Annotated in this window: 94 protein-coding genes and 2 pseudogenes (2 of these 96 only partly in view); 42 read left to right on the top strand and 54 right to left on the bottom strand. The window is 63.2% G+C overall.

The genetic code is table 11. From position 1 onward, the window contains the following. The 9 genes from DDE20_RS14210 to DDE20_RS14170 all read right to left on the bottom strand — a co-directional run. Positions 1-443 carry the 5' portion of an alginate lyase family protein gene (locus DDE20_RS14210; protein ID WP_116559170.1) on the bottom strand. It extends 1,363 nt beyond the left edge of the window, so 443 of the gene's 1,806 nt are visible here — the first part of the coding sequence; the start codon lies at positions 441-443; its stop codon lies beyond the left edge, outside the window. Further along, complete coding sequence (locus tag DDE20_RS14205; protein WP_116559169.1) at positions 440-2,560, bottom strand: bi-domain-containing oxidoreductase; 2,121 nt, start codon at positions 2,558-2,560, stop codon at positions 440-442. Before DDE20_RS14205 ends, DDE20_RS14210 begins: the two co-directional genes overlap by 4 nt. Before the next feature lie 16 nt (positions 2,561-2,576). Next, entirely contained in the window at positions 2,577-3,656 is a 1,080-nt protein-coding gene (locus DDE20_RS14200; RefSeq protein WP_116559168.1) for an O-antigen ligase family protein, read from the bottom strand. Further along, positions 3,653-4,609: a glycosyltransferase family protein gene (locus tag DDE20_RS14195; RefSeq protein WP_116559167.1), complete on the bottom strand. Its 957-nt coding sequence runs from the start codon at positions 4,607-4,609 to the stop codon at positions 3,653-3,655. The genes DDE20_RS14200 and DDE20_RS14195 overlap by 4 nt, the downstream gene beginning before the upstream one ends. Positions 4,610-4,613: 4 nt before the next feature. Further along, a complete protein-coding gene (locus DDE20_RS14190; RefSeq protein ID WP_133240356.1) occupies positions 4,614-5,354 on the bottom strand; it encodes a lipid II flippase family protein in 741 nt (246 codons plus the stop codon). After that, the gene (wecC, locus tag DDE20_RS14185; RefSeq protein ID WP_116559194.1) at positions 5,351-6,616 is read right to left on the bottom strand and encodes a UDP-N-acetyl-D-mannosamine dehydrogenase; all 1,266 of its coding nucleotides are present in this window, start codon (positions 6,614-6,616) and stop codon (positions 5,351-5,353) included. The genes DDE20_RS14190 and wecC overlap by 4 nt, the downstream gene beginning before the upstream one ends. 5 nt (positions 6,617-6,621) lie before the next feature. After that, positions 6,622-7,755 (bottom strand): non-hydrolyzing UDP-N-acetylglucosamine 2-epimerase, encoded by a 1,134-nt coding sequence (wecB, locus tag DDE20_RS14180; protein ID WP_116559165.1) that lies wholly within the window; start codon positions 7,753-7,755, stop codon positions 6,622-6,624. 108 nt (positions 7,756-7,863) lie between these two features. Next, entirely contained in the window at positions 7,864-8,217 is a 354-nt protein-coding gene (locus DDE20_RS14175) for a MarR family EPS-associated transcriptional regulator (RefSeq protein WP_116559164.1), read from the bottom strand. Between the two features lie 291 nt (positions 8,218-8,508). Continuing rightward, the gene (locus DDE20_RS14170) at positions 8,509-9,681 is read right to left on the bottom strand and encodes an IS5 family transposase (RefSeq protein ID WP_116559193.1); all 1,173 of its coding nucleotides are present in this window, start codon (positions 9,679-9,681) and stop codon (positions 8,509-8,511) included. A gap of 206 nt (positions 9,682-9,887) precedes the next feature. On the opposite strand from DDE20_RS14170, the gene DDE20_RS14165 reads away from it, so the two are divergent. Continuing rightward, positions 9,888-12,065 (top strand): polysaccharide biosynthesis tyrosine autokinase, encoded by a 2,178-nt coding sequence (locus DDE20_RS14165; RefSeq protein WP_116559163.1) that lies wholly within the window; start codon positions 9,888-9,890, stop codon positions 12,063-12,065. Between the two features lie 435 nt (positions 12,066-12,500). Here DDE20_RS14165 and DDE20_RS14160 read toward each other — a convergent pair whose 3' ends face one another. The 3 genes and pseudogenes from DDE20_RS14160 to DDE20_RS19400 all read right to left on the bottom strand — a co-directional run. After that, entirely contained in the window at positions 12,501-12,737 is a 237-nt protein-coding gene (locus DDE20_RS14160; RefSeq protein ID WP_116559162.1) for a hypothetical protein, read from the bottom strand. Between the two features lie 737 nt (positions 12,738-13,474). Then, positions 13,475-14,287: pseudogene (locus tag DDE20_RS14155) on the bottom strand (IS91 family transposase); the annotation flags it as partial. Between the two features lie 76 nt (positions 14,288-14,363). Beyond that, positions 14,364-14,576: pseudogene (locus DDE20_RS19400) on the bottom strand (site-specific integrase); the annotation flags it as partial. Positions 14,577-15,611: 1,035 nt separating this feature from the next. Here DDE20_RS19400 and DDE20_RS14145 point away from each other — a divergent pair. The 3 genes from DDE20_RS14145 to DDE20_RS14135 all read left to right on the top strand — a co-directional run bounded on the left by DDE20_RS14145 (position 15,612) and on the right by DDE20_RS14135 (position 19,009). Further along, positions 15,612-15,983, top strand: a complete 372-nt coding sequence (locus DDE20_RS14145; RefSeq protein ID WP_116559161.1) for a hypothetical protein — start codon at positions 15,612-15,614, stop codon at positions 15,981-15,983. Continuing rightward, on the top strand, positions 15,980-18,484 hold the full coding sequence (locus DDE20_RS14140) for a DUF927 domain-containing protein (RefSeq protein ID WP_116559160.1): 2,505 nt from the start codon (positions 15,980-15,982) through the stop codon (positions 18,482-18,484). The genes DDE20_RS14145 and DDE20_RS14140 overlap by 4 nt, the downstream gene beginning before the upstream one ends. Before the next feature lie 141 nt (positions 18,485-18,625). Next, on the top strand, positions 18,626-19,009 hold the full coding sequence (locus DDE20_RS14135; protein WP_116559159.1) for a histidine kinase: 384 nt from the start codon (positions 18,626-18,628) through the stop codon (positions 19,007-19,009). Positions 19,010-19,237: 228 nt separating this feature from the next. Here the strand turns inward: DDE20_RS14135 and DDE20_RS14130 are convergent, their stop codons facing one another. Further along, on the bottom strand, positions 19,238-19,489 hold the full coding sequence (locus DDE20_RS14130) for a hypothetical protein (protein WP_116559158.1): 252 nt from the start codon (positions 19,487-19,489) through the stop codon (positions 19,238-19,240). A gap of 304 nt (positions 19,490-19,793) precedes the next feature. Here DDE20_RS14130 and DDE20_RS14125 point away from each other — a divergent pair, with 304 nt between their 5' ends. Next, entirely contained in the window at positions 19,794-21,119 is a 1,326-nt protein-coding gene (locus DDE20_RS14125; RefSeq protein ID WP_116559157.1) for an AAA family ATPase, read from the top strand. Between the two features lie 96 nt (positions 21,120-21,215). Here DDE20_RS14125 and DDE20_RS14120 read toward each other — a convergent pair whose 3' ends face one another. From DDE20_RS14120 to DDE20_RS14110, 3 genes are all read right to left on the bottom strand, one after another. Then, on the bottom strand, positions 21,216-22,337 hold the full coding sequence (locus DDE20_RS14120; protein WP_116559156.1) for a plasmid recombination protein: 1,122 nt from the start codon (positions 22,335-22,337) through the stop codon (positions 21,216-21,218). 318 nt (positions 22,338-22,655) lie between these two features. Further along, positions 22,656-23,990: a tyrosine-type recombinase/integrase gene (locus DDE20_RS14115; RefSeq protein ID WP_116559155.1), complete on the bottom strand. Its 1,335-nt coding sequence runs from the start codon at positions 23,988-23,990 to the stop codon at positions 22,656-22,658. A gap of 458 nt (positions 23,991-24,448) precedes the next feature. Continuing rightward, positions 24,449-24,823 (bottom strand): hypothetical protein, encoded by a 375-nt coding sequence (locus tag DDE20_RS14110; RefSeq protein WP_116559154.1) that lies wholly within the window; start codon positions 24,821-24,823, stop codon positions 24,449-24,451. Positions 24,824-25,125: 302 nt separating this feature from the next. Between DDE20_RS14110 and DDE20_RS14105 the strand changes: the two genes are divergently transcribed. Continuing rightward, positions 25,126-25,467 (top strand): hypothetical protein, encoded by a 342-nt coding sequence (locus tag DDE20_RS14105; RefSeq protein ID WP_116559153.1) that lies wholly within the window; start codon positions 25,126-25,128, stop codon positions 25,465-25,467. Between the two features lie 598 nt (positions 25,468-26,065). On the opposite strand, the gene DDE20_RS14100 is transcribed toward DDE20_RS14105, so the two are convergent. Further along, positions 26,066-26,863: a globin domain-containing protein gene (locus tag DDE20_RS14100; protein ID WP_240608078.1), complete on the bottom strand. Its 798-nt coding sequence runs from the start codon at positions 26,861-26,863 to the stop codon at positions 26,066-26,068. A gap of 629 nt (positions 26,864-27,492) precedes the next feature. On the opposite strand from DDE20_RS14100, the gene DDE20_RS14095 reads away from it, so the two are divergent. From DDE20_RS14095 to DDE20_RS14045, 11 genes are all read left to right on the top strand, one after another. Next, positions 27,493-27,909, top strand: coding sequence for a universal stress protein (locus DDE20_RS14095; RefSeq protein WP_116559151.1), 417 nt, complete (start codon positions 27,493-27,495; stop codon positions 27,907-27,909). Positions 27,910-28,056: 147 nt separating this feature from the next. Continuing rightward, positions 28,057-29,703: a BCCT family transporter gene (locus DDE20_RS14090; RefSeq protein ID WP_116559150.1), complete on the top strand. Its 1,647-nt coding sequence runs from the start codon at positions 28,057-28,059 to the stop codon at positions 29,701-29,703. A gap of 960 nt (positions 29,704-30,663) precedes the next feature. Continuing rightward, on the top strand, positions 30,664-31,536 hold the full coding sequence (locus tag DDE20_RS14085; RefSeq protein WP_116559149.1) for a glucosamine kinase nucleotide-binding domain-containing protein: 873 nt from the start codon (positions 30,664-30,666) through the stop codon (positions 31,534-31,536). Next, a complete protein-coding gene (gene nagA, locus DDE20_RS14080) occupies positions 31,533-32,702 on the top strand; it encodes an N-acetylglucosamine-6-phosphate deacetylase (RefSeq protein WP_116559148.1) in 1,170 nt (389 codons plus the stop codon). The genes DDE20_RS14085 and nagA overlap by 4 nt, the downstream gene beginning before the upstream one ends. Before the next feature lie 70 nt (positions 32,703-32,772). Next, positions 32,773-33,945, top strand: a complete 1,173-nt coding sequence (glf, locus tag DDE20_RS14075; protein ID WP_116559147.1) for a UDP-galactopyranose mutase — start codon at positions 32,773-32,775, stop codon at positions 33,943-33,945. 54 nt (positions 33,946-33,999) lie between these two features. Further along, positions 34,000-34,887, top strand: coding sequence for a LysR family transcriptional regulator (locus tag DDE20_RS14070; protein WP_116559146.1), 888 nt, complete (start codon positions 34,000-34,002; stop codon positions 34,885-34,887). Positions 34,888-34,974: 87 nt separating this feature from the next. After that, positions 34,975-35,457: a formate dehydrogenase subunit gamma gene (locus DDE20_RS14065; protein WP_116559145.1), complete on the top strand. Its 483-nt coding sequence runs from the start codon at positions 34,975-34,977 to the stop codon at positions 35,455-35,457. Positions 35,458-35,459: 2 nt separating this feature from the next. Then, positions 35,460-36,977, top strand: a complete 1,518-nt coding sequence (locus tag DDE20_RS14060) for an NADH-ubiquinone oxidoreductase-F iron-sulfur binding region domain-containing protein (protein ID WP_116559144.1) — start codon at positions 35,460-35,462, stop codon at positions 36,975-36,977. Continuing rightward, complete coding sequence (fdhF, locus tag DDE20_RS14055; protein ID WP_116559143.1) at positions 36,974-39,874, top strand: formate dehydrogenase subunit alpha; 2,901 nt, start codon at positions 36,974-36,976, stop codon at positions 39,872-39,874. Before DDE20_RS14060 ends, fdhF begins: the two co-directional genes overlap by 4 nt. 45 nt (positions 39,875-39,919) lie before the next feature. Next, on the top strand, positions 39,920-40,759 hold the full coding sequence (fdhD, locus tag DDE20_RS14050) for a formate dehydrogenase accessory sulfurtransferase FdhD (protein ID WP_116559142.1): 840 nt from the start codon (positions 39,920-39,922) through the stop codon (positions 40,757-40,759). Next, positions 40,749-40,973, top strand: a complete 225-nt coding sequence (locus tag DDE20_RS14045; RefSeq protein WP_116559141.1) for a formate dehydrogenase subunit delta — start codon at positions 40,749-40,751, stop codon at positions 40,971-40,973. Before fdhD ends, DDE20_RS14045 begins: the two co-directional genes overlap by 11 nt. A gap of 150 nt (positions 40,974-41,123) precedes the next feature. On the opposite strand, the gene modC is transcribed toward DDE20_RS14045, so the two are convergent. Genes modC through modA form a run of 3 tightly spaced genes read right to left on the bottom strand, consistent with a single transcriptional unit; the run spans position 41,124 to position 43,800 of the window. Continuing rightward, on the bottom strand, positions 41,124-42,212 hold the full coding sequence (modC, locus tag DDE20_RS14040; protein ID WP_116559140.1) for a molybdenum ABC transporter ATP-binding protein: 1,089 nt from the start codon (positions 42,210-42,212) through the stop codon (positions 41,124-41,126). A 2-nt stretch (positions 42,213-42,214) separates the two neighbouring features. Next, entirely contained in the window at positions 42,215-42,919 is a 705-nt protein-coding gene (gene modB, locus DDE20_RS14035; RefSeq protein WP_116559139.1) for a molybdate ABC transporter permease subunit, read from the bottom strand. After that, positions 42,916-43,800: a molybdate ABC transporter substrate-binding protein gene (modA, locus tag DDE20_RS14030; RefSeq protein ID WP_116559138.1), complete on the bottom strand. Its 885-nt coding sequence runs from the start codon at positions 43,798-43,800 to the stop codon at positions 42,916-42,918. The genes modB and modA overlap by 4 nt, the downstream gene beginning before the upstream one ends. Before the next feature lie 252 nt (positions 43,801-44,052). Here modA and DDE20_RS14025 point away from each other — a divergent pair, with 252 nt between their 5' ends. Then, a complete protein-coding gene (locus tag DDE20_RS14025) occupies positions 44,053-44,913 on the top strand; it encodes an N-formylglutamate amidohydrolase (RefSeq protein WP_116559137.1) in 861 nt (286 codons plus the stop codon). Positions 44,914-45,885: 972 nt separating this feature from the next. Further along, positions 45,886-49,215, top strand: coding sequence for a carbamoyl-phosphate synthase large subunit (gene carB / locus DDE20_RS14020; RefSeq protein ID WP_116559136.1), 3,330 nt, complete (start codon positions 45,886-45,888; stop codon positions 49,213-49,215). Positions 49,216-49,287: 72 nt separating this feature from the next. On the opposite strand, the gene DDE20_RS14015 is transcribed toward carB, so the two are convergent. From DDE20_RS14015 to DDE20_RS13970, 10 genes are all read right to left on the bottom strand, one after another. Further along, a complete protein-coding gene (locus DDE20_RS14015) occupies positions 49,288-49,716 on the bottom strand; it encodes a DUF1801 domain-containing protein (protein WP_116559135.1) in 429 nt (142 codons plus the stop codon). A 117-nt stretch (positions 49,717-49,833) separates the two neighbouring features. After that, on the bottom strand, positions 49,834-50,385 hold the full coding sequence (locus DDE20_RS14010; RefSeq protein WP_116559134.1) for a flagellar basal body-associated FliL family protein: 552 nt from the start codon (positions 50,383-50,385) through the stop codon (positions 49,834-49,836). 12 nt (positions 50,386-50,397) lie between these two features. Continuing rightward, a complete protein-coding gene (gene flgH, locus DDE20_RS14005; RefSeq protein WP_116559133.1) occupies positions 50,398-51,120 on the bottom strand; it encodes a flagellar basal body L-ring protein FlgH in 723 nt (240 codons plus the stop codon). 17 nt (positions 51,121-51,137) lie between these two features. Next, positions 51,138-51,560: a flagellar basal body P-ring formation chaperone FlgA gene (gene flgA, locus DDE20_RS14000; RefSeq protein WP_116559132.1), complete on the bottom strand. Its 423-nt coding sequence runs from the start codon at positions 51,558-51,560 to the stop codon at positions 51,138-51,140. Continuing rightward, positions 51,560-52,345, bottom strand: coding sequence for a flagellar basal-body rod protein FlgG (flgG, locus tag DDE20_RS13995; protein ID WP_116559131.1), 786 nt, complete (start codon positions 52,343-52,345; stop codon positions 51,560-51,562). The genes flgA and flgG overlap by 1 nt, the downstream gene beginning before the upstream one ends. A gap of 9 nt (positions 52,346-52,354) precedes the next feature. Continuing rightward, a complete protein-coding gene (locus tag DDE20_RS13990) occupies positions 52,355-53,071 on the bottom strand; it encodes a flagellar hook-basal body complex protein (protein WP_116559130.1) in 717 nt (238 codons plus the stop codon). 2 nt (positions 53,072-53,073) lie between these two features. After that, complete coding sequence (locus DDE20_RS13985; RefSeq protein WP_116559129.1) at positions 53,074-53,340, bottom strand: flagellar biosynthetic protein FliQ; 267 nt, start codon at positions 53,338-53,340, stop codon at positions 53,074-53,076. 46 nt (positions 53,341-53,386) lie between these two features. Next, positions 53,387-53,680: a flagellar hook-basal body complex protein FliE gene (gene fliE, locus DDE20_RS13980; RefSeq protein WP_116559128.1), complete on the bottom strand. Its 294-nt coding sequence runs from the start codon at positions 53,678-53,680 to the stop codon at positions 53,387-53,389. Between the two features lie 12 nt (positions 53,681-53,692). Next, positions 53,693-54,094, bottom strand: coding sequence for a flagellar basal body rod protein FlgC (gene flgC / locus DDE20_RS13975; RefSeq protein ID WP_116559127.1), 402 nt, complete (start codon positions 54,092-54,094; stop codon positions 53,693-53,695). 12 nt (positions 54,095-54,106) lie between these two features. Then, entirely contained in the window at positions 54,107-54,457 is a 351-nt protein-coding gene (locus tag DDE20_RS13970; RefSeq protein ID WP_116559126.1) for a FlgB family protein, read from the bottom strand. A 108-nt stretch (positions 54,458-54,565) separates the two neighbouring features. Here DDE20_RS13970 and DDE20_RS13965 point away from each other — a divergent pair, with 108 nt between their 5' ends. Then, complete coding sequence (locus DDE20_RS13965; RefSeq protein ID WP_116559125.1) at positions 54,566-55,867, top strand: FliI/YscN family ATPase; 1,302 nt, start codon at positions 54,566-54,568, stop codon at positions 55,865-55,867. Between the two features lie 144 nt (positions 55,868-56,011). Here DDE20_RS13965 and DDE20_RS13960 read toward each other — a convergent pair whose 3' ends face one another. From DDE20_RS13960 to purE, 4 genes are all read right to left on the bottom strand, one after another. Continuing rightward, entirely contained in the window at positions 56,012-57,250 is a 1,239-nt protein-coding gene (locus tag DDE20_RS13960; protein WP_116559124.1) for a saccharopine dehydrogenase family protein, read from the bottom strand. 50 nt (positions 57,251-57,300) lie between these two features. Then, complete coding sequence (locus DDE20_RS13955; RefSeq protein WP_116559192.1) at positions 57,301-58,395, bottom strand: carboxynorspermidine decarboxylase; 1,095 nt, start codon at positions 58,393-58,395, stop codon at positions 57,301-57,303. A 245-nt stretch (positions 58,396-58,640) separates the two neighbouring features. Continuing rightward, complete coding sequence (locus DDE20_RS13950; protein ID WP_116559123.1) at positions 58,641-59,711, bottom strand: 5-(carboxyamino)imidazole ribonucleotide synthase; 1,071 nt, start codon at positions 59,709-59,711, stop codon at positions 58,641-58,643. Further along, the gene (gene purE, locus DDE20_RS13945) at positions 59,704-60,180 is read right to left on the bottom strand and encodes a 5-(carboxyamino)imidazole ribonucleotide mutase (RefSeq protein ID WP_420812370.1); all 477 of its coding nucleotides are present in this window, start codon (positions 60,178-60,180) and stop codon (positions 59,704-59,706) included. The genes DDE20_RS13950 and purE overlap by 8 nt, the downstream gene beginning before the upstream one ends. A gap of 144 nt (positions 60,181-60,324) precedes the next feature. Here purE and DDE20_RS13940 point away from each other — a divergent pair, with 144 nt between their 5' ends. Further along, on the top strand, positions 60,325-61,428 hold the full coding sequence (locus tag DDE20_RS13940; protein ID WP_116559121.1) for a THUMP domain-containing class I SAM-dependent RNA methyltransferase: 1,104 nt from the start codon (positions 60,325-60,327) through the stop codon (positions 61,426-61,428). A gap of 6 nt (positions 61,429-61,434) precedes the next feature. Here the strand turns inward: DDE20_RS13940 and DDE20_RS13935 are convergent, their stop codons facing one another. Both DDE20_RS13935 and DDE20_RS13930 read right to left on the bottom strand, forming a co-directional pair. Further along, positions 61,435-62,286, bottom strand: coding sequence for a VHL beta domain-containing protein (locus DDE20_RS13935; protein WP_116559120.1), 852 nt, complete (start codon positions 62,284-62,286; stop codon positions 61,435-61,437). Positions 62,287-62,861: 575 nt separating this feature from the next. Then, on the bottom strand, positions 62,862-63,080 hold the full coding sequence (locus DDE20_RS13930) for a YdcH family protein (RefSeq protein ID WP_116559119.1): 219 nt from the start codon (positions 63,078-63,080) through the stop codon (positions 62,862-62,864). A gap of 215 nt (positions 63,081-63,295) precedes the next feature. Here DDE20_RS13930 and DDE20_RS13925 point away from each other — a divergent pair, with 215 nt between their 5' ends. From DDE20_RS13925 to DDE20_RS13915, 3 genes are all read left to right on the top strand, one after another. Beyond that, positions 63,296-63,709: an Hsp20 family protein gene (locus DDE20_RS13925; RefSeq protein WP_116559191.1), complete on the top strand. Its 414-nt coding sequence runs from the start codon at positions 63,296-63,298 to the stop codon at positions 63,707-63,709. A 27-nt stretch (positions 63,710-63,736) separates the two neighbouring features. Beyond that, positions 63,737-63,958: a DUF1150 family protein gene (locus DDE20_RS13920; protein WP_116559118.1), complete on the top strand. Its 222-nt coding sequence runs from the start codon at positions 63,737-63,739 to the stop codon at positions 63,956-63,958. A 166-nt stretch (positions 63,959-64,124) separates the two neighbouring features. Further along, a complete protein-coding gene (locus DDE20_RS13915; protein ID WP_116559117.1) occupies positions 64,125-64,673 on the top strand; it encodes an SRPBCC family protein in 549 nt (182 codons plus the stop codon). A 12-nt stretch (positions 64,674-64,685) separates the two neighbouring features. Here DDE20_RS13915 and DDE20_RS13910 read toward each other — a convergent pair whose 3' ends face one another. Then, complete coding sequence (locus tag DDE20_RS13910) at positions 64,686-65,381, bottom strand: NnrU family protein (RefSeq protein ID WP_116559116.1); 696 nt, start codon at positions 65,379-65,381, stop codon at positions 64,686-64,688. 143 nt (positions 65,382-65,524) lie between these two features. On the opposite strand from DDE20_RS13910, the gene DDE20_RS13905 reads away from it, so the two are divergent. The 4 genes from DDE20_RS13905 to DDE20_RS13890 all read left to right on the top strand — a co-directional run bounded on the left by DDE20_RS13905 (position 65,525) and on the right by DDE20_RS13890 (position 69,500). Beyond that, entirely contained in the window at positions 65,525-66,133 is a 609-nt protein-coding gene (locus DDE20_RS13905; RefSeq protein WP_116559115.1) for a DNA-3-methyladenine glycosylase I, read from the top strand. Between the two features lie 30 nt (positions 66,134-66,163). Beyond that, the gene (locus tag DDE20_RS13900; protein ID WP_240608076.1) at positions 66,164-67,117 is read left to right on the top strand and encodes a CPBP family intramembrane glutamic endopeptidase; all 954 of its coding nucleotides are present in this window, start codon (positions 66,164-66,166) and stop codon (positions 67,115-67,117) included. Between the two features lie 110 nt (positions 67,118-67,227). Next, positions 67,228-68,187 carry an acetyl-CoA carboxylase, carboxyltransferase subunit beta gene (gene accD, locus DDE20_RS13895; RefSeq protein ID WP_116559114.1) on the top strand — a complete coding sequence of 320 codons (960 nt, stop codon included), beginning with the start codon at positions 67,228-67,230 and terminating at the stop codon, positions 68,185-68,187. Positions 68,188-68,261: 74 nt separating this feature from the next. Next, the gene (locus DDE20_RS13890) at positions 68,262-69,500 is read left to right on the top strand and encodes a bifunctional folylpolyglutamate synthase/dihydrofolate synthase (protein WP_116559189.1); all 1,239 of its coding nucleotides are present in this window, start codon (positions 68,262-68,264) and stop codon (positions 69,498-69,500) included. Between the two features lie 628 nt (positions 69,501-70,128). On the opposite strand, the gene rpmB is transcribed toward DDE20_RS13890, so the two are convergent. After that, positions 70,129-70,425 (bottom strand): 50S ribosomal protein L28, encoded by a 297-nt coding sequence (gene rpmB / locus DDE20_RS13885; RefSeq protein WP_116559113.1) that lies wholly within the window; start codon positions 70,423-70,425, stop codon positions 70,129-70,131. A 121-nt stretch (positions 70,426-70,546) separates the two neighbouring features. Next, positions 70,547-71,539: a methylmalonyl Co-A mutase-associated GTPase MeaB gene (meaB, locus tag DDE20_RS13880; RefSeq protein ID WP_116559112.1), complete on the bottom strand. Its 993-nt coding sequence runs from the start codon at positions 71,537-71,539 to the stop codon at positions 70,547-70,549. 154 nt (positions 71,540-71,693) lie between these two features. Between meaB and hrpB the strand changes: the two genes are divergently transcribed. Then, entirely contained in the window at positions 71,694-74,147 is a 2,454-nt protein-coding gene (gene hrpB / locus DDE20_RS13875; protein ID WP_116559111.1) for an ATP-dependent helicase HrpB, read from the top strand. Between the two features lie 354 nt (positions 74,148-74,501). Here hrpB and DDE20_RS13870 read toward each other — a convergent pair whose 3' ends face one another. After that, positions 74,502-75,731 carry an FAD-dependent monooxygenase gene (locus tag DDE20_RS13870; RefSeq protein ID WP_116559110.1) on the bottom strand — a complete coding sequence of 410 codons (1,230 nt, stop codon included), beginning with the start codon at positions 75,729-75,731 and terminating at the stop codon, positions 74,502-74,504. A 128-nt stretch (positions 75,732-75,859) separates the two neighbouring features. Here DDE20_RS13870 and DDE20_RS13865 point away from each other — a divergent pair, with 128 nt between their 5' ends. The 3 genes from DDE20_RS13865 (at position 75,860) to DDE20_RS13855 (ending at position 78,583) form a co-directional block, all read left to right on the top strand. Beyond that, positions 75,860-77,191 (top strand): amidase, encoded by a 1,332-nt coding sequence (locus DDE20_RS13865; RefSeq protein ID WP_116559109.1) that lies wholly within the window; start codon positions 75,860-75,862, stop codon positions 77,189-77,191. A gap of 37 nt (positions 77,192-77,228) precedes the next feature. Next, on the top strand, positions 77,229-77,615 hold the full coding sequence (locus tag DDE20_RS13860) for a hypothetical protein (RefSeq protein WP_116559108.1): 387 nt from the start codon (positions 77,229-77,231) through the stop codon (positions 77,613-77,615). Between the two features lie 194 nt (positions 77,616-77,809). Next, positions 77,810-78,583 (top strand): pentapeptide repeat-containing protein, encoded by a 774-nt coding sequence (locus tag DDE20_RS13855; protein WP_116559107.1) that lies wholly within the window; start codon positions 77,810-77,812, stop codon positions 78,581-78,583. A 1,061-nt stretch (positions 78,584-79,644) separates the two neighbouring features. On the opposite strand, the gene dapA is transcribed toward DDE20_RS13855, so the two are convergent. Beyond that, on the bottom strand, positions 79,645-80,520 hold the full coding sequence (gene dapA / locus DDE20_RS13850) for a 4-hydroxy-tetrahydrodipicolinate synthase (protein ID WP_116559106.1): 876 nt from the start codon (positions 80,518-80,520) through the stop codon (positions 79,645-79,647). A gap of 143 nt (positions 80,521-80,663) precedes the next feature. Here dapA and DDE20_RS13845 point away from each other — a divergent pair, with 143 nt between their 5' ends. The 3 genes from DDE20_RS13845 to DDE20_RS13835 all read left to right on the top strand — a co-directional run bounded on the left by DDE20_RS13845 (position 80,664) and on the right by DDE20_RS13835 (position 83,525). Continuing rightward, positions 80,664-82,646, top strand: a complete 1,983-nt coding sequence (locus tag DDE20_RS13845; RefSeq protein ID WP_116559105.1) for a lytic transglycosylase domain-containing protein — start codon at positions 80,664-80,666, stop codon at positions 82,644-82,646. Between the two features lie 133 nt (positions 82,647-82,779). After that, positions 82,780-83,103 (top strand): ArsR/SmtB family transcription factor, encoded by a 324-nt coding sequence (locus DDE20_RS13840; protein WP_116559104.1) that lies wholly within the window; start codon positions 82,780-82,782, stop codon positions 83,101-83,103. Next, complete coding sequence (locus DDE20_RS13835; protein ID WP_116559103.1) at positions 83,100-83,525, top strand: SRPBCC family protein; 426 nt, start codon at positions 83,100-83,102, stop codon at positions 83,523-83,525. Before DDE20_RS13840 ends, DDE20_RS13835 begins: the two co-directional genes overlap by 4 nt. Before the next feature lie 159 nt (positions 83,526-83,684). On the opposite strand, the gene DDE20_RS13830 is transcribed toward DDE20_RS13835, so the two are convergent. Continuing rightward, a complete protein-coding gene (locus DDE20_RS13830; protein WP_133240355.1) occupies positions 83,685-84,467 on the bottom strand; it encodes a hypothetical protein in 783 nt (260 codons plus the stop codon). A 396-nt stretch (positions 84,468-84,863) separates the two neighbouring features. Here DDE20_RS13830 and DDE20_RS13825 point away from each other — a divergent pair, with 396 nt between their 5' ends. From DDE20_RS13825 to DDE20_RS13815, 3 genes are all read left to right on the top strand, one after another. Then, on the top strand, positions 84,864-86,522 hold the full coding sequence (locus DDE20_RS13825) for a thiamine pyrophosphate-binding protein (protein ID WP_116559101.1): 1,659 nt from the start codon (positions 84,864-84,866) through the stop codon (positions 86,520-86,522). A gap of 207 nt (positions 86,523-86,729) precedes the next feature. After that, complete coding sequence (locus tag DDE20_RS13820) at positions 86,730-88,244, top strand: Y-family DNA polymerase (RefSeq protein ID WP_116559100.1); 1,515 nt, start codon at positions 86,730-86,732, stop codon at positions 88,242-88,244. Between the two features lie 101 nt (positions 88,245-88,345). Further along, the gene (locus DDE20_RS13815) at positions 88,346-91,753 is read left to right on the top strand and encodes an error-prone DNA polymerase (protein ID WP_116559099.1); all 3,408 of its coding nucleotides are present in this window, start codon (positions 88,346-88,348) and stop codon (positions 91,751-91,753) included. Between the two features lie 383 nt (positions 91,754-92,136). Here DDE20_RS13815 and DDE20_RS13810 read toward each other — a convergent pair whose 3' ends face one another. The 4 genes from DDE20_RS13810 to DDE20_RS13795 form a co-directional block, all read right to left on the bottom strand. Then, the gene (locus DDE20_RS13810; RefSeq protein WP_116559098.1) at positions 92,137-93,177 is read right to left on the bottom strand and encodes a PLP-dependent cysteine synthase family protein; all 1,041 of its coding nucleotides are present in this window, start codon (positions 93,175-93,177) and stop codon (positions 92,137-92,139) included. 423 nt (positions 93,178-93,600) lie between these two features. After that, on the bottom strand, positions 93,601-95,646 hold the full coding sequence (locus DDE20_RS19140) for an LCCL domain-containing protein (protein WP_205961674.1): 2,046 nt from the start codon (positions 95,644-95,646) through the stop codon (positions 93,601-93,603). Between the two features lie 193 nt (positions 95,647-95,839). Then, a complete protein-coding gene (locus DDE20_RS13800) occupies positions 95,840-96,808 on the bottom strand; it encodes a DMT family transporter (protein WP_116559097.1) in 969 nt (322 codons plus the stop codon). Further along, a complete protein-coding gene (locus DDE20_RS13795; protein WP_338066517.1) occupies positions 96,808-97,674 on the bottom strand; it encodes a LysR family transcriptional regulator in 867 nt (288 codons plus the stop codon). The genes DDE20_RS13800 and DDE20_RS13795 overlap by 1 nt, the downstream gene beginning before the upstream one ends. A 291-nt stretch (positions 97,675-97,965) precedes the next feature. On the opposite strand from DDE20_RS13795, the gene pncA reads away from it, so the two are divergent. Further along, entirely contained in the window at positions 97,966-98,571 is a 606-nt protein-coding gene (pncA, locus tag DDE20_RS13785) for a bifunctional nicotinamidase/pyrazinamidase (RefSeq protein WP_116559095.1), read from the top strand. A gap of 277 nt (positions 98,572-98,848) precedes the next feature. Here pncA and DDE20_RS13780 read toward each other — a convergent pair whose 3' ends face one another. From DDE20_RS13780 to DDE20_RS13770, 3 genes are all read right to left on the bottom strand, one after another. Then, positions 98,849-102,157, bottom strand: a complete 3,309-nt coding sequence (locus DDE20_RS13780; protein ID WP_116559186.1) for an FtsK/SpoIIIE family DNA translocase — start codon at positions 102,155-102,157, stop codon at positions 98,849-98,851. Positions 102,158-102,164: 7 nt separating this feature from the next. Then, positions 102,165-103,343 (bottom strand): aminotransferase class I/II-fold pyridoxal phosphate-dependent enzyme, encoded by a 1,179-nt coding sequence (locus DDE20_RS13775; protein ID WP_116559094.1) that lies wholly within the window; start codon positions 103,341-103,343, stop codon positions 102,165-102,167. A 434-nt stretch (positions 103,344-103,777) separates the two neighbouring features. Next, the gene (locus DDE20_RS13770) at positions 103,778-104,749 is read right to left on the bottom strand and encodes an NAD(P)H-dependent glycerol-3-phosphate dehydrogenase (RefSeq protein ID WP_116559093.1); all 972 of its coding nucleotides are present in this window, start codon (positions 104,747-104,749) and stop codon (positions 103,778-103,780) included. Positions 104,750-104,840: 91 nt separating this feature from the next. Between DDE20_RS13770 and pncB the strand changes: the two genes are divergently transcribed. Continuing rightward, a complete protein-coding gene (gene pncB / locus DDE20_RS13765) occupies positions 104,841-106,133 on the top strand; it encodes a nicotinate phosphoribosyltransferase (RefSeq protein ID WP_116559092.1) in 1,293 nt (430 codons plus the stop codon). Between the two features lie 272 nt (positions 106,134-106,405). On the opposite strand, the gene DDE20_RS13760 is transcribed toward pncB, so the two are convergent. Both DDE20_RS13760 and DDE20_RS13755 read right to left on the bottom strand, forming a co-directional pair. Then, on the bottom strand, positions 106,406-107,155 hold the full coding sequence (locus DDE20_RS13760; RefSeq protein WP_116559091.1) for an SDR family NAD(P)-dependent oxidoreductase: 750 nt from the start codon (positions 107,153-107,155) through the stop codon (positions 106,406-106,408). Between the two features lie 10 nt (positions 107,156-107,165). Continuing rightward, on the bottom strand, positions 107,166-108,134 hold the full coding sequence (locus tag DDE20_RS13755) for an agmatinase (protein WP_116559090.1): 969 nt from the start codon (positions 108,132-108,134) through the stop codon (positions 107,166-107,168). A gap of 163 nt (positions 108,135-108,297) precedes the next feature. On the opposite strand from DDE20_RS13755, the gene glpK reads away from it, so the two are divergent. Then, positions 108,298-109,785, top strand: coding sequence for a glycerol kinase GlpK (gene glpK / locus DDE20_RS13750; protein WP_116559089.1), 1,488 nt, complete (start codon positions 108,298-108,300; stop codon positions 109,783-109,785). A gap of 19 nt (positions 109,786-109,804) precedes the next feature. On the opposite strand, the gene DDE20_RS13745 is transcribed toward glpK, so the two are convergent. Continuing rightward, positions 109,805-110,233, bottom strand: coding sequence for a hypothetical protein (locus DDE20_RS13745; protein WP_116559088.1), 429 nt, complete (start codon positions 110,231-110,233; stop codon positions 109,805-109,807). A gap of 7 nt (positions 110,234-110,240) precedes the next feature. Further along, entirely contained in the window at positions 110,241-111,209 is a 969-nt protein-coding gene (gene nudC / locus DDE20_RS13740; RefSeq protein WP_116559087.1) for an NAD(+) diphosphatase, read from the bottom strand. Between the two features lie 248 nt (positions 111,210-111,457). Between nudC and DDE20_RS13735 the strand changes: the two genes are divergently transcribed. Next, positions 111,458-113,410: a bifunctional 2',3'-cyclic-nucleotide 2'-phosphodiesterase/3'-nucleotidase gene (locus DDE20_RS13735; RefSeq protein WP_165814528.1), complete on the top strand. Its 1,953-nt coding sequence runs from the start codon at positions 111,458-111,460 to the stop codon at positions 113,408-113,410. Positions 113,411-113,883: 473 nt separating this feature from the next. On the opposite strand, the gene DDE20_RS13725 is transcribed toward DDE20_RS13735, so the two are convergent. After that, positions 113,884-115,343, bottom strand: partial view of a GcvT family protein gene (locus DDE20_RS13725; protein WP_116559185.1) — the 3' portion only. The gene runs 1,042 nt beyond the window's last position; the window shows 1,460 of its 2,502 coding nt (coding positions 1,043-2,502); its start codon lies beyond the right edge, outside the window — the gene reads right to left on this strand; the stop codon is at positions 113,884-113,886.

Raw genomic sequence — 115,343 nt, 5'->3', positions numbered from 1 at the left:
GCCAACCATAAATTGAGACGTTCCAGAGCCTCTGAATCTCCGAGCGCGGCCTTGGTCGCCCAGGCAACGACCCAGTCGAAGCGCGAAAGCTCCCACAAGCCCTTGATGTCTCCGGCACCGAAATCAGGGATTTTCCACCAATCGAGTGAGGCATCTAGCTGCGGGTCTTTAGCGAAGGGGTTGGCGAACCAATCGGGCGGCCCAGTCGGACGCGGCTGACGATACCAACCGAACCACCACATTTCTTCGTCCCACGCAGTGTTTGCCGGAGTCGTTTCTTTCCGGCGCTCGACAGTATGAAAGAACGGAGCCTTCGCCACGGGTGCCGCCAACCGTTGGACTGGATGGAGACCACTCTTTATACCGAGACGATAAATGGCGACCCGCGCGATGCTGGCTGGTCCCAGAGCTCCGTAGGTGCGCAATTTCGTCAGGCGTTTCATTGTTGCGAGCGCAGAATCTCGGCCACATCGATCGTGACCCTTCCGACCTCAAAAAGCTCCTCGGCTGGGATCGGAGCAGTTCCGCCTTTCTCCACTGCCTCTACAAATGCGGCTGCACAATTTGACTGTCCCTTGTCCTGGCGCCACAGGTTTTGTTTGTTGAAGCTGGGCCAATTGAAACCTCGCAGCTTTAGGAAGTTGTCCAACTGAAGAGTGCGTCCAGCCGCAAAAATCTCGACCCGTTCTTTGGCAAAGGACGCACCGCCATTGGCGAGGTAGTGAATGGTGCCGAACGATCCGTCTTCGAAACCTAGTGTGATCGAGGCTTTGTCCTCGGTCACCGCTTCGGCGTCGGTGTCGCCCATGCGGCGTGCTTGAACCGAGGTGATCGGCGCCCCGGCCAGGAACCGCATCAGGTCAATGTAGTGGCAAGCCTCGCCGATGATCCGCCCGCCACCGATCTCTGGATCCTGTGTCCAATGATCGCCAGGTATTGCTCCCGCATTCATCACCATAACAAAGGTTTTCGGAGCCTTTACCGCACCCAGGAGGTGCTTCATCGTTTGGACATGAGGCGCGAAGCGACGGTTGAAGCCAACCATCAAATGTTTTCCGCTTTCGGCATGGGCTTTCTTAACGTCGTCAAGTTCTTCATGTGTCAGGGCGAGAGGCTTTTCGACGAACACATGCTTGCCTGCGCGCAGGGCTTGCGCGGTCAGACGGGCGTGGCTGTCGTGGCGGGTGACGATAGCCACGGCGTTGATCTCTGGGTTGTTGATCAGACTGTCGGTATCCGAGGTCGCCTGTGCAAAGCCCGTGCGCCGTCCATGAATAACTGCATTTGTCCCGCCCGCCGAGGCAATACTGTGTAGCATCGCTCCCGAGACCTTGAAAGCCGGGATCAACATCCGAGATGCATAATTCCCCGCACCAACGAACCCGACCACAGGCTTGCCAGATGCTTCGACTGGAGGTTCCGCCAATGTCACGCTGCACGCGTGGCGTGGCTCGGTCTCGTGGCCATAAGTTAAAAGGATTCCCAGCGCAGCCTTGTCTGTCGATAAAAGTTGATAGGCGCGGGGCGCCTCCTCAAAAGGCACACGGTGGCTGATCAATGGCTCGACATTCAGCGCGCCCGATGCCAGCAAATCGAGCACAGCCACGAAGTTCCGTTGCTCCGTCCAGCGGACAAAGCCCAACGGGTAATCTTGGCCGCCTTCTTCGTATGCCTGGTCGTAGCGACCAGGGCCGTAGGAGCACGACACTTGGAAGCTTAGTTCTTTTTCGTAAAAATCCGCCCGGTTTAGCTCCAGCCCTGTCACCCCGACCAACACAATGCGTCCGCGTTTGCGACACATACGAGCGGCTTGTGTGATCGGATCGCTAGACTTTGTTGAGGCCGTAACGATCACGCCATCCACCCCCTGCCCTCGGCTGAAGGCCAAACCAACCGCTACCGGGTCCTCGCCGGCACTGGGATTGCATATCTCAGCTCCGAAGCCGCGCGCCAGTTCCAGCTTTGTCGCGTCGAAATCGATAGCCAGAACCCGACAACCCTGGGCGCGCAGCATTTGCACGGTCAATAGACCGATCAACCCCACCCCCGTTACCACGAAGGATTCACCTAATGTCGGGTGTGCAAGACGGAGTCCTTGCAATCCAATGCTGGCAACAACGGTGAAACTGGCGGCCTCGTTGCTGACATTGTCAGGGATGCGCGCGCACAGATTCTTCGGCACGCTGACGACATCAGCATGGGGCCCATTTGACACCACGCGATCACCCACGCGGAACCTCTCGCCTCCCGCGTCACGCACCACACCGACATTGCAATAGCCGAGCGGGATAGGCTGTCCCAACTTTGAGCGCACGGCATCCACCGTGGTTATCAGACCATCGGTCGCCACCTTGTCGAGCACCTGCTTCACTTTCTCAGGTTGGCTCCGAGCCTTGGCGATCAAACCGGATTTTCCAAAGTCCATAAGCATGCGCTCGGTCCCTGTCGAAATCAGGGACACAGTGGTGTCAATAAGCAGACTGCCGCACCGTGCCTGCGGTGCGGGCGCTTCGATGGTTTCGCATACGCCGGTGGAAAGGTTCTGCAGAATTTGTTTCATTTATTGTTGGTCCTTATTAACGTTTTTCCGGATCTAATCGTCCACTCAGCACGTACAACCAAAAAAATGCTGCAAGAGGTAGATTGTTCGCAACCAGCGTTGTCTCGAACAAATCTCGCACCATCAAACAAACCAAAGCAACCATAGACCAGTAAGAGCCAGCCTTCCTCAGTGACAAAAACCTCGAGCTGACAAAAGTGATCCAGAAAATCAATGATACGATCCCTGATCGAACAATGAGAAACACATATGATGAATGTAAGCTGAGCTTGTGCCCCTCTGATACCTCATAATATCCGCCCGCTCCGGTCCCAAAAACTAACTCTGCTACACTCAAATCTCCGAGTGTGTCCGACCACATATCGACTCTTCCGCTTTCCAGCCTCTTTCCCGAAAAATCTAAAAACAGCTGATCCCAATAAAAACTATCATTGTAGTAGCTAATTGAAATGTAAATCAATAAAACTGCGACAACTGCAAGAAATAGGGTTCCAATCGCCCTTCGAGAGCCTGACAGCTGAGGGTCTATGGAGGAAACAAAAAAGATAGCGAATAAAAATGATAATATGACGGCGCGGCTTCCCATCAAAATCAGCAGAAATATCAAGAAAGTAAAAACAATGATTCGCAACAAGCCCTTAAGGCCGGAAAGGAGTGGAAGCGCGACAATCAAAGTAACGGCTGCGGCATAATTTCCATTCGCGAAAAAACTTGCAAATAAAAGCCAAATGACGGAAATTAACGCAAAGAAGACAACAGATACTTCTGTGGGTATCCGAGGCACCCCGATTTTGGACATGGCGCCCGATGAAACAAAAAATGCTCCACAAATCAAATTAAACGCAAGAATACGGTAGCCCGTCGGGTCACGGATCGATATGAGAACAGAAAGGAGAAAGGCAATCAACAACAAAAAAGAAACGCCTAACCGAATCTTTGGCTCACCCGTCATGAAACTGAAAAAAACATGCGCCGCAAACGCCACGCAGAGAAGATAAGAAATTTGAGAAATAACGGCTATCGAGCTACCAACGCCGATAAGCGAAAGCATGAAGGTCGTCACCCAAAAGTTGCTATAAAGCGCACGGAAAGTCATTCCGAAACCATTTGGAGGATGGAATCTTTTAAGGCCTTCTCATTTAGATTTTCGACCCCAATAATAATTGAATTAGTTGGCCGGTCCGCAGCATCAGTGGCTATTAATTTCAACCCCCAATAATTAGCATCCCACACTGCGATGCCAAAACTTTCTACGGATGTAAGTCGCATATAGACATCGCTATGCCGCAAGACAGTGTTGAAAAAACTTTCCGAACTTCCATCATACACGCGAAGCCACGAATATACTGTTGATAGCTCCATGAGCCTAGTGCGCAGTTCGCCAGGGCCATAAATGAACACACAAAGGGCGCAGTCATCTCTATACAGCGCCCTCATCGCGTCGATCCCCATCTCTAGATTATATAGCGACTTGGGAAATCCGGACATGACGAACACCTTAGAGTACCGGTCCTTGATCCGCATGACTTCTGCCAGTGCATCCGCGTCGTCGACATGGTCGGCGGGTTCGCAATAACTCGACCCCGCCACGATCCGCCCAGGCTTCACCTGCATCGCGCGGTAGAATGCCGTTTGCGCTTCAGATAGGCTCCTGACTTCATCAAAGCGCGATACCGCCCATCGGATCGCTCTACCTCGCATCCTGCCGCCTGCCTCCAAGTTTCCGTGATGTAGCATTAGGATCCATCGAGTGCTTTCGATCTTGGGCAAGAGCAGTGTCAGAAACAAGGCCCGCGGTGTCGAAAAATTAAAGCTGACCTCGCGACCAGTCTGTGCCGATCTGTTTGTCCACAGCCAAATGATCAATGCAGCCTTGCTTCCCAGTTTGATCACTTTATTTTGGCAATCCTCTCTCACCGATTCCTTATTTCCGGGATAGAAGTCTAGCAGCCACTCGATTTGTGAGCTGTCGCGATGCAACAAGCGTCGTAAATAGGTCGTCACTCCCCCAATGGGCTCGGGAATACCGCCGACGATAATTTTATTCATCAAGTTATCCTATAACGAAAGCAAGCATTAGGATGACCTGCCCTAATACGGCGACCCCGAACAGGCGCCCAATCAACAGCGCATGAATAAGATCCTCTGCATCCTCGCGTTCGGCATCAATCCCACGCGAAATGCGCGGCTCTATAAAGAATGTTAGGAGAACTGTGCCAATCGAATTGACAACCCCGGACAACTGACTGATTGAGGCCCGATACTCAAAATTAAGAAGCGCAAAGTAAAACGAAATGAAAATACCCGTTCCATAAATTGCGAAAACAATCGCTGATTGGATTAGTATTCTCCTTCCCTCAGTGTTTGATAGTATGAGATTTATTCTTTCTATAATGGAAACACTCGAACGGTCCTGCCCTTTTGCTGTGGAAAAGAATGACGTTGCGAAGTTTCCAGATTTCTTGTATTTTAAAATTACGCTATCATAATAGCCAACAAAGTAACCATGGAGTATGTAGGCACTCAAGCTAAGAATCGCAGCTCCGGCCAGGGCTGATATCGCCATGACCATGTATTGCTTCGCGTCAATGCGCGTATCCACGATGAGGCCAAGCATCGGAAGCAGCGCAACAATAAAAAGTCGCGTTCCGACATAAACGGCTTGCTGGATGGAATAGCCGAGCATGTGACTTTTTGCTCTAATGCCACTAAGCCGCGCCATAATGCCTGTGAACTCAAGTAGATGAATCGCGGCGAAGCAAATCGGCACTAAGAATACAAGGCTGAAACTCACCCCCACACCCCACGCACATCCACGATCCGCCCTATGGGGGCAACGCTGCTCATGAAGTGTGTGTGATCCACCAGCATGACATGCACTTCCGCCGCACTCGCCGCCGTTAGGTCGACGAGATGTGCAGCCTCGAGCCCTTTTGGCAGCTCCTCAATATTTGGCTCGACCACGAGCTGTGGGCCTGTATGTTCAGCGGCGATTGCGCGGGCAATGTCCAAGGCCGGGCTTTCTCGCAGATCATCGATATTGGGCTTGAACGAAAGGCCGTAGACCGCCACGGTCACATCGGCAGCGGTTTTTCCGGGATTTGCCATAAGATGTGCGCCGATCGCTGCTCGGACCTTGTTCATCACCCAGTCGGGCTTACTATCATTGACTTCGCGTGCGGTTCGGATCAGCCTTGCTTCGTTTCGCGCCGACGATACAATAAACCATGGATCCACAGCGATGCAATGCCCTCCCACGCCTGGGCCCGGTTGCAGGATATTTACTCGCGGATGCCGATTGGCTAGCCGGATCAGTTCCCATACGTCCAGTTCAAGCCGGTCACAGATCAGTGACAATTCGTTCGCGAAAGCGATGTTTACGTCCCGAAAGCTGTTTTCGGTCAGCTTCGCCAACTCGGCCACGCGCGGACCACTGGCGACCACACAGTCGCCTGTGACAAAGCTTTTGTAGAGTGCGACAGCTCTCGCCGAGCAGGCCCGTGTCATGCCGCCGATCACGCGGTCGTTGGTTATCAGTTCCTGCATCACCTTACCGGGCAGGACGCGCTCTGGGCAATGTGCGATCCGGATGTCTGAAGCCTCGCCGGCACCCCGTGGAAAGGTTAGGTCGGGGCGCACCTCCGACAGCCAGTCTGCCATCGCCTCTGTGGCACCGACTGGCGAGGTTGACTCCAGAATCACCAAATTGCCGGGCCGCAAAACCCGGGCGATTGCTTTTGAAGCTGCCTCGATATAGCTGAGGTCAGGTTCGTGGTCCGCGCCCTGAAATGGGGTCGGAACAGCAATCAAAAAAGCTTCGGCTGGTTCGGGCATTGTGGTGGCACGCAAGAACCCCTCTTGGACGGCGGCATGCACTGCCACATCGAGATCAGGTTCGATGATATGAATCGCGCCCCGATTGATCGTATCGACTACATTCTGGCTCACATCAACGCCGACCACTTCGATCTTGCGCGAAGCAAACATCACAGCGGTTGGTAGGCCGATATAGCCTAGGCCAATGACGGAAATGCGTTTGTAGGAATGATCGGACATTATCATTACACCTTGTCGAGGCCGAAGAAGTCAAGAATGGCATTTCTAATACGCTGCGCTGCAAGCCCATCGCCGTAGGGGTTGTGGGCGCGCGCCATCGCCTGATAGCCGGCGGCGTCGTCCAACAGCACTGTCGCCTCGCGCAGGATCAGAGCGGAATCAGTGCCTACCAACTTGACAGTGCCTGCCTCGACGGCTTCGGGGCGCTCGGTGTTGTCGCGCAGCACCAGAACCGGCTTGCCTAGCGAAGGAGCCTCTTCCTGCACACCGCCCGAATCGGACAAGATGATATCGGCGCGACGCATTAAGTGTACGAATGGCAAATAATCTTGCGGAGCGATTAGCTTGACGCGCTCGAGCGTTCCGAGATTGGATTCTACTGGTCCTTTGACGTTAGGGTTCAGGTGCAGGGGGAATATGATCTGAACATCATCGCGCCGCGCTAGGGCGGCAATCGCATCGCAAATTCGCTGGAATCCTCCGCCAAAACTTTCTCGCCTATGGCCCGTAACCAGGACCATTCGCTTGCTCGGATCAATCCCAAACTCGGCGTCAAAGGCTGCAGTCTGAATTTCGTCGCCTTTCAGCCGGGCAACCACCTTGAGCAGAGCGTCGATCACCGTATTTCCGGTTACGACGATGCCTTCCGGTGAAACGGCCTCTTCACGCAGGTTCTGCGCAGCCTTCTCTGTTGGCGCGAAATGCAACCGTGCGATGGCGCCCGTGATCTTACGGTTCATCTCTTCAGGCCAAGGCGAATAGATATTGCCGGTGCGTAGCCCAGCTTCAACATGGGCGACAGGGATCTGCTGATAATAAGCCGCTAGAGAGGCGGCCAGAGTGGTCGTAGTGTCGCCGTGGACTAGGATCAGGTCGGGCGCGAACTCCTCAAGAATCGGTTTCAGCCCTCCGAGAACCGAGGCAGTAATTTCCGTCAAGCCTTGTCCCGACTTCATCACATTGAGGTCATATTGTGGCTCAATGTCAAACAGCCTAAGCACCTGATCCAGCATCTCGCGATGCTGGGCGGTCACGGCAACACGCACATCCAATCCGGGGACCGAGCGCAGCGCCTCATGGACCGGCGCCATCTTGATGGCTTCGGGTCGAGTGCCAAACACTAAAAGTAGTTTTCTCATTATGTCCTCAATAGTACTGTCGAAATTCTCAATTTTAAAACGCTAATTTGATCGCAGAATACCGCTTCTTGCGAATGCCGCGACCTACCCTAAAAGCTCGTTGTCGGCTCACTCCCTGGCGGCTTGCTCTCTGTCGATATCCGACTGGAGCGCCTTGATTTCCTCCTTGAGCGCTTCGTATTCTTCGCGTTTACGCGTCAGAAAAGACTGTGTTAGCGCGGTTTTCTGGGCAAGTCCCTCGGTTGTCAAAATATACGCATAGCGGCGCTTGTCTTCGGCAGCTGTGAATTTTCTGAACTCAACCAAACCCTTGTCGAATAATGCATTGAGAACATAATGAACTGCGCCGGCGCTGATTCCGATATCCCTTGCCAGTTCACGTTGGCTCATCTCTGGGTTTTTGTGTAGCAATCGGAGCGCTCTAAACCGCGCATCGTCACGAATCTTGCTGCGCTGACTCATTCAACACTCCTCAATTCCGGGGTTGACGACCATTAAGCGACCTCCGCAGTCGGGCGAGCTGTTGATGCCGCAATTAAGAGAGTCAGCACCGGCGAATCAACATACACGCTCAACTTTGAGCGGTATCATTCGTGAAACAGAAGCACAATCGCGAAAAATTTCCCACCGAATTAGAGCAGGGTGCTGAATTAATCGCTGATCCGGAACGCTGTCCCTTCAACGGTGCCGGTTCCGGTGATCTTCACACCAGTCGACGGGTCTGAGGCGCGCGCGTGGCGGCGCGCTCCCGCCTCAAGCTCCCAGCAATCTGGGCAGTCGGGCCAGGTTATTGGCGGCCATCGTCAGTATAAAGCGGGAGCGCACTCGTTCGACGCCGCGATACATAGTTTGGGCCATGCCGCCGACGGTTTTGGCCCAGCCGAAGGCCTCTTCGATCTTCTTTCGGTGCTTCTGTGATTGGGCATAGCCGTCATGCCGGGCGGTTCGGCCATCGATGGCCGAATATCGCAATTTCTGCGCTACATGCGGAGTGACACAGGCCTTACGCAGGTCAAAGACGAACCCGGCAGCGTCATAGCCCTTGTCGGCACATAGCGTCAGTCGCCGGGTCGATCCCGGGGAATGGCGATGCAGCATGTCCATAGCCGCGCGCCTTTCCGCATGACCGTCGGCCTGCGTCAGGTCACCTTGGACGATCAAGCCGTTGCGGTTCTCCATCAACGCATGGCCGATGAAACACAGCATGGCCCCGGTGCCGGGGGATTTCTTGTAAAGCCGCGCGTCCGGATCGCTGCGCGAGACATGACTGGCATTCGAGCGCTTCTCGCCCCGGAAATCGACCTCGGCATTGCGGTGGGGTTTGGTGTTACGGGGCATCTGGTCGGTCTCGGCTGGTTTCTCGGAAGGCTTGGTTTCGGGCGCGGTGTCCGGGGCGAGAGGGTCACCCGGCCCGTCGTCGTCAGGCAGGGCGGCATCGGCCTTGGGCTGGAAACTCTTCATCGACGCCCATGCCTTGACCAGCGTGCCATCCACCGAAAAATGCTCGTCCGATAACAGAGGCGCCACCTCACGATGCGCGAGGATCGCCGCCATCACCTTGCGCGACATCTCCGTGGTCAGCAGCCGGTCGCGGTTCTTCGAAAAAACCGTGGGAACCCAGACCGGATCATCGATGCCAAGCCCGACAAACCACCGGAACATCAGGTTGTAGTCCATCTGCTCCATCAACTGCCGCTCGGATCGGACCGAGAACAGGATTTGCAGCAGGCTGGCTCGGATCAGCCGTTCCGGCGGGATCGAGGGGCGGCCGAAATCGGTGTAGAGCGCCTCGAAGTCGGCATCGAGACTGGCGAGCGCGTCATTCTCCACCTGCCGGATCTTGCGCAAAGGGTGCCGCGCAGGGATGCGCTCCTCCAGATCAACATAGCTGAAAAGCGACCCGCTCGCCTCGTCCGTCCCGCGCATCATCAACCTCCCCTTGCCGTGCTGAGGGTGAATCATGTTCTCAAACCGCTGTCGAGGTGGGACTAATTTTCAGCGAGCTTTGATTGATTTCTCGGCCCCCATCACGCTCACATCACTGCCCAGCATTGACACCCTGCCAAGGAACCTTCATTCAAGAATCAACTCTTCGGCAGCACGCCCCCTTCAAGAGAAACGTAAACCAGACAATGAGCAGCACCACACAGGCTCCCGAAGACGACGAAATCGATCTACTTCAGCTTCTTCTGACGATCTGGAAGGGCAAGCTCACCGTTGCGGTCTTCGCGCTGCTGGCGCTCGTTGCCGGCGCGTTCTATCTCGCCAGCACGCCGCCCACATATCAGGCGGACGCGCTCTTGCAGCTCGAAGAGCGCTCGGGGCAACTGGCCCTGCCCGAGGCAATGCAGGGGTTGGTAGATAACTCCCCGCAAAGCGCCACCGAGATCGAGTTACTGCGCTCGCGGTTGGTGCTTGGTCGCGTGGTGGCGGAGCTCAATCTTGATTGGCGCGTTGAGCCGGTGAAGGCCCCGCTGATCGGAAACATCCTTGCGCGCTACGCGCTGCCAATCCCCGAATTCGGCCCGATGGCCGTCTATGCGCGCGCCGGAGAAGGGCTAACGCTGGGGCTTTTGTCTGTGCCGCCGAGCTGGATCAACCGCGAGATTCTGCTCGAGGTAACCGAGGGCGGCTACCGGCTGACCCTGCCTGGCGAGCAGGAGGTTTCAGGCACCGTGGGACAGATGTTGGCGATCGAGGCGGAGAATTTCGCGATCAATGTCGACACCCTAGTCGCACCCCCCGGACGGGAATACACCATCACCCAAATCGATGAATTGCGCGCAATCAGCTCCCTGCGCAGCAATCTTACAGTCTCCGAGCGTGGCCGCGGCTCCGGGGTGCTCGAAGTCCGGTTTGCCGGCGGTGATCGCGCACTCAACGCGCGAATTTTGAATGCCGTCACGCAATCCTATGTTCAGCAAAACATCGCGCGGAGCGCCGCCGAGGCGCAGAGCAGCCTCGAGTTCATCAACACGCAACTGCCGCAGGCAGAAGCCGCCCTCCGCCAGGCCGAGACCGCGCTCAATGACTACCGTCAGCGTCAAGTTGCAATCGACCTCACCTTCGAGACCCAAAATATTCTTTCGCAAATCAACGCTTTCGAGGCACAGATCGCCGAATTGCAGCGCCGCGAGGACGAGATAAGCCAGCGCTATACCCCGAGCCACCCCGTCTACCGCCAGCTACTAGAAGAGCGCGAACGGCTCGAGGCCCGCATGGCCGATCTGCGCGTGCAGGCCGGCAATCTGCCGGAGACCCAGCGGGAAGTCCTAAACCTGACGCGCAATGTCGAACTCGCGCAGCGTATCTACACCGAACTGTTGACGCGCCAACAAGAGGTCGAGGTTCTGCGCGCGAGCACCGTCGGGAACGTCCGCATCGTCGACACCGCGGCCAGTGCCCCGCTCCCCATCGCGCCGCGTAAATCCATGGTTATGGCGCTGTCGCTGATCCTTGGCGCCATGCTCGGGATCGCGGTGGTATTGGTGCGCTCATGGCTCCACAAAGGCATTCAGGACAGCACCGAGATCGAGAAACTCGGCCTGCCGGTCTTCGCCACGATCAACTATTCCGCCGCCGCTGATTCCCACGAAAGCCGCCGCAACCTGCCTGGCATCCTTGCGATAAAGGATCCCACCGATCTCTCGGTCGAAGCCTTCCGCTCGCTGCGCACCAGTCTGCATTTCGGCATGCTCGACGCCGACAGCCGCTCGCTCGCCCTCACCAGCCCCCATCCCGGCGCCGGAAAAACCTTCTCGGCGGTCAACCTCGCCGCCACCGCCGCGCAATCGGGCCAGAAAATCTGCCTGATCGACGCCGACATGCGCCGTGGCTATCTGCACCGCTATTTCGGCGTCGAGCGCAGCCACCTCGGGCTCGCCGACATCCTCGCCGGCGACGCCGATATCGAATCCTGCCTCGTGCAAGGCCCGCTGCCCGATCTTTATTTCATTCCGACCGGCAAATACCCGCCGAACCCATCCGAACTCCTGATGCGCGATTCGTTCAACCAGCTCATCAAGAGCCTCGACGAACATTTCGACCTCACCATCCTCGACTGCCCCCCGATCCTCGCCGTCACCGACCCCGTCATCATCAGCCGCGCCGCCGGCACCACTATTTTGGTCGCCCGCCACAACGTGACCCCCCTCGGCGAAATCGACGCCTCGATGAAAGCCTTCGACGCCGCCGGCGCCAAACTCAACGGCGCGATTCTGAACGGCTTCGATCCGAAAAAGGCGAAGGGTGGATATGGATATGGATATGGATATGGCTACCGCTACCAGTATAAGCAGCGCGAAGATTGATCGGCTAAGCGCGCCGCGCACTCATCTCGCCAAACTCTCCCGCGGCCCAGACATCCCGAAAAACTCTTCCCATTCGGCATCCAAAATATCCGCTGCCTGATCCTGATGAATCCGATCAAGCGCCAGATACTCGAAAGCTCGCGTCCGGTAAGCCTCGGCCGTTTTTTCCGATCGATGCCCGCAAGCCCGCATCGCAAGTTCCACACCTCTCGTGCCCATCGGGCCAAAGCTGTCATGCAGTTTCGTTCGAGCCGCGTGGTTTCCGGTTCCGAGCGACCTACCCCACACATAGCTAACGTATCGATCATGGAGTTCAGTATCATTGAAGTTGACGAATAATGCCCGATTCGAAGCGAAACACGCCGCCCGCAGACCTTCATGATTGAGCGCGCGAGAACTCCTAAGCCGCCTACCCGGCGGATAACTGGCAAAATTCTAGTTGCAGGCAAGGCACTCGGATGCCGAAACGCTCAAGGTTTCCAGCACGTCTTCGAGATTATCCATCACAACGTTAAACGCCACCTCTTCCGTCTCCACCCAGGCAGCGTGCTCAATAAAAATCTTGCGCCCGTCAGGCGAAACTTCTGCCTCGACCTTCACATCCCCATCACTGAAAGAAAACACGGCAACAACAAACTGTGCATCATACAGCTTAAAACTCTTCATCTTCATGACGATACTCCATCGATTGGTTCACTGTTGCAATGATGGATCTTACCGGCTGATTTTTCAATGTTCGGCGCAAAACATCCGCGATGTTTTATGTGGACAAGATCAATCTAAGGTGGAAACTCCTCGACCATCACATCCAAAAGCTGAAACCCTCAACTCTATTGGGCGTTGGATTTCGGAGTGCCCGATCACCCCAAAAGCCAGTCGTGAGACGAGCTGCTGGGCGATCGTGCAAGAGAGTGGCCATGCCGCCAACGAGGACGAGCAAAAAGCCCCAGAATGAGGAACTTGCCAATGCGCAAGATTTCTCAAGCCCTTCGCCAGAGGAACAGTGGTTAGTCGACGCGGAAGATCTCGGCGAACCTGAACGTCGGTGAATCTGGAGGGTTCTGTGAGGTTGCGAAAGACAACGGTGGGATCACCCATGCGCTGTCCGCGACCTCATTGAAGCCGGATTGAACGAACCCGCGGGCTGGTTTTGCGCTATGGGGATTGTGGTGCTGGCTCAGCTCTGGGGTGGTGTTCGCGAGGCCTAACCGATCGATGAATGGCAGTGAAATGCCGACTGTTTGGGGCATGGCTGGTCACAAGGGCGCGCGGAACCGGTGTGGTTCTCTGGCAAGTGGTGTTGTGCATCGGCCAGAACCGGGGCAGCCAAGGCTTTGGCCCGTAGCGTATAGGACCGGCCTGCATGGAGGCAGTCGGGTGGCAGGATATCCGTTGTCTGTCGTGGTCGATCATGGGCTGTTGCTCCGGAATGCCCATTCAGGCGGCGCTTGGCCATGATACCATACGGTGATCCTAACCATTGATCGACCGCAGCAAGGGCATGGCCGCGCGGCGGGGACCACCTTGATTGCGGGTTTGGCACGGCTCTCGGTTGCCTTTGCTTGTCTGGCCAGCAACGCTCTGCACGCCTTGATGCGGGCCACACGCTGTCCGTTGGCGAGGAAGCCAAAATGGCGGATGCGATGAAAGCCATCCGGCACAGTATGCAGGAGAAAGCGGCGGATGAACTCGCCAGCATCGAGGGTCATAGACCTTGGCCGGCTGCCATGGCGATAGTCTCGCCAGCGGAAGGTCACCTTGCCATTTGCCATGCTGACCAGACGTGAATTAGCGATGGCGACACGATGGGCATACCGGCTCAAATAGGCCAGCACTTGTTTCGGCCCGCCAAAGGGCGGCTTGGCATAGACCACCCAGTCTTGACGACTGGCTGACGTCAGACGCCGGCAGAAGGACTGCGGGACGGCGGCTTCAGCGGTATCTCCGAAGACCTGTAACTGTCCGGTCTCAAAGGCAGTGCGCAGCGCCTGAAGAAAAAGCCGGCGGAACAGCCGTGACAGCACTCGGACTGGCAGAAAGAAATTGGGGCGGCAGGCGACCCAGCGCGTGCCATCGGGTGACGGGCCACCGCCCGGAACGATGCAATGAAGGTGAGAATGATAGCTCAGGGTCTGACCCCAACTGTGCAGCACCGCAATGAAGCCGATCCTGGCACCGAGATGCTTGGGGTCGGCGGCAATTATGCGCAGCGTCTCGGCGGCGGCTCAGAACGGTCGGCAACTTGCGCGGCGTTCGCGCATAGACGATCCGCTCGGGGATCTCCGCCCGGTTCAGCGTGACGCCGTAGAAAAAGCGCAAGGCGCAGACTGTCTGGTTGAGCGCTGGCCAGGAAATACCCTGTGATACCAGGTAAACCTGAAAAGACCGGACATCCTCCAGACCCAGCTGATCCGGTGACCGGTTGAAATGACGCGCAAATTTGCTCACAGCATGGAGATATGATCGCTGTGTAGCCGGCGACAGGTTGCACAGTGTCATGTCGTCGATCATACGGCGGCGCAGCGGGCTTACCGCTGGTGTGGCTTTTGCCATTGGATCGTCTCCTGTTCAAAGGTTGGTCTCAGCAACCAAGCCTTCTCATCAGGAGGCCATTCCCGCCAATAGAGACGCCAATCCCGCGTTAGCGGGTTCGTTCAATCCTCGGTCGATTCACTTCAAACGCAAAACGCTTTAGAATAAGTCTTATCCAAAATATGGACGCCGAACCGGTTCCGAACTCTGGCGCCGGCTATGGGTCGCAGGTTTCAGATCGGACTTCGCCCTGTCGCAGAACGGGTCACACGCCAGCACCGTGCCGAGCTGGTCGCTCGAGGGGCACTGAAAAGCTTGCGCGTCAAAAGCCAACTCTCTAATTATCTACCAGATCTGACATGACTCCTCCGACCCAACAGCGGAGCGCGCGCAGACCGGCAGGAGAACTTGGAATTCACGTCACTTTGTTCGCGTTCAGACGGCGGGCCGAGCTCCGTCACCTGCCAATGGATTAGGAGAAACACGCCACAAGAGCCGAATCTTAGATGCTCAAAGATCATCCCAGACGTGTCGCCTTCCGCTTCGAAAACGCTGCAAACGCCCGCCTACTTTGAACCAGACTCCGAGCAAATTCCATCAATTCGACCGCGGGCCTGTTCCCTCGTTCCCACCCCAAATTTCCATATCGTCGACATAAATACCAAGAGCCATAGCCTCGTTGGAGTCACTACCATTGGGTTTTTGAGAGGGAACAGTGGGAACAAGGGAACGCTGAGACTTACGACCTCATCTCAAAATATCGTTTAATATCGAAATGTTACGGACTCCAGCACATTTGCTCTGGGAGTTTTCCACATGTTTGTTTCTTCGCACTATAGGCGTTTTCACAGATTGCGGCCATACTTGTGAAACCAACCAAGGATACGGTCGGAGAGAGTAGAGCAGGCGACAAAGTCATCACACAACGCGCCTGCCCCACAGATCTTCTTATGCACCGTCTCATATCTTTAACCACCCGGCAAGTGATTTGTCCGGAATTGAGAGGAGTGCCAAATGCACCCGTCAGAAATCAGCATGAGCCGTCGGAGGCGTCAGCGTCCGTTCCGCCCGAAGCCCAATTATAACGCCAGCACCAGCGATATCTTCCGCGAGGTGAATGAGGCAGCGCGCGGCCAGATTCGTGAGTTGGCGGAGCGCTGGCTCAGCAAGACCCGCCGCAGTGGCGACAATCTGTTGGCGTTGAACCCGACCCGGAACGACAAGAACATCGGCTCGTTCTCGATCAATACCCGCAGCGGCGTCTGGGCGGATTTCGCCACTGGCGATAGCGGCGCAGATATTGTGTCGTTTTACGCATATTTGCACGACACCACGCAGATTGAGGCAGCTCGCGAACTCGCTAAGCTTGTGGGGGTGCGCGTATGACCTATCAGATTCCCGCGCCGACTGTCCGTGTCTTGCGCAACTTGCCCGAAGACGCGGAATTGGTCCGCGCAATCCCTGCTCAGTTCCCGATGCCTGACTTGCGGCAGAACGGCGCGGCGCCGTCGGCGACTTATGAGTATCGCAACAGCGACGCGTCTCTCGCCGCCATCGTTGCGCGGTATGACTACGTGGATGGCAAGCGGATCTCGCCCTTCACCGTCTGGAAGTCGCCGAACGGGCGTATGGAGTGGTATAACAAGGGCCTGCTTGATGCGCGTCCGCTCTATCGCCTGCCGCATTTGCTGGCAGATAACGCGAAACCGGTGTTGATCAGCGAGGGCGAGAAATGCGCTGACGCGGCCACGTGCTTTGAGGACTACGTGAGCATCACGTGGATGGGTGGCAGCAACGCTTGGTCAAAAACCGATTTCACGCCGCTCGCGCGCCGTGAGATCATCATTCTTCCCGATCTTGATAGCGCCGGCGAGAACGCCGCAAATAAAATCGCCGAGATTCTGCGCGAGATTGGCGCCAGCTCTGTGCGGATGTTGGATATCGAAGCTCTTGCGAAGGCTTGCGAGATTGCGCCGGTTGCAGGTTTCGACATCGCTGATGCCATCGCGGAAGGCCTGGATGCGCCGCGCTTTTACGAGCTCCTCGCGCAGCCGGGCATGCTGAAGACGACCGACATGCTTCCGACCCTTGCCGATGCTACCCCTGCCGCTCTGCCCGGCGACCCCGTGCTGCGGGAGGTGCAGGAGCGTTACAATATCCAGCCAGAGGACATTCCCGGTGTTTTCTCGCTGAGCTCAAATGGGGTCATTAAGCATGATTTTGATCGGAACGGCTTCCCGGTTGAAATCTACGCCGGATCACCGCTTGTGATCTTGGGCCGGACGATTGAGAAGCAGAACGGGGAAACTTGGGGTTATCTTGTCGCCCTGCGCACCCCCGCAGCGCGTTGGGTGAGGCGCACCATCCCTGGAAAGTTGCTGGCTGGTGATGGGAAGGAACTGCGCGAACTGCTTGCCGATGCTGGGGCGATAATACCGCAGTGCCGCGCGGGGCGGCAGGCTTTGGCGGAATACATCGGCTATGCGCAGCATGGTCCTATTTGCGAGCTTGCGACACGGCCTGGATGGTATGGTGACAGTTTCGCGCTGCCGCATCAGATCATCAAGCCTTCGGAATCGAAGGCGCATGTCCTGCTCGATATGGGGGAGCGCAAGCATTACCTCGCGCAAGCCGGCAGCATGGAAGGCTGGCAGGAATTGGCCAAACTCGCCGAGAGTAATAGCCGCGCCGCTTTCTCAATCTGCGTAGCGCTCGCGGCTCCCATGCTCCAGCCAATGGACCTGTCGGGGGGCGGCTTTCATTTCTTTGGCCAGAGCTCCCGCGGAAAGACGACGCTTTTGACGGCAGGCGGCTCGGTCTGGGGCGGCGGCGGCAATGATGGCTTTGTGCGCAACTGGCGCATGACGGTTAATGGCGCAGAGGGCACGCTTGCAGATCATAATGATCTGCTCTTGCCGCTTGACGAGCTGACCATGATCCCGCCGGAACTCGCAGCCGAACTGTTTTACATGCTCGGCGATGGTCATGGAAAAATCCGCGCAGAACGTGATGGAACTGCGCGGGCGAGCACGCAATCTCGGGTGTTGGTTCTGTCGTCTGGAGAAAATACCGCGGCGCATCAGATCAGTCTCGCGCCCAACAAGGTTAGGATGACTGGGGGGCTTTCTGTGCGTATGATCGACATCCCGATCGAACACACCCCCGGCGAAAGTTTTGAGGATTTGTGCGGTTTCAAAACTGCAGGGCTTCTTGCAGAACAGATGTCCGAGCTCGCGAAAACCCACTACGGCCATGCTGGTCCGGCGTTTGTGCAAAAAATCGCTGATTACAAATCGGGGTTCGTCTCGGTGGCTAAGGAATTGATTGACATGCTGGTCGAGGAGTTGGTTGATCCGGAGGATGATCCTCAAGTCCGTCGCGTGGCAACCCGTTTCGGTATCGTCGCGGCTGCCGGGCATCTGGCCAGACAGACTGGCGTTCTGCCGTGGCGGGAAGACTCCGCATTTGACGCGGTGAAGGCTTGTTTTTCGGCGTGGAAAGCTAATCGCGGCGGTGGCGCTTCGCAAGAAGAACGCGAGGCTCTCGCGCATGTGAAGGCGTTCTTCGAGACGAACGGCCGCGCCCGCTTCGAGCGCCTCGTGTTGGGCGCGAACGGGAAGCTCACGCGTGCAAGTGACTTCGTGGTCCGCGACCGTTGCGGATACTTTGAGGAGACGGAGAACGACGAAACGGTATTTTATGTGCGGCCGGAGTCCTTTAAGCAGCATATCTGCGGCAGTCATAGCCCTGACTTGGTCGTCAAGATCGCCAAAAAGCACGGTGCGCTTTTGCTGGGTGAAAATGGCCGTTCGCAGAAAAAGATGCGCTTGCCCGACTATCCCAATGGCACCCGGGTTTACGCGTTGCGGCCAGATCTGCTGCCCTAACCAACGGGGCCCGATCCTTACTGCTGTGGGGATCGGGCCGCTCGGTCGCAAATCCGCGCGACTATCACAGATCACTGTTCCAGCATGACGTCGATACCTATCTCTGATAGAGATCGTTACGATTATGTAATGAGGGTCCGGATGGTCGACGAGAAACGCAAGGCTGAAATGCGTGAATACCAGAAGCAGCGGTCAGCCGTGCGCCGCCGGCACGGTCTCGTGACGCGGACCCTCTGGATTTGGGAGGCGGATAACGATGCCTTCCGGGACGCGATATCCCCCTACGTCGATCGCGCTCGTTTGATCGAGGCGATACTCGGCACAGCGCCCTTACCGTCTTTGGAAATCATCGAGATCATCAAGAAGCACAACTTTCCGTATGATCCGGCCGATATCATATACCTCGCTGATCTCCGGACACAGCTGGCGCTCGACCCGTCAGCGAGCTCATCCGCGTTGGAGAAAGCGCGCGATATCCTATCGCGGTATGACCTCCCGATCACGGTTGACGATCTCGTCCAATGATACGGTAAGGCTCGGGCTGGTGATCCGTACTCCAGATGGCAGCAGACGCGCGAAAAACTCGCAGCGCTTCCTCGTGGGTATTCTCCATTCGCTTGGATGAAGCGCGCCCTCGCCTGTGCCGAGACCGATCTAACCCCAGAAAATCGGGAGCAGAGTGGTGAACGATTACCGGCACTGCGCGCCGAAACAGAGGTCCGACACATGCATCAAGCCAGAAGCGCGTCGCTTCTAAGTTGATCCTTTGAGCGGCTTGCCGATGAACTTATGAATCCCATCGGGATCTTGCTGCGCCATATATTTCAGCAGGGTCGTCAGCGCGCGCTCTACGTCTGCCATATCGTCCGCAAGCAATTCAAGCACCATCCCCGGTGACATGGAATCGCGCAAACTGTCGCTCTGTTCAGCCAAGGTAGTCAGCGCGCATCGGGCGCAAAAGATCTCGAACCAGGCGTCCCAGGCAGTGATAGGTTTCTCAGGCATTGCATGCTCCTCGTTAAGTTAACTGCATTGTCCCCGCTGTCGGTGAAAATCCAAATTCCCTTTCGACACCTAAGCGCCGGTTGGTCCATGAACGGCATAGGTTTCTCAAAACGCGATCTCAGGGTTGCGAAAAAGATTATCACAGGATACATTTATCAAATACATATATCGAAAAGACGGAGGAAAAGTTCATGCGCGAGAATATCCAGATGTCTGCGGTGTTCGCAGCGAATGCGATTATCTTCGCAAATGACCTCGTCAAATCCGTCACCGAGACCTTTGCTTTTCTGGTCGGGGTGTTGATGTGAACGACGATAATCTCCGGTTCTTTCCCGACGAGATGCTCGGCGAAAACGCCACGCCAGAAGAGCCCGTTCCGTCGCGGGCTCCCGGGGCCCATCATCGCGTCGTCCTGCTGCCCGACGTCCCCCGGCTCGATGAGGAGGCCGAGCTTGACCGTGTCATGCCCCGGAACCTGGCCGACGAAGTCAGCCGGGTGAATGTGGCCCTTAAGGAAATCCTGCCCGACGCGGGGGCGCACTTTGTCACGCAGGGACGGCTGGTGCGGCTCGAAGCCAAGGCACCGGACATGCTCGACCTGCTGCCCGACACTGTCGCTTTCGATCTGGTATATAAACTCGCATCGGTCGCGCCTGCGGCCGAGTTTCGGGGGGCTTACCTTGGCTCACTGCACGCGGGTCTTCAGCGCTACGCAACTGAGTTAGTTGACGCGCTCACCGAGCGCGCGCGCAAGAAGATCCTTGCACGCGAGGCCGAACTGCATCGGCGCGGGCCGTTGCACCGGCTCAAGGACGATGATCGCAAACTCGTGGAAGATGCCAAAGGAGAACTGCCCATCCTTGGCCCGATGAGCGTGGACGAGGTGGACGAACTCTGGGCCGGTATCCATGCCGCGGCGCCATGGTTGCAAGCGGCATCGGTCGAAGCTTGGCGGGCGATGCGCCACGAGGTTGGCGCGGGACGCGGCGCTTGGATCCCGCCGATCCTCCTGAACGGTGAGCCCGGGACGGGCAAAACCAGCCTGGGACGCTCTCTCGCTGCATCTCTCGGGGTGCCACTGGTGGAAATTGACGCCGGCAACGGCACGGCGGCCTTTCAAGTTTCGGGGGTCGAGAAAGGCTGGAGCGGTGCCGAACCGGGCCTCCTCATCGAGGCTATTCTGCAGCAGCGGACCGCAAATCCCGTGGTCATCGTCAATGAACTCTGCCGCGCAGGGGCTGGTATGATGTCCCAAAATGGCACGAGGACGAGTCTGTCCGACGCGCTTCTCGCGCTCTTGGATCGCGGATCCAGTCGTCGCTGGCGGTGCCCTGCGTTGCGGGTGGATTTCGACGTGTCGCGCGTGATCTGGGTCCTGACCTCAAATCGCGTCGACACGATCGATCCGGCTCTCCTCTCGCGCATGCGCGTTGTCGATGTCCGCAAACCGAGTGCAGGGCATATCGCCGAGATCGTCCGGCGGCGGTTGAGTGACATCGACGAAGATCTGGCGGGCCATGCGGCGGAGGTGATCGCCAAGGTCTGGTCGAGGCGTGTTTTGACGCTGCGCCAGGTTGACGCGATGTGTGAGCGCGTTCTCCGGTCGCTAACCGGGCCGCGTCTTCACTAAAGCGCGGCACAAAGACTGGAGAAATGCTCTGGGTTCCCTGCAAGGAACCCGGAGGGCTCAAGGTCACCACAATGGTCGCAGACGCCCCGCTAAGATTTAGAATGGGGATGGCTGCTCAAGCAGCGTGGGTGCGTAACGCGGCTCCATGGATCCGGCGGTCCAGCGCCCATCCTCAGCCGCCTCTACCATCCCGACAAGCCGCCTGATTGCCGGCTCGAGTTTGGTCCAGACCTTGCCGGCGGCGTGGAATGGTGCAGGATCCCGGACCTTCCAGCCTATCTCTGGGTCGAACGTGATCGTCCGATCTTCGAGCTCCGCGACGAGCGCGTCCAGCATCGGCCCGAGCGCTGCAACCTGCGCGACCTCTTTGCGCATGCGGTGTTGGTGTCGTTCCACTCGGTCTGCGAGCACAGCCGCCTTCGCCTCGATGTCGTGCTGCTGCACCGCCAGGGTAGCGACGGCGTCTTCCATCCGCATCCGGTCCGCTTCAAGCTGACGATGGTGATCGAGCATCGCTTGTTCGGACATGTATTGGGCCCGGCTCAAACGCCGGCGCTTCGGCCCGTCGCGGCGCATGCCGAGCGGCGCGCCCACCTGCCTATGATAGTCGTCGATCCAGCCCCTCATCGCAGTCTTCAGCGCCCGGTTTCCCAATTTCACCGCCTCCCGGGCCGGTGTCCCTCCGGACTTCAAGCGCGTTTCCGTTTCTTTCTTCGCGAGCTTTCCCGGATGAAGGAGGGTCGCGTCGGCGCTCGGGTCGTCGGGTAGCAACCAGAAATGGATGTGGGGATAGGATTCGTCGATGTGAGCGAACGCGACCTTCAGTTGATCACCATACTGACCCTGGACCCACTTTACGGTTAAAACGGCCCATTCTTTGAAACGCGCCGTCTCATCGGCGGAGGCGTCGACCACGTCGGTGGGGACCGGATAGGAGGCTACAATCGTAAAAAGGGTATGCCGATCGGTCCGAATTGCGCGCTCGCTGACCACGCCGTTTTTGACAGCGCGCGTCCGGCGCTGCGCCACATGCGCATCATGAAGATGTTGGAACGTTGCCGGATCTCCGAAAGCGGAGATGGGCGGCTTCGCATTGTCGACGTGGGGGTGATACCCGCCCAAGCGCAGGCCCTCTGCGATGACCTGCGCGACGCATTGTCCGGCGCGATTGGGTTTTCTGGAGAAACTTTGGCAGTGAATAAAGATGATATCGGGCATTGTGACAAACTCCTGTGGCTTGCCTCAAGAGTATCGCGATGCCATGAAAATCCGAAACGCGCGGTCACCGAAACACTAGGGTCTACAACATAATAAGACCGACTATTGTGTTGCAGGCTAGGCACGCCGCATTGGGCGAACGGATCGTAGAGCCCTTCACGATCGCTCCGCCAACTCCCCGCCGTTTGGTGAGAGAAAAGAAACTCGTGCCGCCGATCGATGGAAAGCACTCCCGCTGACCACATCGTCGTCATACTGCCCCATTTAAGAAGGTCGCCTCGCCGCGGGCAACAAAGTATCCAGTGCGCCCCCTCGCCTTCAACCTGCTGATTTCTCGATGGTCTCGTAAACCTCAGCTAGCCGATCCAATGCGACTTTCTGTGGATCCACGTATTCCGCGATCTTCAAATCGGCGAGGTAGGAATCCAACGCTCGACTGGTGCCTTCGCGACCGTGATCGGTGCGATGCGCAAGGATTCTGTCGATTGTCCCGAGATCGACCCCGATTAAGCGCATGACGGTCGCAGACGTCCTGCGCAAATCGTGCCTGTGCCAGCCTGATGTGCCACTTTCGCTTTGGATCGCTTCAGTAATGCGGGACCAATTCGCCAAAACCGTATTCTTGGTGGATGGAAAAACCAGCGTGCCTGGGTTGCGTCGCTCATATCCCGGTAATGTTTTCAGAAGTGCAATAGCCGCATCCGGCAGCGGCAATATCTGTGACCTGACCGGTCCACGAATCGTCTTCACTTTAGGCTTGAACCATTCGCCGATGTCAAAATCGACATGTTCCCAACGCATCTCGGCGACTTCGCTCAACCGCGCAGCGGTTAGCAAAATAAACTTGAGCGCAGCCGGACGCAGATCAACATCAGGGTGCATTTTCATCTTTAGTTTTCGGCTGGCTGGGTAGGTGAGCAGGGGCAACACCGCGGCAATTTCGTCGCGATCAAGAACTCGGTCGCGTTCGCCACGGATCCCGTGGTCATCTGACGCGGGATCGACTGTATCGCGCAAATCCGCGACTTCCAGGGTGGGAACGCGTTTGCGTCCGGACGCTCGGAACCGCTCGCGCCCCGCTGCCCAATCGAGCACCGGCATGAGGTAAAGGCGGGCTTTCTGCGTCTGTCCGTTAGCACTTACTTGACCAGAAATCGGCTTATACCCCAGAAGCGCTTCCGCCAGATGGTCTGCGGTAATTTCGGTAACGCGGCGGTTGAGAAGCGGCGCAAAGACAGCTTGAATGCGGCTTTCAGCTTCGGCTTTCCCCGATCGCTTCCTTGGCTTCCAGATTCCCTGTGTACGCGTCGGATGGTTTTTGTATTCGTCGATCAGTGCAGCGAGAGTGGGAGCCACTTTGCGCTCGGCGGACGCCGCTTTTCGTGCATGGTTGAGGTTTCCGGTGGCCTTCTGGATTTCCACCCGTTTCTGTGCAGCAAGGCTGCGGGCCTCCTTCAAGGAAAGGTCCGGATAGGCCCCAAGTGTCACCCGCTGCTCGACACCATCTTGCGACCTCACGCGTAACGAAAACGTCTTTCGGCCGGTAGGCGTCATCCGCACCGTCAGTCCCGGCTCGCGTGTGTCGCGGAAGTCTACTCGCCTGTCTGGAATATGCGTCCGGATGAAGGCATCGGTCAGGTCACGCTTGGCCATACTTCAGTGATCTCCAAAATATTCAGCGCCACTATGTCGGGTTCTTATTCAGGGCGCAATGGAGCGCGGAATAGGGGCACTCCGGGGAACGTTTGGGGACGCGACGGGGACGCACAGGGGCCCGCGGGGACGCAACGGGGACGTAAAATGGCGACAATAGCTTTCCACAGAAACTAGGCGACGCAGCCCGGAAAATCGCAAAGTAAGCGATTGACAATAATGTAACATACTGAATTTATTAGCTTAACAATCAAAAGAACTCTTCGTGAAGCGAGAGTCCTCCGTAAGACTCTCTATACACTTAACATTGTTGACGGGGATTGAAAATCCTCGTGTCGGCATGAATCCAGCGCCACCAATGCCCCCCGTTTCTCTCCCCTTCAATGAGCGACAACCGGCGATATCTGGGGGCCAAAAGGTGCTCGAAATCGGCCGATTTCAGCCCCCTTACCGGCACCTCAATACTCCACCGTGGGGCTGTCTCCGGGTTCGGTGACAGGGGCGCGGGGGGGTGTTGCGGGCGTCTCGGGCGGGGTGGGTTGGTAGAGCAGCATCGCGGCGGTAAAGGCGGCGATGATGGCCAGAGTGACCAGCATCGGGGTCAGGCCGATCAGCCGTGGCAGCCAGCCGGCACCGCGCAGCAAGAGGGCGGCGACCGCGGAGACAATCGCGATGCCCAGCGCCACCAATTGACCGCGCGCCAGCGTATCGAGCCGCGCGAAACCGGTGTCGAGATTTCGCGGCCCGTCGATACTCATCGTCAACAGGATCGAGGCGGCAAAGGCGATGACCCATAGGAGCACCAACAGATAGACGAACCGCGGGCTGCGCATTCTGGCCCTCCTTGGTTAAGCATGATCCGGCGGGGATCGGGGTATCCGCGACGGATTGCGCCGGCGCCTCCGATCACCACGGGAGGGCGCCGCGCGGTGCAAGTCTACCAGTTTGGCGCCCTTCGGAAAACCCCAACCCGAGGCTCCGCCCCCCGCCGGTTATGTCGCGTGTTATGCCGTCTGGGAAGCCACCTGTGATGCCGCCGGTGATGCGGCTTGCAGAGGCGGCGCGCTCGGGCCAAGATGCCGGTTGTCACCGCGGCAACATTTGCTAACAGTCTGCCCTTACAAGGAAATTCACCATGCCCCTGCCCCGTATTTCGTTCAGCACCCTTGCCCTCTGCGCGGGGCTTTTCGCCAGTCCGGCTTTGGCGCAGGCGATCAACGGGCAGTATGATGCCTATTCCTGCCATTCGGGCTCGATCAGCGATTCCGTATTGCGCATCACATGGCCGACGCTGTCGTTCCATGAAAGCACCTGCACGATCTCCGAGAGCATCGCGGGGGCCGAGAACACCTATCTGATGCATTGCTCGGGTGAGGGGGAATATTGGGCCAGCCAGATCCGGATCACCCCGCAGGTTGGCGGTGATCTGGTGATCAATATCAGAGGATCAGACACGGCGTTTCGCCGCTGCCATTGACCGCGCATGGGTGGGAAGTAGCGCGCCCAGCGCCTGCCCGCAGAGCAAAGCGTGAAGGGTCGCGCCTGACCCTGGGAGGGCGCCCTACCCTTTCCACAGCGCTGTGTGCTTGAAAGCAGGGATGCGGTTCGAGCCGCCGGTGACATCGCCAAGGCGCCCTCCCGTGGGGAGGGTCGGGCGCGGCCCGGGGTGCCCCCGAGCCAAGCGGGTGAGCGGTGGCGCAACTGCTTCAATCCCTTGCTTGAACACTGCCGTTCCGAGCGCGCGTAGAACGCAAAGCGATAAGGGACGCGCCCGATCCTGGGAGGGCGCCCTGTCATTTCCACAACGCGGTGTGCTTGAAAGCAGGGATGTGGTTCGAGCCACACCCGCCATCGCCAAGGCGCCCTCCCGGGGGGAGGGTCGGGCGCGGCCCGGGGTGCCCCCGTGCCTGACAGGGACGCAGGCGAGACGGGGGACGGTCCAGACGGGGACATGGGCGAAACGGGGAGCGCGGGCCGGACGGTGGGAACGGAACGGGCCAGATCGGAGAACCGGATCGCGCCCGCGCCTCAAAGCGGCGACGTGACCACTGGGGCGCCCGCAGACGCCCCATCCCTCACAACATCAACGCCTTATTCACCAAATCCGCCTTGCCCTGATACCGCGACACATCCACGCCCCGCGCGCGCAAAGCCGCGCTGATCTCCGCCTCGCTCAGCGCCTCAATCGCCGCTTCCGACATCCTCCGCAGGTTGATCTTGCGCAGGAACGGCGGGTTGGTCTCGCCAAACACACTGCGGTGCTCAAAGGCGAATTCCGCGGCGTATTTGCCCATGAAATGGGTCAGGAAGGTGTTCAGACTGATCCGCAGCCGCGGATCCTCCGCCAGCAGCGGCGCGCTCGCGTCCAGCGCCGCCAGCATCAGCTGCGACCAGCGCTCGGCGCCCCTATCGGTCATCAATTGCATCGCATTATGCGTGTGATGAAAGCTCAGGCGGAACTCGGCGCCGTGGTAATAGGGCCCGCCACCCATCACATCGATCCACATCGAGGCCTGGGTGTTGATATGATGGGTCACATCGCCAACGCGCGCGAACACCGAGGTAAACCAGTCCTCATCCGCGAACACCCGCTGATAGAAATCCTGCACGATCCGCACCAGCGGCTCTTGTCCAAGCAGCGAGTAAAGCTGCCAGAATTGCATCGGCTGCGCGCGGTCTCCGGGCGCGGTCAGCGAGAGGATCTCGGGCATCCGGTGGGCATCCTCGGGCAGCAGCCCCTGGGCAATCGCCGCGGTGATATAATCGCGCTGGACCTTCTCGGTCATATAGCCGTGCTGGGTGGGGTATTTGGGCAGGTCAATCATCGCCTTCGGGCTCTCGCTATGCGTCTCGGCGCGGGGGTTACCTCGCATCTGCGCCTGATACGGCAGGAAGCATCCAGATGTGATGCCAAGGCCTGCAAGTAGACCCCGCGTGTCATGCTTTCAAGCGGTGCCAAATGCGCGTTTGCGCACAGGTGATCCCCGATTGCGAGCGGGTCCCAAAGCCGCGCCTCACCGCATAAAGAGCCCCCGCAGCAAACCGGTGCCCGCCACCGCAGCCCCCCCGCCTGCCCCCCTGCCAACCGCGACAAGCGCACAACAGGGTGAATGATGCCCTACCCGCTCACCAATCCCGGCCCCTCTACTGCCCATGACGAGGAGCCGCGGGGGCGTGATGCTGGCCACCGCGACCGGCCCGGCGTCTCTAACACCGGCCTCATCGGAATGGGCACACTGAGCGATTGCGACGGCGCGCGGGCGCGTGTTCTGCAGCCGCCCGTCCAATCCTGGCTCCCAGCAGTTAATTCGCATATTCCCGAATTTACAACCTCCGCCAACGCAGCACGCGAGAAAATGAAATCATTTGCGCCCTTTACGGATGCGAATCCATAGCGTTAGGATCACCTGACGACTCGCCACGCGACGCCCTCACCCATCTGGCATCCGGATCGGGGGCGCGCCCAAGGGAAACGGGTGCCGCAACCGAAAGGACGGCCACAGTGTTTACCAAGATATTGGTGCCGGTGGATCTGGCCCATGCCGACCGCCAAACACGCGCCCTCGATTGCGCCGCCGACATCGCGGGCCTCTATAATGCCCAGATCATTCTGGTCGGCGTCACCACCGAAGCGCCCAGCGCCATCGCCCGCAACCATGAGGAATACGCCGCCAAACTCGCACAATTCGCGCAGGATCTGGCCAGTCGCAAAAGCCGCGAGGTGACCTCGCAGGTGATGATCGCCCATGATCCCACCGCCGATCTCGATGTCTCGCTGCTCAAGGCGATACGGGTCAGCGGCGCCGATCTGGTGGTGATGTCCAGCCATGATCCCGGCATGACCAGCTACATCTGGCCGTCCAACGGCGGCAAGGTCGCGGGTCACGCGCATGTCACCGTTATGGTGGTGCGCGACTAGTTGCACCTCTATAGAGCGCCCAGACTCAGCGCGCCCAATCCTACAGCGCCCAATCCTACAGCGCCGAGACCATACAGCGCCTAAAATCGAAACCGGCAGCACCTCAATCCGGCAGCAGGCCGCATAACAGCCAAGGGAGACCGCGCAATGTCCGACTCATCCAGCAACGGATTGCGAGAGCCAACCGGCGACTCGGATCTCATCGACACCGATTACGAGATCGGTCAGGACAATATCGAGACCCAGATCGGGCCCTTCGGGATGGATATCCATAATCCGGTGTTCCTGATTTCCGGTCTCAGCATCATCGCCTTTGTGTTCTACGCCTTGGCGCTGCCCGAACAGGCCGAGGGTTTCTTCGGCTGGCTCCGCCCCGCATTGACCAGCACCTTTGACTGGTTCTTCATGAGCGCAGCAAATGTCTTTGTGCTGTTCTGCTTGTTCCTCATCGTCACTCCTTGGGGCAAAGTGCGGATCGGCGGCCTCGATGCGCGGCCGGATTACTCTTATCTCGGTTGGTTCGCGATGCTCTTTGCCGCCGGTATGGGCATTGGCCTGATGTTCTTTGGCGTGCTCGAGCCGGTCTATTACTTTGGCACCCCTTGGGGTGACGAACCGCTAGGCGTGGTGCGCCCCTTCACCGAAGACGGCGTGCTGATCCCCGAAAACGTCGCTGCCGCCAAACGCATGGCGCTGGCCGCGACGATCTATCACTGGGGACTGCACCCTTGGGCGATCTATGCCATCGTGGCGCTGGCACTGGCACTGTTTTCCTTCAACAAGGGCCTGCCGCTGACCATCCGCTCGGCCTTCTATCCGGTGTTTGGTGAGCGTGTCTGGGGCTGGACCGGCCATATCATCGACATTCTGGCGGTATTTGCCACGCTCTTTGGTCTCGCCACCTCGCTCGGGTTTGGCGCCAAACAGGCCAATGCCGGGCTTGAGCATGTCTTTGGCCTGCCCAATACCATCTCTGTGCAGGTAATCCTGATCACGCTGATCACCGCCGTGGCGCTGGTCTCGGTTCTACGCGGGCTCGATGGCGGGGTCAAAGTGCTCTCCGAGGTCAATATTGTGATAGCCGCGGTGCTTTTGCTCTTCGTTATGCTTACCGCAGGTGCGATCGGCACGCTCACCGATTTCTTCAGCGGTCTCGGTGCCTATGCGCAGGAGTTCTTCGCGCTCTCCAATCCCATTGGCCGCGAAGACGACGGCTACCGCCAAGGCTGGACCGCCTTCTATTGGGCATGGTGGATTTCATGGTCGCCCTTTGTCGGCATGTTCATCGCCCGCGTCAGCCGCGGCCGCACGGTGCGCGAATTTGTTACCTGCGTGCTGCTGATCCCCAGCATCGTCTGCGTGCTGTGGATGGCGACCTTTGGCGGCGCGGCGATTGATCAGGTGATTGCCGATCCCGCCGGTTCTGCAGTGCGTGCGCAGGTGATCGACAGCTACAACCCGCCAATCTCGCTGTTTGCGATGCTCGAAGGGTTGCCGTTGTCGTCGATCACCTCGGTGATCGCGATTGTGCTGGTGATCGTGTTCTTCGTCACCTCCTCGGACTCCGGCTCCTTGGTGATCGACACGATCACCGCCGGTGGCAAAATCGATGCGCCGGTCGGGCAGCGGGTGTTCTGGTGCATCTTTGAAGGCGCGGTGGCCATCGTGCTGCTGGTCGGCGGCGGCTTGGCAGCGCTACAGGCAATGGTGATCTCCACCGGCCTGCCGTTCACCGTGGTCTTGTTGCTGATGTGCTGGGCGATCTTCAAAGGCCTGCAAACCGAGCCCCGCTAGGCTCGCAATACACGCGACACCACCAACAGCCCCGCAGCCATTGCGGGGCTGTTGTTATTTGAAAACCAACGCATCCCCGCTTGGCCCGCGCCCCAACGCGCCGCGCCAAAAAGCACGGATGCCATCCGAGCAGCGCATGACATCGCCAATACGTCATGCGTGGAATCAAGGCGAAGCCGCCACGCATCGTCCCACTGACGCGGCAGGTGATTATTCTTGAATAATCACCGAGAGCGGGGGCCGCCCACAGGGCTGGCGATTTGTTTAGCCGAGGCGCGTCGTTCAAATGATGGATGTAGAACGCACCATAAAGCGCTTCGTTCCGTCGGTGTCTCGCCATCCCGCGGTCTGGCGATGCGCGGCTTTCTCCCCATGGGGAAGGGCGGGCGCGGCCCGTGGTTCCCACGAGCTCGACGGACGCAATGTCTGGCATTAAATGCCATCGCTGGCTCAGAAGCCCCGCCTCAAACGCGTGCCGAAAGCCAAGCGCAGAGGGCCGCGCCAGACCCTGGGTGGGCGCCCCGGCCTCACCACTGCAAACTGCACGCGAAAGCAGTGATGTGGTTCAAGCCACAACCCACCTCGCCAGTGCGCCCTCCCGGGGGGAGGGTCGGGCGCGGCCCGTGGGTTCCCACGAGCTCGACGGACGCCATGTCTGGCATCAAATACCATCGCTGGCTTAGGAGCCCCGCTTCAAACGCGTGCCGAACGCCATGGGAAAAGGGCCGCGCCCGACCCTGGGTGGGCGCCCCGACCTCACCATTGCAAACTGCACCCTCAAGCAGTGATGCAGTCCCAGCCACACTTCACATCGCCAATGCGCCCTCCCATGGGGAGGGTCGGGCGCGGCCCATGGTGCCCCCGTTCCAAACAGAAAATCGCCCCAGCGTCACAATGCTCAGCCACACCCCCAGCAACTCCCCCCTAGAATCCCCCCGCCATTAGTTGCATTGGTAAGACATGAGCAGCCTCCCTCCCTCCCTGATCGGCGTCGACGGCGGCGGCACCCGTTGCCGTTTCGCCCTCCTCCACCACGGCCAGCGCTTTGAGGTGCAGGGCGGCCCCGCCAATCTCCACAGCGACCGCACTGCCGCCATCGCGACGCTGCACCAAGGCCTCGCCGCCCTCGCCCAATCCGCCGGTCTCGCCCTCCCCGATCTCGCCGCATTCTCCGCCTATCTCGGCCTCGCCGGCGTCCTGCGCCCCGAGACTGCCGCCGAGGTCCTCCGCCAGCTCCCCCTGCAAAACGCGCAGCTTGAGGACGACCGCAAGATCGCTGTCACCGGCGCTTTGGGCACGCAGGACGGCACAGTTCTCGGCATTGGCACCGGCTCCTTCTTTGCCCGCCAGACCGCCGGCAACATCACCCTGATCGGCGGCCACGGGCTGGTCTTGGGCGACGAAGCCTCGGGCGCCTATATCGGGCGGCGGCTCTTGCAACTCACCCTGCACAGCCGCGATCAATTGCGCCCCGAGACCGATCTCACCCGCCGCGTGATGGCCCATTTCAACCAATCCCCCGCCGCGATCATCGACTTCGCCGCCCAAGCCCGCCCCCGTGATTTCGCCCAATTCGCCCCGTGGCTCACCGACAGCGCCGAGGACGCCACCGCCCGCGACATCCTCCGCGAAGGCGCGGCCTTCATCTCCCGCGCCCTCGACGCACTCGGCTGGCAACCGCCCGAGCGGCTCTGCCCCGTCGGAGGCGTCGCGGCGGCTTACCGTCCCTATCTCGACCCGCGCATTGCCGAAGCCTTCAGCGCCCCAGACGGCACCGCGCTTGACGGCGCGCTCACCCTCGCCGCCAGCCTCCCATCAGAGCCCCGCCCATGAGCCTCACCGCCTATACCGGCGCCGCGATTTTCGACGGCACCACGCGCCATCACGCCCACGCGCTGCTCATCGAGGGCGCGCAAGTGCAGGGCGTGATCCCCGAACACGATCTGCCAGCCCACGCCGAAATCCAGCACCTGAACGGCGGCGTCATCTGCCCCGGTTTCGTCGATCTACAGGTCAACGGCGGCGGCGGGGTGATGTTCAACGACGCGCAAACCGTGGCCACCCTGCGTAAAATGCGCGACGCCCACGCCAGCCTTGGCACCACCGCGTTCCTGCCGACGCTGATCACCGACACGCCGCAGGCCACAGAGGCCGCGATCGAGGCCGTCGAAACCGCGATCAAGGCCGGTCTCGACGGCATCCTCGGGCTGCATCTCGAAGGCCCGCATCTCTCTTTGGCCCGCAAGGGTGCCCATGACCCCGCGCTGATCCGCCCGATGGAGGATGCCGACCTCGCCACCCTCCTGCAGGCCGCAAAACGCCTGCCACTTCTCAAGGTCACGCTCGCCCCCGAATCCGTCACCGCGGCCCAGATCACCGCGCTCACCGGGGCGGGCGTCTTGGTCTCCCTTGGCCATTCCGACGCTGATTTCGAGACCTGCGCCAAGGCTGCGACAGCCGGTGCGCACTGCGTCACCCATCTGTTCAATGCAATGAGCCAGCTTGGCAGCCGCGCCCCCGGATTGGTCGGCGCGGCGCTGACGCTCGACAGCCTCAGCGCTGGCGTCATCGCCGACGGTATCCACGTCCACCCGCAAAGCCTGCGCGCTGCCTTCGCCGCCAAAACCGCCCAGACCGGCGCTCTGTTTCTGGTCTCCGACGCGATGGCTGTCGCGGGCACGCAGCTAGCGGGATTCACCCTAAACGCCCGCCAAATTAACCGCCGCGACGGGCGGTTAACCTTGGCCGATGGCACGCTAGCGGGCGCCGATCTCGATCTGCCCACCGCCCTGCGCAATCTGGTCAACTGGGGCATCACCAGTGAGGATCAGGCCCTCAAAATGGTCACCGCGATCCCCGCCACCCTCGCCGGTCAGGCACCAGTTTACGGCAGGCTCACCGCAGGCAGCCGCGCCGATTTCCTGTATTTCCCCGATCTGCTCAACGGCGCACCCGCCATCTGGCGCGGCGGCAAACCGGTTGCAATCAACCCCAGTTAATCGCGCATAAGTTGCGCAGACCACACACCCACGCTAGGCTCTTGGTTTCCATCCCAAAACCGAGCGTCCAGTGACCCGACCGGCCCCCAACACAGCCCCAAACGCCCCCGTTCTGGTGGTCGGCGCCGGTCTCTCCGGCGCGGTGCTTGCCCGCGAACTGGCCGAGGCGGGCTGGCCCTGCCACGTCATCGACGCGCGCCCCCATGTCGGCGGCAATTGCCACACCGCGCGCGACCCCGAGACCGGCGTCATGGTCCATACCTACGGGCCGCATATCTTCCACACCGGCGACGCCGCGACATGGGCCTATGTCACCCGCTTCGCGCGCTTTCGCCGCTATACCCACCGCGTCAAAACCACCAGTCGCGGCGCGGTCTACGGTTTACCGATTAACCTGCACACGATTAACCAATTCTACGGCAAGACGCTCCGCCCTACCGAGGCCGAAGCCTTCCTTGCCACTCAGGCCGACACCTCAATCACCGCGCCCCGAAACTTCGAAGAACAGGCCCTGCGTTTCGTCGGCCGCGATCTTTATGAGGCGTTCTTCAAGGGCTACACGCAAAAGCAATGGGGCTGCGCGCCGCGCGAGCTTCCCGCCGCGATCCTGCAACGTCTGCCCCTGCGTTTCACCTATGACGACAGCTATTTTAACCATCCCTATCAAGGCATGCCCGAAGACGGTTATACCGCGCTGACCCAAGCGATCCTCGCCCATCCCGCGATCCGTGTCAGCCTGAACACCACCTATACGCCCGACCTCGCAGATGGCGCGCGGCACATCTTCTGGACCGGCGCGCTTGACGGGTATTTCGACTATGCGCTCGGGCGGCTCGGCTACCGCACGCTGGAGTTCGAGCGTTTCACCGCCACGGGCGATTATCAGGGCTGCGCGGTGATGAATTACGCCGACGCCGATATCCCCTATACGCGGATCACCGAGCACAAGCATTTCGCCCCCTGGGAGCGCCACGCGAAAACCACCTGCTACCGCGAATACTCCCGCGCAGCCGCGCCCGGCGATATCCCATTCTACCCGATCCGCTTGGTCGCCGAGCAGGCGCTGCTCAAACGCTATGTCGCCCGCGCCAAGACCCTTGAGAACGTCAGTTTCATCGGGCGGCTCGGCACCTACCGCTATCTCGATATGGATGTGACGATCCGCGAGGCCCGCGCCGCCGCCGCGCAGTTCCTCGCCCAAGGCGGCACCCTCGCGCCCTTCCACATCAACCCTCTAGCGTAACCGCCCGATCCGGCGGGGCTTTCGCCGCCCGCCCGCTTGCGTCATGATCGCGCGATGATCGACAAACTGGAAATGCTGATAGCCCTGTCGCGCGAACGCCATTTTGGCCGCGCCGCCTCGGCCTGCCATGTCACGCAACCGACGCTTTCCTCCGCCATTAAGGCGCTTGAGGATACGCTGGGCACGCAATTGGTGCTGCGCGGCGCGCGCTATATCGGGCTGACGCCTGAGGGCGAGCGCGTGCTCACCCGTGCCAAAGCCATCGTGGCGGAAGCCCGCGCGATGAAATCCGATGTGGTCACCGCGCGCAAAGGCCTCTCGGGCACCCTGCGGCTGGGCGTGATCCCCACCGCGCTGGCCTCGGTCGATGATCACACCCGCCCGTTTCTGGCCCGCAACCCCGGCGTGCGGCTGCGGGTTTTGTCGCTCAACAGCCATGAAATCCTTGAGCGGCTGGTCGATTTCGAGGTCGACGCCGGGCTCAGCTATGCTGCCGCCGATATGGCCCATGACACGCCCCCCGGTTACGAGGTGCTGCGGCTCTATAACGAGACCTACGCGCTGGTCACCCGCTTTGCGCCGGATCTGCCCGAGACGCTTTCGTGGTCGGAACTTGACCAGTATGAACTCGGGTTTCTGACCACCGATATGCAGAACCGGCGGATCATGGACCGGCATCTGGAAATGGCCGGGATCACCGTCATGCCGCGGATCGAATCAAATTCCATCGTCGCGCTGATCGGCCATGTCGGCGAGGGGCGCGCGGCCACGATCCTGCCGCGCCGCACCGCCGATTTCTTTGCCCAGCAGCGCAAACTGGCGGTGATTCCGCTGACCTCGATGGCCGCGGCCTCCACGGATGTCGCTTTTATCCTCCCGCCGGTCGGGCGCCGCACATTGCTTCTGGATGCCTTCGTGCGAAGTTTGTCGCTCGAAACTTGATAGACGTTATCTATCAAACAACGGAAATTGCAATTTGAATGTCAATCGCTTTGACGGTAGCCCTCGGGCAGTATCCGGAGGAGCCACATGACAGCCACGCCCGTATTCGGTGATGCAGAACAGCATGTTCTGCACGAGATCCTCGCCGCCAATCGCCATCTTGAGGGCGCCTTGCTGCCCATTTTGCACGCGGTCCAGCACCAGTTCGGCTATGTGCCCGCCGAGGCGCTGCCGGTCATCGCCAAAGACCTGAACATCAGCCGCGCCGAGGCCCATGGCGTGATGTCCTTTTACCATGATTTCCGCGACCACCCCGCTGGCCGCACCACGCTGAAGATCTGCCGCGCCGAGGCCTGTCAGGCGATGGGCGCCGATGATCTGGTCGATCACGCCCGCGACAGCCTCGCGCTGGATTGGCATGAAACCACCAAAGACGGGGCGATCACGCTGGAACAGGTGTTCTGCCTCGGGCTCTGCGCCTGCGGTCCGGCAATGATGGTGGACGGCAAACTGGTTGGCCGCGCCGATGTGGCGAAACTTGACGCGATCATCGCGGAGGCTAGATCATGAGTATGAAGATGTACCTGCCACTCGACAGCGCTGCGGTCGCGCTCGGGGCAGATGACGTCGCCGCCGCGATCGCCGCGCGTTTCCCCGAGGCCACTTTGGTGCGCAACGGCTCCCGCGGTATGGTCTGGCTCGAGCCGCTGCTCGAGGTCGAGATCGACGGCGTGCGCCACGGGTTCGGCCCCTTCGAGACCACCGATATCGACGCGCTGTCCGGCGATCTTGCCAATCATCCCAAAGCCTTGGGTCCGGTCGATGATCTGCCGTGGATGCAGCGCCAGACCCGCCTGACCTTTGCCCGCGTCGGCGTGATTGATCCCCTCTCGCTGGATGACTACCGCGCCCATGGCGGCGTCACCGGTCTTGAGCGCGCGCTCAGTATGACCCCCGCCGAGATCGTGACCGAGACCACCGACTCCGGTCTGCGCGGACGCGGCGGCGCCGGTTTCCCCACCGGTATCAAGTGGAAGACGGTGATGGAGGCGCAGGCCGACCAGAAATATATCGTCTGCAACGCCGATGAGGGCGATAGCGGCACCTTCGCCGACCGCATGTTGATGGAGGGCGATCCCTTCACCCTCATTGAGGGCATGGTGATTGCCGGCATCGCCACTGGCGCGACCAAGGGCTATGTCTATCTGCGCTCGGAATACCCGATTGCCATCGAGGTGATGAACAAAGCCGTGGCGATTGCCCGCCAGCAGGGGCTCCTCGGCGCCTCGATCCTCGGCTCCGCGCATGCCTTCGACATGGAAATCCGCGTCGGCGCGGGCGCCTATGTCTGCGGTGAGGAAACCTCGCTGCTCAACTCGATGGAAGGCAAGCGCGGCGTCGTCCGCGCCAAGCCGCCGCTGCCCGCGCTCGAGGGCTTCATGGGCAAGCCGACCGTGGTCAATAACGTGATCTCCTTGGCCACGGTGCCGGTGATCTTTGAACGCGGCGCGCAATTCTACCAGGACTTCGGCCTTGGCAGGTCGCGCGGCACGATCCCGCTGCAAATCGCTGGCAACGTCAAACACGGCGGCCTCTTTGAGATCGCCTTCGGCCTGCCCTTGGGCGAGATTGTCGATGACATCGCGGGCGGCACCGCCTCGGGCCGTCCGGTCAAAGCCGTGCAGGTCGGTGGCCCCTTGGGCGCCTATTTCCCGCGTGACCTCTTTGACACACCCTTTGGCTATGAGGAATTCGCCGGCAAAAAGGGCCTCATCGGCCACGCCGGTCTGACCCTGTTTGATGACCAGCAAGACATGCTGAAAATGGCCCGTTTCGCGATGGAATTCTGCGCCATTGAGTCCTGCGGAAAATGCACGCCCTGCCGCATCGGCTCGGTGCGCGGCGTCGAGACCGTGGACCGCATCGCGCAGGGCGACGCCTCCGCGATCCCGCTGCTGACCGATCTCTGCGAGACGATGAAAGACGGCTCGCTCTGCGCCCTTGGCGGCTTCACCCCCTATCCGGTGATGTCCGCGTTGACCCATTTCCCCGACGATTTCGCCACCACCGCACAGGAGGCAGCCGAATGAAAGATTTCATCATCCCTTGGGACGACCGCGATTACGGCACCCCCGCCTCGACCGCGACCGAGATGGTCAGCCTGACCATCGACGGGTTTGACATCACCGTGCCTGCGGGCACCTCGATCATGCGCGCGGCGGCGGAAATCGGCATCTCGGTGCCCAAACTCTGCGCCACCGACAGCGTCGAGGCCTTCGGCTCCTGCCGCCTCTGCCTTGTCGAAATCGAAGGCCGCAACGGCACCCCCGCCTCTTGCACCACGCCGGTGGCCGAGGGTCTGCAGGTCAAAACCCAGACCGGCAAACTCAAGCAATTGCGCCGCGGGGTGATGGAGCTTTATATCTCCGACCACCCGCTCGATTGCCTGACCTGCTCGGCCAATGGCGACTGCGAATTGCAGGATATGGCCGGTGCCGTCGGCCTGCGCGATGTGCGCTATGAAGCGCCCAAGGATGGTCTGATGACCACCCATTTCCTGCCGCGCAACAACGGCCATGCGAACCCGCAATATATGGCGGTGGACCACTCCAACCCCTATTTCGACTATGACCCGTCAAAATGCATCGTCTGCTCGCGCTGCGTGCGCGCCTGCGAAGAGGTGCAGGGCACTTTCGCCCTGACCATCCAGGGCCGTGGCTGGGACAGCCGCGTCTCGGCGGGCACCTCGGACGATAATTTCCTGACCTCGGATTGCGTGTCCTGCGGCGCCTGTGTGCAGGCCTGCCCGACCGCCACGCTGGTCGAAAAATCCGTCGTCGAGATCGGCACCCCCGAGCGTTCGGTGATCACCACCTGCGCCTATTGCGGCGTCGGCTGCTCGTTCAAGGCGGAAATGCGCGGCGATGAGCTGGTGCGCATGGTGCCGCATAAGAGCGGCGAGGCGAACCGCGGCCACTCCTGCGTCAAAGGCCGCTTTGCCTGGGGCTATGCCAACCACAAAGAGCGCATCCTCAACCCGATGATCCGCGACAAGATCACCGATCCCTGGCGCGAGGTGTCATGGGACGAGGCGCTCAGCTTCACCGCCAAGCGTATGCAGGGGATCATTGATGACCATGGCCGCCATGCGGTCGGCGTGATCACCTCGAGCCGTTGCACCAACGAAGAAACCTATCTGGTGCAGAAACTCACCCGCGCGGTGTTCCAGAACAACAACACCGACACCTGCGCCCGCGTCTGCCACTCGCCCACCGGCTACGGGCTGGGCCAGACCTTCGGCACCTCGGCGGGCACGCAGAACTTTGACAGCGTCGAGCATACCGATGTTGCGCTGATCATCGGCGCCAACCCCTCGGACGCGCATCCGGTCTTTGCCAGCCGCCTGAAAAAGCGCCTGCGCGGCGGGGCGAAAGTGATTGTGGTGGACCCGCGCCGCACCGAACTCGTGGAGGATGCGCCCCATATCCGCGCCGCCCACCACCTGCCGCTGCGTCCGGGCACCAACGTCGCGGTGATCACCGCCATGGCGCATGTGATCGTGACCGAAAGCCTCTATGACGAGGATTTCATCCGCGAGCGCTGCGATTGGGACGAGTTTCAGGACTACGCCGAATTCGTCGCGCTGGAACAAAACAGCCCCGAAGCCATTCAGGAACTCTGCGGCGTTGACCCGCAAGAGCTGCGCCAAGCCGCGCGGCTCTATGCCACCGGCGGCAATGCGGCGATCTATTACGGGCTCGGCGTCACCGAACATTCGCAGGGCTCGACCTCGGTGATCGGGATTGCCAACCTTGCCATGCTGACCGGCAATATCGGCAAGCTGGGCGCCGGCGTGAACCCGCTGCGCGGCCAGAACAACGTGCAGGGCTCCTGCGATATGGGCTCCTTCCCCCATGAATTGCCCGGCTACCGCCATGTCAAACTCGACGACAGCCGCAACCTCTTTGAGGAAGCTTGGGGCGTGCAGATCGACAATGAGCCGGGGCTGCGGATCAACAATATGCTGGATGCCGCGGTTGAGGGCAGCTTCCGCGGGCTTTACTGCCAAGGCGAGGACATCCTGCAATCCGACCCCGACACCAAACATGTCGCCGCCGGTCTCGCCGCGATGGACTGCGTGATCGTGCATGATCTCTTCCTCAACGAGACGGCGAACTACGCGCATGTCTTCCTGCCCGGCTCGTCCTTCCTTGAGAAAGACGGCACCTTCACCAACGCCGAACGCCGCATCAACCGCGTGCGCAAGGTGATGGCACCGAAAAACGGTTACGCCGACTGGGAGGTCACGCAACTCTTGGCCAACGCCATGGGCGCGAACTGGAACTACATCCATCCGAGCCAGATCATGGACGAAATCGCCATGCTGACGCCCAGTTTCGCCGGTGTCAGCTATGACATGCTCGAGGAAAAGGGCTCGGTGCAATGGCCCTGTAACGCCGCCGCCCCCGAGGGCACGCCGACCATGCATATGGACGGGTTTGTGCGCGGCAAGGGCAAGTTCATCCGCACCGAATATGTCGCCACCGATGAGAAAACCGGCCCGCGCTTCCCGCTGTTGCTGACCACGGGGCGGATTCTGAGCCAGTATAACGTCGGCGCGCAAACACGGCGCACCGAGAATGTGATCTGGCATGATCAGGATGTGCTGGAAATCCACGCCCATGACGCCGAAAACCGCGGCATCCGCAACGGCGATCTGGTGCGGCTGGCCTCCCGCTCAGGCGAGACCACTCTGCGCGCCGAGATCACCGACCGCGTGTCGCCGGGGGTGGTCTATACGACCTTCCACCACCCCGACACACAGGCCAATGTGATCACCACCGACTATTCGGACTGGGCGACCAACTGCCCGGAATACAAGGTGACCGCGGTGCAGGTCGCGCCCTCGAACGGGCCGACGCAATGGCAGCAGGAATACGCCGCGCAGGCCGAACAGTCGCGCCGCATCCTGCCCGCCGCCGAGTGAGCGGGTGGCTGTGTTCTGCCTCTTGATGCCTTGGAGCGCGCGCTGATGCTTGGCGCGCGCCCCAAACCCCGCCTGCGCTTTGGTGCGGGTATCGAGCCGGGCGAGCGCGTCTTGCCCGAAGAGACCGGCGTGGCGCTCAGCTTTAATGGCACCACGCAGGCGGTGATGATGGCGACGCCGGATCATCTGGAAGATTTCGCCTATGGGTTCGCGCTGACCGAAGGGCTGGTCGCGGCCGATGAGATCGACAGCGTCTCGGTCATCGAGGCCGGTCCCGGATTGGACGTGCAGGTCTGGGTCTCCGAGGACGCCGATCTGCGCCTCAAAGAACGCCGCCGCTCGATGCTCGGGCCGGTGGGCTGCGGGCTCTGCGGCATTGACAGCCTCGAGCAGGTGTTCCGCGACCTCCCCGCGGTGGCGCCGAACGGGTTTTCGATGACACCGGCGCAGATCATCGCCGCGATCACCGCCCTGCGCGGCGAGCAGCGGCTGCATGACGCCACCCGCGCGGTGCATTGCGCGGCATGGTGGTCAGCGGGCGCGCTGCGTCTGGCGCGCGAGGATGTCGGCCGCCACAACGCGCTCGATAAACTGGTCGGCGCCATGGTGCGTGCGAGCACACACCCTACGGCGGCCGCGCTCTCATCGCGCTATGATCCGGCGCAGGGGGCGGTGGTGATGACCAGCCGCCTGTCGATCGACCTTGTGCAAAAAGTCGCGTCCTTGGGCGCGCCCGTAATCATCGCGGTGTCCTCCCCCACCGCCGACGCCGTCGAATTGGCCGACCGCTTGGGCATCACATTGATCGCCCAGGCCCGCCCCGATGGTTTCGAAGTTTTCACCCATACCGACCGCATCGCGACGGAGACCGAATATGCCCGCTGAGAAAATCACCCGTATGGCCAACCAGATTGCCCGCTTCATGGAATCGAAACCCCATGACGAGGGCGTGAGTCTGACCGCCTCGCATATCAATGACTTCTGGGAACCGCGCATGCGGCGGCACCTCTTCGCGATCCTCGACGCGGGTGGCGAAGGGTTGCGCCCCTTGGTGATCGACGCCGCCCCCAACATCCGCCGCCCCGAGCCGGTGGCGTAAGCGAAAGCCGCGAGTTCTCAATTTGATGTAACGCCCGACGGGCACCGTCGGGCAGCGCCGCCACGCCCCCACGGGGCGGCGCTTCGCTTTGCCCCGCGTGTCGGCGCCGCCCTTAGCGCATATGGGATAGGTGGAAGCCTGCGACCGCCCCTACCGCCCCTCGCCGATACTATCCCGCGCCACCGACACCGCCTTGATCACCGCGTAGACCTCGCGCCCCGGCCCCAGCTCCAGCGCCTTGGCCGAGCGCCCTGTCACCCGCGCCAGTAACCGCGCCTCGCCCACCGCGAGTTGCACCAAAGCCCCCGGCCCCGCGCCCTGCCGCACCTCCAGTACACGCGCTGGCAGCACATTCAGCGCCGAAATCCCCTGTGGTCGCTCGACCGCCAGCATCACATCCTGCGCCAATATCCGCAGCCTGAGCGCCGCTCCAATCGGCCCCTCGACATGCGGCAACCACAAGGCACCGCCTTCGCTGTCCAACCGGCTCAACCCGTCAGCATCATGCGCCGCCAAACGCGCGGTCAACAGAGCCCCCGCCTCGCGCAACCCCAAGGCCGGAACCGCGTCAGGGTCCGCCATGATCGCTTCGACCGGCCCGCTGCGCATCACATGGCCTGCCTCAATCAACACCAAAGTGGTGGCCAACCGCGTCACCTCGGCCACCGAATGGCTGACATAGAGGATCGGCAGCGCGGTCTCGTCGCGCAGCCGCTCGAGATAGGTCAATATCTCGCCCTTACGCGCCCCATCCAGTGCCGCCAAAGGCTCATCCATCAGCAACAACTCAGGGTCCGAAAGGATCGCCCGCCCCATCGCCACCCGCTGCTTTTCACCACCCGAGAGCGCGCCAGGCCGCCGCTCCATAAGCGCGCCGATGCCCAAAAGTTCAACGATCCGCCCCATATCCGCGCCCGCACCGCCACGCGCAGCAAACCGTCGCCCGTACAGCAGGTTCTGCCGCACCGTCAGATGCGGAAACAACCGCGCGTCCTGAAACACATAGCCGATGCGGCGCTTATGCGGCGGCATGAACACCCGCGCCTGACTGTCAAACAGCACCCGATCACCAAGCACAATGCGCCCCGCATCCGGCCGCAGCAAACCGGCCAAGGCATTGACAATCGTGGTCTTTCCCGAGCCCGAATGCCCGAACAGCGCGGTCACCCCCGCCGGTGCGGTGAACGCGGCCTCCAGCGTGAAATCCTCAAACCCGTGGCGCAGGGACAGATCCAGCATCGCTATCCCTCCTTGGCGCCGATGCGCCGCGCGACCACACGGGCCAGCCACTCGGACAGCAATAACGCCCCCATCGAGATCGCGATTGCCACGATGACCAGCCGCATCGCCTGCCCCTCGCCCCCCGGCACCTGCAAGAACGCATAGACCGCCGAGGGCAGGGTCTGGGTCTGCCCCGGAATATTCGAGACAAATGTAATCGTCGCGCCGAATTCGCCCATCGCCTTGGCAAAGCCCAAGACCGCGCCCGCCAGAATACCGGGCAGGATCAGCGGCAGGGTGATGGTGGCAAACACCCGCAGCCGGTTCGCGCCCAATGTCGCGGCGGCGGCCTCGAGCTTGGGATCGACCGCTTCAATCGCCAGCCTGATCGCGCGCACCATCAGCGGGAAGGCCATGATCGCCGCCGCCAAAACCGCGCCGGTCCAGCGAAACGCCAGCACCAAGCCGCAATACTCCTCAAGCAGCGCGCCAATCGGCCCGCGCCGCCCGAAGCCGATCAGCAGCAGATAGCCGGTCACCACCGGCGGCAGGATCAAGGGCAGATGCACCACCCCGTTAAGCAAGGATTTCCCCGGAAACTGCCAACGCGCCAGCGCATGCGCCACCAGAATACCCAGCGGCAGGCTGAGCAGCGTCGCCCAGAGCGCCACCTGCAAGGACAGCGACACCGCCTGCCACTCCTGCGGCGAGAGATACTCGGTCACTGTCGCTCCAATGGCTCGAACCCCCGAACCTCAAATCCATGCGCCTCGAATATCGCGCCTGCGGCGGGTGCTTGCAATGCTTGCAAAAAACCCTCGGCCTCGGGCGCGGCATCGGCAAGCATCGCGGCGGGATAGGTGATCGGCGCATGGCTACCCTCGGGGAAAATGGCCAGCACCTGCACCGCAGGCTCGGCCAGAGCATCGCTGGCATAGACCACGCCCATGGGCGCCTCACCCGTCGCCACCAAGGCCAGCGCGGCGCGCACATTGTCGGCCTGCGCCACCTGCGCCGCGACCGCGTCCCACAGGCCCAGCGCCTGCAATCCAGCCTTGCCGTATTGCCCCGCGGGCACCGCATCGACCAGCGCCATCGCCAGCCGCCCATCACCGAGCCGCACGGCAAGCTCATAGCCCGTGCTGAGGTCCGCGACCCCGGCCGCATCCGCATCCGCAGGCCCAATGCCTGCCCCGTCTTCAACCGCGCCCTCTGCCGCATCTCCTGCCGCATCTTCCGCAACATCTTCGGCGCCGGCCGCGGCGCCATGCCCGATCAGCACCAGCCGATTGCCCAGCAGATCCACCCGCGAGCCCGCGGCCAGCAGCCCCTCGCCCGCGACGACATCCATCCATGCCGGCGCCGCCGAGATGAAGATATCCGCCGGTGCTCCGGCGATGATCTGCCGCGCGAGGGCGCTGGAGCCCGCGTAGGACAGGGTCACGCTATGGCCGGTCTCCGCCTCCCATGCCGCGGCCACCTGATCCAGCGCGCCGCGCATCGAGGCGGCGGCAAAGACCAGTATATCCGCCGCCAAAGCGGGCAGCGGCGCGAAACCCGCCACAACCAGCGGCAGCGCAAGCATCAACGAGCGGCGAGCGGACATGAGACCTCCGAGGGATTGACCCCGGAAGGTATCGCCGAGCCAGCCCAGCGCGGCAAGCCGGAATGCGCCGCCAATCACCGCGCTGTGTTGCGCGTCTCGCTGTCAGTAACCTGTGTGCCTCTTCCCTCCCATATCTGCGCCCTTGGGCCGGGCGCGCTGCAACTCAACCTAAGGTAGCGCTACATTCCTTGCGAAACCCTTAACAAGCGCCGCCCCCTTGACGCGCCGCGGGTGCTGCAACAGCTTAGCGCCATGACCCAGCAGATCTCCGCCCCGCTCACCCTGCCGCGCTATCCCGGAACGGTGGAATATTGGCAGCCCGACGGCAGCAAGGGCCGCGGCGCGCCGACGCCCGCGCTGGTGCTGATCTGCGAACATGCCTCGAATGCGCTGCCCGAGGATGTGCCGGAACTCGGCGGCGATCTTGGCCTTGATGCCGAGACCCGCGCCTCCCATGCCGCCTATGACATCGGCGCGCTCTCCCTCTCGCGCCTTTTGGCCGCGCAGCTGGCGCCGGTGATGGATGGCGCGGCGCTGATCCACGCGCCGCTGTCGCGGCTGGCCTATGACCTCAACCGCCCGCCGGATCACCCCGGCGCGATGCCGGTGACTTCGGAAATCCATCAGGTGCCGGGCAACCGTGATCTGTCGATGGCCGATAGGATGGCGCGGCTCGAGGCGATCTATCTGCCTTTTCAGGCCACGGTCACCGCCGAGATCGCCCGCCTCGTGCTGCTGGGCCGCCGCCCGGTGGTGATCGCGGTGCATTCCTTCACGCCGGTCTATTTCGGCACCCCCCGCGAGGTGGAATTCGGCATATTGTTCGATGACGACGAAGGCATCGCCCGGCATATCCTGCAGGCCAGCGCGGGCAGCGGATTGGTCACGCGGCTGAATGAGCCCTATTCGGCGCAGAGCAGCGTCGCCCATACCACCCGCATCCACGCCCGCCCGATGCGGCTGAACCACGCGATGCTGGAAATCCGCAATGACCTGATCGCCGATGCCGCGGGGCAGGCGGCGATGGCGCAGCGCCTCGCACCGATCCTGACGCAGGCGCTGACCAGCGCCGAACTCACCGCCGCCGATCCCCCGCCGACGCCACCGGCCTGAATCTCGGCACCACTATGCCCAAAGGGCCGCGCCCGACCCTGGGTGGGCGCCCCACCCTTCGAACAATGCGCGACGCTTCAAAGCATATATGTGGCGCGAGCAATGAATGACCTCGCCAATGCGCCCTCCCGTGGGGAGGGTCGGGCGCGGCCCGGCGGGGCCGCCGGGCGTGGGTGTTGAACCGAGGCGCATCAGTGAAAACCCTTCACCTGAAACCCGCCGTTTCTAAGAGCCGCCGTCGAAGCCCAAAGGGCCGCGCCTGATCCTGGGTGGGCGCCCTGCCCTTGCCACAACGCGGCGCGCTCCAAAGCACGAATGCCGCTCGAGCCACGCCCTTCATCACCATTGCGCCTTGCGTGGATTCAAGGCGAAGCCGCCACGCATCGCCAGACCGCCCCATCGGGCTGGCGATCTGTTACCGCAGGCGCGCCGTTTCAATGATGGATGTGGAACGCACCATAAAGCGCTTCGTTTCGTCGCTGGATCGCCACCCCGCGGTCTGGCGCTACGCGGCTTGCGTCCAAGGGGAGGGTCGGGTGCGGCCCGTGGTTCCCACGTGCCAGACAGACGAACTGATGCCCTGAAGCACGTAGGGCCGCGCCTGACCCTGGGTGGGCGCCCTGCCCTTGCCACAACGCGGCGCGCTCCAAAGCACGAATGCCGCTCGAGCGGCGCAGGACATCGCCAAGGCGCCCTCCCGTGGGGAGGGTCGGGCGCGGCCCGGCGGTGCCGCCGGGCGTGAGGGGTGAAGCGGAGACGCGCAAAGCCCGAAGCACCGCACCCGACGCTGGGGGATCACCCCCCCAAACGCCACCCCCGCGCGAATCCCCGCCGCACCGCGATCACAACCACCGCTTCCACCGCCCGAATCCCCAATCAGGGCTTGCGCCGACCCTAGCTGCAGCTATAACCCGCCTCAATTTACGCACGGTCTGACAGGCCGCTGCGCTCACGCACGCACGGGGTCCGAACATGCCAAAAAGAACCGATATCAAATCCATCATGATCATCGGGGCGGGGCCCATCGTCATCGGCCAGGCCTGCGAATTCGACTACTCCGGTGCCCAGGCCTGTAAGGCCCTGCGCGAAGAGGGGTACCGCGTCATCCTCGTCAACTCCAATCCGGCGACGATCATGACCGATCCGGTGCTCGCCGACGCCACCTATATCGAGCCGATCACCCCCGATGTCGTCGCCAAGATCATCGAACGCGAGCGCCCCGATGCGCTACTGCCAACGATGGGCGGGCAAACCGGCCTCAACACCGCGCTCTCGCTCGCCGATATGGGCGTGCTGGAAAAATACGGCGTCGAGCTGATCGGCGCTAACCGCGAAGCCATCGAGATGGCCGAGGACCGCAAGCTGTTCCGCGAGGCGATGGACCGGATCGGGCTGGAAAACCCCAAGGCCACGATTGTCGCCGCGCCGAAACTGGCCAACGGCAAATTCGACATTCACGCCGGCGTCACCCAGGCGCTTATCGACCTCGAGCATGTCGGCCTGCCGGCGATCATCCGCCCCGCCTTTACCCTTGGCGGCACCGGCGGCGGCGTCGCCTATAACCGCGATGACTATGAGGCGATCGTGCGCTCGGGGCTCGAGGCCTCGCCGATGGCGCAGGTGCTGATCGACGAATCCCTGCTCGGCTGGAAAGAGTTCGAGATGGAGGTGGTGCGCGACAAAGCCGACAACGCGATCATCGTCTGCGCGATTGAAAACATCGACCCGATGGGCGTGCATACCGGCGACTCCATCACCGTCGCTCCGGCGCTGACCCTGACCGACAAAGAATACCAGATCATGCGCTCGGCCTCGATTGCCGTGCTGCGCGAGATCGGCGTCGAGACCGGCGGCTCCAACGTGCAATGGGCGGTCAACCCCGCCGATGGCCGGATGGTGGTGATCGAGATGAACCCGCGGGTGTCGCGCTCCTCGGCGCTGGCCTCCAAGGCCACCGGCTTCCCGATTGCCAAGATCGCGGCGAAACTGGCGGTCGGCTATACGCTGGATGAGCTGGACAACGACATCACTCGCGTCACCCCGGCCAGCTTCGAGCCGTCGATTGACTATGTGGTCACCAAAATCCCGCGCTTCGCTTTTGAAAAGTTCCCCGGCTCCGAGCCCAATCTGACCACCGCGATGAAATCCGTCGGCGAGGTCATGGCGATTGGCCGCAGCTTCCACGAATCGCTGCAAAAGGCGCTGGCCTCGATGGAAACCGGCCTCAGCGGGCTCGATGAAGTCGAGATCCCCGGCGCGCCCGACAAGGCCGCGGTGATCAAAGCGATCAATGAGCAAACCCCCGACCGCCTGCGCACCATCGCGCAGGCCATGCGTCACGGGCTCAGCGACGACGAAATCCAGCACGCCACCGCTTTTGATCCGTGGTTCCTCGCCCGTATCCGCGAGATCGTCGACGCCGAGGCGCAAATCCGCGCCAATGGCTTGCCCAGCGACGAACACGGCATGCGCGCGGTCAAGATGATGGGCTTTTCCGACGCCCGCCTCGCCATGCTCACCGCGCAATCCGAAGCGCAGGTCCGCCGCACCCGCCAAGCCGCGGGCGTCAACGCGGTGTTCAAACGCATCGACACCTGCGCCGCCGAATTCGAGGCCCAGACCCCCTATATGTATTCCACCTATGAAGCCCCGGCGATGGGCGATGTGGAATGCGAATCGCGCCCCTCGGACCGCAAGAAAGTGGTCATTCTGGGCGGCGGGCCAAACCGCATCGGCCAAGGCATCGAGTTTGACTACTGCTGCTGCCACGCCTGCTACGCGCTGACCGACATTGGCTATGAAACGATCATGGTCAACTGTAATCCTGAAACCGTTTCGACCGATTACGACACCTCCGACCGGCTCTATTTCGAGCCGCTGACGCTGGAGCATGTGCTCGAAATCCTGCGGGTCGAGCAGGAAAACGGCACCCTCCACGGGGTCATCGTGCAATTCGGCGGGCAGACGCCGCTGAAACTGGCCAATGCGCTCAATGACGCCGGCATCCCGATCCTCGGCACCAGCCCCGACGCGATTGATCTGGCCGAAGACCGCGAGCGCTTCCAGCAACTGCTCAACGATCTCGACCTGCGCCAGCCGGTCAACGGCATCGCTACCTCCGACGAACAGGCGCTGGAAATCGCCGAGCGCGTCGGCTTCCCGCTGGTCATCCGCCCCTCCTATGTGCTTGGCGGCCGCGCGATGGAAATCGTCCGCGATATGGACCAGCTGCGCCGCTATATCACCTCGGCGGTGGATGTGTCGGGCGATACGCCGGTGCTCTTGGACAGCTATCTCTCGGGCGCCATCGAGGTCGATGTCGACGCGCTCTCTGATGGCGACTCGGTGCATATCGCTGGCATCATGGAGCATATCGAAGAGGCCGGCGTGCATTCGGGCGACAGCGCCTGCTGCCTGCCGCCGCACTCGCTGACCCCTGAAATCATTGAAGAACTCGAGCGTCAGACCGTGCAAATGGCCCGCGCTCTGGGCGTCGTCGGTCTGATGAACGTGCAATTCGCGATCAAGGGCAGCGATATCTATGTGCTCGAGGTCAACCCCCGCGCCAGCCGCACCGTGCCCTTCGTCGCCAAGGCCACCGACAGCGCGATTGCCTCGATTGCCGCGCGCTTGATGGCCGGTGAGCCGATGGCAAACTTCCCGATGCGCGCCGCCTATCCCGAAGGCGTCGGCCCCGACACCGATCTGCCGCTGGCCGATCCCTTGACGCTGGCCGATCCCAACACCCCGTGGTTCTCGGTCAAAGAGGCGGTGCTGCCCTTCGCCCGCTTCCCCGGTGTCGATACCCTCCTCGGGCCGGAAATGCGCTCGACCGGCGAGGTCATGGGCTGGGACCGCTCCTTCCCGCTGGCGTTCTTGAAGGCGCAGATGGGCGCGGGCACCGAATTGCCCGAAAGCGGTAGAGTCTTTGTCTCGGTCCGCGATGACGACAAAACCGAAGCGCTGGCCGAGGCGGTCCGCGATCTGGTGACGCTCGGCTTCGAGATCGTCGCCACCTCGGGCACCGCCCGCTGGCTCGGCGGCGAGAACATCGCCACCATCGCGGTGAACAAAGTCTATGAGGGCCGCCCGAATGTCGTCGACCGGCTGAAAAACGGCGATATGGCGCTGGTGTTCAACACCACGCAGGGCACGCAGGCGGTCTCGGACAGCCGCGATATCCGCCGCGTTTCCCTGATGGATAAAATCCCCTATTTCACCACCGCCGCGGGCGCGATTGCCGCCACCGGCGCGATGAAAGCCCGCCGCGAGGGCTATGGGGTGCGCACGCTGCAAGGCTGAGGCGCAAGGCTGATCCCTGCTCGCTAAATTCCAAAACGGCGCCCCCTTCGGGCGCCGTTTTGCGTCAATACCTCACGCGGGATGCACCGGATAGCGCCTGCCCAGATCCGCCAGCCCCTGCCGGATAAATTCTTCCAGAACGCCCAGATCCACATCGGCCAGCTTATTGATATACAAGCAGGATTTCCCCAGCTTATGCTTGCCCAGCCGATCCATGATCGCCTGATACTCACCATATCCGGGCATGATATAGATCACCTGATGCGCCGCGCGCGGGCTAAAGCCGGTGGCCAGAAAATCCCCCTCGCGCCCGCTCTCGTAACGGTAATGATAGCGCCCGTAGCCGATGATTGTCGGCCCCCACATGCGCGGCGCAAAGCCGGTGACGCGCCGAAACAGCGCGTCCAGCACCTCGGCATCCGCGCGCCGCTGCGGCTTTTCCACCGCCGCAATAAACGCGCCGACATCCGCATCATGCGCCGTGGTTTTATTCCCCGCCATCGCCTCTCCCCCCGCTGTGCGCCAGCAGTTTGGCGCAAGCGCGGCGAGGCGTAAAGCGCCCCCCCATAGCAAGTCCGCAGGAACACGCCCGCAGAACACATCCGCCGGGCCGGGGCCTCAGGTTTCCTGCCGCACTAATTCGGTGATCAGCACATCCGAAACCTCGGTCCCGATCTCGATCCGCGCCGCCTCGCGCAGGCTGCGGCGCAGCGCCAATAGCGATTCGCCCGAGGTGAACACCCCGTCAAACCCGCCCAGATTGGCGTGATCAAAGAACAATTGCAGGAAGATCGCGCGCAGCCGCGGCTCATGGGTCATCATCGAGAAATCGAATCGCGCGTCCATTTCCAAGGCGATGGCGATCACCACCAGCGCATGCACCCGCCCCTCGTCGATCAGCGGCACGACGAATTGATTGGGAAAGCGCACCGTCTGCACATTCGCCGGCGCCGGCGCGTAATGGCCGGTTGCCGAGGGCGAGCTGCCGGCTTCGGCCAGCACAACCCCCGCCGCATCCCCCGCGCCATGCGTCGCGTCATCGGCCGCATCCTCCGGCGCATGCGCCCCCGCCACCGCATCAGGGTCAGCCTCGGGTTGCATGACAAAGCCCAGCCCCGCTCCGGCACCCAGCCCGACCAGCAGCAACAATATCGGCAGGAGTTTTTTCATAACCGGCCCTCCTTAAAGCGGCAGCATGATGTCGAGGATTTGCTGTCCGTAGCGCGGCTGCTGCATCTGGGTGATCTGCCCGCGCCCGCCATAGCTGATTCGCGCCCCCGCGATCCGGTCATAGGGGATCTCGTTGCGCCGTGAGATATCCTCGGGACGGATATAGCCGGTGACGATCAATTCGCGCAGCTCATGGTTAACCCGCACCTCCTGACTGCCCTCGATCCGCACCACCCCGTTGGGCAGCCGCTCGATGATCGTTGTCGCCACGCGCAGGGTCAGACGCTCGTTGCGGCTGACCGAGCCCGAGCCCTGAAAACTGCTGTCGCTATCCACCGAGACCGCATTGGCCATGCTCGCGCCCTCGGGCAGACGCCCGTCCAGCGATTGCGGCAGGCCCAGAAGCTGCGGCACCCCCATGCTTTGCGAGCCGCTGCGCCCGCGCGCCGAGGAATTCGAGATTTCCGCACGGTCGTCGATCTCGATCACCACGGTCAGGATATCGCCGGCGCGGCTGGCGCGGCGGTCGCCCAGCAACGAGCGCTGCCCCGAGGACCACAACGAGGCGGTATCCACCCGCCGCCGCCGGTCGGTGACCTCGGGGATCGGCACATTATACAGCGCGTGATGCTCGCGGTTGGGTTCCAACGGGGAGAACTCCGGCGCCTGCCCGACCGTCGCCAGATCGGCGCAGGCGGTCAGCAGCAGGAAAAATGGCAATAATAACAGGCGCATAAGCCCCCCTTTAATGGTTAAGGAACAGTCACCAACCCCGGTCCGGCAACGGTGCCGAAGACGGTGCTGCGCGAGCCCAAATTCATGATGCGGATCTCGTCCCCATCGCCGCCGCGCGCCAAAGCCCGCCCCTCGGCGCGGATATCCAGCCCGCCCTGCTGGAACACCAGCGTCACCAGTTGATTGCGCTCGACCAGCGCCGGCGGGCCGAGACTGGCCAGCGGTATCGGCCGTCCGGCATAGAGCGTGACCCGCGATTCCAACCCGATCGCCTCGTCGGGATCGCTGGCGATACCGGGCGCGGCGGCATCCGGCACCAGCACCACATCGGCGGCGCTGATCGCCGTGCCCGCGCGCAGGGTGCGCGCCGCCAGCAGCGTATCGGCCTGCACCGGCGCGGAGAACAGCGCGATCAGCGCGATAAGGGCGGAGCGGCGCATCACCGCACCTGCGTCGTCGCGCTGAGCATCTGGTCGGCGGCGGTGATCACCTTGGCGTTCAGCTCGTAGCCGCGCTGCGCCTTGATCATCTCGGTTAATTCGCGCACCGGATCGACCGAGCTTTCCTCAAGATAGAACTGCCGCAGCAACCCCAGCCCGTCCTCACCCGGCACCGATTGCACCGCCGGTCCCGAGGCTTCGGTCTCGACAAACAGATTCGCGCCCAGCGCCTCGAGCCCGCGCTCATTGGTGAAACCGGACATGGTTAACTGACCCAGCCGCTCGGGCTCCACCCGGTCGGTGAAATAGCCCCATAATTCGCCCTGCGCATTGATCGAAATCTGCGTGACATCCGCCGGAATGGTGATCCCCGGCGAGACTTCATGCCCGTCCGAGGTCACGATCAGCCCCTCGCCGCTGCGTTTCAATCCGCCGTCACGGGTATAGGCGGGGCGGCCATCGGGCAGGGTCACCTCCAGCCAGCCGCGCCCCTCGATGGCGACATCCAGATCGCCGCCGGTCTGCGTCAGCGTGCCCTGCTGCACCTGCATCGCCACCGCCGCGGGCCGCGCGCCAAGCCCCAGCTGCACGCCGGTCGGCACCACCGTGCCATCCGAGGCCGAAATCGTCCCCGCCCGCGTGTGCTGCTGGTAATGCAGATCGGCAAATTCGGCCCGCCGCGCATTATAGGCAGTGGTCGACATATTCGCGAGGTTATTGGCCACGGTATCGACCCGCATCTGCTGGGCACTCATCCCCGTCGCGGCAATCTGTAAAGCGCGCATCACTCTCTCCTATCGGCTAAGTGTTTGAACAACAGAGCGGATTCTCTGATCCTCGCTGTCGAGAAATTTCTGACCGAGCTCATAGGCGCGCTGCACTTCGATCATGCGCGCCATCTCCGAGATCGGATTGACGTTGGAATCCTCAAGAAACCCCTGCATCAAAACCGGCTCTTCCACCGGTAATAGCGCGCCCTCGACCTGATGCATGACACCGCTGGCGCGGGTCAGTTGCGAGGGGTCCTCGGGCCGCACCAGACCGATCTGCGCCAAGGGCTGGCCATCGGCCGAAAGGGTGCCGTCGCGGGCAATGCTGATCGCATCCGCATCGCCGGGCACGAAGACCGGCGCGCCGCCCAGATCAAGCAGGCGGTGCCCCTCGGGCGTTACCATCTCGCCCGCCGCATTGGTGGCAAAATGCCCCGCACGGGTCAGCCGCTCGCCCTCGGGGGTCTCAATCAGGAAAAACCCCTCGCCCTCGATCGCGAGGTCCAAGGCGCCGCCGGTCATCGTCAGATTGCCCTGCGTCAGATAGGTCTGATGGGCATTCGCCGTGGCCATCGACAAGGGCGCCTCTTGCCGGTCAAGCTGTTGAACATATTCGGAAAACAGCAAGCCCTCGCGGCGAAATCCGGTGGTCGAGAGATTGGCGACATTATGCGCCAGCACCTGCATTTCGCGCATCAGGCCGGATTGCCGTGTCAGCGTCGTATAGCCGGGATTGTCCATGGTTAGCCTCCTGCCACAATCGGGATCAGTCGCACTTGAAAGAAATCCACCAGAACTGCGGTCATCGCGCTCATCGAGACCCAGAACATGATCAACATGGCGATGATTTTCGGCACGAAGGTCAGGGTCATTTCCTGCACCGAGGTCAGCGCCTGAAACAGCCCGACGATCAGACCGGCGACCAGCGCCACACCCAAGAGCGGCGCCGACATTGCCACCGCGACCCAGAGGCCCTGTCGCAACACGTCATAGATCGCCGCATCGGTCATCGCCCGCGCCTCCCGCGCTCATCGCCAACCATCAGTCTGCGCCCCATCACACGGGCATCCTGAGGATCTCGAGATAAGCCTCGACCACTTTGTCACGCACCGCCACCGCGGTTTCGACGGCCATCTGCGCCTCGGAGAGTGCTGCCACCAAAGCATGCGGATCGGCATCGCCGGTCATCGCCGCCTGCGCGGTGGTATCGGCACGGTCGAGCACCTGCGCGAAATTCTCGGCAAAGCGCATGGCGGTGCTGGCGGCACCACCCTCGGCCTGCGGATCGGGCGTGGTCACCGGGCGCGCGGCCCCATATGACCGCGCCGCTAGACTGGCGGATAATTCCATCTTGATAACTCCTTAACGACGCAGCAGCCCGATCAGGCTTTGCGACATCTGCCGCGCCTGATCGAACATTTTGAGGTTCGCCTCATAAGACCGCTGCGCCTCACGCGCGTCGGCAATTTCAACCATCAATTCGACATTCGAGCCCAGATAATGGCCGCTTTCATCCGCCAGAATATGGCCGGGATCATAGATCTGCGGCAGCGGCTTGCGGTCCAGCAGCACCGCGCCACTGCGCACCCCCGAGGGCTGAGACAGCCCGTCACCGGGCAGCGCCATCGGCTCAAAGGGGACGGTTTTGCGCCGGTATCCGGGCGTATCGACATTGGCGATATTCTCCGAGACATGCCGCAGACGCGTCGCCTGCGCCTGCATCCCCGAGGCAGATAGCGCCAGTGTGCTTTCTAGACTGCTCATGTTTTCGGCTCCTTATCGGCCAATCGAGGCGCGCAGCAGATCGCGCGACATAGAATAGATGCCCAGCGCCATCTCATGTTGCTGGCGCGCTTCGACCGAGCGCATCATCTCGTGCTCAATCGACACCGTATTGCCATCGGGCGACACGCTGACCGGTGACTCGTCAGGTTGGATCAATTGCGCCTGCGGCACACCCGCGCCGGATTGGGTGGCACGCCAGTAATCGGCAAAAGACACCGCATCACGCGACCGGTATCCGGGCGTGTCGGCATTGGCGACATTCTGCGCGATCGCCTGCTGGCGGGTCGCGGCATGCGCGGCAAAGGATTGCGCCATGCGCAAAATTTCCAGACTTGCAAACATTGGGTTCTCCCTGTGCTGGCCTACACGAAGCATTAACGGTCAATGGTTTAGAAAGCGTAACGACGCGGATGATTCGCGCAGGTTTTCTCGATTGCCCCGAAAGGAGCCGTGATGAGCGTTTTTGAAGGCCTGATGGCCGAACTCGCCGAGATCCGTCCGGTGCGCCATTTTGGCCGGGTCAAACAGATGCAGGCAGCGACGGTGCTGGCGCAGGGGCTGTCGCTGCGCGCGCGGCTCGGCGACCGTGTCGAGATCGCCGGCAGTATCGGCGGCGAGATCCTTGCCATGGGCCGCGAGGGGGCGGAAATCCTGCCCGAAGGCTCGATGGAGGGGCTGGCGATCAATGATCCGGTGGAGCATCTGGGCCGCAATACCATCGCGCCGGATGTCTCGTGGATCGGGCGAATCATCGACCCCTACGGCGCACCTCTCGACGGGCGACCGCTGGCCCGCGGCGCCAAACCCCGCCCCCTGCGCAGCCCGCCGCCACCACCGGCGCTGCGCAAACGGCTGGGCGGGCGGATCTCCACCGGATTGGACGCGTTCAACACCATGCTGCCCTTGGTGCGCGGCCAGCGAATCGGGCTGTTTGCGGGTTCGGGCGTGGGCAAAACCATGCTCTTGGGCCAGCTCGCGCGCGGGATCGAGGCCGATGTCGTGGTGCTGGCACTGGTCGGCGAACGCGGCCGCGAATTGCGCGATTTCACCGAGGGCGTGTTGGGCGAAGAGGGGCTGGCGCGGTCGGTGGTGGTCTCGGCAACCTCGGACCAATCGCCCCTCGCACGGCGCCGCGCGGCAATGACCGCGATGGCGGTGGCCGAACATTTCCGCGACCTCGGCAAACATGTGCTGCTTCTGTGCGATTCCGTCACCCGCTTTGCCGAAGCCCACCGCGAAATCGCCCTCGCGGCGGGCGAATCGCCCAGCCTGCGCGGCTTCCCGCCCTCGACCGCGCATCAGATCATGGCACTGGCCGAACGCGCCGGTCCGGGGCTGGAGGCGCATGGCGATATCACCGCTGTCTTCACCGTGCTGGTGGCAGGCTCGGATATGGATGAACCGGTCGCCGATATCCTGCGCGGCGTGCTCGACGGCCATGTGATTTTAGACCGCACAATTGCCGAACGCGGGCGGTTTCCGGCGATCGACCTGATGCGCTCGGTCTCGCGCAGCCTCCCCGCCGCCGCCTCGCCTTCCGAGAACGCCCAGATTTCCGAAGCCCGGCGGTTGATCGGGGCTTGGGAACGGGCGGAAATGATGGTGCAGGCGGGGCTTTATGCGCAGGGCTCCGACCCGCTGACCGACCGCGCGATCAAACTCTTTGCCCGTCTCGACGGGTTTCTCGGCGGCAGCGGCGCGAAATCCCCCGTTGAGAGTTTCGCACGGTTGAAAAAAGCGCTGGACGGGTGATCACCGGTGTCAGGGGGCGCTGCCCCCGCGGCCTGCGGCCACTCCCCCGGGATATTTAGGGCATAAAGTGGGCGAAGTTTTAGATAAATTTTAGGCGTTCAGGCAAAGAAAAAGGGAGGCACGCGGCCCCCCTTTAATCTGTTGTCAGGCGTTCCAGGCGCGGTCGCCATTGGCATCCTTGACCCGCGTCGGCAGGCCGATCCGGTCGAGGATCTCAAAGAACGGCTTGGGGTCAAGCTCTTCGACATTCACCATCGTGCCTGTGTCCCAAGTGCCATCGGCAATCAACATCGCCGCCGCCACCGGCGGCACGCCCGCGGTATAGGAAATCCCCTGCGAGCCGACCTCGTTATAAGCGTCCTTATGGTCGGCGATATTATAGACGAAGACCTCGGCCGCCTGCCCGTCTTTCTTGCCCCGCACCCGCGTGCCGATACAGGTTTTGCCGGTGTAATCCGGCGCCAGCGACGAGGGATCGGGCAGCACCGCTTTCACCACTTTCAACGGCACAACCTCCAGCCCTTCGGCGGTGGTCACGGGCTGTTCCGATAGCAGCCCCAGATTGTTCAACACATTGAACACATTGATGTAATGATCGCCGAACCCCATCCAGAAGCGGACATCCGCCTGCGGGTAATTGGCCGCCAATGAGTGCACCTCGTCATGGCCAGTCATATAGGCCTTCTGCTTGCCGACCACCGGCAGATCCCACTCCTTGCCGATCTCGAACATCTTGTTCGACTGCCAGGCGCCATTCTGCCAAGAATAGACCGTGCCGGTGAACTCGCGGAAATTGATTTCGGGGTCGAAATTCGTGCTGAACCAGCGGCCATGCGAGCCCGCATTGATGTCGACGATATCAATCGCTTCGACCTCGGGCACATAGGCATCAATCCCGTGGCGCGCAAAGGCATTCACCACGCCCGGATCAAAGCCGACGCCCAGAATCGCCGTCACCCCGGCTTCGGCGCAGCGATCACGGCGCTGCCACTCATAGTTCGCATACCACGGCGGGGTCTCGCAAATCTTGCCCGGATCCTCATGGATCGCGGTGTCCATATAGGCCGCGCCGGTCTCGATACAGGCCTCAAGCACCGGCATATTCACGAAGGGCTGGGCCACATTAATCACGATCTGCGCACCGGTCTCGCGGATCAGCGCCGCCACCGCCGCGGTGTCGCGCGCATCCAGCCCATGGGCTTTGAACACGCCCTCTTGCTTCATCGAGCCTTTCTCGGCCACCGAGGCCAGAATCGCCTCGCATTTTTCGCGCGTCCGGCTGGCGATATGCAGATCACCCAGAATATCGTTATTCTGCGCGCATTTATGCGCTGTCACCTGGGCCACGCCGCCAGCACCGATAATGAGAACGTGTTTTTTCATAACGCCAAAAACTCTCCTTGTAGATGGGTTTTGCTCGGAACCAAGCGCCGTTACGACAGCGCGGCTGCAAACTCGTCATAGCCGAAATCGCGCACCAAACGGATGTCTCCATCCAGCTCGCGAATGGCAATCGCCGGCATTTTCACGCCGTTGAACCAGTTTTTCTTAACCATAGTATAGCCCGCCGCATCCTCGATCGACAGGCGATCCCCGGCTTTCAACGGTTCGGCAAAGCGGAACTCGCCAAAAATATCCCCCGCAAGGCAGGATTTGCCGCAGACCATCCATTCATGCGGGCCCGCATCGGGGCTGATCTTGGCGCGCTCGCGGTAGATCAGCAGATCGAGCATATGCGCCTCGATCGAACTGTCGACAATCGCCAGGTTTTTGCCATTGAACAGCGTGTCCAGCACCGTCACCTCCAGCGTCGTCGAGCCGGTCACCGCCGCCTCGCCCGGCTCCAGATAGACCTGCACGCCGAACTCTTCCGCAAACCGCTTGAGCCGCGCCGCCAACAGCTCCAGCGGATAGCCCTCGCCGGTGAAATGAATACCGCCGCCAAGGCTGATCCACTCCAGCCGCCGGATCAAATGCCCGAATCGCCCCTCGATCAGCGTCAACATCTCGTCAAACCGCGCGAAATCGTCATTCTCGCAGTTGTTATGAAACATAAACCCGCTGATCTGGTCGATCACTGTCTCGATCACCGCCGGATCATGCTCGCCCAGCCGTGAGAACGGCCGCGCCGGATCGGCCAGATCAAACTCCGAAGTGCTAACCCCCGGATTGACCCGCAACCCCCGCATATGCTCGGCGCTCTGCGCCTGATAACGCTGCAACTGGCCGATGGTATTGAAGATAATCTTATCCGAATGCGCCAGCACTTCCTCGATCTCGTGCTCGGCGTAAGCCACGGAATAAGCGTGGGTTTCCTTGCCGAACGTCTCACGCCCCAGCCGCACCTCAAAAAGCGAGGAACTCGTGGTTCCATCCATATATTCGCTGATGAAATCAAACACCGACCATGTCGCGAAACACTTCAGCGCCAACAGGCATTTCGCCCCGGAGTGTTCGCGCAACCAGGCGATCTTCTCCATATTCGGCAAAAGCCGCGCTTTATCGATCAGGTAATAAGGGGTCTGCAACATCTCGGGCCCTTCCGGCAAGATTGGGGTCAGAGCGGCACGCCGCGATGGGTGCTGATACAGGCATCACCCTCAAGAAACAAATGATTCGGCCCCCGCAAGCCGCGGCTTCATCTTGCGATAAATACTCTCGGAAGGGTCCGGGAGGGTGGAAAACCCTCCCGGGCGGGTGTGGGTGGCAACCCACCGGCGCGATGAGGGGGCACCCGCCCCCGAAGAGCGCCGCCCCCCTCAATACACCCGCATCAACCGCGCATAATCCGGTTCACATGCCCCATCTTGCGCCCCGCGCGGGCCTCGCCTTTACCATAAAGATGCAGCTGCACATCCGCCTCGCGCGCCAGCTCCGGCACCCGCGCCATATCCGCGCCGATCAGGTTCTCCATCACCACATCCGCATGCCGCGCGCCATTGCCCAGGGGCCAACCGGCCACCGCGCGGATATGCTGCTCGAACTGGTCCACCGCGCAGCCCGCCTGCGTCCAATGGCCCGAGTTATGCACCCGCGGCGCGATCTCGTTGACCACCAGCCCGCGCTTGGTGACAAACAGCTCAACCCCCATCACGCCGACATACTCCAGCGCGTTCAATATCTTACCGGCCAGCAGCACCGCATCCATCTGCTGCATCGGGGTCACCGAGGCGGGCAGCGTGGTGCGCCGCAGGATCCCGTCCTCATGGATATTCTCGCCGGGATCATAACAGGCCACCTCGCCGGACACCCCGCGCGCCGCGATCACCGAAATCTCGCAGCTGAATTCGACGAAACCTTCCAGAATCGCATCCTGCCCCGCCATGTCCGCGAACGCCTCGGCCCCCTGCTCCGGCGCCATGATCCGCGCCTGCCCCTTGCCGTCATAGCCCAGACGGCGGGTTTTCAGGATCGCGGGCGCGCCGATCTCCGAGAGCGCCGCCTGCAACGCCGCCTCATCCGGCACATCGCGGTAAGGCGCCGTCACCAACCCCAAATCGCGCAAGAAATCCTTCTCGGTCAGCCGGTCCTGCGACACCGCCAAAGCCTGCCGCCCCGGGCGCACGGGCCGCAGGGCTTCCAGAATATCCAGCGCCGCAGTCGGGATATTCTCGAACTCATAGGTGATCACATCAACCGATTCGGCAAAGGCCCGCAGCGCCGCCGCGTCATCCCAAGCCGCCGTGGTCACAATGTCCGCCACCTGCCCCGCCGGCGGGTTCGGCGAGGGATCATAAATATGACAGCGCAGCCCCAGCCGCGAGGCCGCCACCGAGAGCATGCGGCCCAATTGCCCGCCGCCCAATATCCCGATCACACCGCCAACCGGCACCATCTCAATCATCTTTCGGCTCCTCGGCAATTGACGCCGTCAGCGCCGCGCGCCATGCGTCCACCCGCTCGGCCAAGCCCGCATCCGCGACCGCCAGCATCTGCGCCGCCATCAATCCGGCATTCGCGCCGCCGCCGATCGCCATTGTCGCCACCGGATAGCCGCGCGGCATCTGCAGGATGGAATACAGACTATCGACACCGCTCAGCGCCCGCGTCTGGATCGGCACGCCGACCACCGGCACGCGGGTTTTCGAGGCCATCATACCGGGCAAATGCGCCGCACCACCGGCACCGGCGATGATCACCTGCAAGCCGCGCTCCACGGCGGTCTTGCCGTAGTCCCAGAGCCGGTCGGGCGTGCGATGCGCCGAGACGATCTTGGTCTCGTAACTGACGCCCAACTCGTCCAGCAACGCCGCCGCCTCGCGCATGGTCGGCCAGTCCGACTGACTGCCCATGATTATTCCAACCTTCACCATATCTGCGATCTCCGGCCCTGATGTGATGCGCCCGCACTATACGAATCGCGCCCCGATGCGCAATCCATTGCCCGCAAGCCAGCGCAATACGCCCCCTGTGCGCGCGCCCTGTGCACGGGGATCGAAACCTTATAGGACGGGCGCATGAGCACAGAATTCTCCATATTCCTCGTCTGCCCGCCGGGCACCGAATCGCTGCTGGCCGCGGAGGCAAGCGCCGCCGGTTTCACCCCCGCCACAGCCGTTCCCGGCGGGGTTGAGGTCACCGGCGGCTGGCGCGAGGTCTGGCGCGCCAATCTGACCCTGCGCGGCGCCACCCGCGTGTTGCTGCGCTTCGCCGAATTCCGCGCCCTGCATCTGGCGCAGCTCGACAAACGCGCGCGCCGCCTGCCATGGGGCGAGGTGCTGCGCGCCGACGTGCCGGTGAAAATCGAGGCCACCTGCCGTAAGTCACGGATATACCACGCCAAAGCCGCCACCCAGCGGGTTGAAACCGCGATCACCGAGAGTATCGGCGCGCCGATCTCGGCCGAGGCCGCGCTGGTGATCAAAACCCGCATCGAGGATGATCTGGTGACGCTCAGCCTTGATACCTCGGGCGAGCCTTTGCACCGACGCGGCCATAAACAGGCGGTGGGTAAAGCCCCGATGCGCGAAAATCTTGCGGCGATCTTCCTGCGCCAGATGGGCTATGACGGCACGCAAACGCTGGTCGATCCGATGTGCGGCTCGGGCACCTTCCCGATTGAAGCCGCCGAGATCGCCCTTGGCCTCCTGCCCGGTCGCAGCCGCAGCTTTGCCTTTGAAGGGCTGGCCAGTTTCGACCAAACGGCTTTTGAAGCGTTGAAATCCACCACCCCCAAGACGCCCAACATCCGGTTCTACGGTTCCGACCGTGATCAGGGTGCGGTGCAGATGGCGGTGAAAAACGCCGCCCGCGCCGGTGTCGCCGAGTATTGCACCTTCGAGCGCAAGCCCATCTCGGATCTGACCCCGCCTGAGGGCGCCAAAGGCATCGTCATGGTGAACCCGCCATGGGGCGCACGGATCGGCGACCGCAAGATGCTGTTCGCGCTCTATGGCAGCCTTGGCAAAACCCTGTCCGAGCGGTTCAAGGGCTGGCAGGTCGGCATCATCACCCCCGACGCGGGGCTGGTGAAGGCCACCGCGCTGGGGCTGAAGCCTGCCGATACACCCGTCGATATGGGCGGCGTGCGGGTCACACTCTATCGTGGGACGGCGGGCTAAACGCCTCTATTCACTGCCGAAATTCGGGCTCGGCGCAGCAATCGAATAGCTGGCGACGCCGGGTTGCAGCTCGATAATCTGGATGCAATTGCCCGGCCCATCGGTGAACATCCACGGATGGGTCAGAAAGCTCTGGATCGACATTGATTGCCCCGGATTCAATCGTCCGTATTCCACCGGCTGCCCGTCAAACCCCAGCCACATCACCACGCGGTAGCCTGGCGAATTGTTAACAAAGGTCACATTTTGCGCCACATCGCTGTTGCGCGAGGCCAGACCGGGAAACATATTGCAGCCAAAGGACCCAATCGGCGGCGCGCTGGAATGGCTGCTGGCGGGCACGATATTCGGCGTCAAATCCCCGATATGCGCGCAATCCCCGGCGAAACTGCGCACCGGCCCCGCGCTTCCGGCCAGCGAGATCGTCGCCGCCGGCTGGCCATGCACCGCATAGGTCAGCGCCGCGCGCTGCGCCAGTTCGGTGAGCAGCGGATCATTGGGCTCGATGACGATCTCGACCCCGTGGAAAAATTCTTCATGGCGCACCACCTCGGCATTGAGCGTCTGTGCATAGCCGGGCGCGGAAAAGGAAATCTGCACCCCCGCACCGCCCGGCAGGTCGCCAATCGGCGCGCCGACCGTCGCCCGCACCAAAGGCCCGCCCGCACCAATGCCGCAATCGGCGAACATCTGCACATCGTCGGTTTCGGGCACGCCGTAGACCAGAGAGAGGCTGGTTTCAAACACATCCGCCATCACATGGCGGCCGTATTCCCATGTATAGCCCTGCTGTGCGCTGGCGGTTGCGGGAAGTGTCAGCGCCAGCAGCGACGCGGTGAAAATGCCGGGAAGTCTCATCAAACACACTCCAATTCCTGAAGGAAACCACTAAAAACAATCCCGACAGGGTAGGCGCGTGGCGAGTGTCAGGCAAGAAATTAACCATTCCGCCCAAGGCAGCGGGTGCTCAAAACATCGTGCACAGCATCCATCCTCCTGCATGAGCCTCCGCGTTTGTCTGACCTACAGTTCAACCTCCTAGGCCCGTGGGCCCCCACGGGCCGCGCCCGACCCTCCCCCCGGGAGGGCGCATTGGCGATGCCCTTCACCGCCCGACCTACATCTCCGCTTTCAAGCGCAGCGCCTCGTGGCAAGCGAGAGGCGCCCACCCAGTGTCGGGCGCACCCCTTAGTATCTAGTGGTGAGGCATACTATAGATAGGTTGCAAGCAAGGATCTGCTCTGGCGTGCTACAGTTCAACCGCCTAGGCCCGTGGGCACTCACGGGCCGCGCCCGCCCCTCCCCCCGGGAGGGCGCACTGGCGATGTCATTCACCGCGCATCCAACATCACTGCTTTTGAGCACTCCGCCTCGTGGCAAGCGCGAGGCCGCCCACCCAGGATCGGGCGCGTCCCTCCGCGCTCCAGCCGCCCTCAGGCGATAATATCCGGCATCAACTCGTCCTCGATCCGCGCGATCTGGTCCTTCAGCGACAATTTGCGCCGCTTCAGCCGCTTCATCGCCAGCTCGTCCCCGCCGCCGCGCGCATGCATCGCCGCGATCGCCTCATCCAGATCACGGTGCTCGACCCGCAGCACCTCCAGCTTCACACGCAAGACTTCTTCATGGTTCAATTCCGACGCGGCATTCATGGCAGGCTCGACTCGCTGTTGGGTGCTCGCTTGAGATTGCCCGCACCCTACCGCGAAATCCCCGCGCGGCAAAGGCTTGGCTGCAGCGGCAAAGCGCCTCGCGTCACCCATGCGCCCCTTGCACCTATGCGCCACCGCCCCCATATCGGTCAGGCAACCGGACTGCCGCAGGGTCGGAGTCCGGGCGCTGTGTCGCTGCTACAGGACCGGAAATGATGACGAAATTTACCTTTCCCACGCATCCTTTACTGCTGGGTTTCGAACCTCTGGAACGGCTGGTCGAACGCACCGCCAAAGCCGGAGCCGACGGCTACCCGCCGTTCAACATCGAATTGATCGAGCCGACGCGCTATGTGATCACATTGGCGGTCGCCGGTTTTGGCCCCGATGATATCTCGGTCACGCTGGAAGACCGGCAGCTGGTCGTGCGCGGCCAGCAATCCGATCCCGATCCCGACCGCGTGTATCTGCACCGCGGCATCGCCACCCGCCAGTTCCGCCGCATTTTCGCCCTCGCCGAGGGTGTCGAGGTCAGCGGCGCGCGGATGGAGAACGGCCTGCTTGAGATCGCGCTGGAACGGTGCGAACCTGAGACCGTGGTGCGCGCGATTCCCATCACCCGCGGCTAAACCGACCCCCTGCTGAAAGGACGCCTTATGGAAACCCCATATTCCGGTCTGCCGCTGGGCAAGATCGCCTATATCCGCGAGATTGAAGCGCAGGATCTGCCCGACGATATTCGTGCACAACTGCCCGAGGAATCGCCCGTCTGGGGCGTGCATTCGCCCGAGGGCGAGTGTCTGGCCATCGCGCTCGACCGCCGCGTGGCCTTCATGCTGGCGCGCGAGAATGATTTCGCACCGGTCTCGGCGCATTAACCTTTGCGAGAGCCTCAATTCGGGCTCAGTCTCTGCGGATACCCTTGAATCCCTGTTAACGGGGGCGCGTCTCGCGCCCCTTTTTCACATTGCATAACCCCGCTTTCGCCAGAGGCGCATGGGCGCTAGGATACCGGACAAACAGATAACCGACGGGGATAACGCCATGCAGATGAACGACAACCGCACCATTGCCGCCGATCCCGCCATCGTCTGGGCGGCGCTTTTGGACCCTGAGGTGCTCAAAGCCTGCGTGCCGGGCTGCGAGGAACTCACCGGCTCAGCCGCAGAGGGATTCGAAGCGGTGGTGGTGCAAAAAGTCGGACCGGTGAAGGCCAAATTCGCCGGACAGGTCAGCGTCACCGATATCATCGAGGGCCAAAGCCTGACCCTGAACGGCGAGGGCAAAGGCGGGGCCGCCGGTTTCGCCAAGGGCGCCGCCCATGTCACCCTCGCCCCCGCGACCGCCGAGGATGGCAGCGCCGCGACGCTCCTGACCTATGAGGTCGAGGCCAAGGTCGGCGGCAAACTCGCGCAATTGGGCAGCCGGATCATCGACGGATTCGCCCGCAAAATGGCCGATGAGTTCTTTGGCCGCTTTCAGGACGCGCTGGAATCCCCCGAAGAGGAGGACACCGAAGCCAGCGAGGGCGAGGGCGACGCCCCTGAGGGCGCGAAAAAAGGCTGGTTTCGCAAGATGTTCAAGGGCGACTGACCGCCGACATCCCTAAAACCCCAGATCCACCGGCGCCACCCCGATCACCACGGGATGCAACACCAAAAGCGCCGCCCAGACCGCCAAAGCGATCACCGCCGGCAGCACCGCGGGCCTCTGCGCCGGACGCCAGCGCCCCGAGATCAGCGCCGAGAATGGCAGTAATGAGGTCCGCGCGGCCTGCGCCTGCCAGACCTCGGCCCCCCAAGTCCGGCGCAGCCTGCGGTCGATCATCACCATGCCGAACAACGCAAACAGGGTGAAAATCCCGAACAGCACCACATGCGCCAGATCGCCATTGGCCAGCAAATGCGCCCCCGCCCAGAGGCCCAGCGCCAAGAGCACCGGATGGCGGCTGACTCCGGCGATCCCCGGCCTCTCAGGGTCAAACCCCTCACGCCGCGAGCCAAAGGACAAAGGGTTCACCCCCGCCATCGCATAGGCGACCAGCAGACAGGCCGCCGCCATCACCCCCAGCGCCGCATGGGTCATCCACTCGGCGTGATACCACAGGGCCACAAAGGGCGCGCGCCCCGCCGCGACGATCACCCAGACCAGCAGCGCAATCGACAGTAGGGAATAGGCCACGCCAAACCCCGCCCGCCCCAAAAGCGCCACCAAAGGCCCCTTCAGACCCGGCCGCACCGGAATCATATGCGATGCAAAAAACACCGCCAGCGCCAGCGCGAATCCAAACCAACCGTCCATCTTGCCCCCAGCCTAGCGCGTAAATCCTGACCACAGGTTAATGCGCTTTGCACCCCGCGAACATGCGCGCGGTTGACGCGGTGGCGAATTGCCTCAAGATACCCGCTCCAAACCAACCCTGACCCAACCGCAAAGGCCCCGAGATGACCCAGACCACCCGCGGCCCCGACGGCATCGACCGCTGCGCTTGGGTCGGCGATTACCCGCCCTTTCTGCCCTATCATGACGCGGAATGGGGCTATCCGGTCAGCGACGACCGACGGCTGTTTGAAAAACTCTGCCTCGAGTCGTTCCAATCCGGCCTCAGTTGGCGCACGATCTTGGACAAACGCGAGAATTTCCGCAAAGCCTTCGATAATTTCGACCCCGCCAAGATCGCCCGATACACCGAGACCGACATCACCCGCCTGCTTGCCGACGCCGGTATCGTGCGCCACCGTGGCAAGATCGAAGCGGTGATCAACAACGCCAAACGCTACGCCGAACTGACCGCCGAGACCGGCTCTCTCGCCGCCTATATCTGGCGGTTCGAACCCGCGCCCGCAGACCTCGGCGCGCCCTATACACTCACCCAGTCGCCCGCCTCGGTGGCGCTGTCCAAAGACCTGAAGAAACGCGGCTGGAAATTTGTCGGGCCAACCACCATCTTTGCCTTCATGCAGGCGATGGGCCTGATCAACGACCACGCCGAGGGCTGCGCCATGCGCGCCAAAGCGGCAGAGGCGCGGGCCGGTTTTATCAAACCCGTCTGAGCACAGCGTCGCCCCCCAATCCGAGGCCCCATGACCCCGCAATATCTCGCCTATCTCGCTCCGGCGCGCGCCAGCAACCAACTCTGGCGGCTGATCACCGGCTTGATGCTGATCGTCGGCATCTATGTCGCGTGGAACCTGACCCTCGGGCTGGCGCTCTGGCTGCTGCCGGTGGCCGACCAGATCCTCGCATGGGCCTTGGGGCGCGGTGATTTTAACTGGTTTCACAACGGTTTACACGGTTTCGAGACGCGGCTCTCGCGGGTCGGTCAGGGTGCTGATCCATGGTCGCTGATCCTGCTGATGCTGACCTTTCTCGGGTTCTGGTTCGGCACCGCCCTGACCCTGCGCCTGTTCCACAACCGCCGCCTCTCAGGCCTGTTTGGCCGCGCCCCCGTGGTCTTGCGCGATTTTACCCTCGGTGTCGCAATGATGGCAATGATCGGCGGCGGCATTGCGCTGTTCCTCAGCCAGACGCCGCTCTTGCCGCAACTGCAACTGGCCACCGACCCCGCGCTCTGGCTGCTGTTCCTGCCCTTGGCGCTTCTGGGCATCCTGATCCAGACCGGCGCCGAGGAACTGGTGTTTCGCGGCTATATCCAAGGCCAACTGGCGGCGCGTTTCGCCTCACCGCTGGTCTACCTGAGCCTGCCGACGATCCTCTTTGGGCTGGCGCATTACAACCCCGCCGAAATGGGCACCAACACATGGCTGGTCGTCGCCACCACCGGCCTTTTTGGCTTGGCGGCCAGCGATCTGACCGCGCGCAGCGGCTCTCTGGGCCTCGCTTGGGGGCTGCATTTCGCCAATAACGTGCTGGCGATCCTTCTGGTCAGCGTGATGGGCGGGCTCGACGGGCTGGCGCTCTTGCAACTTGCCGAGACCGGCGCCAGCGCGGATTTGCTCAAACCCTTGCTGATTTCTGATATGCTGCTGATGGTCAGCGTCTGGGCCGCCTGCCGGTTATGGCTCAGACGGCGATAAACAGGGGCGATAAACCGGATTGGCGCAAGGATGCGCGCCGGATTGCCACTGCGTAATGTTGCATTCGGACGGCGCGCGTCTTATCTGGGGCTGGCAACAAGGGGCACTCGATGAACTGGATCACCAACTACGTCCGTCCGACGATCAACTCGCTGTTTTCGCGCCGCGAAGTGCCCGAGAACCTTTGGACCAAATGCTCCGAGTGCGGCACCATGCTGTTCCACCGCGAGCTGAGCGACAATCTGCAGGTCTGCCTGAACTGCAACCACCATCTGGCGATCTCGCCGCGTGAGCGGTTCAACGCGCTGTTTGACGCCGGCACTTTCGCCGAGGTCTCGGTGCCCGAGCCGGTCGCCGACCCGCTGCATTTCCGCGACCAGAAACGCTATCCCGACCGTTTGAAAGCCGCGCAAAAGGCCAATAACGAGCGCGAGGCGATGCTGGTCGTCGAGGGCGAGATCGGCCGCACACCGGTGGTCGCCGCCGCGCAGAATTTCGCCTTTATGGGCGGCTCGATGGGGATGTATGTCGGCAATGCGATCATCGCCGCCTGTGAGCGCGCGGTCGAGCGCCGCGTGCCGCTAATCCTCTTTGCCGCCGCCGGTGGCGCGCGCATGCAAGAGGGGATTCTCTCCCTGATGCAGATGCCGCGGACCACCGTCGCGCTGGCGATGCTCAAAGAGGCCGGTCTGCCCTATATCTGCGTGCTCACCCATCCGACCACCGGCGGCGTCACCGCCAGCTATGCGATGCTGGGCGACGTGCAGATTGCCGAACCCAACGCGCTGATCTGCTTTGCCGGTCCCCGCGTGATCGAACAAACCATCCGCGAGAAACTGCCCGAGGGCTTCCAGCGCGCCGAATATCTGCTGGATCACGGGATGCTCGACCGCGTCACCCACCGTAAGGATATGCGCGACGAGTTGATCACCATCACCCGCATGCTGATGGGCCAGCCGCCCGCGATCCACGGCGAATTGCCCGCCCCCGATCCGGCGGACACCCCGCAGGCCGCGGATGAGGCACAGGCCGCCGAGGCGCCCGCCGCCGAGCCCGATCCAAAGCCGTGACCCCCCCCGATCCCGCGCAGACTAATCCCGCGCAGCCCGATACCGCGGCCACCTCCGACGTGATCCTCGCGCGGATGCTCGCGCTGCATCCGAAAATCATCGACCTCACGCTCGACCGCATGTGGCGGCTGCTCGAAGCTCTAGGCAATCCGCAGAACGCCCTGCCGCCGGTGATCCATATCGCCGGCACCAATGGCAAGGGCAGCACGCAGGCGATGATTCGCGCCGGTCTCGAGGCCGAGGGCAAACGCGTCCACGCCTATACCTCGCCGCATCTCGCCCGCTTTCACGAGCGTATCCGCCTTGCCGGCACGCTGATCACCGAGGATGCGCTGACGGAGATTCTCGACGAATGTTATGCCGCGAATGGCGGCGCTTCGATCACCTATTTCGAGATCACCACCTGCGCCGCCCTCCTCGCCTTCTCGCGCGTGTCTGCCGATTATGTGCTGCTCGAGGTGGGCCTCGGCGGACGGCTCGACGCCACCAATGTCGTTGAAAAACCGGCCCTTAGCGTAATCACGCCGGTCTCGGTCGATCACCAGCAGTATCTCGGCGAGACCCTGCCCGAGATCGCCGGTGAGAAAGCCGGGATCATCAAACGCCGCGTGCCGGTGATTGTCGGCCCGCAAGAAGACGCCGGTCTCGAGGTCATTGAGACCCGCGCCGCCAGTCTCGCAGCGCCCGTAATCGCATATGGCCAGCAGTGGCATGTGACGCGTGAGGGTGACCGGCTGGTGTTTCAAGACGAAAGCGGCCTTCTCGACCTGCCCCTGCCCAATCTCCCCGGCCCGCACCAGATCCAGAACGCCGGCGCCGCCCTCGCCGCCCTGCGCACCCTGGGCTGTGGCGAGGCCGCCTATGAGGCCGCGATCAGCCGCGCCGAATGGCCCGCCCGCATGCAGCGCCTGCGGTCCGGCCCGCTGGTCACCGCCGCCCCGCAGGCGGAACTCTGGCTCGACGGCGGCCATAATCCCGCCGCCGCGCTGGCGATCTCGGCAACACTTGACGACCTGCCCAAACGCCCGACCTATCTGATCTGCGGGATGCTTAATACCAAGGATATCAACGGCTTCTTGCACCCCTTGGCACAGCACGCCGAAGCTCTGATCGCCGTCTCAATCCCCGGTGAAGCCGCGACCCTCAGCGCCGAAGACACCGCCGCCAAAGCCCGCGCCGCCGGGATCAAAGCCGAAACCGCCGAGAGTGTCAGCGCCGCGCTCGCCCGGATCACCACCCAAGCCCCCCAAGCCCGCGTGCTGATCTGCGGCTCCCTCTATCTCGCCGGTGCGATCCTGCGCGAAAACGCCTAAACCCCGCCCCCTCATCTGTCCAAAAATATCCTCGGGGGTGAATTGCCGCAGGCAAGAGGGGGCAGACAGCCCCCTCCTTTCGGACAACGCCCGCAAGCAAAGCGCAAAGGGCCGCGCCCGACCTTGGGTGGGCGCCCCATCCCTCACCACAACGCGGCGCGCTAAAAAGCTGAAATGTCGCTCGCGCCGCACCCGCCATCACCAATGCGCCCTCCCGAGGGGAGGGTCGGGCGCGGCCCGTGGTGCCCACGAGCTAGACGGCTGAACCGCAGCACATCAAAACACTGCCATGGGATGGAGCCATCCGTCTCACGAAGCCCCCCAAACCCCGAAGGGCCGCGCCCGACCCTGGGTGGGCGCCCCGCCCTCACCACAACGCGGCGCGCTCCAAAGCATCCACGCCGTCCGAGCCGCTCACAGCATCACCAATGCGCCCTCCCGCGGGGAGGGTCGGGCGCGGCCCGGCGGTGCCGCCGGGCGTGAGGGTTGCACCGCTCCGCAGCAATACACACACCACGCTCAGACCCCGTCGGTCCAAGCCCCCGCACCTGACGATCGCTCCGCGCCCCACCACCAAACGCGAAAAGCCCCGCACAACGGCGGGGCCTCACAAACTCGATAGCTAAATTCAGGCGGTTGCGGTGGTCGCAGCAGCCTTAGCGATGTCTTTCTTGATGTTCAGCGCGCGCGGCGACAGCTCGACATCCTTGGCCTTCGCCATGAACGCGTCCAGACCGCCACGGTGGTCAACGGTGCGCAGCGCCGCTGCCGAGATCTTCAGCTTGAAGCTCCGGCCCAGCTGCTCGGAGCTCAGCGAAACATCCACCAGATTGGGCAGAAAACGCCGCCGCGAACGGTTCTTCGCGTGGCTTACGTTGTTCCCGGTCATCGGGCCTTTACCGGTCAGTTCGCAACGGCGCGACATGGCATCATCCTCGTGTTTATATACTTGCGGGCGCGCGTCGGCGCAGACAACATCAAAAGGGCGCCCCTAAGACAGCGCCCTGAATCTCGAGGACGGGTATTAGGCGCAATTCGACCCCCCGTCAAGAGACGTCAAGGGATTCGCCACCGCTTTGCAACGAGGCCATCACCGCCTGCGCCGCCGCCCCTGCCGCGGCCTCGCCACGGGCCACTTGCGCCGCCGCCGCATCAATCTGAGCGCGCGCCTGCGGGGTCTCCAAACGCGCCAAAAGTGACTGCCGCAGCTCTTCGATAAACCAGTGCCGCGCCTGCGCCTCGCGCCGCGCCTGCCAATGCCCCTCGGCCCGGCGCCAGTCACCCAGCGCGGTGATCTCCTCCCAGACCTGCGCCAGCCCTTCCTCCTGCAGTGCCGAGGCGGTCAGCGCCTTGGGAAACCCCGGCGCATCCTGTGGCCGCTTGCGCAACAACCTGAGCGCTCCGGCATAATCCGCGCGCGTGCGGTTCGCCGTCGCCTTCAGATCGCCGTCGGCCTTATTGACCACGATCATATCGGCGGCCTCCATGATCCCGCGTTTGACCCCCTGCAATTCATCGCCACCCGCAGGCGCCAGCAGCAGCACAAACACATCCGAGAGTTCCGCGACCACCGTTTCCGACTGGCCGACGCCCACGGTTTCAACGATCACCACGTCAAAGCCTGCCGCCTCGCAGAGCGCCACCGCCTCGCGGGTGCGCCGCGCAACACCGCCCAGATGGGTCTGGCTCGGCGAGGGCCGGATAAACGCGCCTTGCATCCGCGACAGCCGCTCCATCCTTGTTTTATCACCCAAAATCGAGCCGCCGGTGCGCGCCGAGGACGGATCCACCGCCAGCACCGCCACCGTCAAGCCGCGCTCGACCAGCATCGCGCCAAAGGATTCGATAAAGGTCGATTTGCCCACCCCCGGCGTCCCCGACAGCCCGATGCGCAGCGCCTGCCGCCCGTGACCGGCCAGCTCCTGCAACAGATCAATCGCCTGCGCGCGGTGGTCGGCGCGGGTGCTCTCCACCAGCGTGATCGCCCGCGCCAAGGCACGGCGGTCATTACGCAGAATGCGCGCGGCAAGATCGGTCATAGTCGCTCCCAATTTCCGTGCTTCCTCTATGGCCCGAGGCCGCCCACGCTGTCCACCCTGCGCCCCCGAATCAGCCAGCCGATCACCCGTTGCCGCAGCGGCGCGCGGCAATCTCTGGCTTGGCATCGCCGCCGCCACGCCGCATAACCGGCGCATGCATCTGCCCGCCCCCGCCCTGCCGATTGATCCGCTGCTGCCCGATCTGCGCGCCGCCATCGCGCAGCACGGGATGGCGGTGCTGCAAGCGCCCCCCGGTGCCGGTAAAACCACCCGCGTGCCCTTGGCGCTCCTTGACCAGATCGCCGGCCGCATCGTCATGCTCGAACCCCGCCGCCTCGCCGCCCGCGCCGCCGCCGAGCGGCTGGCCGAGAGCCTCGGCGAAGAGGTCGGCGCCCGTGTCGGCTACCGAATCAGAGGCGAGGCGCGCAGCTCCAAAGCCACCCGCATCGAGGTCGTCACCGAGGGCATCCTCACCCGCATGCTGCAATCCGACCCCTCGCTCGAGGGTATCGGCGCGGTGATCTTCGACGAATTCCACGAACGCTCGCTCAATGCCGATCTCGGCCTCGCCCTGACCCTCGAATGCCGCGCCGCACTGCGCGAAGACCTCGCGCTCATCGTGATGTCCGCCACCCTCGACGCCGCCCCCGTCGCCGACCTCCTCGGCGACGCGCCTCTGCTGACCTCCGAAGGCCGCGCCTATCCGGTCGAAACCCGCTGGCTCGACAAACCCCTCGCGCGTGACAGCCGCCTGCCGCAGGCCGTGGCCGATCTCACCCGCAAGGCGCTGGCGGAAACCTCGGGCGGCATCCTCGTCTTCCTGCCCGGCGAGGGCGAAATCCGCCGCACCGCCGCCGCACTCACCCCGCATCTGCCCGCAGACACCCAGTTGCACACGCTGTTTGGCGCGATGGATTTCAAAGCCCAACGCGCCGCCATCGCCCCCGCCAAAACCGGCCGCAAACTGGTCCTCGCCACCTCCATCGCCGAGACCTCCCTGACGATCAGCGACATCCGCGTGGTCGTCGACGCCGGCCTCGCCCGCCGCGCCCGGTTCGACCCGAATTCCGGCATGAGCCGTCTGGTCACCGAACGCGCCAGTATCGCCGAAGCCGAGCAACGCCGGGGCCGCGCCGGTCGTGTCGCCGAGGGCAACTGCTACCGCCTCTGGACCAAGGGCCAAGAGGGCGCGATGCAAGGTTTCGCCCCCGCCGAGATCGAGACCGCCGACCTCAGCGGCCTCGCCCTTGAACTCGCGCTCTGGGGCTCGGACGACGGGCTACACTTCCTCACCCCGCCCCCCGCCGGCCCCCTCGCCGAGGCGCGCGCGCTCTTGCACGATCTCGGCGCGCTCAAGGCCCATCGCATCACCGACCACGGGCGCGGTATGGCCGCCCTGCCCCTGCACCCGCGCCTCGCCCATATGCTGCTCACCGCTGGCAAATCCGCAGCACCCCTCGCCGCCCTGATCGCCGAGCGTGACCCGCTGCAAGCCGCCCCCGCCGACCTCTCCCTGCGCCTCAAAGCGCTGGAGAACCCGCGCCAGTTCGCCGCCGAGCACCCCTATGCCATCCGCCGCGAAACCCTTGAGCGTATCCGCCGCGACGCCAAAGCCCTCGCCCGCCACGCGCCCGCAGACCAAGGCCTCGAGCCCGCCGAAATGGCCGCCCTCGCCTACCCAGACCGCATCGGGCTGCGCCGCAAAGGCGACGCCCCGCGCTACCTGCTGTCGGGTGGCAAGGGCGCCGCATTCGACGCCGCCGACCCTCTCGGCCAGAACCGCCTGATCGTCGCCACCGACCTTGACGGCGACACCCGCGAAGCCCGCATCCGCCAGGCCCTGCCGCTCTCTGACGCCTCTCTGCGCGCCCTCTTTGGCGCCCAAATCCGCTGGTCCGACCATTGCGACTGGTCGCCCCGCGACACCCGCATCATCGCCCAAAGCCGCGAGACCCTCGGCGCGCTCATCCTCAACACCCGCAACTGGGACGCCCCGCCCGAGGCCCGCGCCCACGCCGCCTTGGACGGGATCCGCGCCCTCGGCCTCGCCCATTGCGGCATGACAAGCGCCGCGCGCCGCTTGCAAACCCGCGTGGAACTCCTGCGCGCGCAGGGCGCCGATCTGCCCGATTTCACCGACGACGCCCTGCTCGAGCGCGCCGAAGACTGGCTGCTGCCCCATCTCACCGGCATCAAAACCGCCGATGACCTGCGCAATCTCGACCTGACCAACGCGCTGACATCCGCCCTGACATGGGACCAAACGCAGGCCCTCAACCGCCTCGCGCCGAGCCATTTCACCACACCCTTGGGCGCGCGCACCCCGATCGATTACAGCGGCGGCGATCCCGCCATCGAGGTGCGCCTGCAAGAGCTCTTTGGCCTGACCACACACCCGACCATCGGCCCCGCGAGACTGCCCCTGAAAATCACCCTCTTGTCGCCCGCGCGACGGCCGGTGCAAACCACCATGGACCTGCCGAATTTCTGGGCCACCTCCTATACGGATGTGCGCAAGGACATGCGCGGGAAATACCCGCGCCACCCCTGGCCGGAAGACCCGCAGAACGCCCAGCCCACCACCCGCGCCAAACCCCGCGGCACCTGACGCCCGTCATCTGTCCAAAAATATCCTGGGGTGAATTGGCCACAGGCCAAGAGGGGCAACGCCCCCATCTGTTTCGCCCGTGGCCCCCACGGGCCGCGCCCGACCCTCCCCCCGGGAGGGCGCATGGCGATGTCATTCACCGCCCGACCAACATCAATGCTTTGAGGCGTAGTACATTGTTCAATCGCCCCACGCGCCCACCCAGTGTCGGGCGCGCCCCTTCGCGCATCACTCTGAACGTGGTTGACCCCAAGGCTTCGCCTGACGCGCACCACTCCAACCAGCCCCGCCCGCGCGCCCTAGTGCGCGCCGACACGCAGGGGCTCGATGCCCCGAAGTGTCGCCCCCAGAGCCTCAGATCGCCTCGCCCTGCATCAGCTTCGGCGCCTCCGGCTTCAGCCCCGCCGCCTCGCGGATGAACATCCGGCGCAGCATCGGCAATGCGTTCACCGCCCCCAGCCCCAGCCCGCGCAGCACCTCCAGCACCGGATTACCGTTGGAAAACAGCGCGTTCATCGCATCGGTGCCCAGCGCCATGCGCAGCACGTCAAACCGCCGCCACGCCTGATAGCGCTCCAACACATCCGGCGCCGCGATATCCTCGCCGCGCCGCGCCGCCAGCACCAGAACCTCGGCCAGCGCCGCCACATCGCGCAAGCCAAGGTTCAACCCTTGCCCGGCAATCGGATGCACCCCATGCGCCGCATCACCGACCAGCGCCAGCCGCTCGGCGACGAAGTCCTCGGCCACCGTCAGCCGCAGCGGATAGGCAAACCGCCCGCCCGCCAGCGATATCTCACCGAGAAAATCGCCAAACCTTGGCCGCAACACCTCCAGATAGTCGGCATTATCCAGCGCATTGATCGCCTGCGCCGTGCCCGTGCGCTCGGCCCAGACAATCGAACAGCGGTTGCCCTTCAAGGGCAGGATCGCCAACGGCCCGCTCGGCATGAACATCTGATGCGCGATCCCGTGATGCGGCAGCTCATGCTCCAGCGCGCAGACCAGCCCCATCTGCCCGTAATCGCGCCCCCAGCGTTTGATGCCCGCACGTGCGGCCACCGCACTGTCGCGCCCGTCGCAGCCGACCAGCAGCCGCCCGCGCAGCACCTGCCCGTCATCCAGCGTCACCGAGGCTGCGCCGCCATCCGTGGATTGCGCCACCACCCGCGCCCCGCTCAGCAGGGTGATCTTCGGCTCCGCCTCCATCGCCGCCAGAAACGCGCGGTAAAGGTAGCGGTCCTCGACCATCTGCCCCATCACGCCCTCTTCGATCTCGGCGGCGTCAAAGCCCAGAAACAGCGGCGAGGCGCCCTGCCCTGCATGCCCCTGACTGGCGCGGATGCCGTTGATCGGCTGCGCGGTCTCGCTCAGGGGCGCGCGCCACAGGCCCAGCGCCTGCAACACCCGCACCGAGGCCAGCGCCAGCGCATAGGCGCGCCCGTCAAAATCATCCTCGGCCCGCGCCTGCGCCGCGCGCGCGTCAATCACCGCCACCGACAGCCCGCCTTGGGCCAAAGCCAACGCCAGCGCCGGCCCGTTCAGCCCGCCGCCCACGATCAGAATATCCGCATCATATGTCATCGCTCAAATATGCGCCTGCACCCGGGATTGTCCATGCCGCACGCGCAGGCTAGCCTTGCGGCAGTTTGACCAATTCGGGCGCATGTTTGCACCCGCAACGAAAGGCTGCAGTACATGGGGTTCCAACAATGAGCGACAACTGGCGCAAGCTAAGCGCAGCCGAACTTGGCCGCGGTATCGAGGGTGGCAGCATCTGCCCGGTGGCCCTGACCGAGGGGTTTCTCGACGCCATCGACAATCACCCCCTCGCCCCCCGTATCTACGCCCGCACCATGCGCCAACAGGCCGAGGATGCCGCCATGGCCGCCCGCCGCCGCGCCCGCGCGGGGCGTCGTCTGGGGCCGCTCGACGGGGTGCCGGTCTCGTGGAAAGACCTCTTTGACACGGCAGGCGTCGCCACCGAGGCCGGCAGCCAGCTCTTGAAAGACCGCGTGCCCACGCAGGACGCCGTGGTGGTCACCCGCCTGACCGAAGCCGGCCTGCCACCCTTGGGCAAGACCCATATGACCGAACTGGCGTTCTCCGGCCTCGGGCTGAACCCCTCGACCGAGACTTCGCCCTGTATCCACGACCCCGCGCGCGTCTCCGGCGGCTCGTCGTCGGGCGCCGCCGCCTCGGTGGCCTTCGACCTCGCCCCCTTGGCAATCGGCTCTGACACCGGCGGCTCGGTGCGCGTGCCGGCAGTGTGGAACGATCTTGTCGGGCTCAAAACCACCTCCGGCCGCGTGCCTCTGGACGGCGCCGTGCCCTTGGCCGCGCGCTTTGACACCATCGGCCCGCTGGCCCGCTCGGTCGAGGATGCGGCGCTCGCCTTCGCGCTTCTGGACGCCAGCCCCGCCCCCGATCTGCGCGGCGCCAGCCTCCACGGCACCCGTCTGCTGGTCCTCGACGGGCTCGCCTTTGACGACCTCGCCCCCGAGGCGGCGAAAGGCTTCGAACACGCCCTCTCCCGCCTCTCCGCTGCGGGCGCCCAGATCACCCACGGAAACCTGCCCTGCACCGAGGCCGCGATGCCGCTTTCGGGCATCCTCTATACCTCGGAATGCTACGGCACTTGGGGGAAGACCATCGAGGCCAACCCCGAGGTGATGTATGCCCCCGTCCGAGAGCGGTTCCGCGCCGGTGCCAACCGCAACGCCGCCGATTTCGTCGCCGCCTGGCACCAGCTTGACGCGATGCGCCGCGATTACCTGCAAGCGACGGCGGGTTATGACGCGGTGCTGATCCCCTCGGCCGCCAATCTGCCGCCGAAGATCGACGATCTTCTGGCCAATGAGACCTATTTCGCCGCCGAGAACCTCAAGGCCTTGCGCAACTCGCGGATCGGGAATCTGATGGGACTCTGCGCGCTGACCCTGCCCAGCGGCATTCCGATGACCGGCGTGATGATGATGGCCGCCCCGATGGCCGAAGCACAGCTCCTGCGGTTGGGTGCGGCGGCGGAAAAAGCCCTCGCGTGATCCCGCTGGCCCTGCAACACGACACAGAAGTTGACCGATGACCGACACCACACTCGACACCGACGGCTGGCTGACCCTGCCGTTCCAACCCGCGGTCAAACCGGGGGTGAAAACCGCGCTGACATTGGCCTGCGCGCCCTCATGGCTGGCCGAGGGCAAGGCGCAGATCCTCGACCACCACGCGCTGATCGCGATCAACCGGCGGATCGCGAAACTGCGCACCTCGGGGGCAATGGAGGTGGTGACCACGCTGGAAACCCTCTACCGCAAACACACCGCGCTTTGCCCCTATGACGCCAAGGCCAACCGCATCCAATTGCCGGCGCGGGTGGTGGCGGCACTTGGCCCGGCGCCCTGCACTCTGCAGGTCACCAAGGACGACGGCCATCTGACCCTGCGCAAACCACCCGCACCCGACGGCTAGCCTTGCGGTTCGCCCGAGCGCCTGCCCGTCACGCCCAACCCCGGGGCCTCAACCCCCACCCACTTTATGCTATAAATATCCAAATCGGGAGGCCTGCCTCCCGCCTGCGGGAAAGCCCCGCAGGTCGACCCCGAAACCAGCCTCTGCGACGACGCCCAAGGGCGATACTCCCATGCTCCAATTCTGGTGAGCCCATGCCACAGTCTTCCCCCACCGCAGCGCAGCTTTTGTCCCGCATCACCGCCGATCACGGCTGCAGTGGTCAGGACCTCTCGGCGGTGGATTTCGACCAGCTCGACACCGACGAGCCGCTCCAGTTCACCGATTGCACGCTGACCCGCGCGCGGATTTCCGGCACCGCCCTGCGCGAGAGCATCTGGATCAATTGCACCTTTCGCGATTGCGTGTTTTCCGGCACCGCCCTGCAAGAGGCGCAATTCACCCGCTGCGGGTTCTACAACCCCGCCTCGGTCACCGGCGCGATGTTCCAGCATTGCAGCCTGAGCAGCACCCGCTTTACCGGCTGCGATCTGACCCTCGCCACGTTCAAAAGCTGCGACGCGCATGACATCGCCTTCAAGGATTGCCAGATGCGCGGCACCGGTTTTGAGGCCACCGATTTCTCGCAGAGCCTTGGCCGCAAGCGGCTGAATGCGGCGCATTTCGATGAGTGCCGGTTGATCGACGCGCGGTTTGACCGGCTGGATCTGAGCAGCTGCGAGTTCAGCGGTTGCGATATGACCGGCATTGCCTTGACCGCTGCGCGGCTGGTGAAAGCGCGGATCAAGCGCTGCACGCTGGTGGTGCCCGAGATCGGCGGCGCGGATTTCAGCGGCGCGGATCTGAGCGGCAGCAGCCTTGACGGATTCCACCTGCCGGACCTGCGCGCCTATAGCGAGATGCAGGTCTCGGCGGGGCAGCAACACCACCTGCTGCGCGGGCTGGGGGTGAAGGTGGTGCCGGATTGAGGGGAGCGCACTCGAGCGCATCGCCAGACCGCGGGATGCCGCCTACACACTCAGCGCCCCGGCGCGGAATCAAGGCGTTAGCCGCCGCGCATCGCCAGACCGCCCCCCGGGCTGGCGATTTGGCTGCTGTATGCGCGCCGTTCAAATGATGGATGTAGAACGCGCCATAAAGCGCTTCGTTCAACCGGTGGGTCGCCACCCCGCGGTCTGGCAATGCACGGCTTGCGTGGTGACTGCTGTAGTATTCGAGAGCAGGAAAAAGCCCTACGCCTCGATTCCGCGCAGGGCACGACGCGCAACATAGCGCAGCGCCAGACCGCGGGACGGCGAGCCTAAAGGCCGAATGATGCGCTTTATGGAGCGTTCGACATCCAGCATATGAACGAAGCACCCAACCCCACCAGATCGCCAGCCCTCGGGGCGGTCTGGCAATGCGCGGCGGCTTACGCCTTGATTCCGCGCGGGTGCGTAGAACTGCCGTTCGCAAAAAAGAAAACTCAGGAAGCCACGCTTCAATACACGCCCTGCTCGCGACGCAAGCCGCGCTTCGCCAGACCGCGGGATGGCGTCCAACACTCTGAACAGAGCGCTTTATGCCGCGCTCCACATCCACCACCGGAAGCGAAGCACCCAGCCCCATCAGATCGCCAGCCCCGTGGGCGGTCTGGCGATGCGCGGCGGCTTCGCCTTGATTCCGCGCAAGTTAAGACTACCGGCAAACCTGTTAAAAGCCCGCGAACCGCGCTCACCGAGCATACAACAAAGCGCAGCGCCAGACCGCGGGATGGCGATCCAACAGCTGAACGATGCGCTTTATGCCAGCCAAGTCCGCACGTCATTCGAACAACGCACCCAGCCCCACCAGATCGCCAGCCCTCGGGGCGGTCTGGCGATGCGCGGCGGCTTCGCCTTGATTCCGCGCGGGGCACCACGCACAACCCAGCGCTTCACCTTGCCTCCGCGCCGGTCCTCCAGCGCAACGGAGCACGCCACCCCCCAACCCACAAAAAAACGGCCCACCCACCGGCAGGCCGCTCCCAAATCCCTCACACCACCGGCGCTTAGTTCATCAGCCCCGCGTGGCGCATCGCCGCGTCGATCTTCGCTGCGGTCGCCTCGGTTGCGCCCAGCAGCGGCAGGCGCACCTCGTTGCGGCATTTGCCCAGCCGCGACAGCGCGTATTTCACACCCACCAACCCGGGCTCGATGAACAGCGCGATATGCAGCGGCATCAGACGGTCCTGATACTCCAGCGCCTTGGCGAAATCCCCCGCCGCAAGCGCCGCCTGAAACTCCGCACAGAGCCGCGGCGCGACATTCGCCGTCACCGAGATCGCCCCGACCCCGCCATGGGCCACGAAGCCCAGCGCCGAGGCATCCTCGCCGGTCAGCTGCACGAAATCCTTGCCACAGGTGATCCGCTGCTGCGACACCCGCTCCATGCTCGCGGTGGCATCCTTGACGCCGATGATCCCCGGCAGTTTCGCCAATTCGCCCATCGTCTCGGGCGTCATATCAATCACCGAACGGGCGGGGATATTATAGATGATGATCGGCAGATCGCAGGCATCATGCAGCGCCTTGTAATGGGCGATCAGACCGGCCTGCGTCGGCTTGTTGTAATAGGGCGTCACCACCAAGGCGGCATCGGCACCGACCTCCTTGGCATGACGCATGAAGCGAATCGATTCGGTGGTGTTATTCGAACCGGCACCGGCAATCACCGGCACCCGACCGGCGGCGAATTTGACCACCGCCTCGACAACCTGCTCGTGTTCTTCATGCGACAGCGTCGGGCTCTCGCCCGTGGTCCCGACCGGAACCAATCCATTGCTGCCCTCGGAAATCTGCCACTCGACGAAGGCTTCAAGCGCCTCGAAATCAACCGCCCCGTCTTTGAACGGCGTGATCATAGCAGGTAGAGAACCCCGGAACATCTTTGTCTCCTTATGCGGGCGCGCGGTGCAATGACCCAACCCCGCCCGCTGCTGGGCGTCCGTGACGGGCATCTGACCGGTTTGTGTGTTGCGCAGACAGTCTAGGCGGTTAGACTCATCACCGTCCCTTTTCAAGAGCAACCATGCATCCCACCCTCGCAGCTTTGGCGATTCGCGCGTTTCTGGCCGCATTGACCGTGCCGTTAACCCTCGCCCCCGCGCCCCTCAGCGCGCAAGACATCATCGGACCGCCACCGCCACGCGCGGTCGGCGCCATTGGCGCGTTGGTCAGCGCCGTGCGCTCCGGCGATGTCGAGGCGGTCACCCGGCTGCGCAATGCCGCCGGTCCCGCCGGTGTGCGCGTTGCCACATGGCGGATTCTGCGCAACGGAATCGCCGGTGACCTCGCCACCTATGCCGCCTTTGACGCGGGCCACGACCATTGGCCGAATATGGCCGAGCTGCGCGTGCAGGCCGAATTCCGCATGGAGGGCCAGCCGGCGCAGGCCATCCTCGACTGGTTCAGCACCCGCACCCCGCGCACCCCCGCCGGTCTTCTGGCGCTGATCGAGGCGCTGCAAGCCACCGGCCAGGACCCATCTGAGCCGCTCGCCACCCTCTGGCGCCATCACGACCTCTCGGCGGCGCGCGAAACCGCCCTTCTCGCCGCTTACCAAGACCTCTTGGCGCCCCTCCACGCCGAGCGTCTCGATGACCTCCTGTGGCGCGGCGAGACCGAACAGGCCGAACGCATGCTGCCCCGCGTGGATAACGCCCAGCGCCTCCTCGCCCGCGCCCGTATCGCCCTGCAAAACCGTCAGGACGGGGTCGATGCGCTGGTCGCCGCGGTCCCCGAATCGCTGGCAAATGACCCCGGCCTCAACCACGACCGCTTCCGCTGGCGCCTCGCCGCGGGCTTCACCGAGTCTGCCACCGAACTGATGCTCGAGTCCTCGCCCGACGCCCTCGGCCGCGCCTCAAACTGGGCCGGTCAACGCGCCCGCCTCGCCCGCAACGCACTCTGGGATGAGGACTACCAGCGCGCCTATGACCTCGCCGCCGGCCACGGCCTCACCGAAGGCGTCGCACTGGCCGATCTCGAATGGCTCGCGGGCTATATTGCGCTGCGCCATCTCGACCGCCCCGCCGACGCCAGCACCCATTTCCGCCGGTTGCGTGAGCGCGTCTCCAGCCCGATCTCGCTGGGCCGCGCCGGCTATTGGGAAGGCCGCGCGCATGAGGCAATGGGCGCTGAGGAAGACGCCCGCGCCGCCTATGCCTTCGGCGCCCAGCACCAGACCGCCTTCTACGGCCAACTCGCCGCCGAACGCCTCGGCCAAAACCTCGATCCGGCGCTGATCGCCGATCCCGATTACCCCGACTGGCGCGACACCGCGCTGGTCAGCTCCGACCTGATGCAGGCGGCCCTCCTCCTCCATGCCGCCGGCCAATGGCATGAGGCCCGCCGCTTCACCATCCAGCTCGCCTCGGTGCTCACCGATAGGGATGAACTCGGCGCGCTGGCGCAATTCTGGCTTGAGCGTGGGGAGCCCCATTTCACCCTGAAAATCGCCAAAGAGGCGATCAAGAACGGTATCCTCCTGCCCCGCGCCTATTTCCCGCTGACCGGTCTCGAGGACACCACCCTGCTGGTCCCCGCCGATCTGGTGCTCGCCATCGCCCGCCGCGAAAGCGAGTTCTACGCCGGTGCCGTCAGCCATGCCGACGCCCGCGGCCTCTTGCAGGTCCTCCCCGCCACCGGCCGCCATGTCGCGCAGCGCCTCAACATCCCCTTTGAGGAATCGCGCCTGACCACCGACGGTGCCTATAACGCGGTGCTCGGCGCGGGCTACCTGCATGAAATGTCTCAGCAATTTGACGGGACCCTGTCGCTGGTCGCCGCCGCCTATAACGCCGGGCCGGGCCGCCCGACCCGCTGGATGCGCGAGAACGGCGACCCCCGCGACGCCGCCATTGATCCCATCGACTGGGTCGAGATGATCCCCTTCAGCGAGACCCGCAATTACGTCATGCGGGTCACCGAATCACTGGTCATCTACCGCGCTATACTGGCGGGCACATCCGGCCCCATCGGCCTCACCGACATCCTCCGCGGCCGCGACTAAAGCCTCCGCCGGCTTCATCTTGCCAAAAATACTCACTTTTCGGACGCGACGCCAAAAGCCTTGACATGATACCTTTCGGTATCGCATACAGAAAAGAGATACCAAAAGGTATCACAACTCCCACAGGTGCCCCGTGACCCAAGACCTGCAACAACACGCCTTCCGCGCCCTCGCCGATCCCACGCGGCGCCAGATCCTCGCGCTTTTGGCGCAGCGCGAGATGACCATTGCCGAGGTCGCGGGGCATTTCGACATGACCCGCGCGGCGGTGAAAAAACACCTTTCGATCCTGCATGACGGGGCGCTGATCGAGACCCGCGCCGAGGGCCGCACCCGCGTCAACGCGCTGCGCCCCGATGGCCTCAAATCCGTCGCCAACTGGCTCGGCGCCTTCGATATCTTCTGGGACGAACGCCTCGCCGCCCTCAAATCCGCCATTGAAAAGGACATCCAATGACTGCCACCACAGCCGCGACCAGCCTGCATAAAACCATCTACCTGCGCGCCACACCGGCGCAGGTCTGGGCCTATCTGACCGAACCCGAGAAACTGGCGATCTGGTTTCACAAACCCGAATCCACGCTGACGCCCGGCCCCTACGAGATGTTCGGCACCGAATCGGGCAACAGGTTGATGTGGGGCGAGGTGCTGCACGCCGATCCCTTCAACCGGCTGGAATACAGCTTTACCATTGCGCCGATGGGCGAGGCCACCAGCACGGTGATCTGGACCCTCACCGAAGTCCCCGGCGGCACCCGCCTGTCACTGGAACACACAGGCCTGCCGCAAGGCGCCGAAGCCTTCGACCTGACACTGGCCCTCGACAAAGGCTGGGACGACCACATCAGCCGTATGCGTGCGGACGTGCATGGGGGGTAGCGCGCCGCCGCTCACCACGCGCCCTCGCAAACATGTGCGGGGGGCGTGGGTTTGGAAAGTCATGCCTGAGAACTATGCTTGCGGTTGTCGCACCTCGGTCATTGTTCTCTAACGGTCAACAAACAAACTCTTCAAACCGCTCCAAGTTTCGATTTATTTTCAGAGATCACCTCTATCGGTATCAATTTTCTCAAGCACCGCGAAATCCACTTCGTGTGTAAATTCAACGATATTTGCCGCCATCGAAATAAATGATGCGGCAATTATTACGCCGCAAGTAATATAAACTGCCCATCCGGCCGCATCATTAGATAACCCTGTATGTGCAATAAACAGAATACTGCTAATCGCAAGAACCCATAAACCGAGAACAATCAGAGAAAAAGATGCGATAAGGGCATCATAAAAATATTTACCGATCTTCGAGATTTTATAAACCGGCAGCCTACCATCGACCGGTGCATACTTAAAGTACTTTACAAACAGCCAGTTCTGAGAACGGGCAGCGGCAAATATGTCTGGATCTAGCTTGCTTTTTGCCACTACGGCCCTTGCCACCTCCGTAATGACTGCGCCGTATAACTGTATAGACAGAAATGAATAAGTTATCATTAAGACGCTAAACGCCGCCGTTATCAAGCTTATCTCTAAAAATGCGGGAATTTCTGATATAGACGCTCCAGTTCCAGGAATTCGTATGTTACCCCCGTTCCAAGAGACGAAAGCGAAGAAAAGCGAGATCACAAGAGAGCGAATTATATTATTCTGCTGAGCTTCTTGCTTTTCCTTTTGATTAACTAGCCCTTCGAGAACGCTCTCATTGACTACATTTAGGTTTAACCTTTTTTGCCGCCGAAGTTCATCAGCCGTGAAAATGCTGGCACGACCGTATAGGCTTAGCTTCTCAGTATATCGCTCTGTCATATCACCAAGCCAATCCAAGATCTAAAAGGAATCCCATACAACTGCTTAGCTTGCAAGTCGCGCTAGCACGTGCCCAATTTTTCCATGCCCAGATTCTGTGCGTTGTCGCATTTCGTATTCGCCGCAGCATTGTCTCGCTGCGGTCCAAACCCCTATCGCGGATCCCCCTACACCAAACCGCGCCACCTCACCCACTCGCACCCCCGTTTCATCTTGCCAAAAATACTCAAAATCCCCCACCTGCCCCCAAGAACACCCCTAACAACTCCTTAACCCAACAAGCTAACCCCTTGTTTTCCCTCACCCCACCCCCTGTCCCACGCGCGGGACAGGCGCCTGTCCCACACCCCTCGCTCCGCTTGCAAAGCCGCCGATGATCCGCCACCTTCGCCCCATCAAAGCGAGGGGAAAATCATGCGGCACGGCGGGCAAATTCTGGTCGATCATCTTAAAACCCAAGGCATCCGCCGGGTCTTTTCCGTCCCCGGTGAAAGCTTTCTCGCCGCCCTTGACGGGCTCCATGACAGCGAGATCCAGAACATCGTTTGCCGCCACGAAGGCGGCGCCGCGATGATGGCCGAGGCCCATGCCAAACTCACCGGCGAGACCGGCATCGCCTTCGTCACCCGCGGCCCCGGCGCCACCAATGCCGCGTCAGGCATCCATATCGCGCGCCAGGACAGCACGCCCCTGATCCTCTTTGTCGGCCAGATCGACAGTGGCCACCGCGACCGCGAAGCCTTCCAGGAGCTCGACTACCGCGCCACCTTCGGATCGCTCGCCAAATGGGTCACCGAGATCGACGATATCCACCGCCTCCCCGAATACCTCAGCCGCGCCTTCCATGTGGCGAATTCCGGCCGCCCCGGCCCGGTCGTGCTCGCCCTGCCCGAAAACATGCTCTCGGCGCGCGCCGATATCCCCGACCTGCCCGCCCGCATCGCGCCCATCACCGCCCCCTCCGAGGCACAGACCGCCGCGATCTGGGACAGGTTGCGCCACGCCCGCAAACCCCTGATCATCGCCGGCGGCCCACATTGGTCGCCGCAAGCCGCGCAGGACCTCGCCAGCCTTTCAACCAGCTCCGGCCTCCCCGTCGCCGTCACCTTCCGCCGCCAGGACCGGATCGACAACCGCCACCCCAATTACGCCGGCGATCTCGGCGTCGGCATGAACCCCGCGCTGGCCAAACGCCTCGCTGAGGCCGACTGCCTGCTGATCCTCGGCGCCCGCTTCGGCGATATCGCCACCGACGGCTACCAGATCGTCGCCCCCGAGGCGCCGGACACGACGATCATCCACATCCACGCCGACCCCGATGAATTGGGCCGCGTCTTCCGCCCCGATCTCGCGATTCCCCAGGCCGCCCCCGCGATCATCGCCGCCCTCGCCGCCAGCGTGCCCACAGACCTCCCCGATTGGTCCGCCTGGACCGCCGCCGCGCAGGCCGATTACCGCGGCTGGGTCACGCCCCGCGAAACCCCCGGCGCGGTGAAACTCGAAGAGATCATGCGCTATCTCTCCGACACCCTCCCCGACGCCGCCATCACCACCAATGGCGCCGGCAATTACGCCGCCTGGATGCACCGCTATTTCCGCCCCCGCGCCTACCCCGGCCAACTCGCGCCCACTTCGGGCAGCATGGGCTACGGCTTCCCCGCCGCCGTGGCCGCCAGCCTCGAGCGCCCGGATCTGCCGGTGATCTGCTTTGCCGGTGACGGCTGCTTTCAGATGACCCTCAATGAGCTCTCCACCGCCCGCCAATACGGCGCCAAACCAATCGTCATCCTCGCTAATAACGGCCGCTACGGCACCATCCGCATGCATCAGGAACGCCATTATCCGGCCCGCGTTTCGGGCACCGATCTGTTCAACCCCGATTACACCGCCCTCGCCCGCGCCTACGGCGGGCACGGCGAAACCGTGACCCGCACCGAGGACTTTCCCGCCGCCTTCGCCCGTGCCCAAGCCGCCGGAACCGTGGCGATCATCGAGCTACACCTCGACCCGCAAGCCCTGACCCCCGGCGCCAGTCTCGACGCGGTCCGCGCCCAGGCCCAAACCAAGAATTAACCCGCGTGCCCCTCTTCATCTTGCGAAAAATACTCTGGAGGGAGGCGCGCCAGCGCCGTGGGAGGTGAAACCTCCCGGCGGGGTGAGGGGGCTCGATGCCCCCGAGAACCGCCCCCCCTCACCCCGAAAACCCGCCGTCATCCGGACTCGACTCACCCCTGAGCCTCGCGTAAAAATGTGAACAAATGGCGAACACGGTGACGAGTGATGACACAATGCGTGTTGTCCCTCTGCCTGCCCCGGCTGGCCAGCGAGTTGGCGTTGCGCCGCGCGGGCGAGGCGCAGGGGGCTTTTGCAATGGTGGCACGGCAGGGGCGCGGCGATGTGCTGGCCTGCCTGAACGCGGCTGCGCAAGAGCAGGGGCTGCGGCGCGGGCAGGCGCTCTCCGAGGCGCGGGCGCTGCTGCCGGGGCTGCTCACCCAGCCCTATGACCCCGAGGTGCCGCGGCGCGCGTTACTGGCGTTGCGCCGTTGGGTGTTGCGCTATGCGCCTTGGGCGGCGGTGGATGGTGACGACGGGTTGATCCTCGATATCACCGGCGCTGCGCATCTGGTCGGCGGCGAAGAGGCGCTGGCCGTTGATCTGCGCAACCGGCTGGCGGCGATGGGGTTTGAGGCGCGCATTGCCATTGCCCCGACCCGCGGCGCGGCTTGGGGGTTGGCGCGATACGGCGCCACGCCGCTGGTCATCACCGAAGATGCCGCCACCGCGATTGCCGCCTTGCCGATGGCCGCCCTGCGCCTGCCCGAGGAAACCTGCGCCGGTCTCGCGCGACTTGGCCTGCGCGAGGTGCGCGATCTGGGGCGCGCGGCGCGGGCGACGCTGGTGCGGCGTTTTGGCGATGAATTGATGCTGCGGCTTGATCAGGCGACCGGCGCGCTCTCGGAACCGGTCGCCGCCCCTGCCGATGATCCGTCCTATGCGATCCGCCTGACCCTGCCCGAACCGATCGGCCTGACCTCGGATGTGATGGCGGCGCTCAACCGGTTGCTAACGCGGCTCTGCGAGACTTTGGTGGCGAAAGATCGCGGCGCGCGGCGGCTGCGGCTGGAGTTGCAGCGCGCCGATGGCGGCCGTGCCGAGGCCGAGATCGTCCTTGCCCGCCCGATGCGCGACGCGCCCGCCATGGCCGCGCTCTTCGAACGCGCGATTGACGCGCTCGACGCGGGTTTCGGCTTTGACGGGCTGCGGCTGAGCGCGCCGCTGACCGAACATCTGCCGCCCGCGCAGATAATGGCGCCGCAGAGCAGTGGCGCGCGCAGGCGGGCCAGCGGCGGGACGATCACCGGCGAAGATCTGGCCGATCTGATGACGCGGCTGGGCAACCGGCTCGGGCTGGAGGCGCTGGCGCGGTTTCTGCCTGCCGAAAGCCATATCCCCGAACGCGGCTTCCAGATCGCCTCGGCGGTGTTTACCGACGCCCCCGACGACCACGTCTGGCGCTTTGGTCCCGAGCGGCCCCTGCTATTGTTCCCGCCCGAACCCCTGAGCGGCCCCAGCGCCCCGCTGCCACCGCGACAGTTTCGCTGGCGGGGGCAAAGACTTGGCCTGCATCAAGCCATCGGGCCTGAGCGGATCACCCCGGAATGGTGGCTCGACGATCCCGAATGGCGCAGCGGGGTGCGCGATTACTGGCGGATTGAGACCGATGAGGGGCTGCGGCTTTGGGCGTTTTTCACCCCGCAAGCGCCGGGCTGGGCGGTGCAGGGGGAATTCGCATGAGCCGTGGTGCTGATAAAAAGAGGGGCGTGGAGAAAAAGAGGGGGCCAGCCCCCCGCGCTGCGCGCGCCCCCCAAAGTTCAAGACCGAGTATTTCGGGCAAGATGAAGCCGGTAGGAAGCGGCACGGTGGCGGCGGAGGAAGGTTATGCCGAACTCTGTGTGACTTCGAATTTCACCTTTCTGACCGGTGCCTCGCATCCCGAGGAACTGGTGGCGCGGGCGGCGGAATTGGGGATTTCGGCGATTGCGGTGACCGACCGCAATTCCTTGGCCGGGGTGGTGCGGGCGCATTCGGCGCTGCGTGAAATTCGCCGCGCGCTCGACGAGGGGCTGACCGGCGCGGATGGCACGGTCAGCATTCGCGGGCAGAGCGTGCAGGATCCCTCGAGCCGCCAAGAGCGCGCGGGGGGCGGGGTGCAGGCGCCGCCGCGCCTGCCGCGATTGATCATCGGCACGCGGTTGGTGCTGGAGGATAGCGCCACCGAATGGCTGGCGCTGCCCACCGACCGCGCCGCCTATGCGCGGCTGTCGCGGCTGTTGAGCCTTGGTAAACGGCGGGTCGAGAAGGGGCACTGCCGCTTGACCTTAAGCGATCTACAGAGCGGGGAAACGGGGGGCGCAGAAGGGATGATCCTGATCGCCCTGCCACCCGATCCTTTGACCACGGCATCGCCCGATGCGCTGTTGCGCGATATGGCGCGGCGCTTTCCCGGTCAGGTCTATCTGGGGGCGGCGCCCGCCTATGACGGGCGCGACACGGCGCGGTTGCGCGCATTGGCCGATACCGCGCAGCGCAGCGCAGTGCCGATGGTCGCGGTGGGGGATGTGATCATGCATCACGCCCGCCGCCGCCGTCTGGCCGATATCCTCACCTGCATCCGCGAGCGTATCACCATTGATGCCATCGGCCGCCGCGCCCTGCCCAATGCCGAGCGGCGGCTGAAATCCCCGCGCGATATGGCACGGCTGTTTCGCGACCATCCCGCCGCCCTGCGCCGCACCCTCGAGATCGCCGGACGCTGCGCTTTTTCGCTCGATGAACTCAGCTATGAATATCCCGACGAGATCACCGGCACAGAGCCCCCGCAAGACCGGCTCGAGCGGTTGACCGGCGAAGGCTTGCGGCGGCGGTTTCCGCGCGGTGTGCCGGCCGACACCTTGGGTAAGGTGGAGAAAGAGTTACGCATTATTAAAGCCTTGGGATTTTCCTCTTATTTCCTGACGGTCAATGACATCGTCAGCTTTGCGCGCGGGCGCGGGATTTTATGTCAGGGGCGCGGCTCGGCGGCGAATTCGGTGATCTGCTACGCGCTGGGGATCACCGAGGTGGCGCCGGACACGATCAGCATGGTCTTTGAGCGCTTCATGTCCGAGGCCCGCGGCGAGCCACCCGATATCGACGTGGATTTCGAACATGAGCGCCGCGAGGAGGTGATCCAGCATATCTATGAGACCTATGGCCGCCACCGCGCCGGGCTGACCGCGACGGTGATCCATTTCCGCAGCCGCGCGGCGATTCGCGAGGTCGGCAAGGTGATGGGGCTCAGCGAGGATCTGATCGCGGCGCTGGCGGGCAGCAGCTGGGGCTGGACCTCGCGCCCGCCGGGGCCCGAAGCGCTGGCCGAACTGGGGTTGAACCCCGAGGACCGGCGGCTGGCGCAGACCCTGCATCTGATCGCCGAGATCATCGGCTTTCCGCGCCATCTGAGCCAGCATGTCGGCGGCTTTGTGATCACCAAAGGGCGGCTTGATGAACTCTGCCCGATTGAGAACGCCGCGATGGAGGAGCGCACGGTGATTGAATGGGACAAGGATGATATCAACGCGCTGGGCATCCTGAAGGTCGATGTGCTGTCGCTTGGCATGCTGACCTGTATCCGCAAAAGCTTTGATCTGATCGCGCAGCATGGCGGGGCAGAGTTCAGCCTTGAGAACCTGCCGCGCGAGGACATGCCGACCTATGACATGCTGTGCCGCGCCGATGCGATTGGGGTGTTTCAGGTGGAAAGCCGCGCGCAGATGAACTTTCTGCCGCGCATGCGTCCGCGCGAGTTTTATGATCTGGTGATCGAGGTGGCGATCATCCGCCCCGGCCCGATTCAGGGCGGCATGGTGCATCCCTATATCAACCGCAGACAGGGCCGCGAGCCGGTCAACCTGCCCTCGACTGACCTGCGACCGGTGCTGGAACGGACGCTGGGCGTGCCGCTGTTTCAAGAGCAAGCGATGCAGATTGCGGTGGTCGCGGCGGGATTTTCGCCTGAAGAGGCCGACCGGCTGCGGCGCTCATTGGCGACCTTCAAGCGGATGGGCACGATTGCCACATTCCGCGACCGGTTCATCGGCGGGATGCTCGAGCGTGGCTATGAATTGCCCTTTGCCGAGCAATGTTTCGCGCAGATTGAGGGCTTTGGCGAATACGGCTTCCCCGAGAGCCACGCGGCCTCTTTTGCGCTGCTGGTCTATGCCTCGGCCTATCTCAAATGCCACCATCCGGCGGCTTTTGCCTGCGCGCTGCTGAACTCGCAGCCGATGGGGTTTTATGCGCCCGCGCAGATCGTGCGGGATGTGCGCGAACACGGGGTCGAGGTGCGGCCGGTCTGCGTGAACCGCTCGGACTGGGACAATACGCTAGAGCCGCGCGCCGATGGCCGGCTGGCGTTGCGGCTCGGGTTTCGCCAGATCAAAGGCCTGCGCGAGGCGGATGCGGAGTGGATCGTGGCGGCGCGGGGCAATGGCTATCCCGACCCCGAGAGCCTGTGGCAGCGTGCGGGCGTGCCGCCTGCCGCGCTGGAACGGCTGGCCGAGGCCGATGCTTTCGCCGGCATGCGGCTGAACCGGCGCGATGCTTTGTGGGCGGTGCGCGCGATCCGCGCGCCAAAACCGCTGCCGCTATTTGGCCAAGACGGCGAAGGCATCGCCGAGGACACCCCCGATCTGCCACAGATGACGTTGGGCGAGCAGGTGATCGACGATTATCTGGCGCTGCGGCTGTCCTTGCGCGCGCATCCGATGGAAATCCTGCGCCCGCATCTGCCCGGGCTGACCGCGCATGCCGACCTGCCAAAGGCGCCGAACCGCGTGTCGGTCTGCGGGCTGGTGATCACGCGGCAACGGCCCGGCACCGCCTCGGGGGTGATTTTCATCACGCTGGAGGATGAGACCGATGTCTGCAATGTGGTGGTCTGGCCGAAAGTCTACGAGCGGTTCCGCCGCGTGGTGATCGGCGGGCGGCTGCTGCGGGTGACCGGACGGTTGCAGCGCGAACAGGGGATCATCCACCTGATCGCCGAGGAGGTCGAGGATCTGTCGCCGACGCTGTCGATTCTGGGCGATCTGGGGGCCGAGGCGATTGATCCCACCGAAGGCCGCGGCGACGAGACCCGCCGCCCCGTCGCGCTGCGCGAACTCCCCGCCCGCCACCCGCTGCGATTGGGCTCAGGAGCCACCAGCAAACGCCACCCGCGGGAACAGGCGAAGATCCTGTTTCCGAGTCGGGATTTTCATTGAGGCGGTGCGGGGAGCAACGCCCAATGCGCGGACTCAAGGCGTTAGCCGCCGCGCATTGAGCCCTGCGCAATTGGTCTGGCGTGGCGCCCTGTTGTGCTTGCTCAGATGCCGTAAGGTTCTACGAAATGAAGTGCCCACTGATGGTCTACTGCCCCTGCGCGGAATCAAGGCGAAGCCGCCGCGCATCGCCAGACCGCCCCCCCGGGCTGGCGATTTGGTGGGGCTGGGTGCGTCGTTCAGATGATGGATGTAGAACGCACCATAAAGCGCGTCGTTCAGCCGTAAGGCTCGCCATCCTGCGGTCTGGCGATGCGCTCTTTGGTCACAACTATTGGAAGCGAGCCGACGGCAGATATTCTGTCCGAAGGCTCTCGGCGCCGCCCCTACTCCCACCTGCTCAATACATCATTGTAAGGCGTCAGGTCTTCGAAGTTTTTCGCCACCCAATCCGCATCGTAATAAGTGTCGAGATAGCGTTCGCCACTGTCGCACAAAAGCGTCACGATGGAGCCTTCCTGCCCCGCCTCCATCATCTCGCGGGCGATTTTCAGAGCGCCCCAGAGGTTGGTGCCGGTGGAAGCACCGGCGCGGCGGCCGATCAGCTTTTCCAGCCAGAGCATGGTCGCGATACTGGCGGCGTCAGGGACGCGGATCATCCGGTCGATGACCTCGGGCTGGAAGGAATGCTCGACCTTGGGCCGCCCGATCCCCTCGATGCAACTGGAGTGCGGCGAAGTCAGGCTGCGGTCGCCGCTATGGTAGCTATCAAAGAACACCGAATTCTCGGGGTCCACCACAGTTAGTTTGGTGTCGAACCCTTTATACCGGATATAGCGGCCCAAAGTCGCCGAGGTGCCGCCGGTGCCCGCGCTCATCACCAGCATCGAGGGCACGGCATGGGGCTCGCGCTCCATCTGCATAAAGATGCTTTCGGCGATATTGTTGTTGCCGCGCCAGTCGGTGGCGCGTTCGGCATAGGTGAACTGGTCCATGAAATAGCCGCCCAGCTCCTTGGCCAGTTCCACCGAGGCGTCGTGCATCTGCGGCGCGGAATCGACGAAATGCGCCCGCCCGCCGTAGAACTCGATCAGCTTGATCTTGCTGCGCGCGGTGCTCTTGGGGACCACCGCAACGAAAGGCGCGCCGATCATCCGCGCGAAATACGCCTCGGAAACCGCAGTGCTGCCGGAGGAGGCCTCGATGATCGTGGTGCCCTGTTTGATCTTGCCGTTGCACAGCGCATAGAGAAACAGCGACCGCGCCAGCCGGTGTTTGAGGCTGCCGGTGGGGTGGGTGCTCTCATCCTTGAGGTAGATTTCCACCTTTTCCAGCCCCGGCACTTCGAGTTTGAAAAGATGCGTGTCGGCGGATCGATGCGCATCGGCATTGATCTTGGCAATGGCCTCGGCCACCCAGCGGTTCATAGTGTTCTCCGAATTATCTGCGCCCCGATGCGCGGGCCGTCACACATGACGTTGCCCGCCAGAGGCCTGCGGTGCAAGTCTCTGGCGGCGCATAGCATGGGGTCGCGGCGCAGGCAAAACCTGTCATCAGAGGGGCGGCGGATTTGCGGGGGGAATGATCGGCGGCGGACTCTTCAAGTTGCGTTACAGTCCACCCGGTTGGCACGGGCCCCAGCCCGGGCCGCGCCCGACCCTCCCCACGGGAGGGCGCATTGGCGAGGTCATTCGCCACTCGCATGACATGGATGCTTTTGAGCGCGCGCGTGGATCAGAGGGGGAGTGCGCCCGCCCAGGGTCGGGCGCGACCCTTTGTGTCTTGCGAATAGCGAAATGAACGGGGGCCGGAGCATGCCACTCCGGCCCCCGTTAGCTGTTAGCGCAGCCCTAGCGTGAGGCGGACCACGAGAGCGAGAGCGGGGTGTTCACCAACCCGTATTGCCCGTTGATCGCATTGCCGTTGACGAAGCCCTGCATCGCCATTTGCGCCCCCGGAACCGAGCGCGTGAAGCTGATCGCGCCCGAGGCCGGATCAACCCTCACATCGCTCAGCGCCTCGCGGGTGCTGGTCCCGTCGAAGGTCAGCGCACCGCTCCATGTCGAGCCGTTCCAGTCCAGCTCGAGCGTCGCCGCCCAGCCGTTGAAATTGGCCCGCCACGAACCCGCTGCCGTCGGCGTAGGCGGTGCGATCGGCACGAAGCTATAGCTGCCGGTCCATTGGCCATAGTTGCTGGTGGTCACTCCATTGCTGGTCGAACCGGCATAGGATTGTTGGCCCGGCAAGATCGTCACCTGCACCACGCTCGACTGTCCGACCTGCACCAGACCGGCATGCACCGCCGCACGGCTCAGGGTGGAATCATCCGTGTAGATATTGGTGCCCCAGACCGAGCCTCCCGACGCGCCGGTGACCTGAAACAGCAGGGTCTGCCCGACGCGATTGCGAAAGCCGGTCAGATTGCCGGGATCGGGCAGCACCGAGGTCGTCGGGGGTTGTGGCGTGCCGCCGAAGGTCTCCAGCACCAGCGTCGCCTGACAGGTCTGCGCGGCATAGGTGCCGACCCAGATGTCATACTGACCCGCCCGCGCGGTTGGCAGACGCAGACGGGAATTCAGCCCGCCGTCATCATCGTTAAAGTGCCATTGACCGCTCGGATCATTGATCAGCAAGACCGGATCACAAGCGCCCTCCATGCGGAACTCGAGATCATAGTTCTGCGGGTTGCCGCTAAGGTTGAGAGTGAAGTCCGGCGCCTCGATGATATGGCCGGTGCCCGGAACCGCGCCACAGCGCGACAGATCAATATTGCCACCGGCAAGGATGCTTTGCCGCTGCGGGGTCCAGAGATCCTGACCGCTATAGGTCAACATCTGGCCGTTCAATCCGGGGTTCGGACAGGCAGCCTGAGTGGGCGGCGGCGGTGGCGGGGGTGGTGGTGGCGGCGGCGGGGGTGTGACCGCGCCACCGAAGGTCTCGAGGATCAGATTGGTGGCACAGGTGGTCTGACTATAGGTGCCGACCCAGATGTCATATTCACCCGCCCGCGCCTGTGGCAGACGCAACCGCGAGGACAGACCGCCGTCATCGTCATTGAAATGCCACTGGCCATTGGCGTCATTGATCAACAACACCGTATCGCAGGCACCATCGGTGCGGAACTCGAGATCGTAACCCTGTGGGTTGCTATGCAGGTTCAGCGTGAAATCAGCGCCCTGGATGATATGGCCGACACCGGGCACCGAGCCGCAGCGCGACAGATCGACATTGCCACCGGCGGTGACAGAATGGCGTTGCGGGGTCCAGAGGTCCTGACCGGCATAGGTCAGCATCTGCCCGTTCATCCCGGGATTGGGACAGGTGGCAATGCTAGGCGGAGGCGGCGGCGGGGGTGGAGGCGGCGGCGGAGGTGCCGTGCCACCCGGCGTGCCGGCACCGCCGAAAGTCTCGAGTGTCATCGTCGCCGAACAGAGCGAAGAGCCATAGGTGCCGACCCAGATATCATAGGTGCCGCCACCGGCATTGGCGATGCGGATGCGCGAGCCGGTGCCATTGCCGCTATCGTCGTCAAAATGCCAGCGCCCGCTGGAATCATTGACCAAAAGCACCGAATCACAGGTTGCATCGACGCGGATTTCCAGATCACGACCTGCGTTGCCTGCGTTATAGTTCAGATCGAAATCAGGGCTGGTGGCAACCCAGCCGGTGCCGGGCTGGCTGCAACCGCTCAACTGATTCGATCCGCCCGCGGTGACCGAATGGCTGCGCGGCGTCCACAGATGATCCGAGGTATAGCTGAGCTGCTGGCCGGTCATTGTCCAATCGGGACAGGCCGAGGCGGTGGTCGCGAAAGCGCTTGAAATCAGTGCAAAAAGTCCAAAAAGAATGTGTCTGATGTAACGGATATTGGGATCGGGTCCTGAAAATTTGGGCATGATAATCTCCCTTTCGCCTGGCACCACAGTCGAAGGATTGCAGCCCCCAAAGCGTTAAAGTGAGACATAATGCTGCGCGCATTGACAGGTTGACGCAAGAAATTTAGCTCGAATCCACCGGATTAGCCCCGCATTGCACCCTATACGGGGCGCGATATGGGGGCGCTCTCCTATGGCGTGTTGGCGGCTGTCCTCAATCTTCTCGTAGCAGAATGAGCAATGCGCCGACGATCAACAGGATGCCCGGCAGCACGATCACCCCCGGCACCGCATTGCCCAGCGACAGCTCCCAGATGATGATCCAGACCGGCGTCAGATAGGTATAGGCCATGACTTTCGACGCGGGCAGGCGCTGTGCCGCATATTGCATCGCCGAGGCAGAGAACACCGTTGCCAAGAGCACCAGATAGGCCAGCGTGACATAGACCAAAGGCGGCAGCGCGCGCCAATCCGTCGCCAGCAGATCGCGCCAGCCATAGGCACCGGCAACGAAAATCCCCGCCAGTGACACCAGCGCGATTGTCACCATCGCGCTTTCACCTCGATTGAACCCCTTGAGCAGCGGCGCATAGAGCGCGTGCAGGACCACGCCGAGGAAATAGATCCCCAGCCCGAGGCCCAGCTCGAACCCCAAGAGCGCCTGTAGATCCCCGCGAAAGATCACCCAGACCGCGCCCAAGGCGCCGACGGTGAGTGCCGCCGCCATGCTGCGCGTCAGCCCCTGCCGCAGCAGCAGCCAGCCGAACCCCGCCGCGATCAAGGGCGTCAGGGTGAACACCGCGCCCGCGGCCACCGGATTGGCGGTTTTCAGCCCTTCGAACATCAGCACGAAATACCCCGCATAGAGCATCCCGAGCACCGCGTAGCGCCACGGCGCGCCGAAATCCGCAGGGGTAAAGCCGCGCCGGCCCAAGCGTCCGCTGCCCGGCACCAAGGCAACCAGAAGCGCCAGAATGATCGCCGAAAGCAGAAACCGCGCCGTGGTCAGCGCCGCCGGGGTGATGTCATTGGCGACCATCGCGCCAAGGCTGAACGAGCCCGAGACCGCCGCCGAAAACGCCAGCATCGCCGCATGCCCACGCAACGCCTCACGCCGCAGGGAGAGTGCGGGATCGTGTGCGGGCGCAGGATCGGCTGCGGTCTGCAACTCCGGCGCGCTCATCAGCGCAAGACATCCTTGATCACCGAGACCGCCGCCTGCACTTTCGCGGTGCGGTGCAGATCGACATGGGTGACCATCCAGACGGTAAACGCCCAATCGGGCCGCGGCGGCATCACCTCGACCAGCCCCAATGCGGGATCGCCGCGCCCGATGCAGAAGCCCAGCCCCAGCCCATCCGCAATCGCCGCGTCGCGCACCGCCGCATCATTCGAGCGCATCGCGATCCGTGGCGCGGGCTGCAATTGCGCCAGCCATTGCTCAGAGGGCGCGCGCGAATCCGGATCTTCGGCGACAAACCGGTGTCCGGCCAGATCCGCGTCGGTCTGCGGGGTGCCGTATTGCTCAAGATAGGCCGGACTGGCGCAGAGCGAGACCGCGCCCGAGAGCACCTCTTGCACCACATTGTCAGGCTCGACCGGACGGGTGCCAGCGCGGATCGCCACATGCGCCTCGCCGTATTCCAGCCGCGCAAGGCGGCGTTCAGTCTGCACCCGCAACGACAGATCGGGATAGCGCGCGGCCAATATCGCGAAGGCCTGCCGCAGATAGGGCACCACCCCGGGCAAGGTGCTGATCACCAATTCGCCGCTGATACTGTCGCCACCCCCCGCAAGCCGCGCGCCCAACTGGGCGAATTGATCCTCGGTGACACGCCCGACCTGCGCCAAGGCCTCACCCGCCTCGGTCGGCGTATAGCCGCGGGCGTGGCGTTGAAAGAGTTTGACCCCGAGACGCTCTTCGAGCGCGTCGATATGGCGGATCACCGTCGCATGATGCACGCCCAGAAGCTGCGCCGCGCCACTGACGGTTCCCGCCCGCGCCACCTGCGCCGCGGTGCGGATTTCATCCCAGGATTCAATCGTCATAGCGGGCGGTCGTCATATCTGCGGGTCATCTCTGGCGGGTATCCTTGGGCGATAGCGGCGCGGGTGGGGGTGCGGGCGATGCGAGCCGCGCGCAGTTTCACAACCCGCAGTCTCAAAGATTGCGCGATGAACCGCAAGACCTGCTGCGGGGGCGCCGAGAGGGAAGCCATGTGGGAAACCACGAGGAAAGCCGCTGCCCGCCCTGCCCCTACGCCCGCCCTACCCCTGCCGCCTTGACGCAGCCCCCGAGGGCGCGCGATACCAAGGCAGGCAATTGGCTGGAGGTTTCCCATGCACCCCGACACAACCGCGCTCTTGGTCATCGACGTTCAACACGACTTCTGCCCCGGTGGCGCGCTGGCGGTGGCGGATGGCGATGCCGTGGTGCCCTTGATCAACGCAATGCTCGGCGATTACGCGGTGCGTGTGTTCACCCAGGACTGGCACCCGGCGGATCACAGCTCCTTTGCCGACAACCATTCGGTCGGCGAGCCGTTTTCGCTGACTGAAATGCCCTATGGTCCGCAGGTGCTTTGGCCGCGCCACTGTGTGCAGGGCAGCGACGGCGCGGCGTTTCATCCCGCGCTCGAGACCGATCCCGCCGATATGATCATCCGCAAGGGGTTCCGGCCGCAGATCGATAGCTATTCGGCGTTTTTCGAGAATGACCATGTCACGCCGACCGGATTGGAGGGCTATCTGCGCTCGCGCGGGGTGACCGATCTGGTGCTCACCGGCATCGCGACGGATTTCTGCGTCGCCTATTCGGCGATTGACGCGGCGCGGCTGGGGTTCAAAGTGACGGTGCTGCAAGAGGCCTGCCGCGCGATTGATCTCGACGGATCGCTGGATAAAGCGCTGTCAGATATGCGCGCGGCGGGGGTGGTGCTGGCCTGAGCCAAGCGCGAAGGGCCACGCCCGGGCCTGGGGGGGCGCACTGCGCTTGCCACAATGCGGTGGACTTGAAAGCATGGATGTTGCTTGAGCGATGAAGGGCATCGCCAATGCGCCCTCCCGGGGGGAGGGTCGGGCGCGGCCCGTGGTGCCCACGAGCGTGACGGAAAGAAAGGGAGGAAGGGGCTTTGCCCCCTCTTGCCTTCGGCAATTCACCCCCAGGATATTTTTGGACAGATGAGGGGGGCGGCGCGTTTTATAGGCGCCCCCCGCGCTGTCATTACTGGGCTTCGGGCACCAGAATTTCGCGTTTGCCGACGTGGTTGGCGGCGCTGACGATGCCTTCATCCTCCATCTGCTCTACCAGCCGCGCGGCTTTGTTATAGCCGATCGCCAGTTTGCGCTGGATATAGCTGGTCGAGCATTTGCGATCCCGCGCGACAATCGCGACGGCCTGATCGTAAAGCGCATCCTCGCCACCCGAATCGCCCAAGCCGAGCACCGCGTCGATATCGCTGGAGCTTTCGGGGTCCGGCCCATCAAGCACGCCACCGACATAATCCGCAGGCCCGAAGCTCTTGAGATGGGTGACCACCTCTTCGACCTCTTCATCCGAGACGAACGGCCCGTGGATACGGGTTATGCGCGAGCCGCCCGCCATATAGAGCATGTCGCCCATGCCCAGCAGCTGCTCGGCGCCCATCTCGCCCAAGATCGTGCGGCTGTCGATTTTCGAGGTGACCTGAAAGGAAATCCGCGTCGGGAAGTTGGCCTTGATCGTGCCGGTGATCACATCGACCGAGGGGCGCTGGGTGGCCATGATCAGATGGATGCCCGACGCCCGCGCCATCTGCGCCAGACGCTGGATGCAGGCCTCGATCTCTTTGCCCGCGACCATCATCAGATCGGCCATTTCGTCGACGATCACCACGATATAGGGCAGCACCTCGGGGGCGAATTCCTCGGTCTCGAACACCGGATCGCCGGTCTCGTCGTCAAAACCGGTCTGCACCGTGCGCTTGAACATCTCGTTCTTGTCGAGCGCCTCGCGCACGCGGCCATTGTAGCCGTCAATATTGCGCACACCCATTTTCGACATCTTGCGGTAGCGCTCTTCCATCTCGCCGACGACCCACTTCAGAGCGACCACCGCCTTTTTCGGATCGGTCACCACCGGGCTGAGCAGATGCGGAATGCCGTCATAGACGCTGAGCTCCAGCATCTTCGGGTCGATCATGATCAACCGGCATTCCTCGGGCGTGAGCTTATAAAGCAGCGACAGGATCATCGTGTTGATCGCCACCGATTTCCCCGAGCCGGTGGTCCCTGCGATCAGCAAATGCGGCATCTTGGCCAGATTCGCGACGATCGATTCGCCGCCGATATCCTTGCCTAGCGCCAGCGGCAGTTTCTGCTGCCCGTCGCCGAATTCGCGGCAGCCGAGGATCTCGCGCAGCACCACTTTCTCGCGCCGGACATTGGGCAATTCGATGCCGATCACCGAGCGACCGGGCACCGTCGAGACCCGCGCCGAGAGCGCCGACATCGAGCGCGCGATATCATCGGCCAGCCCGATCACCCGCGAGGCCTTGAGGCCCGGCGCCGGTTCAAGCTCATACATCGTCACCACCGGACCGGGGCGGACGCTGACAATCTCGCCGCGCACGCCGTAATCCTCGAGCACGCTTTCCAGCATGCGGGCGTTTTCCTCGAGCGCCTCATTCGACAGCGTGTAACGCTCGACCGTCGAGGGATCGGACAGCAGCGACAGGGGCGGCAGTTCAAACGCGTGGCGCACCGGCTCGAAGGGCAGCGGCGGCTCGGCCTCGCTCTGTGCTTTGCGTGAGGGGGCAGGCGCGCGGCGCGCAGGGTTTTGCACCACGCGGCGGTTCAGGACCTGCCCGCCCGCGCGCGGCGGCTGCGGCGCATCATAGAGCGCTTCGTCAAAATCCGCGTCAAAGCCGGCATCGAAATCGGTGTCGTAATTGGCATCAAGCCCGCCCTCGTGATCCTCTTCGATCACCGCGTCATGCGGATGCGACGACAGGCCGAACCCCACCGCACCCGGATAGGGGGCCTGCACCGGCGCCACGCCGAAACTATGGCTATAGCCGCCAAAGCTGGGCAGGTCCTGCGCCTGCGGGGCGGGGGCTGGCGCCGACGTGAGCGAAGGCTCGCGGCGGGCGGCGGTCAGCGGCGGCTCGCTAGCTCCGGCCGGCGCCTTGGGATGGTGGCGCGCGGGATCAAAGCGGATCACCGGTTTGGCATGGCGGCGGCTGCGGATCACATCGGTGATCCGCGAGCGGATACGGTCATCGCTGGGCGCGACAGCACTGGCCGCCTGCGGGGTCATGCCGGGTTCGATCAACTCGGATTGCGGCGCCGGGTAGCCCTCGGGCTGAGCCAGTGCCGGATCGGGGCGGCGACCCAGTTTCGAGACCCGCGCCAACAGGCCCTGACGTTCTTGCGGCTGCGCCCAGTCCTCGGGATGCGCGGCAAAAGGCGGATGCACATGGCCCATTTCTGGCGCCATTGCCGAGTTGTTGCCCAGCCTTGGATCGCCCTGTCTTGGATCGCCCTGCGCGGGCTCATAGCCGTAGGGATCCTCGGCATAGGGATAGCCCTCATCGGCGGCGGCGGGCGCATAGGCGCCATCGGGGCGGTGGATACGCACCGGATGGCTGCGCGGCTGCGGCTCGGCGGGCCAAGCGTCGCGCTCTTGCCAATCGCCCTGCGGCGGATACTCGTGATGCCCCTGCCAGTCATTCTGGCCGCGATCACCCTGCGCATGCCAGTCGTCGTGGCCTCGGTCATGGTGACCCTGCCACGCCGGATGCGCGGCGGCGGCCTGCTGCGCGGCCAGTCGCGCCTGCGCCTGCATCTCGCGCCGTGCCTGCCAGCTATTGTGCCCGCGTGCGGCCAGCCCGCCCATGCCCCGCATCGAGCCGCCCAGCAGCGACAAAAGCGCCGCATAGCTCAGGATCAGCCCCGACAGCAGGAACTGCCCGATACGGATCATCTCGGGCACCGAGGAGCCCAGCACATAAAGCCAAAGAGCCACAGTTCCGACAAAGATCAACAAGGTCAGCACGTTAAACCCGAAGGTCGAGGTCAAGGGCAGCGCCGTCAGCACCGCGCCAAGCACCGCATCGCCGAACTGCCCGCCAAGACCGTTGTCATTGCCCCAGCTCTCGCCCGGCACCAAAGTCGCCAGCCAGACCGCGGCCAGAGCCACGGCAATCGGCACAAACAAGGTGCGGCCCAGAATATTCTGCTCGCCGCGGTGGATCACCAACCGCAGCCCCCAAAGCCCCAGCGCCAGCACCAGACCCCATGAGGCCTTGCCGATCATGAACATCAACGGCCCCGCCAACCCCGAGCCGGTGCGGCCCAGCGCGTTGTTCACCGGCGCATCGGTCGCCGCCCACCACGAGGGATCCTCGGGCGCATAGGAGCCAAGGACCAGCGCCAAGAGCAGGCCAAGCCCGATCAGGCACAGGCCCAGCAGCTCCTTGCCGCGCTGGCTGAGGACTTCTTGCAACCGGCTGTCGAGCAGGGGTTCGCGTTGTGGGCTGGGATAGGATGCCATCTTGTCCTCACGCATAAAGGCAGTCGCGCAACAGGGTCAGACCCCGGCGGGTTTCATCTTCCGGGGCGACCAAAGCCACCCGGATGTAGCCCGCGCCGGGGTTCTCGCCCGCCACGTCACGCGACAAATAGGCGCCCGGCAGCACACGCACGCCGGTCTCGCGCCAGAGTTTCAACGCCGCCGCTTCGCCATTAGCGATCGGCAGCCACAAAAAGAACCCGGCTTCGGGCGGCGCATAGGCATTCAACCCGCCCAGGATCTCATCGGCGATTTCATATTTACGCTGGTAGAGCGCGCGGTTTTCCAGCACATGCGCCTCGTCATCCCAAACCGCGGCGGCGACCGCCTGCAGGGGCTCGGACAAGGGCGCGCCGGAATAGGCCCGCAACTGCCGGATCGCCTTGATTGACTGCGGCCCACCGGCAACAAAGCCCGAGCGCAACCCGGGCAGGTTCGAGCGTTTCGAGAGCGAGTGGAAGCTCACCACCCGCTCGGGATCGGCGCCGACCTCCTGCGCCACATCCAGAATGCCCGGCGGCGGCGCAGCGCGGTAAATCTCGGCATAGCATTCATCGGCGAAGATGCGGAAATCATGCTGTTCCGCCAACGCCAGCAGATCGGCCCAATAGTCGCGCGAAGCCACCGCGCCCTGTGGATTGGCCGGCGAGCAGATATAGGCCACAGTCACCCGCTCCAGCACCTCGGCGGGCAGCGATTTGAAATCCGGCAAATGCCCGGTCGCGGCGGTGGCGGGCACAAACACCGGTTCGGCACCCGCGGTCAAAGCGCCAATCGCATAGACCTGATAGAAGGGATTGGGCATCAAGATCAGCGGCGGCTTGCCGTTTTTCATCTCGGGCGAGAGCGCAATCGCGGCGTTAAACAGCCCCTCGCGGGTGCCATTGAGCGCCATTAAACGCTCTTCACCCAGCGTCACGCCGTAGCGCCGCTGCAGCCAGCCCGAGATCGCCTCCAAGAGCGCGGGCGTGCCGTTATTCGCCGGATAGCGCGCGAATCCGCCCAGCTCAGCGGCCAGAATATCGCCGACAAAGGGCGGCATCGGATGCCGTGGCTCGCCAATCGTCATGGCGATCGGGTCACCACCGGGCTGGTGATGATCCAACAGCGCGCGCAGGCGCGGAAATGCGTATTCTGGCAGGTTCGAAAACCGCTCAGGGAATGCCATGGACTGCCTCATTTTCCGGGATCATTGCGCCCCGTTTCGGCTCACGTTACCGCGCATGGCGGCGCAGGTCCAGAAAAACGAAACATTCCCAAAGGTTGCAAGCACCCTCTGTGACTTTTGCGCCGCGCGCCAAAATGCCGCCTCCCCTGCCCTCTTTCATGCCCCGTCATCTGTCCGAAAATATCCTCGGGGGTGAATTGCCGCAGGCAAAAGGGGGCAGACAGCCCCCTACCCTTCCCTTACTCCGCTCACGCAAAGCACTTAGGGCCGCGACCGACCCTGGGCGGGCGCAGCTGTCCTCGCCACAACGCGCGCGTCCGAAAGAAGAGGTGTCGTTCGAGCCATCCACGTCATCGCCAATGCGCCCTCCCGGGGGGAGGGTCGGGCGCGGCCCGTGGGTGCCCACGGGCGAGACAGTTCAACCGCTGCCCGCCTCAACCCCTCTCGAACCGCAAGGGCCGCGACAGCAGCAGATCGACCGCTTCCTGCAGCGCCACCTCGCCCTTCAACAGTGCCGAGACCATGCAGATCACCGGCATCTCGTCAGGATCGGCGCCCTCAGCCATGGCATGGGCGGTCATCACGCCTTCGACGGTCTGGCCCGGATCGGGCTCGGCACCGGCGCCAATCGAGACTCCGTGGCGAAAGTTGCGCGATTTATCCGAGGTGCAGGTCAGCACCAGATCGCCAAACCCCGACAGGCCGAGCAGGGTCTGCGGATTGGCCCCGCGCGCCTGTGCCAGACGGGAAATCTCGGCAAACCCGCGGGTCATCAAAGCCGCGCGCGAGCTTTCTCCCAGACCCGCGCCAATGGTGATCCCCGCCGCAATTGCAATCACATTCTTCAGCGCCCCGCCCAATTGCGCACCAACCAGATCGTCGCTCAGATAGAGCCGCAGATGATGCGTCGCCAGATCCGCCTGCAGCGCCGCGGCGCCCGCCCCCTCGGCGGCCAGCGTCAGCGCGGTCGGCTTGCCGCGGGCGATATCGGCGGCGAAACTCGGGCCGGTCAGCACCCCGCGCGTGGTCTCGGGCAGGACATCGGCCAGCACCTGCGTCGGCAACAGCCCGCTACCCATCTCGACCCCTTTGCAACAGGCGATCAACACCCGCCCGCGCAGCGCCTCTTCATGCGCCTCAACGACGCTCCGCAACCGCTGCGTCGGCACCGCCAGCAGCACCACCGGCGCCTGTGCCGCCGCGCCCAGATCCGCCGTGGCCTGCAAACCTTCAGGCAGGGCCACGCCCGGCAGCCGCGCTTTATTCTCGCGCTGATCTGCCATCGCCGCGGCCTGCGCCCCGTCGCGCGCCCAGATCTCCACCCGCCGTCCGGCCTGCGCCAAAGCCACGCCCAGCGCGGTGCCAAAGGCTCCGGCGCCCAATATCCCGATGTCTGGCCTGCTCATTCACGCCCTTTCCGCCCGTTTCGGGCTTTGCAGCCGGTGCTCCCATTCGCTATGAGGGGCAAACGCGCCCAATAACGGCAGGAGGGCCGGCATGGTCGATATCGCAACCCGTGTGCATAATCACAACTGGAAGATCGACCCGATCGTCCGGTCTTTGATCGACACCGACTTTTACAAACTTCTGATGTGCCAGTCGATCTTTCGCAACAAGCGTGACACCCGCGTCACCTTCAGCCTGATCAACCGCACCAAATCCATCCGTCTGGCCGAGTTGATCGACGAGGGCGAATTGCGCGAGCAACTCGACCATGTGCGCTCGTTGTCGCTGAGCCGCGGCGAGAGCACATGGCTGCGCGGCAACACATTCTACGGCAAGCGCCAAATGTTCCGCCCCGATTTTATGGAGTGGTTCGAGACGCTTAAACTGCCGCCCTATCATCTGGAAAAACGCGACGGGCAATATGAGCTGACGTTCGAGGGCGCTTGGCCCGAGGTGATGCTTTGGGAGATCCCCGCACTGGCGGTGCTGATGGAGTTGCGCAGCCGCGCGGTGACCAAGGATATGGGCAAATTCGAGCTCGAGGTGCTCTATGCCCGCGCGATGAGCCGCGTCTGGGAGAAGGTCGAGAAACTGCGCCAACTCGACGGGCTGCGGCTGGCCGATTTTGGCACCCGCCGGCGGCATTCCTTCCTCTGGCAGGATTGGTGCGTGCAGGCGATGCTCGAGGGGCTGGGCACGGCCTTCACCGGCACTTCGAATTGCCGCATCGCCATGCGCCGCGATATCGAGGCGATCGGCACCAACGCCCATGAGCTGCCGATGGTCTATGCGGCGCTGGCCGAGGATGACGCAGCGCTGGCCCGCGCGCCCTATAATGTGCTCTCGGATTGGCACGAAGAGCATGACGGCAACCTGCGGGTGATCCTCCCCGACACCTACGGCACCGAGAGCTTCCTGAACAATGCGCCCGACTGGCTGGCGGGCTGGACCGGTATCCGCGTGGATAGCGGCGATCCGGCGACCGGCGCCGAGGCGGCAATCCGCTGGTGGCAAGAGCGCGGCGAGGATCCGCGCGACAAGCTGGTGATTTTCTCTGACGGGCTCGATGTGGATAAGATCATCAAGCTGCACCATCAATTCGCCGGTCGGGTCAAAGTCAGCTTCGGCTGGGGCACGCTATTGACCAATGACTTCCGCGGGTTGACCCGCGACGACAGTCTCGCGCCCTTCTCGCTGGTCTGCAAAGCCATCTCGGCGAATGGCCGCCCGACGGTGAAACTCTCGGACAACCCGAACAAAGCCATGGGTCCCGAGGATGAAATCGCCCGCTACAAGCGGGTCTTCGGCATCGGCGAGCAAGCCGCTATCGACGTGCTGGTCTGACGGCCCGGAGCCGCCCCCTCATCTGTCCAAAAATATCCTGGGGGTGAATTGCCGCAGGCAAGAGGGGGCAAAGCCCCCTTAGACTTCTGGCGAAACACCAAATGCATGGCGCAGAGGGACGCGCCCGACACTGGGGGGGCGCATACCACGAATGATTAACGCGGCGCGCTCGAAAGCATCGATGTCGCCCCAGCAACTCATGACCTCGCCAAAGCGCCCTCCCGGGGGGAGGGTCGGGCGCGGCCCGTGGTTCCCACGGGCCAGATAGTCCCCTACCGCCGCAGTGCCGGTAGCCCGACGCCGGTGCTCTCGAACCCGCCATCCGCAGCGATGATCTGGCCGGTGACATAGCTGGCTTTCTCGGAACACAGAAACACGATCACCTCGGCAATCTCTTGCTCCGACCCGTAGCGGTTCAGCGGGATCGCGTCGTGATAGGCGTCGATGATCTCCTGTGAATGCACCGCCATCGCCAGTTTGGTGCGCACCGGACCGGGGCAGACGCAGTTCACCCGCACCCCGTATTCGCCCAGTTCCGCCGCCTGCTGTTTGGTCAATTGGATCACCGCCGCTTTCGAGGTGCCGTAAGCCACCCGCAGTGTCGAGGCCCGCAGCCCCGAGATCGAGGCGATGTTTACAATCGCCCCCTTGGCCGCCTGCAGCGCCGGTGCACAGGCCTGCGAGACCAGAAACACCCCGTCGAGATTGGTCGCCATGACGCGGCGCCAGCGGGCGAAATCGGTCTCGGCAATCGGGCCGAAATCCGCCACGCCAGCGTTATTCACCAGCGCGTCGATGCTGCCGAATGCCGCCTGCACCTCGGCCACCATCGCCTCCACCGCTTCGGGCTCCGAGACATCGCATATAAACGCTTGCGCGCCGTCCAATCCAGCGCATGCCGCCTCCAGCTCCGGCGCATCGCGGTCGATCATTGCCACGCGCCAACCGGCCTCAAGCAGCAATCTGGTGGTCGCCAGCCCGATGCCGCGCGCGGCGCCGGTGACAAGTGCGGTCTTGGTCATTGAGACATCCTCAAGATTTGGAAACGGCGGGGCTAACGGCAATCGCGCAGAGCATCTCGAACATCAGCGAGGCGCCCAGATAGGCGGTGCCGCCCGAGGGATCAAACGGCGGCGAAACCTCGACCAGATCAGCGCCAATGATATTCACCCCCGCCAAGAGCCGCGCGCATTCCAGCGCCTGCCATGAATTCGGCCCGCCAACCTCGGGCGTGCCGGTGCCGGGGGCAAAGGCGGGATCAACGAAATCAATGTCATAGCTGACATAGGTCTCGCCGCTGCCGACAATCTCGCGCGCCTCACTCATCACATCCTCGGTGCCGCGCTTGTGGAACTCCTCGATCGGGATCACCCGGATGCCCTCGGCGCGGGCAAAATCGCGGTCCTCGCTGTCATAGGCGGTGCCGCGAATGCCGATCATGCAGACGCGTTTCGGGTCCAAAATCCCCTCCTCGACGGCGCGGCGAAACGGCGTGCCATGGGTATACATCTGGCCGTTGAAATAGCTGTGGAACAGATCGGTGTGACTGTCGAAATGGATCATTCCTAGGGGCCGGTCATGCGCGAGCGCGCGCAGGATCGGCAGGGTGCAGAGATGATCGCCGCCCGCCGTCAACGGCAGGATACCCGCCGCGCGCACCCGCGCATAATAGGCCGTCATCCGCGCCAATGTGTCCTGCAGATCCGCCGGATTGGGCGCGACATCGCCCAGATCGGCGCAATTCATCGCCTCGAACGGCCGGATGCCGGTGATCCCATGCTGCGCGCGGATCATCGTCGAGGCGTCGCGCAATTGCCGCGGGCCGTGGCGCGGACCGGGGCGATTGGTGGTGCCGCCGTCCCAAGGCGCGCCGATCAGCCCGACCTGCACCTGCCCGATCCTCGCGTCCTCCAACGGCACATGCGGCAGGCGCATGAACGTCGCGACACCGGCAAAACGCGGCAGCACAAAGCCCGAGACGGGTTGAAATTCGCTGGTCATCGGCGCCCTCCCTGCGGTTGCTGGGGCCGAGAAAACCAGATGTTTCCGGCGATGTCACGCGCGAAACCAACGCCGCGACGGCAGGTGGCCAACCCATGCGGCGGGTGTTGACCTTGCGCCATGTGGCGGGCTTGATAGCACAAAAGTCACGGAGCACCCCGCCATGCATATCCTTGCTATTGATCAGGGCACCACCTCGAGCCGCGCGATTGTCTTTGACAAGGATCTGCGCGTCAAAGCCAGTGCCCAGCGCGAATTTGCCCAGCATTATCCGCGCTCTGGCTGGGTTGAGCATGATCCCGCAGATCTGTGGGATACCACGCTTGAGACCTGCCAAGCCGCGCTCGAACAGGCCGGACCCGTCGCCGCCATCGGCATCACCAACCAGCGCGAGACGCTGCTGGTCTGGGACCGCGAGACCGGCGAACCGATCCACCGCGCGATTGTCTGGCAGGACCGCCGCACCGCCGAAATCTGCGCGGACCTTAAAGCCGCCGGTCATGAGCCCGAGGTCACCGCGCGCACCGGCCTGTTGCTCGATCCCTATTTCACCGCCACCAAACTGGGGTGGGTGCTCGACCATGTGGGGGGCGCCCGCGAGCGTGCCGAGCGCGGGGAACTGGCGATGGGCACCGTCGATTGCTTCCTGATATGGCGGCTGACGCAGGGCCGCACCCATGCCACCGATGCCACCAATGCCGCGCGCACGATGCTCTATAATATCGCCAAGGGCGGCTGGGATGAGGAGCTGTGCAAGCTGTTCAACGTGCCGATGGCGCTGCTGCCCGAGGTGCGCGATTGCAATGCCGAGTTCGGCGAGACCACGCTGTTTGGCGCGCCGATCCCGATTTTGGGCGTGGCAGGCGACCAGCAGGCGGCGACCATCGGGCAGGCCTGTTTTGAGCCGGGCATGCTCAAATCGACCTATGGCACGGGGTGTTTCGCGCTGATGAACACCGGCGCGACGCTGGTGCCCTCGCAGAACCGCTTGCTGACCACGATTGCCTATCAGTTCGACGGGCAGGTGACCTATGCGCTGGAGGGGGCGATTTTTGTCGCCGGCGCGGTGGTGCAATGGCTGCGCGACGGGCTCGGGGTGATCGATGACGCGGCGCAGACGCAAGCGCTGGCCGAGGCGGCCGATCCCACGCAAGAGGTGATCATCGTGCCCGCATTCACCGGTCTGGGCGCGCCCTATTGGCGGCCCGAGAGCCGTGGCGCGGTGTTCGGTCTCTCGCGCAACTCCGGCCCGGCGGAATTCGCCCGCGCGGCGCTGGAGAGCGTCGGCTTCCAGACCCGCGATCTGGCGGGGGCGATGCGCGCCGATTGGGCCTCGAGCGGGGCAGCACCCAGCGAGGGCGTGCTGCGGGTGGATGGCGGAATGAGCGCCAGCGGCTTTGCCATGCAGTTTCTCGCCGATATTCTGGGCGCGCCGGTCGACCGCCCCCATGTGCTGGAAACCACCGCTTTGGGCGTCGCGTGGCTGGCGGGGCATAAGGCGGGGATCATGCCCGACGCCAAGGGTTTCGCGCAAAGCTGGGCGCTGGAACGCCGTTTCGAGCCGCAGATGAAGAGCGCCACCCGCGACGCGCGCTATGCCGCGTGGCAACGGGCGGTGCAGGCGACGATTGCGGCGGGGGATGCGGGCTGATCAGCGGATGATCTGGGCGCTACCCCTGCCCGAGCGCGGTGATCACCCGGATCAGCCGTGCCTCGGCACGCCCACGCATCAACCCCGCCGAGCGCAGCGCCAACCTGGCGAATAGGGTCTTCGCCTGCAACTGCACCTCGGCATCGATCCGGCAGCGCCCCTCGGGCAGATCGGCAAGCGCCATGCGCAGGATCGCGGTGGCGTGATCGGCATTAACCAGAATCGCCGTCACCGCGCCCACTTGCGGCTCGGAAAGGCTCACCCGCAGGCTCTGCGGCAGGTTGCGCCAGATCAGCTGGCATTCCCAGCGCGGCGCGGGCGGCTCGGCGGTGCGCGTGACCTGCGCCCCCATCTCGCGCATCACCGCCTCTAGAGGCGCCGGATCGCGGAGCGCGGCCAGCACCTCTTCGCGGCTGCGGTCAAACCTCTGGCTGGCAGTGATCCTCACCCGCGGCCTAGCGGATCGTGCCCGCAAGCCAGCGCATCACCAACTCATAGGCAATCGCGCCAGCGCGCGGACGCCGCACATCCGGGTGCACACCGGCCATCACATCGACCATCTCTTCGCGGGACAGCCAGCGCGCATCTTCCAGTTCCACAGGGTCCAGCGTGATCGCCTCATCCTGCGCCTCTGCCACGAACCCCAGCATCAAGGAATTGGGCCAAGACCACGGCTGCCCCGCGACATAGCGGACATCATCGCAGCGCACGCCGGTCTCTTCAAACACCTCGCGGCGCACCGCGGCTTCCAGCGTTTCCCCGGGCTCGACAAACCCCGCCAGCGCCGAATACATCCCCTCGGGCCAATGCGGCGAACGACCCAAAAGCACCCGATTGCCGCGCAGCACCAGCATGATCACCACCGGATCGGTGCGCGGGAAATGCGAGGCGTTGCACGACGGACACAGCCGCTGCCAGCCGCTTTGCGCCACCACGCTGGGCTGCCCGCAGCTCGAGCAAAACCGGTGCGAGCGGTGCCAGTTCATCAACCCGCGCGCGGTCGAGGCCATGGCCGCATCCGGCGCCTCCAGCGTCACCATCAAGCCGCGCAATTCGGCAAACACCTGCCCCTCGGGCAGATCGGGATGCTGGTATTCCGTGGGGTCGATGAAGCCGCCGAAGGCCGCCGTGTCCAGCTCCACCGGCACCCAGGACGAGACATCGGCGGCAAAACGTGCGTGCCCCGCGTGATCGCCCAGATAGATCCAGGCGTCGCGGGCATGGCGCAAAACCGGATGATCGGGCGCCAGCCATGCCAATCCCTCGCGCGCGTCCCCATCTACCAGCGGACGGCCCCGCCACAGCGGCAAGACAAGCGTTCCGGGCTCAGCCTGCAGCGCCTCTATACTGGCGGAATCCCTGCGCAATTCCGCGCGCCGCCCGTCCCATTCCGCCGAAAATACGATCTCGCGCTGCACTGTCATTCCTTTCACAGGTGCTGCGTTCTAGGCCATTCCGCGCCCGAGGAAAATAGCCCGCACTGGCGAAAACCACTGCGAATCTGTTGCGACACAACCTAAAGATGTGCTTAATGGACAACCGCGGGACAGCATTTTGTCTTATTTATGCCATGGATTGCCCGCATCACGTTCGGAGTGCCAGCATGCCCGAGCGATGCGTTCCGTGACCGGTTATGTTGGGATTGGAAACCGTGAACACTCGAGGATACGCCTTGTTTAATCCCAATTCCTTTGGCGGCCTTAAGGCTGGTCAGCGCGCAGTTCACCTGCGGGTGATTGAGACCACGGATCTGCACCAGCATCTGCTGCCCTATGATTATTACGCCGACCGGCCATGGCATGACGTGGGTCTGGTCAATGCCGCGCGGCTGATCGAGCGGGCGCGGCATGAGGCGAAGAACTCGGTGCTGTTTGACAATGGCGACTTTCTGCAAGGCACGCCGATGGGCGATTACGTCGCCCATGAGCGCGGGCTGCGCGAGGGCGATATCCATCCGGTGATTGCGGCAATGAACGCGCTCGAGTTCGACGCGATCACGCTGGGCAATCATGAGTTCAACTACGGGCTGGAATTCCTGCGCAAAGCGGTAAGCGGCGCGGCGTTTCCGGTGGTCTCGGCCAATCTGTCGGTCAAACAGGGCGCCTCGGCGCGCCATGACCGGACGCTGGTCAAACCCTATGAGCTCTTGGACCGGCAGATTGTTGATGACAGCGGTTACGCCCATCCGATCCGCATCGGGGTGATCGGTTTTGCCCCGCCACAGGTGGTCGATTGGGATCATCACGCGCTCGACGGGCGGGTGTTTGCCCGCGATATCATCGCCACCGCCCGCGATTTCGTGCCCGAAATGCGCGAGGCCGGAGCCGATATCATCATCGCGCTGGCCCATACCGGCATCGGCGCCGCGCGCCATTACGACGGGATGGAGAACGCCGCTGTGCCGCTGGCGCGGGTGCAGGGCATCGACGCTTTGCTCACCGGCCACAGCCATCTGGTGTTCCCCTCGCCGATGTTCCAAGGGATGGCCGGTGTCGATGTCGCCGCCGGCACGATTGCCGGAAAACCGGCGGTGATGGGTGGCTGCTGGGGCGCGCATATCGGGGTGATCGACCTGCTCCTCAGCCGTGACAGCGGGCGCTGGGATGTGATCGGCACCCGCTCCGAGGTGCGCCCCGTGGCCGAGGCGCGGGACAGCGCTCCGCAAGAGCCCATCGCGGCGCAGACGGGTGAGCCCGAAAATCCCGTTTCGCATTACCACCGCGTGCATGAGGTGGTGGCCGAGGCGCATAACGACACGCTGACCGCGATCCGCCGTCCGGTCGGGCATTCGGCGCAGCCGCTGCACAGTTATTTCTCCCACCTCGGCGCGTTCAACGCCCTGCGCGTGGTCGCCGAAGCCCAGCGCGCCTATGTCGCCGAACGGCTCAGCGATCCCGATCTCAAGGGTCTGCCGGTGCTCTCGGCGGTGGCACCGTTCAAATCCGGTGGCCGCAATGGCCCTGCCGGTTACACCGATGTGCCCGCCGGCCCCTTGGCGCTGCGCCATGTCGCCGATCTCTATGCGTTTCCCAATACCATCGCCGCGCTCTGCCTGAGCGGCGCCGAGGTGATCGACTGGCTCGAGCGTTCGGCCTCGGCCTTCAACCGGATCAGACCGGGCAGCACCGGCACCAAGCTGCGCGACGGGGATTTTCCCGGCTATTATTTCGAAGTGATCGACCCGCTCGATGTCACGCTGGATCTGTCGCAACCCGCACGTTTCGACGCGGCGGGACAGGTGATCAACGCCGATGCGCGGCGGGTGGTGGCGGCGACCTATGATGGCGCGCCGATTGATCCCGAGGCTCGCTATGTTCTTTGCACCAACAGCCACCGCGCCGGTGGTGCGGGCAATTTCGCCGGAGCGCGACCAGCGAATGTGGTGCTGGCGGGGGGCGCGGTGGTGCGCGATATCCTGTGTAAATATGTCGCCGACACCGCGTCTTTGCGCAGCGCGCCGCAGGGCGGCCTGCGGTTCACGCCGATGCCCAATACCAGCGCGGTCTACGAGACCGGACCCGCGGCGCAACAACATCTGCATGACATCGCCCATTTCGCCCCCGAACCCCGCGGACTGACCCGCAGCGGATTTTTGCGGCTGAAACTGGACCTGTCAGGGGGCTGAGACCGAGCGCGAAACCCAGCCAAAGCCGCCGAAGTCAACCGCTGACGACAAACCCCGCAGCGTCAGACCGCGGGCTGGCGACCAAGGGTCGATCATTGCCAGACCGCGGGCTGCCGACCACGGGTCGAACATCGCGCTGCGCGGAATCAAGGCGAAGCCGCCGCGCATCGCCAGACCGCCCCCAGGGCTGGCGATCGGGTTCCGTTAGCGCATCGCTCAAATGATGGATGAAGTCCGCACCATAAAGCGCCCTGCTCCGCCCTCGGGTCGCCATCCCGCGGTCTGGCGATGCGCTCGGTTGTAGATCGTGCCCGCGGGCCGCTCCTCAAGTAGACGAATTGCTAATGTGGGCGCGCGGTTCAGTACAAGGATACGGAACGCGCGAAAAAGCACGTTGCTTGCCCCTCGGCTCCCGTCCCGCAGCTTGGAAAGGCGCGGCGGCTTCGCCTTTACGCCGCGCAGAGTTCGCGGCCCTACCCGTCGACCCTGATCCGCGCATTCGTTGGGTCATAGGGGCTGTCCTCAACCACCTCCGCGTCCCATTCCTGCCGCAGCATCCGCAGCTTCAACTTGGTGCCCACCGCCGCATATTCCGGCGCCACATAGCCCATGCCGATCTGCTTGCCAAAGGCCACCGACCAACCGCCCGAGGTCAGGCGGCCCACCTTCTGCCCATCGACCAGCAACACCTCGCGACCCCATGGATCAGCATCCTCCGGCCCGTCAATCAGCACCGTCACGCATCTCCCGCGCACACCGGTGGCATTCATCGCGTCCTTGCCGTGGAACGCCTTGGACTGGTCGATGAACCGCGGCAGATCGGCCTCCAAAGGCGTGCCGTCGCGGCCCAACTCATTGCCGAACGCACGGTAGGATTTCTCCTGCCGCAACCAGTTCTGCGCCCGCGCGCCGACCAGCTTCAGCCCGAAATCCTCACCCGCCGCCATCAACTGGTCGAACAGATAGGCCTGCATCTCGATCGGATGATGCAGCTCCCAACCCAGCTCGCCGGTATAGGCCACGCGGATCGCCCGCACCGGACACATGCCCAACTCGATCTCGCGCATCGACAACCACGGGAACCGCTTGTTCGACAGCACCGTCTCGGGCTCGGCATCGCGCACCAAAGAATTGAGGAAATCGCGCGACTTCGGCCCCGCCACGGCAAACACACCCCATTGTGTGGTCACATCATGAATGTCGATGTAACCACCACCCGCCGCCATGAAATCCTCGGCGGATTTGCGCAGGAAATCGCTGTCATAGGCGGTCCAGGCCCCTGCCGAGACCAGATAATATTCATCCTCTGCCAGCCGCACGATGGTGTATTCGGTGCGCGTCGTGCCATGGCTGGTCAGCGCATAGGTCAGATTGATCCGCCCCACCTTCGGCAGCTTGTTGCAGGTGAACTGGTCGAGAAACGCCGTCGCACCGGGGCCGCGCACCAGATGTTTGGTGAAGGCAGTGGCGTCGATCATGCCGACCCCCTCGCGGATCGCCCGCGCCTCGGCCTCGACGTATGGCCACCAGTCGCCACGCCGGAACGAGCGCCCGTCATGGTCGAAATTTGACGGCGCATCCAAGGGGCCAAAATAATTCGGCCGCTCCCAGCCATTCACCTGCCCGAACTGCGCGCCCAGCGCCTTTTGCCGGTCGTAAACCGGCGTGGTACGCAGCGGACGACAGGCTTCGCGCTCTTCATCGGGGTGGTGCAGAATATAGACATGCGCATAGCTTTCCTCATTCTTGCGCGCCGCATATTCCGTGGTCATCCAGTCGCCGTAACGCTTGGGATCAAGGCTGGCCATATCGATCTCGGCCTCGCCTTCGGTCATCATCTGCGCCAGATAATAGCCGGTGCCACCGGCAGCGGTGATGCCAAAGCTGAACCCCTCGGCCAGCCACATATTGCGCAGTCCGGGTGCCGGGCCGA

Origin of the sequence: Pararhodobacter oceanensis, from assembly GCF_003076755.1 — a bacterium.
GTDB classification, from domain to species: Bacteria; Pseudomonadota; Alphaproteobacteria; order Rhodobacterales; family Rhodobacteraceae; genus Pararhodobacter; species Pararhodobacter oceanensis.
Note: the sequence above shows the minus strand (reverse complement) of the source record. Positions and strands in the feature narration are given on the sequence as shown.

Coding starts and splice junctions, on each gene's coding strand:
- purE (WP_420812370.1), bottom strand. CDS start 60,180: ATGGTGAAGGTTGGAATAATCATGGGCAGTCAGTCGGACTGGCCGACC.
- DDE20_RS14065 (WP_116559145.1), top strand. CDS start 34,975: ATGACAGCCACGCCCGTATTCGGTGATGCAGAACAGCATGTTCTGCAC.
- DDE20_RS13915 (WP_116559117.1), top strand. CDS start 64,125: ATGCAGATGAACGACAACCGCACCATTGCCGCCGATCCCGCCATCGTC.
- DDE20_RS13925 (WP_116559191.1), top strand. CDS start 63,296: ATGACGAAATTTACCTTTCCCACGCATCCTTTACTGCTGGGTTTCGAA.
- DDE20_RS13810 (WP_116559098.1), bottom strand. CDS start 93,177: ATGAACCGCTGGGTGGCCGAGGCCATTGCCAAGATCAATGCCGATGCG.
- DDE20_RS14045 (WP_116559141.1), top strand. CDS start 40,749: ATGCCCGCTGAGAAAATCACCCGTATGGCCAACCAGATTGCCCGCTTC.
- DDE20_RS14175 (WP_116559164.1), bottom strand. CDS start 8,217: ATGAGTCAGCGCAGCAAGATTCGTGACGATGCGCGGTTTAGAGCGCTC.
- DDE20_RS13905 (WP_116559115.1), top strand. CDS start 65,525: ATGACCCAGACCACCCGCGGCCCCGACGGCATCGACCGCTGCGCTTGG.
- fliE (WP_116559128.1), bottom strand. CDS start 53,680: ATGGAATTATCCGCCAGTCTAGCGGCGCGGTCATATGGGGCCGCGCGC.
- meaB (WP_116559112.1), bottom strand. CDS start 71,539: ATGACCGATCTTGCCGCGCGCATTCTGCGTAATGACCGCCGTGCCTTG.
- DDE20_RS13860 (WP_116559108.1), top strand. CDS start 77,229: ATGACCGACACCACACTCGACACCGACGGCTGGCTGACCCTGCCGTTC.
- DDE20_RS13820 (WP_116559100.1), top strand. CDS start 86,730: ATGACACAATGCGTGTTGTCCCTCTGCCTGCCCCGGCTGGCCAGCGAG.
- pncB (WP_116559092.1), top strand. CDS start 104,841: ATGGTCGATATCGCAACCCGTGTGCATAATCACAACTGGAAGATCGAC.
- DDE20_RS14195 (WP_116559167.1), bottom strand. CDS start 4,609: ATGAATAAAATTATCGTCGGCGGTATTCCCGAGCCCATTGGGGGAGTG.
- dapA (WP_116559106.1), bottom strand. CDS start 80,520: ATGTTCCGGGGTTCTCTACCTGCTATGATCACGCCGTTCAAAGACGGG.
- modC (WP_116559140.1), bottom strand. CDS start 42,212: ATGCTGGATCTGTCCCTGCGCCACGGGTTTGAGGATTTCACGCTGGAG.
- DDE20_RS14130 (WP_116559158.1), bottom strand. CDS start 19,489: ATGCCTGAGAAACCTATCACTGCCTGGGACGCCTGGTTCGAGATCTTT.
- flgG (WP_116559131.1), bottom strand. CDS start 52,345: ATGCGCGCTTTACAGATTGCCGCGACGGGGATGAGTGCCCAGCAGATG.
- fdhF (WP_116559143.1), top strand. CDS start 36,974: ATGAAAGATTTCATCATCCCTTGGGACGACCGCGATTACGGCACCCCC.
- DDE20_RS13870 (WP_116559110.1), bottom strand. CDS start 75,731: ATGACATATGATGCGGATATTCTGATCGTGGGCGGCGGGCTGAACGGG.
- DDE20_RS13770 (WP_116559093.1), bottom strand. CDS start 104,749: ATGAGCAGGCCAGACATCGGGATATTGGGCGCCGGAGCCTTTGGCACC.
- wecB (WP_116559165.1), bottom strand. CDS start 7,755: ATGAGAAAACTACTTTTAGTGTTTGGCACTCGACCCGAAGCCATCAAG.
- DDE20_RS14120 (WP_116559156.1), bottom strand. CDS start 22,337: ATGCCCGATATCATCTTTATTCACTGCCAAAGTTTCTCCAGAAAACCC.
- DDE20_RS14170 (WP_116559193.1), bottom strand. CDS start 9,681: ATGCGCGGGACGGACGAGGCGAGCGGGTCGCTTTTCAGCTATGTTGAT.
- DDE20_RS14135 (WP_116559159.1), top strand. CDS start 18,626: ATGGTCGACGAGAAACGCAAGGCTGAAATGCGTGAATACCAGAAGCAG.
- DDE20_RS13865 (WP_116559109.1), top strand. CDS start 75,860: ATGAGCGACAACTGGCGCAAGCTAAGCGCAGCCGAACTTGGCCGCGGT.
- DDE20_RS13940 (WP_116559121.1), top strand. CDS start 60,325: ATGAGCACAGAATTCTCCATATTCCTCGTCTGCCCGCCGGGCACCGAA.
- DDE20_RS19140 (WP_205961674.1), bottom strand. CDS start 95,646: ATGCCCAAATTTTCAGGACCCGATCCCAATATCCGTTACATCAGACAC.
- DDE20_RS13950 (WP_116559123.1), bottom strand. CDS start 59,711: ATGATTGAGATGGTGCCGGTTGGCGGTGTGATCGGGATATTGGGCGGC.
- DDE20_RS14160 (WP_116559162.1), bottom strand. CDS start 12,737: ATGAAGATGAAGAGTTTTAAGCTGTATGATGCACAGTTTGTTGTTGCC.
- nagA (WP_116559148.1), top strand. CDS start 31,533: ATGAGCCTCACCGCCTATACCGGCGCCGCGATTTTCGACGGCACCACG.
- DDE20_RS13755 (WP_116559090.1), bottom strand. CDS start 108,134: ATGACCAGCGAATTTCAACCCGTCTCGGGCTTTGTGCTGCCGCGTTTT.
- DDE20_RS13920 (WP_116559118.1), top strand. CDS start 63,737: ATGGAAACCCCATATTCCGGTCTGCCGCTGGGCAAGATCGCCTATATC.
- DDE20_RS14200 (WP_116559168.1), bottom strand. CDS start 3,656: ATGACTTTCCGTGCGCTTTATAGCAACTTTTGGGTGACGACCTTCATG.
- DDE20_RS14140 (WP_116559160.1), top strand. CDS start 15,980: ATGACCTATCAGATTCCCGCGCCGACTGTCCGTGTCTTGCGCAACTTG.
- DDE20_RS14060 (WP_116559144.1), top strand. CDS start 35,460: ATGAAGATGTACCTGCCACTCGACAGCGCTGCGGTCGCGCTCGGGGCA.
- DDE20_RS14165 (WP_116559163.1), top strand. CDS start 9,888: ATGAGCAGCACCACACAGGCTCCCGAAGACGACGAAATCGATCTACTT.
- DDE20_RS13800 (WP_116559097.1), bottom strand. CDS start 96,808: ATGAGCGCGCCGGAGTTGCAGACCGCAGCCGATCCTGCGCCCGCACAC.
- DDE20_RS13900 (WP_240608076.1), top strand. CDS start 66,164: ATGACCCCGCAATATCTCGCCTATCTCGCTCCGGCGCGCGCCAGCAAC.
- DDE20_RS13990 (WP_116559130.1), bottom strand. CDS start 53,071: ATGGACAATCCCGGCTATACGACGCTGACACGGCAATCCGGCCTGATG.
- DDE20_RS13910 (WP_116559116.1), bottom strand. CDS start 65,381: ATGGACGGTTGGTTTGGATTCGCGCTGGCGCTGGCGGTGTTTTTTGCA.
- DDE20_RS14100 (WP_240608078.1), bottom strand. CDS start 26,863: ATGCGAGGTAACCCCCGCGCCGAGACGCATAGCGAGAGCCCGAAGGCG.
- flgC (WP_116559127.1), bottom strand. CDS start 54,094: ATGAGCAGTCTAGAAAGCACACTGGCGCTATCTGCCTCGGGGATGCAG.
- DDE20_RS13780 (WP_116559186.1), bottom strand. CDS start 102,157: ATGGCATCCTATCCCAGCCCACAACGCGAACCCCTGCTCGACAGCCGG.
- hrpB (WP_116559111.1), top strand. CDS start 71,694: ATGCATCTGCCCGCCCCCGCCCTGCCGATTGATCCGCTGCTGCCCGAT.
- DDE20_RS13845 (WP_116559105.1), top strand. CDS start 80,664: ATGCATCCCACCCTCGCAGCTTTGGCGATTCGCGCGTTTCTGGCCGCA.
- DDE20_RS13935 (WP_116559120.1), bottom strand. CDS start 62,286: ATGAGACTTCCCGGCATTTTCACCGCGTCGCTGCTGGCGCTGACACTT.
- DDE20_RS13890 (WP_116559189.1), top strand. CDS start 68,262: ATGCTCGCGCTGCATCCGAAAATCATCGACCTCACGCTCGACCGCATG.
- DDE20_RS13930 (WP_116559119.1), bottom strand. CDS start 63,080: ATGAATGCCGCGTCGGAATTGAACCATGAAGAAGTCTTGCGTGTGAAG.
- carB (WP_116559136.1), top strand. CDS start 45,886: ATGCCAAAAAGAACCGATATCAAATCCATCATGATCATCGGGGCGGGG.
- DDE20_RS14205 (WP_116559169.1), bottom strand. CDS start 2,560: ATGAAACAAATTCTGCAGAACCTTTCCACCGGCGTATGCGAAACCATC.
- flgH (WP_116559133.1), bottom strand. CDS start 51,120: ATGCGCCTGTTATTATTGCCATTTTTCCTGCTGCTGACCGCCTGCGCC.
- DDE20_RS14145 (WP_116559161.1), top strand. CDS start 15,612: ATGCACCCGTCAGAAATCAGCATGAGCCGTCGGAGGCGTCAGCGTCCG.
- DDE20_RS14015 (WP_116559135.1), bottom strand. CDS start 49,716: ATGGCGGGGAATAAAACCACGGCGCATGATGCGGATGTCGGCGCGTTT.
- DDE20_RS14110 (WP_116559154.1), bottom strand. CDS start 24,823: ATGCGCAGCCCGCGGTTCGTCTATCTGTTGGTGCTCCTATGGGTCATC.
- fdhD (WP_116559142.1), top strand. CDS start 39,920: ATGCTTGGCGCGCGCCCCAAACCCCGCCTGCGCTTTGGTGCGGGTATC.
- DDE20_RS14115 (WP_116559155.1), bottom strand. CDS start 23,990: ATGGCCAAGCGTGACCTGACCGATGCCTTCATCCGGACGCATATTCCA.
- accD (WP_116559114.1), top strand. CDS start 67,228: ATGAACTGGATCACCAACTACGTCCGTCCGACGATCAACTCGCTGTTT.
- DDE20_RS13970 (WP_116559126.1), bottom strand. CDS start 54,457: ATGTTTGCAAGTCTGGAAATTTTGCGCATGGCGCAATCCTTTGCCGCG.
- DDE20_RS14090 (WP_116559150.1), top strand. CDS start 28,057: ATGTCCGACTCATCCAGCAACGGATTGCGAGAGCCAACCGGCGACTCG.
- DDE20_RS13815 (WP_116559099.1), top strand. CDS start 88,346: ATGAAGCCGGTAGGAAGCGGCACGGTGGCGGCGGAGGAAGGTTATGCC.
- rpmB (WP_116559113.1), bottom strand. CDS start 70,425: ATGTCGCGCCGTTGCGAACTGACCGGTAAAGGCCCGATGACCGGGAAC.
- DDE20_RS13795 (WP_338066517.1), bottom strand. CDS start 97,674: ATGACGATTGAATCCTGGGATGAAATCCGCACCGCGGCGCAGGTGGCG.
- wecC (WP_116559194.1), bottom strand. CDS start 6,616: ATGTCCGATCATTCCTACAAACGCATTTCCGTCATTGGCCTAGGCTAT.
- nudC (WP_116559087.1), bottom strand. CDS start 111,209: ATGACAGTGCAGCGCGAGATCGTATTTTCGGCGGAATGGGACGGGCGG.
- DDE20_RS13855 (WP_116559107.1), top strand. CDS start 77,810: ATGCCACAGTCTTCCCCCACCGCAGCGCAGCTTTTGTCCCGCATCACC.
- DDE20_RS14070 (WP_116559146.1), top strand. CDS start 34,000: ATGATCGACAAACTGGAAATGCTGATAGCCCTGTCGCGCGAACGCCAT.
- pncA (WP_116559095.1), top strand. CDS start 97,966: ATGCACCCCGACACAACCGCGCTCTTGGTCATCGACGTTCAACACGAC.
- DDE20_RS13775 (WP_116559094.1), bottom strand. CDS start 103,343: ATGGCATTCCCTGAGCGGTTTTCGAACCTGCCAGAATACGCATTTCCG.
- DDE20_RS14010 (WP_116559134.1), bottom strand. CDS start 50,385: ATGAAAAAACTCCTGCCGATATTGTTGCTGCTGGTCGGGCTGGGTGCC.
- DDE20_RS14025 (WP_116559137.1), top strand. CDS start 44,053: ATGACCCAGCAGATCTCCGCCCCGCTCACCCTGCCGCGCTATCCCGGA.
- modA (WP_116559138.1), bottom strand. CDS start 43,800: ATGTCCGCTCGCCGCTCGTTGATGCTTGCGCTGCCGCTGGTTGTGGCG.
- DDE20_RS13985 (WP_116559129.1), bottom strand. CDS start 53,340: ATGACCGATGCGGCGATCTATGACGTGTTGCGACAGGGCCTCTGGGTC.
- glpK (WP_116559089.1), top strand. CDS start 108,298: ATGCATATCCTTGCTATTGATCAGGGCACCACCTCGAGCCGCGCGATT.
- DDE20_RS13960 (WP_116559124.1), bottom strand. CDS start 57,250: ATGAAAAAACACGTTCTCATTATCGGTGCTGGCGGCGTGGCCCAGGTG.
- DDE20_RS13760 (WP_116559091.1), bottom strand. CDS start 107,155: ATGACCAAGACCGCACTTGTCACCGGCGCCGCGCGCGGCATCGGGCTG.
- DDE20_RS13835 (WP_116559103.1), top strand. CDS start 83,100: ATGACTGCCACCACAGCCGCGACCAGCCTGCATAAAACCATCTACCTG.
- DDE20_RS14085 (WP_116559149.1), top strand. CDS start 30,664: ATGAGCAGCCTCCCTCCCTCCCTGATCGGCGTCGACGGCGGCGGCACC.
- flgA (WP_116559132.1), bottom strand. CDS start 51,560: ATGCGCCGCTCCGCCCTTATCGCGCTGATCGCGCTGTTCTCCGCGCCG.
- DDE20_RS14105 (WP_116559153.1), top strand. CDS start 25,126: ATGCCCCTGCCCCGTATTTCGTTCAGCACCCTTGCCCTCTGCGCGGGG.
- DDE20_RS13825 (WP_116559101.1), top strand. CDS start 84,864: ATGCGGCACGGCGGGCAAATTCTGGTCGATCATCTTAAAACCCAAGGC.